The organism is Williamsia maris (assembly GCF_024171815.1).
Classification (GTDB): Bacteria; Actinomycetota; Actinomycetes; order Mycobacteriales; family Mycobacteriaceae; genus Williamsia_A; species Williamsia_A maris.
Genome location: NZ_JAMTCJ010000003.1, coordinates 230,687 through 346,029 on the forward strand (window position 1 = coordinate 230,687; position 115,343 = coordinate 346,029).

A 115,343-nucleotide genomic window follows, 5' to 3' on the forward strand; every position below is an offset into this window, starting at 1 on the left:
AATGGGAGAAGTACCTGGCGCCGATCCCCGCCGACGAACGCACCGGCGATCTGGTGGCGGCCTACCACCGGTTGCTGAACTCGCCGGATCACGCGGTCGCGCAGGCCGCTGCGACGGCGTGGACGGACTGGGAACAGTCGACGAGCTACCTCCTCCCCCGCCCCGGGTCCGACAACGACGTCGACACCCGCTTCGACCTGGCGTTCGCCTCGATCGAGAACCACTACTTCACCCATCACGGTTTCCTCGACGACGGTCAGTTGCTCCGCGACGCCGACCGCATCGCCGACATCCCGGGCGTGATCGTGCAGGGCCGCTACGACGTGGTGTGCCCCATGCGCAGCGCGTGGGATCTGCACCGGGCCTGGCCCGCCGCCGATCTGCACATCGTCGACGACGCCGGGCACGCGTCGTTCGAGACCGGCATCAAACACCATCTCATCGAGGCGACCGACCGCTTCGGTGCAGCCGAACCGACAGGAGCGAACGCACAGCGATGACCGTCCACGAACAGGTCGAGATCGAGCTCAAGTTCGACGTCGATGCGGGACAACCGATCCCGGATCTGACCACCCTGCCCGGGGTCGCGACGACCACCGGGCCGATCGTGGAACACCTCGACGCGACCTACTTCGACACCGAGAACCTCGACCTCGCCGACCACGCGGTGACGTTGCGACGCCGCACGGGCGGCCACGACGAGGGATGGCACCTCAAGCGCCCGGGCACCGAACGAGGACGCACCGAGCGGCAGGTCCCACTCGAGGCCTCCGGCGGCGACGCGCACGCGGTACCCGCAGAACTCATCGAACCCGTCCGTGTGCACCTGCGCAGTCGCACCGTCGCACCGGTCGCCGCGATCAACACCCGCCGCCAGATCACCGAGGCCCGCGACTCCGACGGCACGCTGCTCGCCGTGCTGTGCGCCGACCTGGTCACCGCCCGGTCGCTGCTGCCCGGCGGCACCGGCCAGGTGTGGTCGGAATGGGAGTTCGAGCTCGTGGCCGACTTCGACGACGACGCCGGCGAACTGCTGGAGAGCGCCGAGACGCTGCTCCGCGCGGCCGGGGCGAGGACCGCCTCGAGCGCGTCGAAACTGGCGCGGGCGATCGGGTCCACACCCGGTCACCGCGACAACCGTTCGCTGCCGAACAGACCGACCGCGCTGGAACTGGTGGTCACCGAACTGGCCCGCCACCGCGACCAACTCGTCGCCTGGGATCCGGCGGTCCGCGCAGACGCCGACGACGCCGTCCACCAGATGCGGGTCGCGACCCGCCGCCTGCGCAGCGTCCTCAAGGCGTTTCCCGGCGTGCTCGACGGTCCCGAGCCGGAACGGCTCGGCGACGAGTTCAAAGAACTCGCCGCGATCCTCGGCGTCGCACGTGACGCCGAGGTGCAGGCGGAGCGCTACCGCGACCTACTCGAGGACGAGACACCCTCGGCCGCACTGGAGTCCGCACTCGTCGAGGCACAGAATCAGCGCTATCACCGGGGATGGAAGACGGCGGTGGCGGCCATGAACTCCGACCGCTACTTCACGTTGCTCGACGCCATCGACGCCCTGCTGGTCGATCCGACGCCCGGCGAGAACGCCCAGGTGCCCGCGCGAGCGGCCCTTCGTGACGCGGTGAAGGCGTCGCGCAAGTCGGTGCTCAAGGCACAGAAGAAGCTCACCCGTCACGACGAGGGGACCCCGGAGTGGACCGAGCAGCTGCACGCGGTCCGCAAGAAGGCCAAGCGTCTGCGGTACGTCGCCGAGGCCGGTGCGACCCTGCGGGGGTCGCGGCACTCCGACGAGGCGCGGACGGCCAAGCGCATCCAGGCCGCCCTCGGCGACGCCAACGACGCCTCGATCAGTCGGGAGGTTCTCGCCGCGGCGGCCGGATCGATCGGCGTCGACCCGGCGGACGCCTTCGTGTTGGGTCGCCTCGACGCGCGCGAACAGGTCGAACACGACCGAGCACTCAAGCGGTACTCCGACGTCGCAGGCGACCTCTGATCCCGCCGGCGGGACACGCGTGGAGCGGGTGCGAACGAGTCGACCTGTAAGCCGGATCCTGTCCCGACCACGAGGATCGGGGGCGATCATCCATCTGGGCACACCGTCGCCGGGTGCCTCGAGCGGTCCACCCGCAGGCTCGGGCGAGCAGCCCTCGAACACCTGCGCAGTCGCACCGTGAGGTGCGACCTTCGACCTTGCTCCGGGTGGGGTTTACCGAGCCGCCGCGGTCACCCGCGGCGCTGGTGCGCTCTTACCGCACCGTTTCACCCTCACCGACCTCGCCCGAGGGCGCGTGTCGGCGGTCTGTTCTCTGTGGCACTGTCCCGCGGGTCGCCCCGGGTTGTCGTTAGCAACCACCCTGCTCTGTGGAGTCCGGACTTTCCTCGATCCTCAGCGTGTCGCCACCACGGCGACCGTTCTGAGTGACCGCGATCGCCCGGTCGGCTCGTTCGCGGGTTTATGATAACTGCCGGGGGTCACCGTCACGTACGCAAGTACAGCGGTGCAATGCTGCGCCAATGTCTTCGGCTTCGGGCCGAGGAGGGGGAAATCTGTCATGCGACGAAAGCTCATCGCCGCTGTGGTCACATCATTCGTGCTGGTCGGCGGGTCGGTGGGGGTCACCGCAACGTCGTCGGCCGCACCGGAGAAGCCATCGGTGGCCGCGCCCGCGGCACCGGCGAAGATCCTGCGGACGGTCATGCTGACCTCGCAGCACGCGCGGCTGACGATCTACTCGCCCGCCATGCGCAAGAACGTCGTCGTCGACGTCCTGGTCCCCCGTGACCGGAAGGCGCCGCGCCCGACGCTGTACATGCTCGACGGGATCGACGCGGGCTTCCAGTCCGGCTACCGCGACAGCGCGTGGACCACCCAGACCGACATCGTCGATTTCATGGCCGACAAGAACGTCAACGTCGTCCTCCCCATCGGCGGCACCGCCAGCTACTACACCGACTGGCAGCGCACCGATCCCGTTCTGGGCGTCAACAAGTGGGACACGTTCCTCGCCACCGAGTTGCCCCCGCTGATCGACAAGACCTTCGAGGGCAACGGCGTCAACGCCGTCGAGGGCGTGTCGATGGGCGCGAGCGGCGCGATGTCGCTGGCCGTCCGTCACCCGGGCCTGTTCCGCGGAGTCGTGGCGCTGAGTGGTTGCCTCGACCTGGTCGATCCGGCTGCAGCCCAGGCCACGCAGGCCAGCATCCTCACCCGGTTCGGCAACCCCGACAACATGTGGGGCGCGGCCGGCAGCGCGGCGTGGCGTCAGCACGACCCCACCACCAACATCAGTGCACTCAAGGGCACCGAGATCTATGTGGCGGTCGGCAACGGCAAGGCCGATCCCCGTCTGGGCAAGGTCGGGCAGGCCTCGGCCATCGGCGGGGTGTTGGAGACCGGGGCACTGATGTGCACCAAGGGTTTCTCCGCCGCGGCACGCAAGGCCGACGTCGACGTCACCTACAACTACCGCAGCGGTCTGCACGCCTGGGGGTACTGGGCCCAGGATCTACACCGCTCGTGGCCGACCGTGGTGAAGGCGCTCGGGCTCCCGGCGGTCGATCCGGCCGACTATCGCTGACCCGTTCGCGGGCCACCGATACTGTTGATCGGTGACCGAGTACGTCGCGCTGCTGCGCGGCATCAATGTGGGCGCGACACGTATCGCGATGGCCGATCTCCGCGCGGAGTTCGAGGCGCTCGGATTGCGTGAGGTGTCGACGGTGTTGGCGACCGGGAACGTGCGGTTCGCCTCCGACCGCACCGACGTCGCCGACCTCCGAGCCGAGATCGAGGCGGCCCTGAGTGCCCGATTCGACTATCGGGCATACGTGTTCCTCCATCCGCGCGACGCGATCCGGGCGGCCCTCGACGGGTATCCGTTCCCCGCCAATCAGCCCGACCGACACTCCTACGTCGTCTTCGTCGCCGAGGACGACGTCCGCGCCGAGTTGCTCGAGGCGGCCGCCGACCTCGATGCCGCCGTCGAACGGGTCGCCGACGGCCACGGCGTCCTCTACTGGGAGGTGGTCAAGAAGATGACGTTGACCAGTCCCTTCGGCAAGGCGCTCGGCCGAGCGCGGTACAAGGCGACGACGACGAATCGCAACCTCCGCACGGTACGCAGCATCATCGCGTGAGCGCCGTCGTCCTGATGGCGGTCGCACTGGCTTTCGCGGTGTGGCGCCCCCGAGGCCTGCCCGAGGCCACCGTCGCGATCCCGGCCGCGGTCCTGGCCGTCGTCATCGGAGCGGTGACCCTCGACCGCGCGTTCGCCGAGATGCGGGCGCTCGCGTCGACGGTGATCATCCTCGCCGCGCTGCTCGTGCTCTCACACGCATGCGGCGTCCTGGGTGTCTTCCGGTGGCTGTCCCAGGTGATCGGCACGGCCGGCAGCGCCAACGGTGGCGGACCCACCCGACTCTTCGCCCTCGCCTTCGGTGGGGCCGCGCTCACCACGGCCCTGCTCAACCTCGACGCCACGGTCGTGCTGCTCACGCCCGTCCTGATCACGATGGCGCGCAGTCTGCAGGTGTCACCGCGACCGATGGGATACGCCACCATCGGACTCGCCAACTCCGCGTCGACGCTGATGCCGGTCTCCAATCTGACGAACCTGCTGGCGTTCGCGGCCACCGGGCTCGGCTTCATCCAGTTCACCGCGATGATGGCGCTGCCGTGGCTGATGACCGTGCTCATCGAGTTCGTGATCTACCGCGTGTTCTTCCGTGCGGATCTCCGCGTGGCACCGCAACGCAGCACCGAGGAGCCGGTACCGGCGCCCATCCCGGCGCTGGTCGTACTGGGGGCGACCCTCGTCGGGTTCGCGCTGTCGTCGACGGTCGGTGTCGAGCCCGTGTGGTTCGCCGTGGCCGGCGCCGTCGTGTTGTCCGTGACGGCCCTGCGCGCGCACCGCACGTCGCTGCGGGCGGTGGCCTCGGCGACGACCCCGCTGTTCCTGTTGTTCGTCCTGGCGCTGGGCGTCCTGGTGGCGGCCATCGCCGACGGCGGCATCGGTCGGTGGGTCGCAGAGATCGTGCCCACGGGTTCCGGGCTCGTCTCTCTGCTCACCATCGCGGCCATCGGCGCGATCGCGGCGAACCTAATCAACAACATCCCGGCCACGCTGTTGCTGCTCGCGGCGCTCGGCACGCAGGCCGATCCCCCGCTGATCCTGGCGATGCTGCTGGGCGTCAACATCGGGTCCAACCTCACCTATGTGGGGTCGTTGGCGAACCTGCTCTGGCGCAACGTGAGTCGCTCGCACGACGCGGAGGCCTCGGTGGCCCGGTTCTCGGCGTTGGGCCTTTTGACGGTCCCGCCCGCGATCGCGGCCTCGGTCACCGCGCTCTGGCTGGTGACCTGAACGACCTCAGAGAAGGTGGTTGGTGTCGTTGACGAGCGTCACCGAAGCGCCGCCGTCGGGGTAGATCTCGGCGATCGACAGCGACGCGAGGTCGAGGTGGAGCCGGAACAGCAGGGACGGTCCGGCGTCGAGCGCGAGCCGCAGGATCGTCTTGATCGGGGTCACGTGGGTGACGACCAGGACAGTGCCGGGTCCGTACTGCGACACCACATCTCCGGTCGCCGCCCGCACCCGGGTGGTCACGTCGGCGAAGCTCTCCCCGCCCGGTGGAGCCACGCTGATGTCACCCATCCACCGCTTGTGCAGGTCCGCGTCCCGTTCGATGGCCTCACGGAACGTGAGCCCCTCCCACTCGCCGAAGTCGGTCTCGGTCAGCCCCTCGTGGGTGTGCACCGGCAGCCCGAGGCGGCCGGCCACCGCGTCCGCCGTCTCCTGCGCCCGGCCCAGCGGGGAGGCGACGATGGCGTCGATCCCACCGAGCGTGGCGAGCCGGTCCGCGGCGCGTCGAGCCTGATCGCGGCCGAGTTCGGTCAGTTCCGGATTGCCGCGACCGCTGTAGCGGCGGTCGACCGACAGCGCGGTCTGCCCGTGTCGCAACAGGATGAGCTTCGTCGGCGCACCGACGGTCGCGGTCCACCCGGGGCCGGCGGTCACGGCCGCCGCGGGAGCCGCCGACGGCTGGGTCGTCGATGTCGATGTGTCGGTGTCGCCGAGGGCGTCCATGGCCTCGTTGGCCAGCCGGTCGGCGTGGGAGTTCTGTGCTCGCGGGATCCAGCTGAACTCGATGTCGGTGAACCGGCCCGCGAGCTCCTGCGCCTGGCGGGCCAACGGGATCATGTCGGGGTGTTTCACCTTCCACCGGCCCGACATCTGCTCGACGACGAGCTTCGAGTCCATCCGGACCGTCACGCGCTCGGCGCCGAGTTCGGCGGCCGCGCCGAGTCCGGCGATCAGACCGCGGTACTCGGCCACGTTGTTGGTGGCGGTGCCGATGTACTCCTTGCGTTCGGCGAGTACGAGCTCTCCGGTGTGGTCGAAGACCACCGCGCCGTATCCGGCGACACCCGGGTTGCCCCGTGAGCCGCCGTCGGCCTCGACGATGACCGCCATCGCGTCGACGGACACCGGCCTACAGGCCGGACTCGTGGGTACGGATCAGCACCGCGCCGCATTCGTCGCACCGCACGACCTCGTCGGGGGCGACCTTGCCGATCCGGCTCAGGGTGCCGCGGTCGATCTCCATCCGGCACGCACCGCATCGGGCCTGGCGCAGCAGCCCGGCGCCGGTCTTGCCCAGGGTCACCTGCTTGTCGTAGACGGCGAGCAGGGCCGGATCGACCTCGGCGCGGATCTTCTCACGCTTGGCCACCGCGACCTCCGCTGATGCGTCGACATCGGCGCGTACCTCGTCCACCTTCGCGGTGGCCTCGGCGATCTGGGTCTCGGTGTGCGACACCAACGCCTGGGACCGGAGCTCCTGCGATGCGGTCGCCTCCTGGCGCTCCATCACCTCGAGCAGTTCGTCCTCGAGCACTCCGCGTCGGCGGCCGATGCCTGCGATCTCGTGTTCGAGTTCGACGAGGGCCTTGCCCGCCATCGTGCCGCCGTTGAGCAGCTGGGAGTCCTTGGTCTCGCGTGTGTTGAGCACCGCGATCTCGTTCTCGAGTCGCCGTACCTCGCGGTCGAGGTCCTCGGCGGCGATCTGGGCACTGACCGTCTCGTCGCGGTACCCGCGCATCGCCACGTCGAGTTCGGCCAGCGCGGCCACCTCGGGGGCATGGCCGCGGCGATGGGTCAGCCGCAACACCTCACCGTCGCAGTCGGCCAGTTCCAGCAGCAACCTCTGATCGGCCGGATCTGCCTTCATAACGCAGCGGTGTCCCTTCGTCGTCCGTGATGTTCGGTCTGTGATGTTTGGTCTGGGGTGTTCGGGGGCGTTCGGTGTCGCGAGCCTACCGCTGTGGGGCCGATCCCCAGCTCACGCCTGGGGTCCGGCGTGCATCGTGAAGCGATCGGTGGTGTCGCCGTACTCGTGCACGACCAGCGACGGGTCGTGTGCGGCGAGCACCGAGGACACCTGCGCGCACCACGGGAACTCCGTCGCCCAGTGCCCGGCGTCGATCACCGCGAGTTCGTGCTCACGGAGATGCTCGTCGACGGGGTGGTGTCGCAGGTCGGCGGTGACGAAGACGTCGGCCCCGGAAGCGGCTGCGGTGTCGATGAGCGAGTCGCCGGCGCCGCCGCAGACCGCGACAGTGGTGACGGTGGACTCGGGATCGCCGGCCGCGCGCACCCCCCACGGCGCGACGGTCAACGACCTCGCCACGTGGTCGGTGAAGTCGCGCAGCGACATCGGATCGGGCAGCCGCCCGATACGACCGAGACCGGTGTCGGTGGCGACCGGAACCGTCTCGAGCAGATCGAAGGCGGGTTCCTCGTAGGGATGCGCGTCGCGCAACGCGGCCAGGACCGCCTCTCGGCGCCCGCGGTCGGCGACCATCTCCACCCGGTCCTCCACGACGGACTCGACCTGCCCGACCGTTCCGATCGTCGGATGGGCCCCCTCGCCGGGACGGAATCGGCCGGTCCCGGTGACCGACCACCGGCACTCGCTGTAGTCGCCGATCTCGCCCGCGCCGGCGGCGAACATCGCCTCGGCGACACGATCGGTGTCGGTCTGCGGGACGAACACCGCCCATTTGTCCATCGCCGGCGTCGTGGTCGGTTGCAGCGGAAGCATGTCGACGAGCCCGAGCGCGTCGCCGAGGGCGTCGGAGACCCCGGGGCGCGCGATGTCGGCGTTGGTGTGCGCGGTGTAGAGCGCGCATCCCGACCGGATGAGTCGATGCACGAGGCGCCCCTTGGGGGTGTGCGCCCCGACCGTGTCCACGCCTCGCAACAGCAGGGGGTGGTGTGCCACGACCAGTTCGAATCCGCCTCCGACCGCGGCGTCGACGACCGCGTCGGTCACGTCCACGCAGGTGAGGACCGCGGTGACCGCGTCGGCGGGGTCACCGCACACCAGCCCCACGCTGTCCCATGACTCGGCCAGATGCGGCGGGTACCGCGTCTCCAGCAGTTCGATCAGTTCGGCCAACACGGCCATGTCAGATCACGTCCTTCCAGGCGTCGAGCAGGCGGCGCACCGTGGCGGGATCCCGCACGGCCAGACGCAGATGATCGGGCGTCATACCGACGAAGTTGGCGCATGAACGGACCGCGACTCCGCGCTGCGCGAGGTGCTCCTTGACCGATGTCCCGTCGGCGACCCGGACCACCACGAACGACGCGGCCGGGGTCCCGCACACCTCGATCCCGGCCTCGGTCAGCGCGGCGACCATCGCGTCGCGGTCGGCGGTGACCGTCTGCGCCTCCCGGTACGCATGCGCGTGCCCGCGCTCGCCCAGGCACATCTCGAGCGCGGCGAGTTGCAGCGTGCCCAGCGCCCAGTGCGGCCGGGTCGCGGCGAGTCGCGCGACGACCGGCGCGGCGGCGAGGAGGTACCCCGCCCGCAGGCCGGCGAGCGCGAACGTCTTGGTGATGCTGCGGATGACGATGACGTCGTCGAATCGCGACGACGCGAGGCTCTCCGGCTCCCCGACGGTCACGTCCGCGAACGCCTCGTCGACCACGATGATCCGGCCGGGTCGGCGGAGGGCCTCGACGGCCGAGCGCGGATGCAGCACCGAGGTCGGATTGGTGGGGTTGCCGAGCACGACCATGTCGACGGCGTCGTCGATCTCGGCGGTGTCGAGTCCCCACGGTTCGCTCACGACCACCTGATCGATGTCGATGCCCGCCGACCGCAGGACGCGTTCGGGCTCGGTGAACGACGGTTGGACGAGCGCGACGCGGCGGGGGCGCAGGTTCGGCAGGAGTGCGAACCCCTCGGCCGCACCGGCGAGCAGCAGGATCTCCGACGCGGGCCGACCATGTGCCTCGGCCACCGCGGTCGTCGCGGCGAGTTCGTCGGCCCGGGAGGGATAGCGGGCCACGTCGTCGACCCGGTGGCGCAGTTCGTCGCGCAGCCAGGCGGGGGTCTCACCCCGGACGTTGACCGCGAAGTCGACCATGCCCGCGGTCGCGTCGACGTCACCGTGCCGGTCGAGCGCGGTCAGATCCGCGTCCGTCTCGTCGGGACGCACCACACCGAATGTCACAGCGGTCCAGCCTACGGGGAGAATGAGGCGGTGCCGCTCACCATCGACCCCGCCCATCCGTCGACGTTGTTGCTGTTCGACCTCGACGGGACCATCACCGACTCGTTCGACGGGATCGCCAACAGCTTTCGCCATGCCCTGACCGTGGTGGGGCACCCGGATCCGGATCCGGCCCTGCTCGCGGGGATCGCCGGTCCGCCCATGCTGGACACGTTGAACTCCCTCGGACTCGCCGGCGAGTCGGCCGACGCCGCGATGGCCGCCTACCGCACCCGCTACAACGAGGTCGGCTGGCTGGAGAACTCGGTGTTCCCGGAGATGGCCGCGGTGCTGGCCGACCTGCAGGCCGCGGGGCGACGGATGGCGATCACGACGTCGAAGAACCAGACCACCGCGCGGCGGATACTCACCCATTTCGGACTGGCCGACCACTTCGAGTACATCGCGGGCGCCAGCGACGACGGGTCGCGTCGGACCAAGAGCGACGTCGTCGCCCACGCCCTGGGCCACCTGGGCGTCGCGACCTCGGACGACCGTACGACCGACGTGGTGATCATCGGCGATCGGGAGCACGACATCGACGGCGCAGGCGAATTCGGCATCCCTGCAGTGCTTGTCGGGTGGGGTTACGCTCTCGAAGGTGAATCCGACGGCGCCCGGTGGGTGGTCGGGACGGTCGAGGAACTGCGAGAGGTGCTGGGTGTCTGAGCGTTGTCACGTCACATTCGTGTGCTCGGGAAACATCTGTAGGTCGCCCATGGCGCAGAACATCTTTCGTGACGCCGTCCGCGACGCCGGACTCGCCGACCTGGTGTTGGTGGACAGCTGCGGCACCGGCGCCTGGCACGTCGGCGAACCCGCCGACGACCGGGCCCGCACCGAGCTGCGTCGCAGCGGTCACGATGACGAGCACGTCGCAGCGGCGATCGGTCCCGAACACACCTCGGCCGACCTGCTCGTGGCCATGGATTCCGGACATCTGCGTGCGCTGACGAAGAAGAAGCTCGCCGATCGCAGTCGCCTGCTCCGCAGCTTCGACCCCGACGCCGGCGACGACCTCGATGTCGCCGACCCCTACTACGGCGGCCCCGAGGACTTCGCGACCGTCCGGGCCCAGGTCGAGGCGGCCACCCCGGGCCTACTCGCGTGGGTGCGGGAGCAGCTCACGCAGCGGTGACGCGCGCCGTGTGACGTACCGTTGAACCATGCGAATCCTGCGCGCGTTCGTCCGCCCCGGGTGGGTGGCGCTCGCGATCGTGGTGGTCGGGTTCGCCCTCGCGTGCTTCTGGGTCCTCGCGCCCTGGCAGCTGGGCAAGAACACCCGCACCGAGCACCAGAACGACCTGATCAAGAGCGCGGTGACGAAGAGCGCCGTCGACATCGGGACCGTGTACCCGGGCACCGGGCCGATCCCGACCGACACCGAGTGGCGTGAGGTCACGCTGTCGGGGCAGTACCTGCCCGACAAGCAGGCCGTCGTGCGTCTGCGATCGGTCGACGACAGCCCCGCCTTCGAGGTCCTGACACCGTTCCGCGCCGACGACGGTCGCGTGTTCGTCGTCAACCGTGGATACGTCCGGCCGCAGCAGGGCACCGCACTGCCGCCGGTGAGCGTGGCGCCGTCCACCCCGACCTCGATCGAGGCACGGATCCGAGCCCCCGAGGGCACCAGTCCCGGGCGTGGTCCGCGCATCGAGGCCGGCGTCCTGCAGGTGTACACGATCGACCCGGCCGTCCTCGGTACGCAGGTGGGCCTGTCCGCGATGCCCGCCTACCTGCAGCTCTCCTCCGGCCAGCCCGGCTCGCTCGCCGAGATACCCATCCCGCAGCTCGACTCGGGCCCGTATCTCTCCTACGGCCTGCAGTGGCTGGCGTTCGGCGTGATGGCACCACTCGGGCTGTTCTACTTCGTGTACTCCGAGATCAAGCACCGCCGTGCCACGGCCAGACAGCGCGCCGAGGTCGAGGCCCGACTCGGGGCCAACGCCGCCGACGCGCTGCCCGATGTGCCCGACGCACCGGTCAAACGATCGCGCGAGCGGCGTCAGACCCTGACGAAGGCCTCGTCGTCGGGTATGGGCCAGACACGGGTCAAGGGCACGATCGGCGCCGGACCGGACCAGCAGGAGGCCCCGGACCGGATCCGGGAGAAGCTGGCGAGCCGCTACGGCGACTGACGCCGTCGTACCACCAGCGGGGTGAGCGTCGCGACGACCGCGGCCGCCAGCTGCACCCGTCGGGACAGCGTGACCGCCCGGTGCAGATCGGTCAGGCTCGGTGGTGGTCCGTCCCCCAGACGGGGACGTTCCTCGGTGCGATGCCGATACACGGTGGTGCCGCCCAGTCCGACTCCCAGTGCCCCCGCGAACGTCGACTCGACCACTCCCGCATTGGGACTCGGGTGGCGATGCGCGTCGCGGCGCCACGCCCGCAGTGCGTCGCGCCGCCGCGGGCCGACGACGACGATGAGCACCCCGGTGAGGCGGGCGGGTAGGTGGTTGGCGACGTCGTCGAGACGTGCCGACGCCCACCCGAACCGGAGGTGTCGCGGCGACCGGTACCCGACCATCGCATCGAGGGTGTTGATCATCCGGTAGCCGAGCAGCCCCGGCACCCCGGCGATCGCACCCCAAGCCAGCGGCGCGACGGTCGCATCGGAGGTGTTCTCCGCGACCGACTCCAGCGCGGCACGGACCATGCCCTGCCCGTCGAGACTCAGCGGGTCACGTCCGCACAGGCTCGGGATGAGAGCCCGACCGGCGTCGACGTCGTCGCGCTCGAGCGCGTCGGCGATGTCGCCACCGACACGGGCAAGGCTCGTGCCCCCGAGGACCGCCCATGTCGACGCCGCGGTCGCCACACAGCGCACGAGGCCCCCACGACGGTCGGCGGGCACGCCCACCGCGACAGCGGATCCCACGCACAGCGCGGTGAACATCACGCCCGCAGAACGGGTGTCGGCGTAGAGGGCGCGCTCGGCTCGACCGGCGAGACTGCCCATACCGGCGACCGGATGGAATCGAGCGGGGTCGCCGAGTGCGCGGTCGAGCACGACGCCGACCGCCAGTCCGAGGGCGCGCGCGGACGCCGGTGAGAGGGTGGTGGGGTCGGTACGCATCTCCACAACCTTCCCACCCCGCGTCGACGAGACCACGCCGTACCCGCGGTGCACCGATAGGGTCGGTCGGGTGGCCAGCCGTCGGAACACCGAACCTAGTGCCGGCGTCTACCCGATCGACACCGGGACCTGCGCCATCACCCGCGACGACGACGGTGCCGGATGGCTCGTGGAGATCAACGGTGTGCAGAGCTCGCACATCGATCCCGACGATCCGCGTCGCCTCGACTTCGAGTACATGCGGTGGATGGTGGCCGTCATCGAGGCGCGACACGATCGCGAGGAGGCCCTGCGGATACTGCATCTCGGTGCGGGTGCGTGTTCACTCCCCCGCTATCTCATCGACCGCTTCCCTCGTTCCCGTCACGTCGCGGTGGACGTCGACGCCGCGTTGGCGACCCTGATCCGCGAACAGTTCGACCTGCCCCGTGCGCCGGTCCTGCGCGTGCGGGTCGGCGACGCGCGCACGGTGACGGCGTCGCTGACCGACGACAGTCGTGACGTGGTGATCCGCGACGTCTTCGCCGGGGCGGTGACGCCGCCGCATCTGACCACCGTCGAGTTCACCGCCGAGGTCCACCGGGTGCTCCGTCCCGGCGGCCTCTATCTCGTCAACTGCGCCGACACCCGCGATCTCGCGCACGCCCGTGCCCAGACCGCCACCGTCGCCGACCGCTTCGAGAACGTCGCGATCATCGCCGACCCCGCCATGCTCAAGGGTCGCCGCTACGGCAACGTCATCATCGCCGGCAGCGACGGTCCGATGGACTCGACCCCGGCACTGGTGAAGCAACTGCTCGCCGGCGCCGTACCCGCCGGGATCCGTGCCGCGGGACAGGCGGCCGAGTTCGCCCGCGCCGCAGCGCCGCTGACCGATGCGATCCTCGCGGCCGGCCAGAGGTGAACGGGAGCCTGCTGCTCGACTGGGGCACGGCCGGCGTCCGTCACCTCCCGCGTGAGGTCGGTGTCGCGGTGGTGGTCGACGTCCTGTCGTTCACGACCACCGTGGGGGTCGCCTGCGAGCGGGGCGTGACGGTGCTGCCCTTCCAGTACGACCACGACAGCGCGCAGAGCTTCGCCGATGAGCACGACGCGGTGCTCGCGCAACGTCGGGACCGGCTCGATCGCACGTCGATCTCGTTGTCGCCGGACAGCATCCGACGATGCGTCGACCCACCGCGGCGACTGGTGCTGCCGTCTCCCAACGGCTCGACGATCTCCCGTCTGCTCCGCGCCGACGGGCGTGCGGTGATCGCGGGATCCCTGCGCAACGCCGACGCCGTGGCAGCCCTCGTGCAGCGCGATCATCCCGACGCCGCCGTGGCGGTCATCGCCGCGGGCGAACGGTGGGAGGACGGGTCACTCCGTCCTGCGGTGGAGGACCTGTGGGGCGCGGGGGCAGTCCTCGACGCCCTCACGCGCCGCGGCCGTCCGGACCTGTCGCCGGAGGCGTCGGCGGCAGTTCACGCGTGGCGGGGTGTCGCCGCCGACGCGTCGGAGACGTTGCACGACACGGTCAGTGGTCGCGAACTACATGCACTCGGTTTCGTCGACGACGTCCGGGTCGCCGCCGAGATCGGGGCGTCCGATGTGGTCCCGGTGATGGACGGCGACGTCTACCGCGCCACGCGGTGAGCCACCCGCTCGTCAGCCGTCGGTCAACAACTTCTTCTTGACCACCTTGCCCATGGCGTTGCGGGGCAGGTCGTCGACGAAGCGGACCTCCCGGGGACGCTTGTGCGCCGAGAGCGATTGCGCCACATGATCGATCAGCGTCCGAGCCAACGCGTCCGGATCGGTCGTGTCGTCGGCCGACCGGACCACGAACGCCACGATCCGCTGGCCGAGGTCGTCGTCGTCGACACCGACCACGGCGACCTCACCGACGGATTCGTGACCGAGCAACGACCCCTCGATCTCACCCGCGCCGACACGGTAGCCGCCGGACTTGATGAGGTCGGTCGACATCCGACCCACGATCCGGTGCATGCCGTCACCGTCGATGAGGGCGGCGTCGCCGGTGGCGAACCACCCGTCGGGCAGCCACGACTGCGCCGTCGCCTCCGGCCGGTCGAGATATCCCGAGGCCACCATCGGCCCACGCACGAGCAGTTCGCCGACGGCCTCGCCGTCGTGCGGTAGATCGGCCCCGGTGTCGTCACGCAGACGGGTCTCGACACCCTCGACGGGTAGGCCCACCCAGCCGGGCCGGCGATCACCGTCGGCGCGTGTGCTGATGGTGATGAGTGTCTCGGTCATCCCGTACCGCTCCACCGGCTCGTGACCGGTCAGTTCGCGCAGGGCCTCGAACACCGTGGGCGGCAACGGCGCACTGCCCGAGACGAGCAGGCGGGCCGAGCGCAGCGCCCGCGCGTGCTCCGGCGCGGCGGCCACGCGCGACCACACCGTCGGCACACCGAAGTAGATGCTGCCGGGATGTGCCGCGTAGTTCTCCGGGGTCGGTTTCACGGTGTGCACCAGACGTCCACCGATCCGCAGGGGTCCGAGCAGACCGAGGATCAGTCCGTGGACGTGGAACAGCGGCAGACCGTGCACGAGCGTGTCCTGCGACGTCCACTGCCAGGCCTGCGACAGCGCGTCGATCCCCGCCGCGATGGCACCGTGCGTCATCACCACGCCCTTGGGCGGACCCGTGGTCCCCGAGGTGTACATCACCATCGCCGGGGCGCCCGCCCGCGGCTGCGGATGCCGGTGCCAGGACCGGGCGTAGAGGCGGACCGGGATGTGCGGCCGACCGCATGCATCGGTCGGTGTCGCTCCCAGCCACGCCTGCGCGCCGGAGTCGTCGAGGATGTGGTGGAGTTCGGCCGACCCGCTGTCGGGCGCCACCGGAACCACCACCACGCCGGCCATGAGCGCGCCGGTGACCGCGATGCACGTCTGCATCGACGGGACCGCCTCGATCGCGACGCGGCTGACGGCGCCCAGGCGTTCGGCGGTCGACGTCGCGGCGCCGACGAGGTCACTGCGGGAGAACACCTCGTCGCCGATGGTGACCGCGTCGGACACGTCCGAACGGCCTGCGACGACGTCGGGGGTCAGGAGTGGGAGGAGCACCAGATCACTGTGGCACACCGGCACGGACGCACTCTGTCGGTGGCCGATCGTAGGGTCGCCACATCGTTCCACCGCCACTTGGGAGTCGCCATGTCCTTGCCCCTCACCGATCTCGAATTCGACGACGAGATCGATCGCGCGTGGTCGCGTTTCCATCGGTCGCTGGTGTCCCGACTGTCCGGGATCACCGACGACGAGGTGGTCTCGTTCCGGCGCGAGCGGGCAGACGCCGACTCCGCGCCCGACCTGACGGTGCGTCGCCTGCATGCCGGGGTGGTCTGCGCGGTGCTCACGGTCGATGCGGACGTCGACCAGGCCGCACTCGCAGGGGGATGGTCGCGAACCGGGGAACGTCACCTCACCGGACTCGCGTCCTCACAGGCGCCGGCCGATCTCGTCGACTCCGTGATCGTGGTGGCCCGCACCGTGTGGGGCATCACCCACCCGAGCTTCCTGCGTGCGGTGCGGTCGGTACCCGCGATCACCCCGGGTTCGCGGGCCGCAGCCATGGCCGACCACCCCGCGGGCGGCATCGGACGGACCGTCCGCCGGGTGGTGCACGAGCGGTTGGCCGGGTCGGTCGAGGTGGACCACTACCAGGCCCTGGAGCTGCGCTACCCGGAGGCGTTGGTGCAACTACAACTGTGGGAGGTCGAGCGCAGCGCCCTGCTCTGGACCACCATCCGGGGCGTCGTCGATCCGGCCCGACTCGAGGTCGCACGCGTTCTCGTCGACAGGTGGCCGGGGCTCGAACTCGTCTCCGAGGGCACGCTGGTGGACGTGGAACTCGCCGTCGACCTCGGCGATCGTCCGACGCGGTCGATGATCGCGGCACTCGACCGCTGGCACGACTTCATGCGCGACGGGTACCGGTCGGTCGTCGACGCGCTCGTACGCCCCGGCGACGACACCCCCACCGAGGTACCGCCCGCACTGCGCGCCGTGATCCGACGTCACCGCGACGACCGACGCGTCGGGTCCGACGAGTTGAACGATCTCGTCGGACTGGGTCACGCAGAACTCCTGGACTCACTCGACCTCTGCCGTCGTCGGTCGATCTCCTGGATGGACTGGGCCGACCGGCGACGATCCGCCGACGACGCCGACGGCAGTGCGACGGCGTTCCGGGAGGCGCAGGTCTGGGACGCGACCTACGCGACGGTCGGCGCCGCGTTGCGGATGTCGGTGTCGCCGAGCGCGTGACCCGCGCGCCGCGCTCGCCGCGGGGTCAGTCGCAGCAGTCGCACCCCGACCCCGTCGAGGTGGTGGCCGATCGCGGCGCAGGCACCGCGCAGCAGGCGTCGCCCCGCCACGCCGCCCGGCCCTCTCGCACCGCGACCGCCGCGATGACCAACGCGGCGATCGGATCGGCCCACGACCACCCGAGCACACTGTTGAGCACCAGACCGACCAGGAGGACGGCGGACAGGTAGGTGCAGAGCAGGGTCTGCTTCGAATCGGCCACCGCAGAACGCGATCCGAGCTCGCGACCCGCCCTGCGCTGCAGCCAGGAGAGCCCGGGCATGACGGCGAGGCTCACCGCGGCCAGCCCGATGCCGATCCGGGAGTGCTCGGCGTTCGAAGTGCCGACGAGGGAACCGACCGCGTCCACCGAGACGTAGGCGGCCAGTGCGAAGAACGACACCGCGATGATCCGTAGCGCGGTGCGCTCGCGGCGCTGCGGGTCGGACGCGGAGAACTGCCAGGCCACCGCTGCGGCCGAGGACACCTCGATCACCGAGTCGAGCCCGAAACCGACGAGAGCGGTCGACGACACCCGCGCGCCCTCGGTCAGGGCCACCGCCGCCTCGATCACGTTGTAGGTGATCGTCGCCGCGACCAGGATCTGTATACGTCGGGACAGCAGACGTCGGCGCGTGTCCGTCAGCGGCGTGGGCGACGTCGTGGCGTTGTCGCTCATCAGCAACATCCGCTCGCGGAGTCGGCACAGCACGCCGGATCCACCGCGAGCACGACGGTCACCAGGTCGGCGATCGCCTGTCCGATCGTGGGGTCCGCGAGCTCGTAACGGGTTCGGCGGCCCTCGGGAGCGGCGACGACCAGGCCGCAACCCCGCAGACACGCCAGGTGATTCGACAGTTTTTGTCGACTGACCCCGAGGTCGTCGGCGAGATCGGCGGGGTACCGCGAGCCGTCGGCCAGCGCGAGCAGGATCCGCGCCCGCGTCTCGTCAGACAACGCGTGCCCGAATCTGGCCAGCACCGACACGTTCGCCAGGACATCCATGGTCGATGACCGTACAGCCATATCTGTATTCAGAGAACCCTGTACTGCAGTCCCGCTAGCGTGAGGCCATGCGAACAGTGGGTGTCGACCTCGCCGCGGAGCCGGCGAAAACCGCCGTCGCCACCGTCGACTGGCAGAACGGGCAGGCGACGCTCGTCGATGTCCGACTCGGCGCCACCGACGACGACCTGGTCGCGGCGTCACAGGGCGCGGCACGGGTCGGCATCGACTCGCCGTTCGGGTGGCCGGACGAGTTCGTCGCCTTCATCTCCGCCCACCACCGACACGGCGCCCCTACCCACGGACCGCTGAACACCCGCGCGGCGCGCGGACCACTCGTCCGCCGGACCACCGACGACGTGGTCCGTGAGCGGACCGGCCTCATCCCACTGAGTGTCTCCGCCGACCTGATCGCCCACGTCGCGTTGAGATGCGTGGGCGTGTTGGCCGCACTCGACGTCACCGACCGGGTCGACGGCCGTGCTGTCGAGGCCTATCCGGCGGCGGCCCTGTCCACCTGGGGACTCACGTCACGGGGATACAAAGGCCGCGCCAACGACGCCGTCCGCAGGACCCTCGTCGGCCAGTTCGTCGATGCCGCACCGTGGTTCGACCTGGGCACGCATCACGATCTGTGTATGCACAGCGACGACGCCTTCGACGCGGTGCTGGCCGCTTTCCTGGCTCGCGCCGCGGCGATCAGGCGGACCCACCTGCCGACCGGACCCCAGCGAGAGGTGGCGGTACGCGAGGGCTGGATCCACCTGCCCGACATCGCGCTGTCAGACCTCGCGACGGACTGACCTCGCCCGGTCGATCCGGTCAGCGACCGGCAGGCAGACCGAAGGTTCGGGTCACGTCGAGGTATATCCCCCGCTGCGCGTCACGCGCGGGCGGCAGGATCTCCGGCGCCCACCCGTCGAACTGGGTGGTGGTACCCACCACCGGCACACCGGCCACGACGAAGTCGGCAACCGCGCGCCGCAGGTGGTTGGCGCTGCTCACGATGATCGCGTTCGCCAGTCCGCGCGACCTGATGATCGCGGCGCTGTTGAGCGCGTTGGCGACCGTGGACCCGGCGCGCGTCTCGGCGATGATCCGGGACGCGGGGATACCGCGACCGATCAGCCACCTCTTCATCGCGGCCGCCTCGGTCACACCGTTCTGCGGCGCACCACCGGTGACGATGACCGGGGAGAAAGGCGCGACCAGGGCCTGCACCCAGGTCTTGTTCAACCGTTGGATCAGTTCGGGTCGCATCGTGCCGTTGGGCAGCAACCCGTAGCCGAGCGCCACGATGGCCGTGCGGGGGCCGATGATGCCCGGCAACGGGTTGGGAACCGTGGCGATGCCGGCACCGATAGCGCCGAACACCCCGCCGACCCCACGGGCCGTCGCGGGTGAGACCGCGTTGAGACGCGCGAGTGCGCTCGCCTTGGTCGGGAAGTCGTAGGCGTAGTCGGCCCAGATGGCCTGCAGCGCAAGCGCCTGGCGGTCATTGGGGGCAACGCGCACGAGTGCGGCCAGATCGGCGAGTCCACCGGCGACGTTCCCGTTGGAGAACTTGCCCTGCGCGGAGTTGTAGAGGGTCACCGACGGGGCCGGTTTCGCCGACGCGGGCGCGGGCGCCACCAGCACCTGGGTGGCACCGACACCGGTGGTGATGACCGCCAGGGCGCCGATCACCAGGCCGAGTCGACGGACACGGGACCACAACTGCATGACGATGCTCCTCTGAGGTGACGGACGGCCACGGCCGTGACGGCCGTCGACTGACGCGGGCGTCGTTGCGCGCGGTCCCGACGTCAGGCGACCCGGGGACGAAGACGAGACTACTGGGACCCCTGGGTCAGCAGAGCTCAAAGTGGTTTCATATGCGTAACAACCCGGCATCACGTCCGCGCGTCGTCGGACCGGTTCGTCCTGATCCTGCGATCACTGTCGCCCGGCGGATCCGACACCTCGAATCCCCACCGCGAGGCCCACGACGGCGACCGCGATCGCCGCCAGCACACCCTCACCGACAACCCGCGGATCGAAGGACCCGCTGAACAGGGCTCGCTCGGCGTCGACGACGTACGCCAGCGGGTTGACGTCGACGAGAACGCGCATCCAGCGCGGCGCGGAGTCGAGCGGGAGCATCGTCCCGGACAGGATCAGCAGCGGGAACATCAGCGTCTGCTGCACGGTCCAGAACACCCAGTCCTGTTGTCGCACAGCCAGAGCCAGGCTGTACGACAACGCCCCGAGACCCACGCCGAAGATCCCGAGTATCGCGATCCCCAGCACCGCGCCACCGACGTCGACCCCGAAACCCAGGGGCAGACCGATGGCCAGGATGATCACGGCCTGTGCCGCCAGCGGGATCATCTCCTTCATCGCGCGACCGATCAACAACGACGAACGCGCGAGCGGCGTCACCAGCATCCGCTCGTGACTCCCCTGCTGCATCTCGGCGAGCAGGTTCGACCCGGTCATCGATGTCCCGAAGATCGCGATCATGACCAGGACGCCGGGGATGAACCAGTTCCACACGTTCCCGGATCCGGCACCGGGCACCGATTTCAGCAATGGACCGAACAGGGCGAGCAGGATCAGCGGTTGCACGAGGCTGAAGATGACCGTGAACGGATCACGAATGGTCGGTCGCAGCTCGCGGATCATGACGATCGAGCTGTCGCGGGCGATGGTGGATGCACTCATGGTGGGCTCCTGAAACTTTCGGTGTGGTGGTCGATCAGGCCGCTGCGTGTTCGCGCAGGCTTCGGCCGGTCAGGGACAGGAAGACATCGTCGAGAGTGGGGCGCGAGACGGTCGCGGAGGTCACCTCCACGCCGCGGCGTTGCGCCTCGACGATCAGGCGCGGGAGAAGGTGCCCCGCGCCGGTGGCGACGATCTCGACCAGACCCTGGTCACCGAGGACCTCGACACCACGGGTCTCGGTGAATACCTCAGCCATACCTGCGATCTGGGCGAGATCCGTGGCTGCCGCGCCGAGCCGGACACGGTCGCCGGCGAGCGTGTCCTTGAGGGTTGCCGCCGAATCGTCGGCGATGACCGTCCCGTGATCGATCACCACCACCCGCTCGGCCATCGCGTCCGCCTCGTCGAGGTAGTGGGTCGTGAGCACGATCGTGGCGCCGGTCGAGCGACGCAACATCCCGATGTGTTCCCACAGGTTCGCGCGGCTCTGGGGGTCCATACCCGTGGTCGGCTCGTCGAGGAACAGGATCGAGGGCCGGTGGACGATCCCCAGCGCGATGTCGAGCCGGCGGCGCTGCCCACCGGACAGAGTGCCCACCCTGCGGTCCACGAGCTCGCCCAGATCCAACGCGCCGACGAGCTCGTCTGCACGGGTGATGCTGTTGCGCTTGCCGATACCGAAGCAACGGCCCTGGGTGATCAGCTCTTCGCGGACGCGCTGGTTGTGACCGGCGCCGTTGCCCTGACCGACGTAGCCGATGCTGCGCCGCACGAGTTCCGGGGCGGTGGCGACGTCGTGACCGCCCAACCGCGCCGATCCGGAGGTCGGCCGCAGCAGCGTGGTGAGCATGCGCAGCGTGGTCGACTTGCCTGCGCCGTTGGGACCCAGCAGCGCGACGAGCTCGCCGCCGGCGACGTCGAGCGAGATCCCCCTGACCGCGTCGACTCTGCTCTTGCCCTGCGTGAACGTCTTCGTGAGCTCGCGTACCTCGATGGTCGCCATCGTCTACTCCTGTCGTCTGCGTCGATTGATCCGCGAGGCCGGCGTCGACCTGCTGCGATGGACGTTAGGATTTATTGAGGACGCGTTCGGTCCTCAATTCGATAGATACTTTCGGTGGGAATGCAGACACCTCTACGAACGGGGCACGACATGGTGATGGAGACCTCCGCGCGGCTGTTGCGGCTGCTGTCACTTCTCCAGATGCGGCGCGACTGGTCCGGCGGCGACCTCGCCGCTCGACTCAACGTGACCACGCGGACGGTGCGACGCGACGTCGACCGACTCCGCGAACTGGGTTATCCGGTCGACGCGACGGTGGGCGTGGGCGGCGGGTACCAGCTCGGCGCGGGCGCGGAGATGCCACCGCTGCTCCTCGACGATCAGGAGGTTTTGGCGGTCGCGCTCGGATTGCAATCGGCAGCAACAGGTTCGGTGACCGGACTCGATGATGCGGCCATCCGGGCACTGCAGAAGCTGCGGCAGGTGATGCCGTCGCGGCTACGGCATCGGCTCGACTCCCTGCAGGTCGACACGGTCGCGTCGCCGGCGTCGCGATCGTCGGTCGACGCGGGCACCCTCTCCGACATCGCGGCATGCTGTCACCGGGTCGAGCGGCTGCGCTTCGACTATCTCGACCGCTCGGAACAGGCCAGCCGACGCGAGGTCGAACCATATCGACTCGTGCGCAGTGGCTTTCGCTGGTATCTGGTGGCGTGGGACATCAGCCGGGAGGACTGGCGATCGTTCCGGGTCGATCGGATGACGCCCAAGATCCCCACCGGACCGCGGTTCTCGCCGCGGCCACTACCCGAGGGCGGTGCGGCGGCCCATGTCGCGGCCAGCATCGGCGCGCTCTGGCGCACGACGAGCGCGCGGGTTCGGATCCACGCTCCGATCGAGGACGTCGCACCCATGGTCGACGGCGACTGGGGCGTGGTCGAGACCGGTGACGAGACGAGTTGCGAGATAACGCTGTTCGGTACGTCGATGACCTCGATCGCACGATGGCTGCGCGCATTCGGGGCGGACTTCACCGTGGTGGATCCGCCCGAACTCGCCGACGAATGCGTCGAGGTGGCGCGCTATCACGAGCAGATGAGCCTGCGGTACCGGTCCGCGGTGCGGTGATGCGAACCGGCCCGCTGCGCTCAACCGGTTTTCGCGCGCCCGTCGGCCGCCTGCGTCTGGGCACTCTGCACGATCCGACGCGCAGCCATGTGCGCCCGGGTGTCGAGCAGGTCCATCGGGATCGGTAGCGCCACCGCTTCGCGCAGCACCAGGGTGGCCAGACGCACCGAGGTCCGGAACGGTATGAGCAACAACGTTATCCGGCGCAGACTCCCGGTGATGACCATCAGATGGAGATCGATCGACGCCGGGGTCCCGGGATGTGCGGGGAACTCGGCGGCATTGAAGTTGGGGAAGGCGGACGTGTTCGTCCAGTTCACGCCGATTCCCTCGACCGCACCGACCCGCGACGCGAGCGCGAGCATGAGGTGCGGGAGTTCGCCGGCGACCCTGTTGGTCTGCGGCCACCACGCTCCGTCGACGTCGCGTCCCGCGACCTCGGACAGGGCAAGTCGAACCGGCTGTGCGCTGCGCCGATCGACCTCACCCACGGTGATCAGTGGTCAGAGGCGGAATGCGGATGCTTGTCCGCATTCTCGGCGTCGGAGAAGGTGGGGTTGCGTACTGACGCGTCGCTGGACTCGGCGGGCGCTTCGGCCACTGCCGTGTGCGAGAAGAGTTGCGTGTAATCCATGGTGATCCTCACAGGGCGCGAAGAGATGCGCCGCTTGTTTTCAGAGGCGACGATCGAAGGATGCCGACCATCGCGGGGTTGAGACGTCTGCCGGAGAGCGACAGATGGTGAACCTGTGCCTCACGCTACACCGGTGGCCTTCCGTGCGGACGATGTGCGACACACCCGGGTGTCACGCCGGGACATCGGATGGTCGTCGGGTAGCAATGCACTGACCACGAGACAAGCGAATCACGTGCTCGATGGCCGGAGATGAGGGTGGGGAACAATGCTCGACCGATCAAACTTTCTCGTTGCTTGGGACAAACGGCTGGAATGGCCGCTGGCCGCGGTGGCTGCTGCTTTTCTCGCCGCCTACTCGGTCCAGGTTCTCGCCCAGCCGTCCGGGATCGAACGAGCCGTCCTCTCCGCGGTCGTGGCGGCTGCATGGTCGGCGTTCGCCATCGACTACGTCGTCCGCCTCGCCGTAGCCCCCGACAAGGGGCGATGGTTCGTCCGACACCTTCTCGATCTCGCCGTGGTCGCCCTACCGCTGCTCAGGCCGTTGCGATTGCTTCGGCTCGTGATCTTGTTCGGCGCGTTGCAGAAAGCGGTCGGGGGCGCAATCCGTGGACGCGTCGTCATCTACACAGCCGCGAGCGCAGTTCTTCTCATCTACGTTTCCTCATTAGCGATCCTGGAGGCCGAGCGCCCTCGGCCCGACGCCGCCATCAAGACGTTCGGAGACGCGGTGTGGTGGTCGATCACGACTGTCACCACTGTCGGATACGGCGACTACGCACCGGTGACCATCACAGGCCGGATCATCGCGGCTCTCTTGATGATCGGCGGCATCAGCCTGATCGGAATCGTGACCGCAACCCTGGCGTCGTGGATCGTCCAACGTGTGGCTCAGGAAGACGTGGCGAATCAGGTGGCAACAAAACAGCAGATCCGGGACCTGCACGATGAACTCGCCGAGTTGCGCAACGCGATCACCCGCTCGCAGACGGTGCGCGCAGAGGGATTTGAACCCCCGACCGCTGGTGTGTAAGACCAGAGCTCTAACCACTGAGCTATACGCGCCGACGGCGCGCCACGGCGCCGATGCAGACACGAATCTATCGCGCCACCGGGCATCGGAAAAATCGCGAGTCGGCCCTCTAGGACTGCAGGGCGGCGAGTGCACGCTCCCACAGCGTGTCGTCGCGGGCCTCGCCCGGCCCGACCACGTCGGAGAAGGTGATGATCCCGTCCTGGCCGACGACGAATGTGCCGCGGTTGGCGTAGCCGGCCCGGGCGTTGAAGACCCCGTAGTTCATCGCGGTCACCCCGTGCGGCCAGAAGTCCGAGAGGATCGGGAACAGGAATCCCTGCGCCGACGACCAGATCTTGTGTGTGGGGGGCGGACCGACCGAGATGGCCACCAGGGTGGTCCGGTCGGTCTCGAAATCGGGGAGACGGTCACGCAGGATGGCGAGTTCGCCCTCGCAGGTGCCGGTGAAGGCCAGCGGGAAGAAGACGACGAGGACCTTCTTGGTGGCTCGTGCCGCCTGCAGGCTCACGCGTTGGTTGTTCTGGTCGCGCAGTTCGAAGTCCGGGGCGATCGAGCCGGGCGGCAGCGGCCGCGAGGGCGTGGCCGACGGGGAGTCCATCGCTACCCGGGCCACCTGTCCGAGCGATCCTGCACCGGCGGGCGAGGAGTCGATCACGCGCGCTTGGCCGAGCGCGACTTGGGTTGCACCAAGCGCGATCCGGACCAATCCCCCAGGCTGATGACCGAGGTCTGGGTGAGTCCCGCCGTGGGCGCGGACTCCGCGATCTCGGCGGGATCGACGTAGCCGGACGTACCGGTCTTCGGTGAGAACACCCAGACGTATCCGTCGTCGGCGAGCGGTCCGATGGCATCCATCAGGGCGTCCACGAGGTCACCGTCGTCATCACGCCACCAGAGGACGACGACGTCGATGACGTCATCGGAGTCCTCGTCGAGCATTTCCGCGCCGACGCGGTCCTCGATGTCGACGCGGAGGTCGTCATCGGTGTCCTCGTCCCACCCGAGTTCCTGCACCACCATGCCCGGAGTGAATCCGAGCTTCTCGGCGCGATTACCATCCGCAGCGGCAACCAACGCGTGCGACCTCCTCATCAGGTTTCCCGACCGAACATGTCGTGCGCCGATACCCCCGATGGGAAACCGGCCGATTGGTACTAGAGAACAGCGTGTGCGACGAAGTTGCAAGCCGAGTACCCGATCCCGAGCGGGTGCCGGACGGCGTCGTGGCCGGTGAGCCCGATATCGGACCCACCGAACGCGTCATCCGCCCGGCGAGCCGGACGGCGACGCCGGAACCGCGGGCGCGGTCGACGAACTCGAGGCCGCGTAGGGGCCACAGGAATCTAGAACGGCGTCGCGGGCGCGGATCCACGCCGTCGACGCGGAGTTGAGGGGTGCCCGCGTCCTGGTGCCGACCGCGCGCGACAACGCGCCCGTGCGGTCTACGAGCGCCTGGGCCTGCGACCGGACCCCGTCGGACACCTGATCGGTCAGGGCATCGGAGATCGCGCCGGAACCACGGGTGAACTCGTCGACGGCCCGCCGGTCGGCGCCGGCGAGGTCGGCGTAGGCCTGCTTCGAGTTGAGGGCGGCGACGAACGCGTTGTAGGTCCGCAGCATCGACACCACCGAGGTGGTGACCGTCGCACACAGGCTGTACTCGGCGTCGGACACGGCGTCCTGACGGCTGCGGGCCGCGCTCGAGGACTGGTCGGCGCGGTACTGACCGGCCGCGATCGCGTCGACCTGTCCGGAACCGTCGACGTCGGAGGTGCAGCCCGTCGCGAGGAGGAGCAGCGTGCCCAGCACCAGCGCGCCGATCGCGCGTTGCGGACGCGCCACGGCGCCCGTGCTCTGAGCCTTCACAGGTGAATAGTGCCTCAGCCGACACAGGCGGACCAACACATCAGCCGAGTCCGACGCGCCGCGCAGCACCCGACGTGCCGGGCCCGATCCGACCGACTTGACCGCTGCGCTGCCAATCGGAGATCACATACGGCACGATTGGTGACGTACCTCGCCCCGGCGCCACCATGCCGGGTCCGGGGTCGCACCGACGCGGGCGCACATTCCGCTCTCGGTGAGCCGATCAGGTTCCGGCCACAACATGCCGGTCGACACGAGGAGTTATCCACCAGTGACAGAGCAGAGCACGCAGGATGCACGCGGCGCGAGCGGCAAAGACCGCTCGTCGGGCACCGACCGGGTCCGCGTCATCCGTGAGGGCGTGGCGTCCTACCTACCCGACATCGATCCGCAGGAGACCGACGAGTGGTTGGAGTCCTTCGACGGGCTGTTGGAGAACGCCGGTCCCGGACGTGCGCGCTACCTGATGCTGCGACTGCTCGAACGCGCCAGCGAACGCCGTGTGTCGATCCCGTCGCTGACCTCGACCGACTACGTGAACACCATCCCGACCGAGAACGAGCCCTGGTTCCCCGGTGACGAGGACGTCGAGCGCCGGTTCCGGGCGTTCATCCGTTGGAACGCGGCGATCATGGTGCACCGCGCCCAGCGACCGGGCGTCGGCGTGGGCGGACACATCTCCACCTATGCCTCGTCGGCGGCGCTCTACGAGGTCGGTTTCAACCACTTCTTCCGCGGCCAGGACCACTCCGGCGGCGGCGACCAGATCTTCATCCAGGGCCACGCCTCCCCCGGCATCTACGCGCGCGCCTACCTCGAAGGCCGTATCGACGAGCACCGCATGGACGGGTTCCGTCAGGAACACAGCCACGCCGGCGAGGGCGGCGGTCTGCCGTCGTACCCGCACCCGCGGCTCATGCCCGAGTTCTGGCAGTTCCCCACCGTCTCGATGGGGCTCGGCCCGATGAACGCCATCTATCAGGCTCGGTTCAACCACTACCTCGACGGCCGCGGCATCAAGGACACCTCCGACCAGCACGTGTGGGCGTTCCTCGGCGACGGTGAGATGGACGAGCCCGAATCGCGCGGCCTCGCGCACGTGGCGGCCACCGAGGGCCTCGACAACCTGACCTTCGTCATCAACTGCAACCTGCAGCGTCTCGACGGTCCCGTCCGCGGCAACGGCAAGATCATCCAGGAGCTGGAGTCGTTCTTCCGCGGCGCGGGGTGGAACGTCATCAAGGTCGTCTGGGGCCGCGAGTGGGACGCCCTGCTGCACGCCGACCGCGACGGCGCCCTGGTGAACCTGATGAACACCACGCCCGACGGCGACTTCCAGGGCTACAAGGCCAACGACGGCGCGTTCGTCCGCGAACACTTCTTCGGGCGCGATCCGCGCACGAAGGAACTGGTCAAGGACATCTCCGACGACGACATCTGGAAGCTCAAGCGCGGCGGCCACGACTACCGCAAGGTGCACGCCGCGTACGCCTCGGCGATGGCCCACAAGGGTCAGCCGACGGTGATCCTGGCGCACACGATCAAGGGCTACACCCTCGGCAAGCACTTCGAGGGCCGCAACGCGACGCACCAGATGAAGAAGCTGACACTCGACGACCTCAAGGACTTCCGCGACAGCTGCCGCATCCCGATCACCGACGAGCAACTCGAGAAGGACCCGTACCTGCCGCCGTACTACCACCCCGGCGCGGATGCACCCGAGATCCAGTACATGCTCGACCGGCGCAAGACCCTGGGCGGATTCCTGCCCACCCGCCGGACCCAGAGCAAGACCCTGAAGCCGGCGACCGACGGCGTCATCAAGGCCATGGCCAAGGGCTCGGGCAAGCAGCAGGTCGCCTCGACGATGGCGCTCGTGCGCATCTTCAAGGAACTGATGCGCGACAAGGAGGTCGGCAAGCGCGTCGTGCCGATCATCCCCGACGAGGCACGCACCTTCGGTATGGACTCGTGGTTCCCGTCGCTGAAGATCTACAACCGCAACGGACAGCTCTACACCTCCGTCGACGCCGACCTGATGCTCGCCTACAAGGAGAGCGAGATCGGCCAGATCCTGCACGAGGGGATCAACGAGGCGGGCTCGACCGCGTCGTTCACCGCGGTCGGCACCTCGTACGCGACGCACGACGAGCCGATGATCCCGCTGTACATCTTCTATTCGATGTTCGGGTTCCAACGGACCGGCGACGGCCTGTGGGCCGCGGCCGATCAGATGGCGCGCGGTTTCGTCATCGGTGCGACCGCGGGCCGGACGACGCTGACCGGCGAGGGCCTGCAGCACGCCGACGGACACTCGTTGGTGCTGGCCTCGACCAACCCCGCGGTGGTGGCCTACGACTCGGCCTACGCGTACGAGATGGCGCACATCATCGTCGACGGACTCCGACGGATGTTCGGCGACGACCCGGAGAACATCTACTACTACATCACCGTCTACAACGAGCCGATCTCACAGCCGGCGCAGCCCGACGACCTCGACGTCACCGGCGTTCTCAAGGGCATCTACAAGTGCCACGCCGCGCCGGAGAGCAAGCAGTACCCGGCGAACATCCTCGTCTCGGGGGTCACGATGACCGACGCGGTCCGGGCGCAGGAACTGCTCGCCGAGGACTGGGACGTCGCGGCCGACATCTGGTCGGTGACGTCGTGGGGTGAACTCACCCGTGACGGTGTCGCCTACGAGAAGGCGTCGCTGCGCGATCCGGACGGCGAGCACGAGCAGCCGTTCGTCACCTCCGCCCTGTCATCGGCGCAGGGCCCGTTCGTCGCGGTCAGCGACTTCATGCGCGGGCTGCCCGAGCTGATCCGGGCGTGGGTGCCCGGCACCTATCTGACGCTGGGTACCGACGGGTTCGGTTTCTCCGACACCCGTCCGGCCGCGCGCCGGTTCTTCAATGTCGACGCCGAGTCGATCGCGGTCGGCGTGCTCGCGGCCCTCGCGCGGGAGGGACACATCGAGTTCTCGGTCGCCGCGAAGGCCGCCGACCGGTACGACATCACCGACGTCCTCGCGGCGCCGGATCAGACGTCGGATCCGGGCGTCTCCTGATCGATCACCGTCCTCCCGCACCGCGCCGCTCCTCATACGGTGGCGTGGTGCGGGGCGATCGGCGGATCCCCGCACGTCGAGCACCTACAGTGGTCAGGTGACCGACACCCCCCACGTGCCCGAACAGAATCCCGGTGACCTGTTCAGCGCGCGGGGCGCGCGCGTGCCCGCACCGGCGAACATGCACGACGCCCTCCCCGACACGCTGCTGCGGCGCGTCAAGCAGTACAGCGGTCGGCTGGCCACCGAGGCCGTGCACTCGATGCAGGACCAACTCCCCTACTTCGCCGATCTCGAGGCCGGGCAGCGCGCCAGCGTCCAGCTGGTCGTACAGACCGCGGTGGTCAACTTCGTCGAGTGGCTGCAGGATCCCGACGGCAACGTCAAGTTCACCGTCACCGCGTTCCAGGTCGTGCCCCAGGACCTCGCGCGCCGGATCAGCCTGCTGCAGTCGGTCGAGATGGTCCGCGTGGCCATGGAGTTCTTCGAGAAGTGGCTCCCCCTGCTCGCGCGTAACGACGCGCAACTGCGGGCACTGACCGAGTCGGTTCTGCGCTACGGCCGCGAGATCGGTTTCGCCGCGGCGGCCATCTACGCCTCGGCGGCGGAATCCCGCGGCGCATGGGACTCGCGACTCGAGGCCCTCGTCGTCGACGCGGTCGTCCGCGGCGACAGCGGCCCCACCCTGCTGTCGCGCGCCGCGGCGCTCAACTGGGACGCCGACGCGACCGCGACGGTCGTCGTCGGGTATCCGCCACCCGAACTGAACGTGTCGGTCCCTCTCGCCATCCACACCACCGCACGTCAGCACGAGCGGTCGGCGTTGTCGGTCGTACAGGGAACGCACCTCGTCGCCATCGTCAGTGGACAGATGGACGCCAGTGACCCCTTCGTGGCGAAACTGCTGACGCACTTCGCGGACGCGCCGGTCGTCATCGGACACACCACCGCCAACCTCGGCGCGGCCCACTCGAGCGCCGTGGAGGCATTGGCGGGCATGGATGCGGTGGCCGGCTGGCCGGGTGCACCGCGTCCGGTGCACAGCTGGGAACTGCTCCCCGAGCGCGCGCTGCTCGGCGACTCCGCCGCCGTCACGACTCTCAACGACTTCCTCGTGATCCCGTTGGCGAAGGGTGGGGCCACCCTCACGAACACGCTCGACGCCTACCTGGATTCCGGCGGATCGGTCGAATCGTGCGCCCGAGAACTGTTCGTTCACCCAAATACTGTGAGATATCGACTAAAGCGGATAGCCGAGGTGACGGGCCGCGACCCGATGAATCCGCGCGATGCGTACGTCCTGAGGGTGGCATCGACGGTCGGACGACTGGCACAGGTTCGACACGAAACGCGATCATGAGTCCCATGCGTCACAGTGGTTTCGGATTTACTGGGTAACCTCCTATTGAGTCCGCGTCCCGGCTGTTCACTATCACGAGTCTCGATCCGGTGACAAACGGGATACGTGCAGACAGCCGTTTGTAGGAACCGCACAAAACCTCGGCGCAAGGTTCGGCCCCACCAACACCCACACGACGAGCCCTCAGGGTGTTCTCTGATCAAGTGCTCTCGTTGCTAGCGCCCGGACAGGGCTCACAGACCCCCGGGATGCTCGAGCCGTGGCTCGAGCTACCCGGCGTACAAGACCAGATCGCGACATGGTCGAAGCTGACCGGCCTCCAGCTCGAACGGCTCGGCACCACGGCGACCGCCGAGGAGATCACCGACACCGCGGTGACGCAGCCGCTCGTGGTCGTCTCCGCCCTGATCGCCTACGACGAGATCGTCAAGCGCGGATCGTTGCCGTCGGACCTCGTCGTCGCCGGCCACTCGATCGGCGAACTGGCCGCGGCCGCGATCACCGGTGTGATCAGTCGCGACGAGGCCGTGTCCCTGGCCGCCATCCGTGGCGCCGAGATGGCCAAGGCCTGCGCGCTCGAGCCCACCACCATGGCCGCCGTCCTCGGCGGCGACGAGCAGCAGGTCCTCGACCGCCTCGCCGAGCTCGATCTGATCCCGGCCAACCGCAACGCCGTCGGCCAGATCGTGGCCGCCGGACGCGTCGAGGCCATCGACGAACTCATCGCCAACCCGCCGGAGAAGGCGCGAACCCGTAAGCTCTCCGTCGCAGGCGCCTTCCACACGCGGTACATGGCGCCCGCGCAGGATGCGGTGGCCGCGGCCGCCGCGACGATCACGCCACAGGACCCCACCTGTGTGCTGCTGTCGAACTTCGACGGCAAGCCGGTCACGACGGGCAACGACGCCCTCGCGAAGCTGGTCGCCCAGGTGACCAACCCGGTTCGATGGGACCTCTGCTCGGCAACGATGCGTGAGCTCGGGGTCAGCGGACTGGTCGAGCTGCCCCCCGCCGGGGCGCTGACCGGTATCGCCAAGCGCGAGTTGAAGGGCACACCGACCCGTGCCCTCAAGACCCCCTCCGATCTCGAGGCGATCACAGAGCTTGGATAGCGGCGCCGCACACCGCAGGCGCCCCCGGAGGACGAACACTCTCGTGATCGTCGGTCCAAACGGTGGCCAGACCACCGCTTCCGGAACCATGTGAAGTCGAAGAACGAACAACAGAAGGGAGTCACCCAGTGGCGACTCAGGACGAACTCATTGCCGGCATCGCGGAGATCATCGAAGAGGTCACCGGTATTGAGCCCTCCGAGGTCACCGTCGACAAGTCCTTCGTCGACGACCTCGACATCGACTCGCTGTCGATGGTCGAGATCGCGGTCCAGACCGAGGACAAGTACGGAGTGAAGATCCCCGACGAGGATCTGGCCGGCCTGCGCACCGTTGGTGACGCCGTGAACTACATCCAGAAGCTCGAGGCCGAGAACCCGGAAGCCGCCGCAGCCATCAAGGCGCAGGTGGACTCCAACAAGAAGGCTGAGTGAACTAATTGACATCATCTCTTCGCGAATTCTCAACAGCGGCGGGGAACTTTCCCAGCGTCGTGGTGACCTCCATGGTCGCCACGACGTCCGTGGGTGAGGATCTCGACTCCACCTGGAAGGGCCTGCTCGCCGGCGAATCCGGGATCCGGACGCTGACGGACGATTTCGTCACCGAGTACAACCTGCCGGTGACCTTCGGCGGCAAACTGGTGAAGGACCCCACCGAGGAGGTGTCGCGCGTCGAGGCACGGCGCATGAGCTATGTCGAGCGCATGGCCCATGTGATGAGCAAGCGGTTGTGGGAGAAGGCGGGCGAGCCCGAGGTCGACCACGACCGTCTCGCGGTCGTTCTCGGCACCGGGCTCGGTGGAGGCGACGCCCTCATCGCGGCCCACGACGCCATGACCCTGACCGGCAACTACCGCAAGGTGTCGCCGCTCGCGGTGCCGATGACCATGCCGAACGGACCCGCTGCGGTCATCGGTCTGAACATCGGCGCCCGGGCCGGGGTCATCACCCCGGTGTCGGCCTGCTCGTCGGGCTCGGAAGCCATCGCGCACGCCTGGCGGCACATCGTGCTCGGCGACGCCGACATGGTCGTCACCGGTGGTGTCGAGGGCTTCATCGACGCGGTCCCGATCGCCAGCTTCGCCATGATGCGTGCGATGAGCACGCGGAACGACGATCCGGCGGCGGCGTCACGTCCGTTCGACAAGGACCGTGACGGCTTCGTCTTCGGCGAGGCCGCGGCTCTGATGGTGATCGAACGTGAGGACCACGCCCGGGCACGTGGCGCGCACATCCATGCGCGTCTGCTCGGCACCGGCATCACGTCCGACGGCTACCACCTGGTGGCACCGCATCCCGAGGGAACCGGTGCCGCGCGTGCGATGCGTCGTGCGCTGGAGACCGCCGGGCTGCAGCGCAGCGACATCTCCCATGTCAACGCACACGCGACATCGACATCGATCGGCGACACCGCCGAGGCGTTGGCGATCAATTCGGCAATCGGCGAGCACGCTGCGGTGTACGCACCGAAGTCCGCGCTCGGGCACTCCATCGGGGCTGTGGGTGCATTGGAATCGGTACTGACCGTCAAGGCGATCGAAGACGGGGTCATCCCGCCGACGCTCAACTTGGAGAACCAGGACACCGAGTGCAATCTCGACGTCGTCGCCGGTGAGCCGCGGTACGGGCAAATCGACTACGCCATCAACAACTCGTTCGGATTCGGTGGGCACAATGTGGCGCTCGCCTTTGGGCGCTACTGACACACGTGTCGCGTTCGCGCACACAGTGACTCTGTCGAAATCGTTAGGAGAATCGATGACCACCATGGCTCCGATCACTTCCCAGGAGGAATCCGTCGATCCACGCGACCCCTTGCTGCGATTGACCAATTTCTTCGATGAGGGCTCGATGTCGCTCCTGCACACCCGCGACAAGTCGGGCGTGCAGGCCGCGGTCGGCCGGGTGAAGGGCGTGCGCACCATCTCCTACTGCACCGATGGGACCGTCATGGGCGGCGCCATGGGCGTGGTGGGGTGTGCGCACATCGTCAACGCCATCGACACCGCCATCGCCGAGCAGGCTCCGATCGTGGGCATCTGGCACTCCGGCGGGGCTCGCCTCGCCGAGGGTGTCGAGGCGCTGCACGCGGTCGGCAAGGTGTTCGAGGCCATGGTGCGTGCCTCCGGTTACGTGCCGCAGATCTCGGTGGTCGTCGGCTTCGCCGCCGGCGGCGCCGCCTACGGTCCGGCCCTGACCGACATCGTCATCATGGCGCCGGCCGGTCGGGTGTTCGTCACCGGGCCGGACGTCGTCCGCAGCGTCACCGGCGAGCAGGTCGACATGGAGTCGCTCGGTGGTCCGTTGACGCACGGCAAGAAGTCGGGTGTCTCGCACATCACCGCCGATTCGGAGCCGGATGCGCTGTGGCGTGCCCGTCGCCTGATCGGGACGTTCAGCCAGCAGGGACACTTCAGCCGTCAGCGCGCCGAGGCCGGGGACTCCGACCTGCGGGCGTTGCTGCCCACGTCGAACCGTCGCGCTTACGACGTGCACCCGGTGGTGCACGGTTTGCTCGACACCGACCTGGCCGCCGACGGCGAGACCGAGATCTCCAGCTTTGAGGAGATCCAGCCGAAGTTCGCGCCCAACATCGTCGTCGGGTTCGGGCGGTTGTCCGGCCGGAGTGTCGGTGTGGTCGCCAACAACCCGCTGCGCATGGGTGGTTGCCTCAACTCGCTCAGCGCGGAGAAGGCGGCGCGGTTCGTCCGCCTGTGCGACGCGTTCGGCATCCCGCTGATCGTGCTGACCGACGTCCCGGGCTACCTGCCCGGCGTGGGCCAGGAGTGGGAAGGCGTCGTCCGTCGTGGCGCCAAGCTGCTGCACGCGTTCGCCGAGTGCTCGGTCCCCCGCGTCACGCTGGTGACCCGCAAGATCTATGGCGGCGCCTACATCGCGATGAACTCGCGGGCGCTGGGTGCCACGGCCGTGTTCGCATGGCCCGGCTCCGAGGTCGCCGTCATGGGGGCCAAGGCCGCCGTGGGCATCCTGCACAAGAAGGCGCTGGCCGCAGCGGCCGACGACGAGCGCGAGGCTCTGCACGAACGCCTCGCCGTCGAGCACGAGGCCATCGCCGGCGGTGTGGGACGCGCGCAGTCCATCGGTGTCGTCGACGAGATCATCGATCCGGCGAAGACCCGCAGCATCGTCGCCGAGGCACTGGCCTCGGCGCCGGCACGACGCGGACGGCACAAGAACATCCCGTTGTGATCCACAACTGACGTTCAACGGACAAGGACCCGGACTCCCGCAAGGGAATCCGGGTCCTTTTTCGTGTTGGGCCGTTGTTGCGCTGTGTTGGGCTCTCGTTCGCGCGTGTTGGGCCCTCGTTCGCGCGTGTTGGGCCCTCGTTCGCGCGTGTTGGGCTTTCGTTCCTGCGTGTTGGGCCCCGTGTCAGCCGACGCGCTGGTGCAACCAGGTGACCTCGGCGCCGGCGCCGCCCATGCGGAACGCTTCCAACGCCTCATCCCACGCGGTGCCGAGTGCCGCGTCGAGCCGGCCTGCGAGTCCGGCGCTGTCGGGCTGGGAGTCCATCAGGGAGCGCAGCTGCAGCTCCCCGATCACGACGTCGCCGTTCGCGCTCATCGATCCGCGCCAGAGTCCGAGACCGGGGACGTGGGAGAACCGTTCGCCGTCGACGCCGTCACTGGCGTTCTCGGTGATCTCGAACCGCAGCGCCGACCACTCGCGCAGTGCGTTGGCGAGACGAGATCCCGTGCCGACCGGACCGGTCCAGTCGACGGTGGCGCGCTGCAGACCGGGTGCGGCGTCCTGCGCCGACCACTTCAGGTTGGCGCGGGCGTCCAGGGTCGACGACAACGCCCACTCGACATGCGGGCACAACGCTGTGGGCGACGAGTGGATGTACACCACGCCCGTCGTCAGGTCAGCGAACTGCGAAAGAGTGCGCATTGTTCTACCTCCGGGTCTCGACGAGGAACGTCTTCCCCAACGACCTTGCGACACCGCGGATAGCACAACTTTGATCACAAGTGTGCCTCATGTGACCCGTGTTGCGCCAGTGTCAGTTGAGATCGAGACGTTCAGGCCCGGTGTTCGGCCCGGATCGCGGCGACGACGGCGTCGTTGAAGTCCGACCACAACGGCTTCGCCCAGGCCCCGAAGGGCCGATCGGTCAGCACGACGCACGCCGCACGAAGATCGGGATCGACCCACAGAAAAGTCCCCGACTGGCCGAAATGCCCCACGGTCGCGGGCGAGTTCGTGGACCCGGTCCAGTGCGGCGATTTCTCCGACCGGATCTCGAATCCCAGCCCCCAGTCGTTCGGGCGATGCCTGCCGTAGCCGGGGACGAAACCGTCGAGACCGGCGAAGTGGACCGACGTGGCGTCGGCCAATGTCTCGGCGGCGATCACCCGGGGGTTCAGCAGTTCGCCGGCGAACCGGACGAGATCGGCGACCGTCGAGCGGACGCCGTGCCCGGCGGGCCCGTCGAGGTCGGTGTCGGAGAGTCCCAACGGCTCGCACACGGCCTGGGTGAAGTAGTCGGCGAAGGCGATGTCGGTGGCCGCCGCGACGGTGTCGGCGAGGACTGCGAAGCCGGTGTTGGAGTAGATCCGTTGCTCCCCCACGCCGGCCTGGGTCTCGTCGGAGTCGAACGCGAGACCCGAGGCGTGTGCCAGGAGGTGCTCGACGGTCGCGCCCTCCGGACCGGCCTCGGTGTCGAGCCCGACGGCCTCTTCCTCCACGGCGACGAGCACCGCATAGGCGGTCAACAACTTGCTCACCGACGCGAGCGGGAACCGTCTGGTGAGATCGCCGTGGTCGGCGGTGATCGCGCCGTCCACCACAATGGCGGCGGCGACGTTGTCCACCGGCCAGTCGTCGAGTTGATCGAGTACGGACACGTGGTCCATTCGATCACGACCGGCCGGTGGAACGCCTCAGGAGCCTGCGCGGTCCTCGTCGGAGACGATCTGTCGATCCTCGTCGGTGAAGCGGATGACGCCTCGGATGTTCTTGCCGTCGAGCATGTCCTGGTAGCCCTCGTTGATCTGCTCCAGCTTGTACTGGCGCGTCACCATGTCGTCGAGGTTCAGCTTTCCCGACTTGTACAGCGACAGCAGCAACGGGATGTCGAGCTTGGGGCTCGAACCGCCGAAGATGGTGCCCTGCAGGTTCTTCTGCAGCAGGGTCAGCATCGCGAGATTGAGCGTCACGTCGGTCTCCATCATGGAGCCCATGCCGGTCAGCACACAGGTGCCCGCCTTGGAGGTGATCCCCATCCAGAGGTCGACGTCCTTGCCGTGCACTTCACCGACGGTGACGATGACCTTCTTGGCCATCGCGCCCTCGGTGACCTCGGCGATCGACATGGCGGCCTCTTCCACGCTGGAGAAGGCGTGCGTGGCGCCGAACTTCATGGCCTGCTCGCGCTTCCACTCCACCGGGTCGATGGCGAAGACGTAGCGGGCTCCGGAGATGACGGCGCCCTGCAGCGCCGAGATGCCCACGCCGCCGCAGCCGACGATCGCGACGTCCTCGCCGACCTGCACGTTGGCGCTGTGGGTGGCCGAGCCGAAGCCGGTGGGTACGCCGCAGCCGACGAGGCACGCGACCTCGAACGGGATGGACGGATCGATCTTCACCACCGACGTCTCGTGGACGACCATGTAGGGCGAGAAGGTGCCGAGCAGCGTCATCGGGTAGACGTCCTCGCCGGCGGCGGTGTGCACCCGGAAGGTGTGGTCGGAGACGGCCTCACCCTGCAGGAGCATGGCGCCGAAATCGCACAGGTTGCTCAGTCCGGAACGACACGACGGACACTTGCCACACGACGGGATGAACGACAGGACGACGTGGTCGCCGACGGCGAAGTCGGTGACACCCTCCCCGACGGCCTCGACCACACCCGCACCCTCGTGACCGCCGAGAACCGGGAACCCGGCCATCGGGATGCCGCCGGTGACCAGGTGGTGATCGGAGTGGCACATCCCGGCCGCTTCCATCCGGATCTTGACCTCGCTCGCGCGGGGGTCCCCGATCTCGATCTCCTCGATCGCCCACGGCTCGTTGAAGTTCCTGAGCAATGCACCTTTGGTCTTCATCTGACTCCTACTCATCACCTACGTCGGCCCGCGGCCGGACAACACCTTGTCCGTGACACTAGTCACTGCGGGCCAAAAATGAAACGTGTTCTAGTCGGTGTCCCGATGCAGTCCCGCGTCGCGGCTGCCGTGGGCTGTACGCAGCACCGGTTTGACCACTTTGCCGCCCGCGTTGCGCGGCAACACATCGACCACGACGACGTCGGCGGGATGTTTGAACCGCGCGAGACGGTCGTTCAGGAACCCGCTCAGGTCCGCCGCGTCCGGGGCCACGGCGTCGGGCCGCAGGACCACCACGGCGACCGGGACCTCGCCCCACTTCTCGTGTGCCCGGCCGATCACGGCGACATCGGCGACGGCCGGATGGGCGAAGATCTCGTTCTCCACCTCAGCGCAGAAGATGTTCTCGCCGCCGGAGATGATCATGTCCTTCTTGCGGTCGACGACGTAGACGAACCCCTCGTCGTCGACGCGCACGAGGTCGCCGGAGTGGAACCATCCGCCGGCGAACGCCTCGGCCGTCCCCTGGGGGTTCTGCCAGTAACCGGCCATCATGCCGGGGCCGCGGTAGACGATCTCACCGATGCCTCCGGGTGCCACGTCGTTCATCGCGTCGTCGACCACACGCGCCTCGACCGACTCGACGACCCGGCCCACGGACCCGATCTTGCGCAGGGCGTCGGCGCCCTCGAGCAGGCAGGTCACCGGCGACATCTCGGTCTGTCCGAACAGTGCGACGATCATCGCCTCCGGGAACGCCTCGGCCATGGCCCGCAGCACGGTGTCCGACGCGGGCGCGGCACCCCAGCTGGCAACGCGCAGACTCACCGAACGCGGGCGGTCGCGTTGGGCGGCGCAGACCGCCTGCCACTGGGCCGGGACGAGGAAGACCGAGGTGCTGCGTTCACGCTCGAGGGTGTCGAGCAGGTCATCGGGCGAGAACGCACCGAGCGGGTGGATGACCGACACCGACCCGACGTAGATGGCCGGGGCGACCCCGACGATGCCCGCGATGTGGAACATCGGCGCCACGCACGAACTGCGGTCGGTGCTCCTGGTGTTCATCGCGCGCATACCGGTCACGGTCTGCGACAGCAGGTTGCCGTGCGAGAGCATCGCGCCCTTGGGCCTTCCGGTGGTACCCGAGGTGTACATCAGGAGCGCGACGGTGTCCTCGGGGATGTCGATCACCGGGAGGTCGGAGGGGTCCTCGGCGAGGAGGTTTGTGTAGGCGAGGTGGTCGGCCCCGACCGGTGTCGCCGCCGCATCGGTCCCGACCTCGACGACGTGGAGGACGGTGTCCGACGATGCTCGCACCGCCGCCGAGGTGGTGGCCAGCGCGGTCTCGGTGACGATCGCGCAGGCACCGCAGTCGTCGGCGAGGAACCCGACCTCGGCGGGGCTCATGCGGAAGTTGACCGGCACCGCGATCACACCGATCAGGTTCGCCGCCAGCACGACCTCCACGTACTCGGAGCGGTTGAGCATGAGGATCAACACGCGGTCGCCGAACCGGATGCCCCGGCGGTGCAACGCCGCGGCGAGAGCCGTCGTCCGTCGGTCCAGATCGCGCCAGGAGGTCTCGACGCCGGCGAAGGACAGCGCGGTCGACCCCGGGATCATCCGGGCGTGCCGTCGGACGCGGTTGTTCCAGTGATTGCGACGGGAGCGTAGCGGTTCGGTGATCTCGCCGCCCGCGGGTTCGGAGCCGGTCGTCGTCATGGGCCTCCCGTCGTCGCGGGCCGTCGGGGGGCCGACGCCGCAGATCGATGATGCCGCAACCGATCTGCCCGCGGGCCCCGTTGATCGAACTGCTCGTGGCGGACCACCGCCCGTCGACGACACCGGTCCGTCGGCTACCGTTGACCTACTCGTCGCGGGCCGAGTTCGAGGTGGATCGATGGCCCCGTTGGTCGAGCGTTTCCCGTCCCGATGTCCGCATGGGCACCGTCTGGGCATCCGCCGGATGCTGGTCGGTTGGGACAATCAATGCGATCCTCCGCAGCGCATCTGGGTGTGTCTGCGGTGCAACACGGTGATGCACCGCCACGACTATTCGTGGCCGGAATGAGTCGGCGGTCACATTCCGCGACAACGTCGATCCGATTCAGATCGACAATGCAGAGATCGACATCTCGAATTCGCAATCCATCAGGCAATGTAGGGGTTCCACTCGACTGCCGAACAAGCATCGGACAAGGCATAGTTGAACGCGTGTACACCGATCCCGACGCACCGCGAGGCGACATCGACTCGCCCGGAGCTGTCCCATCGGTGTCCGCGGACGTGTCCCGCACCAGATGGACCGACACCCCGCCGCGCGGCGACGCGGTGATGTCGGACCGATCGGTGACACCGAACGTCCGCCTCGGCCGCCGGACGCAGAAACTGGTCAGGCATTTCGACGCGCGGTCTGCGGCGGTCCTCCTCAGCACCAGCGGCGCACTCCCGCTGCCGCTGCTCGCGTTCATCTCGCCGAACATCATCCGCGACGGCGGCTGGCCTTTCCTGGGCGCGATCTGGGTGTTCACCCTGATCGTCTTCTCGACGACGGCGATCGTCGGGCGGATCAGCGACCGACTTTTCGCGGTGTTCGGGATGATCGGGATGTTCGGCATCGCGGGGTCGGCGTACCTCGTCACCGAGCCCGCCGCCGCGGGTGTGATCATCACGCTGCTCGCGGCCATCCCGGCGATATCCGCCATGTCCTCGACCCCACGCATGGTCGCCCTGTTCTCCCTCGTCGCCGTCCTCCTGGCGCTCGGACTCGCCTTCGTCGACCCGTCGTCGGTGGCCGGGGTCCTGGTCAAATGCGGTGCCGGAGTCGCCAATGTGATGGTCCCGGTGTTCATCGTGGCGGCGCTGCGCGGATCGCTCGAGGTCACCATGGCGCGCTATGCCGTGCTCGGCGACACCGACCCGTTGACGGGTCTGCTCAACCGCCGGGGTTTCCTCACCCGCAGCAGCGAGTTGCTCGCCGATGTCGCCGCGTCCGGCGATCAGATCGGGTTCCTGCTGATCGACGTCGACCACTTCAAGGCGGTCAACGACCGCCTCGGCCACGCCGTCGGTGACTCGGTACTCGTCGACACCGTCGTCGCGATCAACCGGGCGGCTCCGGTGCCCTCACTGATCGGCCGGTTCGGGGGCGAGGAGTTCGTCCTCATCTGTCCCACGACCGGTCAGGCCGCGCTCGCAGCGACCGCCGAGCGGATCCGGTTGGCCGTGTCGTCGATGTCGACGGTCACGGTCAGCATCGGGGCGGTGACGGCACCGCTGTCCGGCGCGGGCACGGGGCCGCCCAACATCTCCCAGGTCATCGACCACCTGACGCACCTCGCGGATCGCTGGGTCTACGTCGCCAAGAGCGCCGGGCGCGACCGTGTCGTCTGTCTGTCCTCGTCGCCCATCCACTTCGTCGCCGGCGACCCGTCCTCGTCGCCGGGTCCAGCCGGACGGTGACCGACGCGGACTCAGGCGACCGACCGGTCCCCCAACTCGCCACCGAGACCGTTCCAGACGTAGGCCTCCTCGCGGATCTGCTGCCAGACCGCGGGCTCGGCGAGTCGTTCCATCGTCTCGCGGTCCCACCACATCAGGCTCGTGCGGTAGCGCTCGTCGGGATAGGCGGACGCGGGAACCCGCTTGTCCACCCGCCCACCCGAACTCGACCAGCGCCGCAGGACGTGCTCGGCGGCGGTGGCCATGATGAACCGCGCGCCGGTCATCGTCATCGTGGGCACCGCGACGCGGGCGAGCAGCGCCGAGACCGCCGAGGGATCGTCGGCTGTCGGGTCGACCCACGCCGTCTTCATCTCCACCACGCCGTACCCCAACCTCGAGTTCACCGCGGCGATGAGCTCGTCGCGACCGTCGTTGCCGTCCCATTCGACGAGGGCGTGGCTGTCGCGCACGTCGAGGTACGGGCCCTGCGCACGGTGCCCACCCCGGATCACCCCCGATCGGTCCACCGCCGCGTAGAACAGCGTCGTGCTGTCACCGTCGACGACCGCGTCGTAGTCGAGCGCGGCACTCACCCCGTGCGCCGCGTAGAGGCTCTGCGCGCCGTCGAGGTACTGCATCCAGAGATCTGGCGCGCTGCGCGGCGTACCGAGAACGAGGTCACATCCGCTCGCGGGGTCATATACCGACACCGGTTCGGACATGGTCGAGGAAGCCGATCCGAATTGATTGATCGCGAATTCCAGATTTGTTACAGACATAGTTCAGTTCCTTCTTTTGCGCAGGTCGATTGATGTCGACGACCAGAACAATGGTCCCCACCCCGAGATCTGATCGAGTCAATTGTGACGGTTCCGACCAAAAATGAAAGAAATACGTGCTGTGACGATGCCGAAAAAGACGACGCATCGCACCATAAACGAAGTTACGCGCATTGTTGCTGATCGTTCACCGCGAAGGGGCAGAAGATGACGGATACACAGAATGCGACGACGGAGCGTGCAGGATCTGATGACGCGGTCGTCGAGATCCTCGACGAGAGCAACGCCGCCGACCGCGCCCGACTCGTATCGATCGAGAAGGACCAGTCCGTCCGGCGCCTCGACACCCTCCGCGAACAACAGATCTCACTGGCCGCGGTGATCCCGCCGCCCGACGATGCGCTGCTGACGGAGTCGCCGCGGTGGGTGTATTACCCGTGGCGGTCGAGCCTGGTCCGCATGCTCGGTCCGGACGGATTCCGCCGCCTGCGTCTCGATCGGAACCGCAACAAGATCACCGCGGCCGAACAGGATCGCCTGACGGGCGTGACCGTCGGCGTGCTGGGTCTCAGCGTCGGGCACGCGGTCGCCCACACCCTTGCCGTCGAGGGTCTCGCGGGCACGATCCGGCTGATGGACTTCGACACCATCGACCTGTCGAACCTGAATCGGGTGCCCGGGTCGGTGTTCGACCTGGGGGTCAACAAAGCGGTGGTGGCCGCGCGCCGGATCGCCGAACTCGATCCGTATCTCCGGGTAGAGATCGCGCCCGGCGGTCTCGACGAGGACACCGTCGCCGATTTCCTCGACGGTCTCGACATCGTGCTCGAGGAATGCGACTCCTTCGACGCGAAGGTGATCGTCCGCGATCATGCACGCGCGCGCGGGATCCCGGTGATCATGGAGACCAGCGACGGCGGGGTGCTCGACGTCGAGCGTTTCGACCTCGACGGCGAACGACCGCTGTTTCACGGTCTTCTCGGTGAGATCGACGCCGCGGCCCTGTCCGGGTTGACCACGGCGCAGAAGGTTCCGTTGGGGATCACCCTGCTCGACGCCGCACGGGTGACCGCGCGCATGGCCGCGTCGGCGGTGGAGCTGGGACGGACGATCTCGACCTGGCCGCAACTCGGCGGCGACGTCGCGCTCGGCGGGGCCACGTGCGCGGCGGCGGTCCGGCGCCTGGCCCTGGGGTACCCGTTGCCCTCGGGCCGGATCCGTGTCGACCTCGACGCCGAACTCGGCTCGCTCGTCGACCCGCTCACCGCGACTCCCCCGCCACCCAGGTCGGCAACGGCGCCCGACGACGTCGCGGTGACGTTCGGTTCGCTGCCCGACCGCGAGGCGGTCGTCTACGCCGGGATGCGGGCTCCCTCGGCGGGCAACGCCCAACCGTGGGCGGTGTCGCTGGACGACACCGGGGTGACGGTGACCCTGCGCGACGGCGCTCAGCGCGGCGACATCGACCGCCGCGCGAGTGCGGTCGCGCTCGGCGCCATGGCCTTCAACATCGATGTCGCGGCAGCCGCCCGGTCCGTGGCGGGGCATCTCGCGGTGACCGGATCGGGTTCGGACCTCGCCCTGCGCTACTCCTTCGGCGACGGGGCCGATCCACAACGCGCGGACCTCCTCGACGCGATGCTGCGCCGCGCCACCGACCGTCGGCCCGGCGACGGGAGCCCGTTGTCCGACGACGAGGTCGACGCACTGGACACCGCGACTCGTGTCTCGGGCGGGTTCGCACGGATCGTGACCGACCGCGCCGCGCTCGTCCGGTGCGGCGGTGTGCTCGCCGCCTCCGACCGCATCCGCCGGCTGACGCCCGCCCTGCACGCCGAGATGGTCGCCGAGGTCCGGTGGCCGGACTCCGACGCCGACCCGAGGACCGGTCTGACCCTCGACACCCTCGGCGTCGGGCGCGGCGGGCTCGGCATGCTCGCGGTCACGCGGCGCTCCGATGTGATGGCGTTGCTCGCCGAGTGGGATGCCGGTTCGGCGCTGGGCGCGCCGACACAGGGGCTCGTCGCGTCGGGATCGGCGATCGTCGCGATCTGCCAGGACGGCGACACGTCAGCCGATCACGTTCGCGGCGGCACCGCCGCGCAGGCGATGTGGGTCCGCGCGTGCGAGCTGGGACTGTCGATCTGCCCGGTGACACCGGTGTCGCTTCACGCCCGCGACGACACCGACCGCGAGGCCCTGTCGCCGGGGCGAGCGGATGAGCTGTCCCGCCTCGACGCGGAGCTACGAGCGCTGTTCGGCGTGGACGACGGCCGGTCGATCGCCATGGTGGTCCGCGTCTTCCGGGCCGACGGTGCCCCGCCGGTCAGTCTGCGACGAGCGCAGAGCTGAGCTCGATCAGTACGCGCCGTCGCTCTTGACCACCGCGCGCGCGGTGCGCCAGAGGATGAGAACGTCCTGCATGATCGACCAGTTCTCGACGTAGGACAGGTCGAGGCGGACCGATTCCTCCCAGGACAGGTCCGAGCGGCCCGAGACCTGCCACAGTCCGGTGATACCGGGACGCACCAGCATTCGCCGGGTGACGACGTGGTCGTAGGTCTCGACCTCTTCGCGCAGCGGCGGGCGCGGGCCCACCAGGCTCATCGATCCGCCCATCACGTTGAACAGCTGCGGCAACTCGTCGAGGCTGTAGCGACGCAGGAACTTGCCGACGCGCGTGACGCGGGGATCGTCCTGGATCTTGAACAGCACGCCGTTGCCCTGGTTCTGCGTGGCCAGCAACTCGCGCTGCTTGTCTGCGTCGACGACCATCGACCGGAACTTCCACATCGGGAACGCCTCGTTGCCGACACCGATGCGCTCGCCCTTGTAGAAGACCGGTCCGGGCGAGGTGACCTTGACCGCGATCGCGCACACCAGCAGCACCGGCGAGAGCATCAGGAGCAGCAGCGAGGTGGCGATGCGGTCGAACGCGGACTTGAGGAACTGGTTGGCGCCCTGGTAACTGGGCTTGTCGATGTGCAGCAGCGGCAGGCCGGCGACGGGTCGGACCATCATGCGCGGTCCGGCGACGTCGGTGACACCGGGCGAGACGAGCATCTCGACGTCCATGTCGTCGAGGTCCCACGACAGCTCACGCATGGCCGAGTGGCCGAGGACCTCGGCGGAGGTCACGGCGACGGTCGTGGCGCCGGACAGTGCCACCGCGCTGCGGGCGTCGGAGAAGTCACCGAAGACAGGGATCTCGTAACCGAACGACTCGATGATCTCGGGGTCGGACGGCTTGCCGATCGGGACGCACAGACCCACGACCTCGTAGCCGAGCTCGGGGTTCTGCTGCAGACGGTCGATCATCGGCTTGGCCGACCGGACGCCACCCATGATCAGCACCCGCTCGAGGTACTTGCGGGACTTGCGCATTCCCACCAGATGGCGACGCATCCCCCATCGCGAGAGCAACAGCATCACGGTGCCGAGCGGGAAGGCCACCGCGAGGAACCCGCGCGCGATGCTCAGGTTGAGGAGCTGGCAGACGATCGCGAACACACCGAACGTCATCACCGACGAGGTGACCACGCGGCTGTACTCGGTGGGCCCACCACCGAGCACACGGCGATCGGAGCTCTGCGTGACGCGCAGCATGGCGAACCAGGACACCGCGATCAGCAGGGCGGCGATGATGGCCGACCAGCTGAAGCGGCCGAAGGTGTGGGTCAGGTCGTAGCCGAAGCGGACGACGAGCGCGACGAGAACGGCGGTGAGGACGACGATCAGATCGACGAAACGGGCCCGGGCGGCGTATCGGTACAGCCAGCTCTGCGAGCGCGGTTGGACGAAGCGGGCGTCGGTGGACGACGCGGCCGTTCGTCGCGACGTGGAAACGCGAAATGGTATTGACACTGCGACTTCCTCACGGTGACTTGCTGACCTGGCGTACCCGCGCACCACGCTGTGCGATCTTCGACGAAACGGTGCGACGTGGACCACGGATGTCAACGAGCCACCGACCGATTTTCCACCGCTCTCCTTCGAGAGCCTAAGGGAATTCGGAGGTGCCCGCAGGCCACTTTTTCGCCTTCTTGACGGCTAGTTCGTTCATCAGCACACATTCGTTACCGAAAATCCTCGTTTGAGGTCAATACAGTTCCTACACGGTCCAGTTGTCACATCCCGGTCACGTGATGTTTGCCCACGATCGCGTCACAACCGGGCCCGACCAGCGATCGACCCGATCACGAATTCACCGTCACCGCGCCGAGGGCCATTGCCGCGAGGAGGTCCCGCGCGCGGTCGGTCGGCAACTCCGGCAGGCGGGGTGAGGAGTTGATGAGGCCGAACATCGCCTGCGCGCGTGTCGCGGCGTCCGCGCGTGGAACGCCCACCAGAGCCTCCAGTACGTCGACCCACAGGTCGACGTACTGCCGTTGCAGCCGGCGTACGTCGTGGCGGGCAGCGGTGTCGAGCGACGACAGGTCGCGGTACTGCACCTCGATCAGATCGGGCTCGGTCAGCGCGAAATCGACGTGGAAGGCGATCAGTCGACGGATCGCCGTCGCCGGCTCGTCGCGGCTGTCGATGACGGCGGTGCCGCCCGCGAGCAGACGTCGGGACACGTCGACGAGCATCTGGGCCAGCAGGTCGTGTTTGTTGGAGAAGTGCCGGTACATCGCCGGACCGCTGACCCCGACAGCCGCGCCGATGTCCTCCAGTCGCACGCTGGCGTAGCCCCTCTCGGCCATCAGCCGGGCCGCCGCGGCCAGGAGCTCGTCTCGTCGCGCGGCTTTGGCCGCACTGCGCCGGGTCGGCGGGGCGTCGCGGTGGTCGGTGTCCGGCATGGGCGTCCCCGTCAGCAGTTCGAGGGAGCGGGCTTGCCGTCGAACCGGTCCTTCAGCCATCCGACCGCCGAGGTGTTGTCGACGTCGGAATGACCCTTGCCGGGCTGCTCGCTGGCCTCGATCACATCGCCCATCGCGCAGGCCTTGCGGACCGCTTCCTGGGTCCAGGCCGCATCGATGTAGGTGTCGGCGGTGCCCCACAGCACGTACATCGGCGCGCTAGCCCTGCGTTGCGGCAGGGCGTACGAGGTGAGCAGGGCGGTCAGCCGGGCATCGGCCGCATCGGTCTTCGGGGCGAGGTCGAACGGGCCGAGCGCCTTGACCGCCTCGTCGCGCTGCGCCACCAGCGGGCCCATGCACGCGGACAGGATGTCCCAGTTCGATCGGGTGGTGCCGGAGCGGTAGTCGTCGCGCACGATGTCGGGATGCGCGCGCGCCGCCGACTCGATGACCCACTGCAGCGCCGGCGCCTGATCCGTGGTGATGGTCCCCGCCCTGGCCTTGGCGACGAGGCCGACGACGTTCGCGGGCGGAGAGGCCTCGACGGTCCCGAGCAGGTCGAGCTCGGGCGAGTAGGTCGCGTTCTCCTCGTTCGCGGCCCAGATGGCGCCGCCGCCCTGCGAGGACCCGTACCCGACCCAGCGGTTCGACACCGTCGTGCTCTCACCGAAGACGGTCCGCAGCGCACGGACCGAGTCGATGACGTTGCGACCCGCGGTCGGCGAATCGAGGTACTCGTGCACCCCCGGTGCACCGAGCCCCTGGTAGTCGGCCACGGTGACGGCGTACTTCGCGCCGACGAAGCCCTGCGCCAGCTCGACGAGTCCGAGCAGGTTGGGCGACAGCGACGGTCCGCACTCGGTGTTGATGCCCAGGGTCCCGTGACCCAGCGCTATGACCGGCCATCCTCCCGCCGGGGCCTCGCCGCCGGGGACGAACACCGTCCCGCTCACGACGGTCGGTTTCCCGTCGGTGCCGGTGGACATGTACTTGATACGTGCGCCCTTGGCGCGGACCAGCCGCATGGGCACGGGGAGGTCGGTGAACGCCGACGCCTCGACCACCGAGCCGGGAGCCGACCCGCCAGGGGCGCTCAACTCGGCCTTGTCCGGGAAGAAGACCGGCCACAACACCACCGCGCCGACGGCGACGATGACGACCACCAGCAGCGAGATGACCCCGAGTACGACCTTCAGGGTGCGGGTCACGAACGTTCGACCTTCACCGCGCCGTCGCCCTGTCGGCGCAGCGTCGCGTGCTCGCATCGGACGACACGACCCTCGCCGTCGGAGTACTCATCGGTCACGGGGAATCCGAACTCGGGCTGCCATGCCTCCAGCATGGCACCACGCAGGGTGTGTACGCCGGATCGAGGTGACCAGAACGCCGTCGCCGAGGTCAGGTCGCCCACCGCCTGGCGGCCGTCGACGAAGGGTGTCATCGGCGCGAAACCGGTTCGGTCGAGATAGGCCACGACCGGCGCAGGCGACGCGAAGCAGCCGCTGCGCGAACAGATTATGGATCCGCGGACGAACTGCTGACGGGTCTGCGACTCACCCCTGACCGACACCGACCGGTACCACGGGGTGACCTGCCCCCCGAGATCGAATCGACTCGCGGCCGCGACGGAGAGCATGCGCCGGTAGGTCACGTCGTCGTTGGTCCGGTGGGCCACGAGACGTTTGATGCTGTCGTAGAGCGGTTTCGGCGTGAAGTCGGTGCGCATCAGCCCGAAGGCGTCCTCTTTGTCACCGGTCCCCTCGGCCCGATCCCGTAGCTCGTGGATGACGATCGGACCGGCGAACGACAACTGCGACCACTGCCCGATGGACTCGATGACCACGTCGGACTGTTCACCCGGATCCGACGGCAGCTCCCCCTCGGTGGGGAATCCCAGTTCGGTGGCCCAGATCTTCTTCGCGCCGTCGCCGTGCCGTCGCATGATCGAATACATGTCCGCCACCATGCGCATCGCGGATTCCGCGTTCGTCGGGTCGGCGGAATACGAACCCGGATAGGAATACGGGTGTACCGACAACGCATCGAGATATCGGCCTGCACCCGCCGCGTACATCGCGGACACGAATTTCCGACCGTTCATCGTGGTGTCCGAATCGACCGCGGTCGCCACGGCCCCGCCGAGAACCGTGGTGTCCGGATCAGCGGCCTTGATGGCGCGATAGGCCGATGCCAACATCGCCGTGTAGAACGCCGGATCGGGCCCGGGCCGGAAGAAGAAGCCGCCGTTCGGTTCGTTCCAGATCTCATAGGTGCCGATGCGCCCGGCGTAGTGCTCGGCCACCCGTCCGGCGAAATCGCCATAGGTCGCCGCCGAGGACGGACGCTGCGAGATGCTCGTCGGATCGTCCGACGCCCAGCCCGGTGTGTAGTCGAGGATTCCCAGCACCTCGATGCCATACGACTTGGCGGCGTCGACGACTCGGTCTACCGGCGCCCAGTTCCACAGTCCTGGAGCGGGTTCCAGGATCGGCCAGGCGAGATCAAGACGCAGCAGGTCGATCCCGAGATCGTTCATCGACGCCAGCGACCGCCGCAACACGTCGTCGTCGGCGAGCAGCAGCAGGTTGCCACCCCCCACCCCGACCCGCGCGAGCGGGGTGGGGGCGGCCGCGGCCGGCGACGCGACGACGGATTCTCTCGGGCCCTCAGGCGGTTGTTGCCCGCATGCGCCGAGAAGGACGACGAGCGCGACCAAGACCAGGAGTCGGATCCGTGTGGTCGACCACGACGATGCCGCGAACAGACCGATTCCCAGGGCATCGGTGCGCGAATTGTGGTCTATAGCGGTTAACTATAGACAATCTCAACTACTTTGATTTGAATTTTCGCGCATACATCAGACCGGGTTTCTCGACCCAGCGATAAGTGATACTTCCCAGCGCGATCGAGACGACCGACAGGAGGACGAAATTGCGCACGAGTCCGGCCCAGTCGTCGCCGGCCATGAGACCCCATTTACCGAGTGCCATCAGCATCGGGAAATGCCAGAGATAGATGCTCAGCGAGATCCGGCCCAGATATTCGAACGGCTTGAAGTCCAACGCGTCGGCCATCTTCGACTCGCCGCCCTCGGCGAGCGGCAACACGATGATCAGGATGATCAGACCCGACGCCAGGGACGTGAAGGTCGACTGGAAGGCCGACCCCTTCACCAGGAACGCCAGCATCAGCACCAGCGAGGGGAACAGGGCGATCACCGACCAGAACCGGATCCGGCGGGCGGCCTTCGATCCGATCACGCCGGTCCCGACCGCGACGAAGACGACCACCGCGGCCATGCCGAACGCGAAAGCGTCGCTGCCGCCGAGGAAGCTGCGCAAGACGACCGCCGACCAGTTGGGGCCGAAATTGGCCTCGACGACGTCGGTGATCCCCTCCCGCGACTGCAGCCACGACGCGAAGACCTTGCCGATCGAACCCAGGACGACCAACGCGATCGGGGCGGCCATGGTCAGCGCCAACGGGCTCCACCCGCGCGTCCGACGCAGCCAGAACAGCACGGCCCCGATGATCGGGAGTGAGATGTAGAAGGCGATCTCGAGGGTGAGCGACCACGCCGGGTTGATACCGGTCTGGATGAGGCTCGGGAAGTACGTCTGCACCAGGGTGAGGTTGGCCAGCAGCGACAGCGGGTTGGTGATCATGCCGGTGCCGGCCTCCGACCCCGCGACCAGTGTCTGTTGCGCGTTGTCGACGAAGGACACCTGCAGCGCGAAGTTGGTGATCAGGAAGATCACCAGGTACGCGGGAAAGATGCGCAGCGCGCGGTGGATCGCGTAGGCGCGCACGTTGGGCTGTGCGTCCTTGCCCAGGAACAGATCTCGCACGATGGGCAGGAACAACAGGAAGCCCGACAGGGCGAAGAAGAAGATCAACGCCTGCCCGAGCAGCTGCAGCTTCGCCGACGAGGCGGTGTCCTCGGAGTAGTGGGCGGTCACGTGCACGGCGAGAACGCACATGCACGCGATCCCGCGCGGGCCGTCGAGACCCCTGATCCGGCCCCGGAACCGTTGCGGCGTCGCTGCCGCGGAGGTCGGCACCCTCGGAGATTGTTGTTCGGTCATCTACGTCACCCCACTGTCAGGATGCGGCTGCGCCGCACGAGCTTCCGATCGGGGCACCGTTGAACCGATTGGCCAGCCAGCCGAGGGCAGGCGCGGTGTCCACGTCATCGTGTCCCTTGTCGGGGTCGAGTTGGAACTGGACGTCGTCACCGCGGCGGCAGGCCCGCGCGAGGGCGGCCGTCGTCCACGCCGGGGTCACCAGCTGGTCCTTGCCGCCGTACAACACCAGCATCGGCGCCGACGCCTTCGCCTTCGGCAGACTGCGCGCCGCGAGGAGGTTGGTCAGAGTCGCGGTGGCCTCGGGCGTCGACGGCACCAGATCGTCCGGCGCGATGGCCCGCACCGCCGCGGTACGCGCCGCGGCGAACTCGGGTGAGCACTGCGACAGCGCTTTCCACTGCGTCTCCACCACACCGCGGCGGTACAGGTCGAGATCGAGATCGGGGTTCTCGCGCTTGAGCGCGAGCAGCAGCCACTGGAGCGCGCCGTACTGATCCTCGGTCAACTTCTTGTCCTGTGCAGCCTGTGCCAGCGGTGCGATGTCGGCCGCGGGCGAGACGCTCGCCGTCCCGAGCAGGTTCAGTTCGGGCGAGTAGGTGCCCGCGAGTTCGTTCGCGCTCCAGACCGCCTGCCCGCCCTGCGAGGTACCCAGCGCCGCCCATCGAGCCGACACCGACTTCGACAACCGCCGCGCCGCGCGCACCGAGTCGATGACGTTCATGCCCTCGGTCGTCGCATCCAGATACGGGTGAGTCGGTTCGGTGCTGCCCGGTGTACCCAGTCCCTCGTAGTCGGTGACGGTGACGGCGTAGCCGAGCCGCAGCAGTCCGGAGGCCAGCGTCGTCACCCCGAGCAGGGTGGGGTCCAGCGACGGACCGCACTCCCCCAGCACACCGGTGGTCCCGTGCCCGAGCGCGACCAACGGCCACCCTCCGCTCGGGGGCGTACCCAGCGGGACGAAGATCGAACCCGTCACCGTCGTGGGCTTGTCGGTGATGCCGGAGGTGGAGCGGTACTCGACGCGTGCCGAGATGGACGCGGCCGCAGTCACCCGCCTGTCGAGCAACGGCATCTCCGTCGCCGACACCAGCGAACCGGGTCCGGCGTCGGTGGAGTCGATCCGCAACTCGGCCCCGATCGCCGGGCTGTCCGCCGACGGCGGTGCCTGTGCCTCGTCACCGGAGCCACCGCACGCGGTGATCACGAGCGCGATGACGCACCCGAGGATTCCCCCGACGGTCGTGCGCCGTCCGACACGGAGTCCGGTCGTGCTCATGTCAGACCACCTTTCGCGTCCCGCAGGGAGTGCAGCGCGTCGAATCCGTCGACCACGCGGTTGAGCGTGACGTCCCGCCCGATGAGGGCGACCAGGGCCACCGCGAAACCGATTCCGGCGCCCAGTCCCGTCGCGGTGACGAGACTGGTCTTCGACACCTTCACCGCCTGCGTCGACGAGTCGATGACCGCGACGTCGGTCTGTGCCCCACCGTCGTTGGTGAACGTCAGTTCGTCGACGACCTCTTTGGTCACCGTCGACACCAGCGTCGCCAGCACCACCGACGAACGTGCGGAATCCCCGGTCGCGGTGAACGTCACGACAGCGCTCGACGGCAGTGCGGTCGCGGTGATCTTCGACCGCAGGTCCGCCACGGTCACCGAGCGGCCCAGTTCCCTCGCCTGATCGTCGACGATCACGCGGGACAGGACCTGACCGCTCGTGACCAGGTTCCGGAACGTCTCGGCGTTCAGCCGGCCGCTCAGGTCGGCGGCGTAGTCGGCGGTCACGGTGGCCGGACCGGGGACGGTGATCATCAGGGTGGCCTTGCTCTCGTAGTGCGCCGGTTGCATCGTGTGGGCCAGCCACCCCACGGCGGCACCGCCCACCACCGCGAGCAGCACCACCAGCCAGCTCCGCCGCAGGATCCGTGAGTAGTCACCGACCGTCGCGGTCGATGGCGATTTCACGGCCGGTTCCCGCAGTTCGAGGCGGTGGGCCCACCCGAGCGCAGGGTGTTGAGGAAGTCCGCGGTCTGACTGGAATCGATGTTGGAGTGCGTCTCACCGATCCGCTTGACGATGATCAGGTTCTGGCTCTCGGCGCAGGAGTTGGCGATGGCGCGCTGAGTCCACTCCGGGTCGACCAGCGGATCCGACGTCCCGTACATCACCAGCGTCGGCGCGGTGCCGCGTCCGATCGGCAACGCCCGCTGCCGCAGGACCCGTCGCACGAAGTCGGCCGCGGACTGCGACTTCGGCCTGAGGTCGTCGGCGGTCAGCGAATCGCGCGCCTGCAGCACGTCGGTCAGGCTGGGGTTCTCGACGGGGAGACACTCGACCAGCGCCGACCACTTCGACTTCGCATAGGCGGACCGGAAGTCGTCGAGCCGCACCTGCGAGGGGTAGGTCTGCGAGAGCGACTGCAGCAGGTAGATCCACACCGGGTACTGGTCCCTGGTCAGGGTGCCCGCCTCGGCCTTGTCGACCAGGTTGGTCATGTCGGCCGCGGGGACGACCGTGACCCCGCCGAGGAGGTCGAGCCCCTGGCCGTACTCGTTGGCCAGGTCGACCGCACCCCACGATGCGAGACCGCCCAGCGACAACCCCGACGAGATCCACTTCTTGCTCAGGGTCTGCGGCGCGATCGCATGGAAGGCACGGATCGAGTCGATCATGTTGTAGCCGTAGGTGCGACCGTCGAAGAAGGGGTTGACCGGGCCCGGCTCACCGAGTCCCTGGAGGTCGGGCATGACCACCGCGTAGCCCTTGATCACGGTGCCCGCGATGATCTTCGCGTTGCCGAGCAACGACGAGTAGAGCGACGGCGCGCAGTGCGGGATGACGCCGGTGTTGCCGTGACCGTAGGCCACCATCGTCCATCCGCCGGGGGGCGGCGGACCGTTCGGGATGATGGCGATGGCCGACGTCCGGGTCGCGGCACCGTCGACACCGGAGGTCGACCGGTAGACGATGCGCTTGACGGTCACCCCGAGTTCGGAGAGCTGCTCGTCGACGCCCTGCGGCGGGTCCTTGACCGAGACCACCGCGCCCGGTTTGCGGTCGTCGACCGGACTGACGATCTGCGGTGTCGGGTAGGGCGAGATCAGCGGCGCCGAGGGCCGGTCCTGTCTGATCGGGATGGAGACGTCCGACGGCGGATCGGTCGCGCAGCCGGCCATGGCCAGCACCGCCACCAGGACCGGGACCGCGGCACGGACCAACCGTCCCGACCGCGTGGTGCGCGCCCCGGGGGCACGCCGCCGGCCGAGCGTCATGCCTCGTCTGTCGGACGCCCGGGGGCGCCGGCAGCGGCGCCGTGCGTCAGCACCACACCGATGATCCTGCCGCCCACCGCGTTCAGCGATTCGGCCGCCGACCTCAGGGCGGTCCGGTTGGTGCGGTTGCGGCGCGCGAGCAGCACGACTCCGTCGGACAGCGCCGCGCAGACCGTCGCGTCCGAGCTCGACGCGATGGCCGGGGTGTCGATGATGACGTAGTCGAAGCGGGACCGGGCGTCTGCGAGCAGCTTGTCGAAGCGATCCGAGGCGATCAGCTCGGCGGCGTTCGGCGGCTTCGGGCCGGCGACCAGGACCGAGAAGTCCCTGCGGACGCGGCGGACGCCGGTGGTGAGGTCGTTCTCACCGACGATGGTCGTGGTCAGCCCGTGGTCGCTGGTGATCGACAGCGCTGCGGCCACCCCGTCCCCGGCGAGATCGGCGTCGATCAGCAGGACGTCGTGGCCGGAGTCGGCCAGCGCGGCCGCCAGACCGATCGCGACGCTGGTGCGCCCCTCGCCGCCGGTGGGTCCGGTGACCGAGATGACGCGCGGTGCCTCGCCGGTCCGGGACACCCCGGCCCCGATGAACCGCACGTTGGTGCGCAGCAGCCGGTAGGGCTCGAGGTTCGCGTTCGTCCCGGCCGCGACGGCGGCCCCGGTGACGGCCTCGTCCTCCGGGATCTCGGACAAAACGTGCAGTCCGCTCGCCGACTTGACCCCGGGGCCGTTGCGCACCCGTCGATCCGAGAGTCCGAGGCCCAGGGCGATCAGGAGACCGATGAACAGTCCGAGTGCGGCACCGGCGATCGTGAGCAGGATCCAGCTCATGCCGGTCGAGCTCGAGGGCAGGTCCGCGTCGTCGAGGACGACGGCGTTGGCCGCCGACGAACCGCCGCGCTGCGAGGTCTCGAGTTCCTGGACGACGGTGGAGGTCTCCTGGGCCACCGCGTTCGCGTACGACTGCGCTCGGCGCGGGGCCTCGTCGGTGACCGTGATCGCGAGGATGACCGTCTTCGTCACCGCGACCGCGGTGGTCTCCGAGCGCAGGTCGTCCGCACTGATCGCGCCGCCGAGCGCCTCCGATGCGCGGCGGGCGACCTGGTCGCTGGTCGCGATCGCGGCGTAGGAGTTCACGCGGTCCTGCGAGAACAGGCTGTTCTGGTACGACTCACCGACCGAGGTGCCACCCACTGCGGTGACGAACAGCTGCGCGGTCGCCGCGTACTTCGGCGTGGTGCCGAACTGGTGATAGGCGAGGCCTCCGCCACCACCGAGAACCACGCACAGGATGAGTACCCACCAGTACTTCACGAATATCCGTACATACTCGCGAATTGCCACGCGTCGGACTCCTCCACTTTTGGGCAAACCGGCCTGAATAACCTGATCCGCGCGTTAACGTGTCATGCCTCGCCGCCGCGGTTTGCACCACCTGCGACGGTCGCCAGAACTATAACCCGCTCGGTGCGAGCACGCGTGACCGCGCGACTCGCATATTCGACACTGACTTGCGGATCAGTGGCCGAATGCAAAGATAATGAGGTGAAATTATTCGGACCCCTGGTCGTGGTGGTCGCAGTGGTCGCGGCATTCGGCGCGGTGCTGGCCGGTGGCAACGTTCTGCTGCTGGTTCTCGGCGTGCTCGCCCTGACCGTGGGCGCCTACGTCGGCCTCTGTCATCCCACCTGGCTGCTGTGGGCCCTGGCGGCCTCGATGGGTCTGCTCCCGGCCGGTTACTTCCCGGGCGTGCACGTACCGATGGTGTTCACGTTCGTGATGGGTGTGCTGCTGGCCACCGTCCTGCACCCGCGCGAGGTGTCGCGATTCACAACGATGGAGAAGCTTCTCGGCGCGCTCGTCGCGTTCTCGTTCATCTCGATGGTCTTCACGTTCACCTCGATCGCCGACCCGGTCGAGTTCATCAAGTGGGCCGCGGTCACGCTGCTGGCCATCGCTCTCCTGCGTCTGCCGCGATCCCAGCTCGCCCGGTTCGGACAGATCTATGTCGTGTCGGCCACCATCTCCGGACTGCTGGCGATCGTCATCCTGTTCGCCGACTCGGGTGGACGAATCATGAATGCGCTCTCGATCTTCGGTTACGGGGCGGCGGCGAACACCGAGTTCAAGGCCTACAGCGGCACCACGGCGACCACCCGCCTGACCGGAACTTTCCTCGAACCGAACGCCGCGGGCATCGGACTGTTGGTCGCCCTGCTGATGTGCCTGATCCTGTTCACGGGCAGGTGGCGGATCGGGATGGGGACCATCCTGCTGGTCGCCCTCGTCCTCACGCTGAGCAGGTCGGCGTTGTTCGCAATCGTCGTCGGCGTGGTGCTGCTGGTCCTGCTGCAGAGCCTGTCCATCCGGCAGCGATCGACGATTCTCGGCGGGTTCGTGGTCGCGTTCGGCGTCGCCCTGGCCATCCCGCAGATCCGGGCCCGCATCCTGTCCTCGTTCGGTTCCGACGACACCAGTTCGTCGGCGCGACTCGACGCGATCAAGGATTTTCCTTCTCAGATCCACGGCCAGTGGCTGTTCGGTCGTGGTTGGGCACTGCCCGAATTCAAGAACGGGACCCTGGCCTTCACGACCAACTTCGTCGCCAACGCCCCGTTGTTGTCGCTCTATCGCGGCGGCGCATTGGTCACGATCGCCTTTGTCGCCGCACTTCTGTACGGCTGCTATCTCGCCTATCAATGTCTTCGGTCCACGCGCTGGGAACTCGGCTTGTATGGCGGTGGATTCATCGGGTTCTTCTTGGTGACGATGCAATTGGATATCGGCACCGTGACCATTCCGCAGAGCACCGCGGGATTGTCTTTTCTCATCGCATTCCTCATATATGCGCGCGAGAAAGCGACTCACGCTTCTGCGGATCTGAATACACCGGCGGTCGGCGACTCCGCCGCCGCCCGCCCGGTCGCGTCGATCTGACCGTCCGCACCTCGTCCCACGCCGGGACGAGCCCGGGTACTCCCCCCGATCGATCGGTTCCTCGACCGTCCGGCCGGAGCCGGTCGTGACCGCGCGCCGCCGACGCGCCCACCTCGCGGTGCGGGCGATCGTCGCTTCGTCGATGCTGGTCGCGGTCGGTGTCGCGGCGTCGCCCCCGGTGGGGGTCACCACACGATCGATCACCGCTGCGCCGCGCCTGGTCGCAGACGAGGTGTCCACGGCGCCCACCAGCCTCGGACTGGCCTTCCCGGCCGACGTCTACTGGGATCCGCGCGCCGCCACCGTCGCCACGTTCGACCTGGCCGCCGCCGCACGTCTGAAAACCGTTCGCCTGCCGATCTTCTGGGGCCTGGTCCAGCCTGTCGACGCAGGCACCTACGACTGGGCGACGGTGGATCGCCTCGTCGACGACGCGTCGAGTCGCGGACTGGGCATCCTCGCCTCGATCGGCAGCACCCCGGTCTGGGCCGCCGCACCCGGCGCGAGCGGCCCGTACGCCAAACCCGCCGATCCGGCGGTGTTCGGCCGGTTCGCCGCGGCGGTGGCCCAGCGATATCGCGGGAAGATCGGCGCGTACGAGATCTGGAACGAACCCAACGGGACCGCGTTCTACAACCCGGCGCCCGATGCGGTCTCGTACACCGGACTGCTCAAAGCCGGTTATCGGGCCATCAAGGATGTCGAGCCGACGGCGACCGTCGTCGGCGGTGCGCTCGGTGCCGTCGTCGATTCCGCGACCACCGCCAACCCCGTGGAGTTCCTGCGCCAGATGTACGCGGCGGGTGCGGCGGGCAGCTTCGACGCATTCTCCTTTCACCCTTATCAGTACGAGGTGACCTTCAGTGCGGGGTGGTCGATACCCAATGCTCCCGGTCAACAACTGACCGCGATGCGTCAATTGATGATCGCAAACGGAGATAGCGAAAAGAAAATCTGGGCTACCGAATTCGGCGTCCCGACCACCACCATCAGTGAGTCCCGGCAGAACGAGATGATCGGCGACTTCACGCGCAAGTGGAAGGAACTCCCCTACGCCGGACCGATCTTCTTCTTCACCGATCGTGACCGGGCGACGGGCAACGGGGTCGTCGAGGACAACTTCGGACTGCTGCGTACCGACCGCTACGCCAAGGACGCGATGTGGACGGTGGCCGCCGATGCCTACCTCGGGGTACCCACCACCGACGAGTACACGAGGTTCCAGGAACAACGACCCGACCCGAGTTGGGGCCAGCTGTTGAGCCCCGTTGTCCCGGTGGGACGGTCGGGCACGATGGCCCGTTTCTATCAGAACGTCGGCCTGTTCGGCACCCGGGCGGGCTTCATCCGGTCACCCGCCCCGGTGGCCACCCGGTTGGCCGGTCTCGGAGTGTTCCCCCTCACCGCGTTCGCCAACGGGTACCAGGACATCGCAGGCGGTGGTCGGGTGTACTACTCGTCCGCCACCGGCACACACATCGTGGGCGGCGGCGTGGCCGCGGTCTGGACGCCTGCCTACGGACTGGCGGTGACCGACGAGGTCCCACAACCCGATGGCGAGGTCAGGGCGACCTTCGAACACGGGTACATCACGTGGACCGTCGCAGCCGGCGGCGTGGCGACCCGGACGTCCTAGACCGGCGCGTCACCTGACGAACGGCTACGGGGCGATGAGTGCCTGGACCGCCGACTGCGGCACCGAGTCCGACCACCGTGCGGCATTCGCCTCGAAGAGGGCCGCCCCCTGCGCGCGGGAGAACTCCGCGTCGAGCAGATGATGTCGACACTCCTCGACGAACGCGTCGGTGTCGTCGAACGCGGTGAGCCCGAAGACCGGCCCGAGAGATCCCACTGCCTCCGGCGTGCCGATGACCGGGAGTCCGCGGCTGGCGGCGTCGAGGATCTTGACCCGGACCCCGCCCCCGGTGGCCACGGGGGCGACCAGGGCACGGCAGGTGGACAGGAACGCGTGCAGGTCGTCGACGAATCCCAGATCGCGTACACCGTCCGGGAGTTCGACCTCCTTGGGCTTGTTGGCCTTCGCCCCGATGATGTAGAGCTCGGCGCCGTCGATCCCCTGCGCGATCCGCGGCCACAGATCGACCGCGATCTCGAACGCCTCCTGGTTGGGGGGCCAGTCGCGGGTGCCCATGAACACCAGTCGCGGACCGGTGTTCTCGAAGATCAGCTGTTGCGCCGGCGGCAGCGTCAGATCGATCCATCGGGCGCCGGTGACGCCCTTGGACCGGTAGAAATCGGCCTCGATGTCTTCGTAGGTCCCGAGCGCGTCCGCGGCCCGTGCGACTCGGACCTCGTCGCGCAGGATGATCGGGCTCTGCAGCTTGCCGACCACGCCGCGTGTCGCCTTCCACACCTGCGACTCGGTGTTGACCGTGTTGATGACGAAACGTCGATCCGGTTCGCGGGTGCGCAGATACGTCTCGGCCATGTAGCTGTGCTCGGCGACCCAGACGTCGGTGCGGCCGTGGAAACTCCGGATGGCGGGCACGAGCGCCTCGCAGTCGTAGCGCTCGTGCACGATGCTGCGCCGATGCGCGATGCTGCGCGGGATCAGCCCGACCGACGGCTCCGGCTTGACCACGCGGGTCAACCCCTCCTCAGCGGGTAGATGCGTCGCGCCGGACAGACAGATCGTGGAGACGTCGGCGAACGTCTTGGTGATCTCGATCATCAAGCGCGACAGTGCGATGTCGCCACCGTGCTCGACCGTGGGATCTTTCGACAGCAGATAGGTCACCCGCGTCATGGTTGTGGCCCTCTCGTCTTCGTCTCGTCGCCGACGGCAGGTGCGTTCGTGACCGACGCCGGGGGACGGTTCAGGTAGTAGGTGAACACGGTCAGCAGTATGACGTCGGCGACGACCGTCGCGATGGCGGCACCGATGGCACCGAACGCGACGAGGGCGGCGACGAGACCCAGCTTGATGACGACCACGATGGCGTAGGACGCGCTGCGAACGACGTCGCGACGCTGCATCGACAGGATCACGGTGTCGACGAAGATCACCACCCGGAGCACCACGAACACCGACATGATGATCATCGCGACGGCGAGTTCGGTTGCCACCGGCAGGAACAACGCCACCACGCCGGCGACCAGCAGCGCGGCACCGGCGATGATCGCGAGGGTCAGGGTGTGACGCATCGGCGGGCCCGAGCTGGAGCGACCTGCGCCGTCGCGCAGCTTCTCGTGGTACGTGCTGCCCAGCGCGGCACCCACCTGGGCGAGAGCCCAGGCGCACACGACCGCGACCGAGTAGTAACCGACGGTGGTGCTGTCGGTCAGGAAGCCCAGGAGCAGGACGTCGCCCTGGAGGTAGAGGGCCACGGCGAGGTTCTCACCGAAGAGGATGGCAGCGATCTTCGGCGGGCCGGGGAACGCAGGCCTGTCGCCCCACACCGCACCTATGGCGAACGCCGCGACGACCAGATACGGAACGCAGAACAGCACGGTCGCGAACGCGAGCGTGGGAGCCGAATGCAGCAGTACGTATCCGCCACCCAGGACGACCGATGACACCTGACGGGTCGTGTCCCACCGCTGGACCACATCTGGGTGTCCGTCGCGGAGTTTGCGAGACTTCAGGGCACTGAACACCATCTCGCCGCCGCTGGCTATCAGTCCGAACCACAAGATGTACGAGACCGGGAAAAGTGCGATTCCCGCGACGATCATCGTCACCGCGACGATCACCCGCAGCGAACGTTCCGAGACGAAGCGGCGTTCGCTCTCGCGGATCGCCCGCACGGCGAAGGGGTTGTCCAACGGAGCCGACACGATCGCGCCTGCTGCATACGCCATGGCGTACTGGCCGTACGCACCGATCCCGACCTGGCTGGTGAGCAAGACGGTCCACACGAGGCCCGTGCCGCGACCTCCGTACGCCCACAGAGCAGCGACAAGAGCTTTGACGATGTACTGGCGGCCGGTCGGCGCGCCGGTGTCCGCACCGACCACATCGTTCTTCGTCATCGCGACCAGACCTCGACGAAACCCTCGACCACCTTGCGGGGCGAACGCTCGTCTCGCAAGGCTCTCAATTCGGTTGCGAGTCTCTCGAGCGCGTCCGAATCGTCGATCAGTTCGGTCGCCGCCCGGCTGAGCGCGGGCGCAACGCTCGGCCCCTCCGCCTCCACGACAACGGCCCCGCCGTCTTCGGCCATCTCGGACAGCGCGCCGTGCGCCGTGCTGACGACCGGAGTGAGGTACCCGATCGCGTGCGCCACGACCCCTGACGCGGGAAACACGTCGCCATAGGGAGTTCGCTGACCATAGGGGACCAACAATGCTCGAACAGATGCGAAGAAGTTGTCGAGTTCCGCGCCGTCGAGTCCTCCGAGCACCTCGACGCCCGGCATGGACGGTAGGGACTCGGTTCCTCTTCCTGCGATCCGCAGGCCCACCGACGGGTCCAACTCGGCTCGTATGCGCTCGATGTGCTCGAATCCTTTACCGCGATACACCAATCCAAAAATTCCGACGGCCCTCGGACGTTCCGCCACGGGCGTGATCACCGGGCGATCGAGCACGAAATGCGGCACGTGGTGGACGTCTGCCCGTGGGTAGCGCGCCGCGAGAGACCTGGCCCCGATCCGGGTGAGCCCGAACAGCGAACGATCGCGGGCCGCCCGCCGCTCGAGCGAACGGATCAACGGTCGCGTCGGGTAGTGCAGGGCATGGCTGGCAACCCGGGATCGCGCCAGAAGACGCGTACGCGCCGGAAGCCATACGAGGCCGGGCGGATCATGCACCGTCACGCTGTTACGCAATCCGGGATGCGCATGTTCGAGAAATGCTGTCGGCCAGAAACTCTCGACCGAACCCCCGGAGATCTCGCTGTGTACGACCACCCGACCCGGTTCCTGGATGCGACGGTGTATTTCTCGGCGCCTCTTCCTGAGCTCCGCCACCGAATCGGATCCCGGGCCAGGATGCCTGATCGCGATGACTTCGTCGATCTGATCGCGCAGCGCCTCCACGAACACGTCGGAGTAGTGGCCGATCCCGCCCGCAGTGGATTCCGGACCGACGTAGATCACCGTGTGAGGCACCCGGGTCTCGCGGGCGTCCGCAGTCGTCATCGACAGGTCGCCGGTCTAGAAGAACAGGGGCCGGTAATACGGGATGTATTGCAACGCATCGGGGTTGCGCATGGACTTCACCTTGGCCGGGACGCCGGCGACCATCTCGAGGTCGTTGACCGGGCGAGTGACGCAGGCGCACGCGCCGACGACGGCGCCGCGTCCGATGTGTGCACCACCGAGCACGGTCGCCCGGGTGGCGACCCACGCGTAGTCACCGACCTGCAGCGGCGCGAACACCGGCGGGAAGTCCTTGTGGTTGGGATCGTGTCCGCCGGCGATGAACTGGGTGTCGCTGGCGATGACCACGTTGTCGCCGATCGCGATACCGCTGCGCGCATCGAACAGCACGCGGAAACCGATCGAGCAGTTCGAGCCGATGTTGAGTAGATCGATGTCCATGACCTGGAGGCCCCGCAGGAACGTGGTGCCCTCGCCGATGGTCGCACCGAAGAACTTGAGGTAGTTGCGACGCACCCAGTGGATCGGGATGTGGGTGACGAACGAGTTGAACAGCAGGCCGCCCACCCGGTTACGGATCTTGTAGGACACCGACAGCTCTTCGAAACTCCACCGCGTCTTCCATCCGGGCGGGTCGGGAAGGGTGAGGGTCTTGGCGGGTTCCTCCGGCACCGGTGAGTTCTGGGCGCGTTGGTCGTTGTTGACGGTCACACTCTCTCCTTGTTCATCGCGTCGTCGATCCGACTGCTCATATGTGATTCGACCATGGCTCTGACGATCTCCGGGAATTCGACGGTCGGTGTCCACCCGAGGGTTTCGCGTGCCCGCCGGGCGTCACCGACACAATCGGCGGGGTCGACCGGACGCATGTGTGCCTCGTCGGTGACGACGTGTCGTTCCCAGTCCTCGATGCCCGCCGCGGCGAAGGCTGCGGCCACGAAATCGCGAACCGAATGGGAACGACCCGTGGCGATCACGTAGTCGTCCCCGGTGCCGGTGAGCGCCATCCGGAACATCGCGTCGACGTAGTCCGGCGCCCATCCCCAGTCCCGTCGCGCGCTCATGTCACCGAGCGAGAGATGGTCCATCTCACCCCGCGCGATCAGCGCCGCCCCCTGCGCGATCTTGCCGGTGACGAACTGGACTCCGCGGCGCGGGGATTCGTGGTTGAACAGGATCGCGTTCGACACCGCGAGTCCGTGCGACCGGTAGACGGCTCCGAGTTGGTGGGCGTAGGCCTTGGTGGCACCGTACGGCGATGTCGGTGCGACGGGGTCGTTCTCGCTACGGGCACCGTCACGCGCCGCGCCGAAGATCTCCGAACTCGACGCGTTGACGAACACCACGGGATCGCCCGATCGCTCCTGTTCGAGGTGGGCGAGGTTGAGCAGGGAGGTGGTGGCCACCGCATTGACGCGCACGGTCGTCATCGGGTCGTGCCACGAGCGACCGACCGACGACATCCCGGCGAAGTGGAACACGTGATTCGGCCGCACCTCGTCGAAGAGTCGGGTGGTGGCCTGCTCGTCGACGAGGTCCACCGCGTGCAGGGTCACGTCGTCGTGATCACGCGCGCGGGCAGGCGAACTCGAGCCGGGACGGAACACCCCGTGCACGTTCCACCCCTCGCCCACCAGGCGTTCGGCCAGGTAGGAGCCGTCCTGCCCGTGCACGCCGGTGATCAGCGCCGTCGGTTGCGTGGTGGACACTCAGGCCCCGGCGCGGATTTCCGGCGTCGGGATCCTGCCCGTGCCGGTTCCGCCCTCGGCGGCGAGGTCACTCTCGACCATCATCTTGACCAGTTCCGGGAACGACACCGTGGGTGTCCACCCCAACTTCTCCTGCGCCTTGGTCGAGGTGCCGATCAGCAGATCGACCTCGGCCGGCCGGAAGAACCGCGGATCGACGTGTACGTGGCCGGACCAGTCACTGATGCCGACGGTCTCGAACGCGATGTCGAGGAACTCCCGGATCGAGTGCGTCTCCCCGGTGGAGATGACGTAGTCGTCGGCGGCGTCCTGCTGCAGCATGAGGTACATCGCCTCGACGTAATCGCCGGCGAAACCCCAGTCCCGCTTCGCGTCGAGGTTGCCCAGCGACACCGAGGTCTGCTTGCCGGTGGCGATGCGGGCCACGGCCATCGAGATCTTGCGGGTCACGAACTCCACACCGCGGCGCGGGGACTCGTGGTTGAACAGGATGCCGGAGCTTGCGTGCATGCCGTAGGACTCGCGGTAGTTGATCGTCATGTAGTGGCCGTAGACCTTGGCGACACCGTAGGGCGACCGGGGCCAGAGCAGGGTGGTCTCGCTCTGCGGGACCTCCTGCACCCGACCGAACATCTCCGAACTCGACGCCTGGTAGAAGCGCACCTCGTGATCGGCGATGTCCTGGTAGAGGCGGACCGCCTCGAGCATGTTCAGCACGCCGCCACCGGTGACGTCGGTGGTCAGACGGGCGTTCTCCCATGAATAGGCGACGAACGAGATGGCGCCGAGGTTGTAGACCTCGTCGGGCCGGGCGAGGGTCATCGACTTCATCAGGCTCGACAGGTCGAGCAGGTCGCCGGTGACGACCTTCACCTCGGGCAGCGTCTCACGGAGCAGGTCGAGCTTGGGGTTGTTCTGGCCACGGACGAGGCCCCACACCTCGTAGCCTTTCGACAGGAGGAGTTCGGCCAGATACAGGCCGTCCTGGCCGGTGATTCCGGTGATCAGTGCGCGCTTCGCGGTCACACGAGATCCTTTCGGGTTTCGGTGGAGGCGAGGGTGTCGACGATGTCGTAGAGCTGTGCGGCGAACTGTTCGTCACTGAACCGGGCCGCGTGGTCGATGATCTTCTCGGTGTCCCATGTCGACCGCTCGAAACGGTCGATCGCCTCGCGTATCAGCGATGGCTCGGGCTCGTCGAAGTATACGGCGGTGAGTCCTTCGATCGCGGTGTCGAGGAACCCGCCCCACCGCAGCAGAACCGACGGCTTGCCGTGGGCCGCACCCTCGATCGGGGTCAGACCGTAGTCCTCGTGACTGGCCGCGACGACGGCCGAACTGTGCTCGTACAGCCATGCGATCTGACTGTCGGTCAGGTCCGACACCATGATCACGTTGTCGGGCTTGGTGGCTCGCAGTCGTTCCGCCTCCGGCCCACGCCCGCAGACCACGAGCCGTCGGTCCGTGCCGCGGAAGGAATCGATGACCGCGTCGACGTTCTTGTAGGCCAACAGTCGCGAGATGCAGAGATAGAAACCCTGCTCGGCCCAGTGCGCGACCTCGGGCACGACCTCGGGGTTCGGATCGATGTCGATCGTCGCCGGGGCCGGGAGCACTCGGGCGGGTCGGTCGTAGGCGGTCTTGATGCGATCACGGACCACGCGGGAGTTGGCGAAGTAGATCTCGCACGACCGTGCCGCACGTCGATCCCAGATCTTGAGCAGCGGCGCGAGGACCGCGAGGGCGGCGCGTTTCTTCCATCCGGCGGACTCACCGAGGTAGTCCTGCTCCTGGTACAGCCAGCGCGCGGGCGAATGGCAGTACACGGCCTTTCGTCCCGTCGTACGGAACGCATGCGCCCAGCCACTCGAACTCACCAGGACCACATCGGCATCGATCGACATCGACGACGACGCGAATGGGAGCAACGGAAGTGCCGCGCGATGATTTCGTCGGAGAAATCCGATTCTGTTCATCGCCGAGACCCGGACGTCCATGTCCTTGAATTGCGGATACGTGTTCTCGGGGTCGTACAGCGTCGTGTGGATGACGGCTTCGGGAAAAGCTTTCGCCATGGAGAGGACGACCTTCTCGGCGCCTCCCCGTTGCGTGAGGTAGTCGTGGGCGATGGCCACCCGCAGGCGACTCGGCTCGGCGTGCACGCTGCCTCGAGATTTGTTGCCGCGCTTGGTATCAGCCGATGCACGAACACCGTGCGGCCGAAAACTGACACTCACCTGGAAACTCCCCGTTCGACGGTGGACCACTCCTGCACCGCATTTGGATCCACGACCACAGAGCTCTTTCGTTGAGGTGCCGTCAGTTCAGTTCGATATCGCCGCCCGCGAGGTTCCCGTTACCGGTGTGACGCGCACCACTTATACGCGGGTTTTCGATAGTTGACTAGGCGTGAGCCTACATCGATCACCCCCGCCCGGCCTGTTTAGTTGCACAAGTATTTTGCATGACTTATTTCGTCGAGGTGGGCCCACTCGGCCCGAACAGGCAAAAGTCGAGAACCGTACATTCTTACGCCGGATATGACGTGCATCACAACACAAGGCGGATGGCCGTATCTCCACGCCCCGGGTGGGCCGGATCAATACCCGGCGTTTGATCACGAATCGGTAACGGCTGCGAGCAAAGGTATCAATTACCTGGTCAAAGCCTTGCCGACCGTCGATTTGAGCGGATGAGCGTGAGACGCTGGCGAAGTTCAACAGGCACGGATGGAGGATCGCAGACATGGCGAACCAGAACAGAGCGGTGTACCGGGCATTCGCATCGCAGGTGCGGCAGCTACAGGGCGTCGACGTCTCGGACGCCGCCATCGACAGTTTTCTCTCGGCGATGACCGTCGGGGCGACGACGGCGGTACCGAAGGCCACGTACGCGTGCATCACCGTCGTGGAGAACGGGGTGTTGTCGTCGATCGCACCGTCCGACGAGATCGCGGGCCGTCTCGACGAACTGCAGGCCAAGCACGATGCCGGCCCGTGCCTCGAGTCGGCATGGCGGCAACGGGTCGTCCGGGTCGACGACTACGACACCGACGATCGGTGGCCGGAGTACATCAGTGACGCACGGATGCAGACCCCGGTCCGGGCGAGCGTGTCGTTCCCGCTGTTCCGTGAGTCCGACGTGATGGGCGCGTTGACGCTGCACTCGGTCGAGCCGGACGCCTTCGACCCCGATGGGGTGGAGATCGGTCGGACGTTCGCCGCGCAGGCGGCGTTGGCGATGCAGAGTGACACACGACAGCACCAGTTCAGTGAGGCGCTGGCGTCCCGCGACACCATCGGCCAGGCGAAGGGCATCCTGATGGAGCGCTACGACCTCGATGCCGACCAGGCGTTCGCGATGTTGCGGCAGGTGTCGCAGGACACCAACGACAAGATCGTGGATCTCGCGGCCCGGTTGGTGACGCTCGACCACCCGCCACGCGCCAACTGATTCGGCGACGGCGACGGCGGCGGAGGTCGCGAAGAGCGGTGGGGGCAGTGGGGCGGGCGGGGCTCGAACCCGCGACCAAGGGATTATGAGTCCCCGGCTCTGACCAACTGAGCTACCGCCCCGGGTCGAAGGTGTTCTGGCTCCCCCAACTGGACTCGAACCAGTAACCGTCCGATTAACAGTCGGAAGCTCTGCCAATTGAGCTATGGGGGAATGCTGACGACCGTTGCCGGAGGATTTTCACCGCCGTGCGTCGGACCGCGTCATGACTTTATCCCATGGGGTCCCGGACACGCCAAATCGGTGTGCCCGTCGCCGTCGGGCCCCCGCCCGATGCGGGCTCGACGAGCACGATCGGGCAGGATGGCAGACGATGATCATGACCCTGTGATGTCCGGAGTCACAGGCGGGAGGGTGCACAGCGATGGTTCGACTTCTCGCGTTTCTCGGCGTCGGGTACGTGCTCGGAGCCAAGGCCGGCCGCCGCCGGTACGACCAGATCAGCGGCGCCTATCACGCGGTGACCGAGTCGCCGGCGACCAAGAAGGCCGTCGACCTCGGTCGGCAGAAGCTGTCGGAGAAGCTCTCCCCGCAGGCCCCGTTGACGCGCGTCCACCAGGTCGACGACACGACGTCGGTCTACGCGCCACGCGATCCGCGGGACTGAGCCCCCGCAGACGGCGTCAGCCGGCGAGCCCGTTGGGATCAACGGCCTGCTCGAGCAGACTGCGCCGGTAGGCCTCCAGGGCCACGAGGTCTCCGAACACCGCGTTGTAGGCCTCCGGGTCGTCCCCCGGCGACATCCGTCGCAGGCGCGATTTGATGTCGGCGATCTGCTCGCCGACCCAGCCCTCCTGCAGTCGCGCGAGAACGCTGCCGATGTAGCGCGGTATCGCCCCTTCGGCCACGGGCATCGGCTCGACAGCCAGTTCGGTGAGCATGGAGGTGAGCACCGGGTTGTCCAACTCGCGTCCGACCACGTCGAGCCACTGCGCGCCACCGAGCCCCGCACTCGTACCACCGGCGGTCTGCATGGCCGTCCGGATCAGCGCGTAGGCCGGTTCCGGGAAACACTCGACCGGCAGCGAGTCGAACACCGTGCCCGCGATGGCCGGGTACTGCAGTGCCGCCTTGAGGGCTTCGCGTTGCGGCCACAGTCTCGGATCGGTCGGTGACGGACGAGCGGCGCCCGCCACACCCGCGGTCGGACTGCCCGCGGCGGCGTTCTTGCGCGTCCGCGCCTGCGCGCGTGCGCCCGCACCGGTGGTCATCGTCCCCGACGCCGACTGCTCCCGAACGCGGGAGAGGACCTGTCGTTCGTCCTCCCACCCGACCCAGCCGGCGAGCTGCCGCGCGTACTCGTCGCGCAGTGCGAAGTCCTTGATGCGGGCGACCACCGGGACGGTGTCGCGCAGCGCGTGCACGCGGCCCTCGGCGGTCTCCAGATCGTGGCCCGCCAACACCGCGCGAATGGCGAACTGGAACATCGGGATCCGGCGGGCGATGAGGTCGCGGACCGCGTTGTCACCGCCGGACTGACGCAGTTCACACGGGTCCATGCCCTCGGGCGCGATCGCGACGAAGGTCTGCCCGGCGATGCTCTGCTCACCCTCGAACGCCTTGAGCGCGGCCGCTTTCCCCGCGTCGTCGCCGTCGAAGGTGTAGATCACCTCGCCGCGGAAGTACGAGTCGTCCATCAGCAGCCTGCGCAGCAGGGCCAGGTGGTCCTCGCCGAACGCGGTTCCGCAGGAGGCGACGGCGGTGGTGACACCGGCGAGGTGCATGGCCATCACGTCGGTGTAGCCCTCGACGATGACGACCTGATGCCCCTTGGCGATGTTCTTCTTCGCGTGGTCGAGTCCGAACAGCACCTGGGACTTCTTGTAGAGCATGGTGTCCGGGGTGTTCATGTACTTGCCCATGGTGTCGTCGTCGAAGATCTTGCGCGCGCCGAAACCGATGATGTCGTTGGCCAGGTTGCGGATCGGCCAGAGCAACCGACGACGGAAGCGGTCCCGGGGGCCGCGCTGACCCTGCTGTGAGAGCCCGGCCGCCTCGAGTTCGGCGAACTCGAAACCCTGGGCCATCAAGGTCTTCGTCATGGCGTCCCACGCCATCGGTGCGAACCCGCAGCCGAACTGCGTCGCGGCGGCCTGGTCGAAGTCGCGTTCCTTGAGGTAGTCGCGCGCCTTCTGGGCGTCGGGGGTCAGCAGTTGCTCGGCGTAGAACTTCTGCGCGGCGGCGTTGGCCGCGACCAGACGGGCTCGGGTGCCGCGGTCGCGGGCGACGCTCGCCCCGCCGCCCTCGTAGTTGATCTGGTAGCCGATGCGGTCGGCGAGCTGCTCCACGGCCTCGACGAACGGGATGTGCTCCAGCTTCTGCAGGAAGGTGTAGACGTCGCCGCCCTCGCCGCACCCGAAGCAGTGGAAATGTCCGTGGTTGGGTCGGACGTGGAACGACGGCGACTTCTCGTCGTGGAACGGGCACAGGCCCTTGAGGCTGTCGGCGCCGGCGCGGCGCAGCGCCACGTAGTCGCCGACGATCTCCTCGATGTGGGTGCGCTCGCGAATGGCCGTGATGTCGCGATCAGGGATTCGGCCAGGCACGGCTACGAGTGTATCGGTGGGCGGGCCGGCGGGGAGTCGCCGTGGCGGTCGGCGGTCGGGGCACCGAGTGTGCCGGGGTGACCGGCGACGACGCCGCATATCGCCAGGGGCACCATCGTCGCGGTGAGAGCGATCAACGGGACCGACCAGCCGTCGGTCGCCGAGTGCAGCACGCCCATCGCCAGCGGGCCGGTGGCCGCGAGGAGGTAGCCCACCGTCTGTGCCGCCGCGGAGAGCGCGGTGGCCTCCGCCGCGGTCGCCGACCGCAGGTTCATCAGGACCAGGGCCAGCGACAGCGCGCCCCCCTGGCCGAACCCGACGACGATCGCCGACGGCCACGCACCCCACGTCCCGGTGCCCAGGACGCCGAGCAACCCCAGTGTCGCCGTCGCCACGACAGCCAGGGCCAACAGACGTTGCGACCGCAGGCGGGTCGCGAGCACCGGCACACCGAGGGCGGTGACGATGCTGGCCACGCTGAGCGCGGCGAAGATCAGTCCGGCCTCGTCCGCCGACAGTCCGCGGTCACGATAGATGGTCGGCAGCCAGGCCACGGTGGCGTAGGCCAGCAGCGACTGGATGCCCATGAAACCCGTGATCGCCCACCGCATCCGCGCCGCACCCGGCCGGATCGCGGCGGGTACCGACGGCAGCGGCACCGCGGGCGTCATCTCCCGGGCGCGACGCAGCCCGCGTCCGTGCGAGCCGGCGAGCAGGGCCACCGCGACGAAGGCGATGGCTGCCGGGATGGCCCACAGGCCGAGTGCGATCCGCCAGCTGTCGCCGACCGCCCGGGTGACCGGCGGGGTGATCCCGGAGGCGATGCCGGCGCTCACACAGATGAGCGCGGTCAGCAGTCCGGTCATCGCGCCGATCCGATGGGGGAAGAGCAGACGGATCAGGACCGGGCCCAGCACGTTGGCCACCGCGATGCCCAACCCGCCGATGACGGTGCCCACCAACAGGATCGGCCAGCCGGGTATGGCGCGCAGCGCCGAACCGAGCGCCAGCACCGCCATGCAACCGGCCGCGACCGGCAGCGCCGAGAAGCGTCGGGCCAGGCGCGGGGCGACGCTCGCCCCGAGTCCCAGACACACCACCGGGCCGGTGGTGAGCAACGCGACCTCGACCGATCCCAGCCCGTAGCTGTCGCGGATCTCGGAGATGACCGACGACGCGCTGCCGAACAGCAGGCGCAGGCTGACGCCGAGGGCGATCACGGCCGTGACGGCGAGAACACCCGCTCGCCACGGCGCCATCGATGCGTCGGTCGACGCGGTGGCCTTCGTCGAGGCCGGGGTCGATCGGGACATGCGTGGGCTCCTGCCGTTGTTCGCCGGTGTCGTGGTTCGCCTCGTCGCGCAGTGTGCGCCGGATGACGAACGAACGTCAAACCCAGGAGGCAACACATCGACCCATGTGGTCACAAACGGTCTCCGGAAGGGTTAACCTCGCGGGCATGACCGAACGGATCGACGAGCGGTGGATCGGACGCCGGGTCCGCGCCCTGCGTCAGGCGCGGGGGGCGACCCTGCGCGCCCTGGCCGACGAGACCGGGCTGTCGGCCACCCAACTGTCACGGATCGAGTCCGGGAGCCGTCAGGCATCGGTCGGGACGCTCATCGAGCTCTCCCGGACCTTCGGGATCACGTTGAGCGAGTTGGTCGCCGACACCACACCCGCCGCGGTGCACGTCATCTCGCGCGACCGGCGCGCGGTGCACCACACGGCCAGCGGCGACGTGGCGGTACTCAGTGGCGACCTCCCGGATCTGCACTCGATGCACCTCACGATCAGCCCCCGGTGTTCCTTCCCCACCGCACATCACGACGGCGAGGAGTGGATGTACGTGCTGTCAGGCACCGTCGAGTTGATCATCGGCGCCGAGGGTGACGAGCAGTCGACGACGCTCGGACCCGGCGACGCCGCGCATTTCCAGGCCCGCACCACGCACCGGGTGCGCAACGACGGCGACACGAGTACCGAGATCCTGCTGGTCGGTACCCGAGATCCGTTGGGCGAGAGCGCGTGGGCCGGTTCAGCCGAGGTGGGCCTGCGCCCCTGAGTTCTGTCGGTCGGTGCGCTCGAGCCTGCCCTCGGTCATCGAGGCGATCTGGTCGACCACCACACGCATCCGCGCGGCGTCGTCGACCGCGTTCTCCCACGCGGGCACGAACAACGGATCCAGCCCACCCGGGGCCGCGCGCAGCAACCACCCGGCGACGCGGTGGATGCGGTCCCGCTGACGCTCCTGATGGGACTTGTGCCGTGCGTCGGAGAAGATGAAACGCAGCGCCACCGTCTTGAGGACCGCCACCTCCGCGGCGACCAACGCGGGGACCGAGAGGTCGGCCTCGTAGCGACACAGCGGGGACTCCCCCGCCGAGTCCCGCGTGCCCGCGATGGCCGCGGATGCGAATCGTCCGACGAGTTCGCTGGTGAGTGCCTTGAGCGCGACCGACTGCACGAGGGTCCCGTCGTAACCGTCGGCCGCGCGGACGATCTCGAGCCCGGCCAGCCGCTCGGCGGCCTCGATCAGCTCGTTGGAGTCGAGCCCGGCGAACTCACGCACGCCGATCTCCGCGAGAACCCGTTGGTCGTCGGGGTCACCGAGACTGCGCAGATCGATGCGCCCGCCCATGATGCCGTCCTCGACGTCGTGCACGGAGTACGCGACATCGTCCGACCAGTCCATGACCTGCGCCTCGAGGCACTGCCGGGGACCGCTCACCCCGTCGCGGATCCACTCGAGTGCGGGCAGGTCGTCGATGTACGCGCCGAACTTGGTGCCCGGCTCGTCGCGCACCCACGGGTACTTCAGGGTCGCGTCGAGCGAGGCGCGGGTGAGGTTGAGGCCCACGCTGGCACCGTCGGGGTCGAGGAGCTTGGGCTCGAGACGCGTCAGGATGCGCAGGTTCTGGGCGTTGCCCTCGAATCCGCCGAAGCCCTCGGCGACCTCGTCGAGCGCCCGTTCACCGTTGTGGCCGTACGGCGGATGGCCGATGTCGTGCGCCAAGCCGGCCAGTTCGACCAGGTCGGGATCGCACCCGAGCCCGATCGCGATGCCGCGGCCGATCTGTCCGACCTCCAACGAATGGGTCAGACGGGTACGCGGGGTGTCGCCCTCGCGGGGACCCACGACCTGCGTCTTGTCGGCGAGGCGACGCAACGCCGCCGAGTGCAGCACGCGCGCCCGATCACGAGCGAACTCACTGCGTTGTTCGGAGTGGGTTCCCGGAAGGATCGACGACTTGGGTCGCTCGCTGACCGTTCGTTGCGTCGCGTGCTCGTCGTAGACGGCGATCGGCGTCTGCGCGGGTGTCACCGGCTGCGAGGCGCGGCTGCCGTCGCGGTCAGTCAACCACCCAGCCCCGCGCGATGGCGAAATCGGTGATGCGGCTGCGGATCGCGATGATCTGCTCCGCGGTCAGCGACCCCGAGGAGTCGAGCAGCAGCTCGGTCAGCTCCTCGGTGAACACGGCCGAGTCGAGCACCGCGGAGTCCGAGCCGCGTGACGCGCGACGCGGTGCGGCGGCGCGGTCACGCCCCTGGTCGCGCGAACCGTGGTCGCGAGATCCGTGGTCGGAGCGTGCACCGTGGTCGGAGTCGTCGCGACGGCCTCCGCGCGGCGGCGCGGCCGGAGCCGATCCGATGACCGAGACGTTGGTCGCCTTCGATCCGCGCTCGGTCTCCTCGACCTCGAACTCGACCTGGGCGCCCGGCTTCAGCTCCGACTCGTCGATGTCGATGTCGTTGATGTGCAGGAAGACATCAGCACCTCCCGACTCCGGCGCGAGGAACCCGAACCCGCGATTCGGGTCGTAATGAACGACTTTGCCTGTCACTGCTTCGGCCACGACAACTCACTCTCCTCGTGCCGCCATCCACTCCGGACCCCATGTCCGGCACGACGGCACCTGCCGTCGACTATGGCAGAGATCGACCCGAAGATCGATCCTGGAGACGACTGCGGTTCAGCAGCCGAGCAGTTCACCGGCGAGGTAGCCGGCCACCTTGTCGATGGCGATCCGCTGCTGGCTCATGGTGTCGCGCTCGCGGATGGTCACCGCGTCGTCGTCGAGGGTGTCGAAATCGACGGTCACGCAGAACGGGGTGCCGATCTCGTCCTGGCGGCGGTAGCGCTTGCCGATGCCCTGGGCGTCGTCGAACTCGACGTTCCAGTGTTGGCGGAGTTCGGCGGCGAGCGCCTTGGCCTTGGGCGAGAGCTGCTCGTTGCGCGAGAGCGGCAGCACCGCGACCTTCACCGGCGCCAGACGGCGGTCGAGCTTGAGCACCGTGCGGGTGTCGGTGCCGCCCTTGGCGTTCGGCACCTCCTCGTCGACGAGTGCGTCGCACAGGAACGCCATCAGCGAGCGGGTCAGACCGGCCGCGGGCTCGATCACGTACGGGGTGAAGCGCTCACCGCTCGTCTGGTCGAAGAACGAGAGGTCCTCGCCGGAGTGCTCGGAGTGCGTGCGCAGGTCGTAGTCGGTCCGGTTCGCGACACCCTCGAGCTCGCCCCACGGGTTCCCCCCGAACCCGAACTTGTACTCCACGTCGACGGTGCGCTTCGAGTAGTGCGAGAGCTTCTCCTGCGCGTGTTCGTACAGCCGCAGGTTCTCCGGGTCGATGCCGAGACCGACGTACCAGTCGAACCGGGCGTCGATCCAGTGCTGATGCCAGGTCTCGTCCTCACCGGGCTTGACGAAGAACTCCATCTCCATCTGCTCGAACTCGCGGGTCCGGAAGATGAAGTTGCCGGGGGTGATCTCGTTGCGGAAGCTCTTGCCGATCTGGGCGATACCGAACGGCGGCTTCTTGCGCGCCGTGGTCATCACGTTCTTGAAGTTGATGAAGATGCCCTGGGCGGTCTCCGGACGCAGGTAGTGCAGGCCCTCTTTGTCGTCGACCGGACCGAGGTAGGTCTTCATCAGACCGCTGAACGCCTTGGGCTCGGTCCAGCTGCCCGGCTGACCGGTGTCGGGGTCCTTGATGTCGGCGAGCCCGTTGGCCGGTGGATGGCCGTGCTTGATCTCGTAGGCCTCGATGAGGTGGTCGGCCCGGTACCGCTTGTGGGTGTGCAGCGACTCCACGAGCGGGTCGCTGAAGACCTCGACGTGTCCGGAGGCCTCCCACACCTGGCGCGGCAGGATCACCGACGAGTCGAGGCCGACGACGTCGTCGCGTGAGGTGACCATCGACCGCCACCACTGCTTCTTGATGTTGTCCTTGAGCTCGACACCGAGCGGACCGTAGTCCCAGGCGGACCTGGTGCCGCCGTAGATCTCACCGCACTGGTACACCAACCCCCGCCGCTTGCACAGGTTGACGACGGCGTCGACTCGACTCGATGGTCCGGCCACGATGAACGCACACTCCACAGGGATCTCGGGATCAGGGCTGTGAACTCGGCGGCCGTGCGCGAACGCATCGGTCGTGGAGTTCCGATACAGCCTAGCCGCCGCGAGGTCACCGACCGCGCGCCCGCTCCGCGCCCCCCATCACCGCGGCGAGCCGCGGCGTCCGAGGCGTGAACACATCGAGCACGCCGATCGATCGCAGGTCGGGCACCGCCCGGAGCAGTTGCGCCTCCAGTCGACGACTCTCCGGTGTGCCCTCGACCGACCGCTCCAGCGCACGAGCGTTGGCGACGAAGGCGGCGACGGTCCCCTTGCGCACCTCGCGTCCGTCGAACACGGCGGTCTCCACGCCGTCGGCGAGGACATCCTGGGCGCCGATGGGGTGTTCCTGTCGTTCATCACGCATGGTCACTCCTAGGATCGATGTAGATTGTACGTTCAAATTACACGTAGATTGGCGATCATGGAACCCTCACTCGGCGATCGCGCGGCCGATGCGCTCGGCACGCTCCTCAACCGACAGACCCGGATCGGGTTGTACCGCAGCATCACCGAGGGGATGTCAGAGGTGGGCGTGACCCCGGCGACTTACACCGTGATCAGCGGCATCGCGCGATACGGGCCGATCAGCGCGGCCGGGCTGGCGCCGCTCGCCGGGGTCGAGCGCAGCGTGGCCAGTCGATACGCCGCACGACTCGTCGACGGCGGACTGGTGACGCGCGCATCCGATCCCGCCGACCGCCGCTCGACCCTGTTGTCGCTGACCGATGACGGAACTCGGGTCACCGCCCTCATGCGGCACCGACTCGGCGAGGAGCTGACCCGGCGGATGGCGGACTGGCCCGACGGACTCGCGGACGCCTTCGTCGCGGGATTCGAACGCTTCGTAGACGAGTGGTGATCGGCCTGCGGGACCACCCGCCGCCTTGACATGGCCCACCATGCATATGAAAATGATTGCAATTAACGAGGTGGGTTCTCCCCGCCCGATGTTCGTCGACGACGGGACACACCGATGACCGACATCTCCGATGAGCCGATCGGCGACCAGCTCGAACCGACCGTCGCGATCGACCGCGCGGCGCTCGACGGTGCGAGCGAGTTGCTGCGCGCCCTGTCGGCGCCCGTCCGGATCGCCATCGTGCTGCAGCTCCTCGAACAGGAACGCTGCGTGCACGAGTTGGTCGGCGCTCTCGGCGTCACCCAACCACTGATCAGCCAGCACCTGCGGGTGCTCAAGGCCGCAGGCGTCGTCTCCGGCCAGCGCAACGGACGCGAGATCCTCTACCACCTCGTCGATGACCATCTCGCCCACATCGTCACCGATGCGGTCGCCCACGCCACCGAGCGGACCGAATGAGCGGGCGCGCCACCGCGACCGACGCGGTCCCGGCGACCGGGGTCCGCGCCACCCGACAACGGCACGCCATCGCGTCGTTGCTCAACACCGTCGACGAGTTCCGGTCGGCTCAGGAGTTGCACGACACCCTCAAGTCCGAGGGCGAGTCGATCGGCCTGACCACCGTCTACCGCAACCTGCAGGCGTTGGCCGACGCCGGGGAGATCGACGTCCTGCGCACCGATTCGGGTGAGTCCCGGTACCGGCGCTGCTCGGCCGGACACCACCATCACCTGGTCTGCCGCGACTGCGGCACCACCGTCGAGGTGCAGGCCGATCCGGTCGAGGACTGGGCCGCCGCAGTCGCCTCGGATCACGGCTACACCGACGTCAGTCACACGGTCGAGATCTTCGGTCGCTGCCCCGACTGTCACGTCTGACCGGTCGGTGTCAGGCTCCACCGAGCACGGCGAGCTCCAGCGCGGCCAGTGACTCGTCGAGGAACTCGGGCGGGAACGGTGGAATACGCACGGACCGCTCCCGGTCGGGGATTCCCGACCAGTCGTAGGTGAGCGTCACCTCTGTCCCGGACCCCTGGGGCCGCAGTTCGTACCGCCAGTACCAGCCACCCGGGTCGTGCGAGCCGCTCTCCGTGAGCTGCCCGGGAACCCAGGCGATCCGACGGTCGGGGTCGAACTCGCTGACGAGGTTGTGCATGACGTAACGCCCACCCAACGCCTCGAGGTACATGTTGATCGCGAACACCTGTCCGATCGCGGTGATCGGTTCCGGGGCCACCGCGTCGCGCACCCAGTCGCCCGGCTCGGTCTCCTGATGACGGGCCGGGTCGGCGAGGATCGCGAAGACATCCGACGCGGGCGCTGCGATGACACGGGACACCACGAACCGCTTCACCGTCTGCGCCGTCATCAGGTGCCCGCAGTCTCGGTCGAGCCCGTTCCGTAGAGCCGGGCGATGTCAGGAGAATCGAGCCATCCTGCGTACGCGGGACCCTGAGGTCGACCCTCGGGCGCGTCCTGCCATTGCTCCTGCCGCCCGAACGGCAGGACGTCGACGAGCGGGAAGGTGTGCGACACCTGCTCGATTCCCCGCGAGGTGGTCGAGTAGGTGCGATAGACCTGATCACCCCGGCGCAGCAGGACGTTCAGAGCGAAACCACCTCCCTCGGGAGCATCCATCTCGGCACCGAAACCCGTTCCCGCAGCGGAGAACCACGACATCTGATTTCCGACCCGATCCCGATACGTCAGCGCCTCGCCGATCTCTGCGTTGGTGACGACCACGAACCGGGCGTCGTAGTTCGCGAGGAAGTCCAGTCGGGTGAACTGCGCGGTGAACGACGTGCATCCGCCGCACTGCCACTGTTCGCCGGGCGACCACATGTGGTTGTAGACGATCAGCTGTGACGCGCCGTCGAAGATGTCGACCAGGCGTACGGGCCCGTCCGCCCCGACGAGCACGTGGTCGCCGACTGCGACCATCGGCAGCCGGCGCCGTTGCGCAGCAATGGCATCCAGCTCACGCGTCGCGGCCTTCTCTCGTCGTCGCAGTTCGTCGAGCTCTGCACGCCAGGTGTCGACGTCGACGACCGGAGGCACCGTGGAGATCGTCCGGGTCGACGGGGCTCGGGGTGACGGTGTCATGTTCGGCCTCCGATGTGCACGTCGTCTACATTGTCGTGTGGACACCGTATACATTCACTCGGACACCCGTCAGCAGAATCGCCGAAACATCTCCGGAGGGAGCCGTCCGTGACCACCGCACCGGTGCGAGATCGCGAGAGTTACCACCACGGGAACCTGCGCGAGGTCTTGATCGAGGGCGGCCTGTCGGCCACCCGCCTCGGCGGTCCGGCCGCGTTGTCGATCCGCGACGCGACCCGACGGGCCGGGGTGTCCCCCAACGCCGCATACCGCCATTTTCGCAGTCGTGACGATCTGCTGGTCGCGGTGATCGACCGCATCCAGACGCTGATGGCCACCGAGATGGAGACGACCCCGGACGACGTCGACGCCGTCGACGCCCTGCGGGCGGTGGGCCTGGGCTACATCCGGTTCGCCCTGGCCGAGCCCGGATGGTTCGGGGTCGCGTTCACGACGGTCGGGTCGGGAGACGCCACCCCTCTGCCCGCTCCGCTCGCACGCCTGGTCGCCGCGCTCGACGGACTCGTGAGCGCGGGTGTCCTCTCGGCGGATGACCGCGCGGGTGCCGAGTGGCCGTGCTGGTCGGCGGTGCACGGCTTCACGTTCCTCGCGCTGCACGGGCCGTTGCGACACAGCACAACCGAGGATCTGCTCACCGCGGCTCGACGCACGGTCGACATCGCCATCGACGGACTGCTCTTCGCCCATCGCTCCACCGACACGACAGGAGAACCACAGCATGCGTGACCTCGTCATCACCCAGAACATCACCGTCGACGGCGTCGTCGAGGCCACCGAGGACTGGTTCGCCAGTGCCGGTGAGATCGATCCGGATGTCGACGCGGCACTGGCTCGCCAGCGCGACGACTCCGACGGTTTCCTCGTCGGGCGCGAGACGTTCGTCGGCATGCGTGACTTCTGGGGACCCAAGACCGACGACACGACGGGAGTCACGGCACATCTCAACTCCGTGGCCAAATACGTTGTGTCGCAGACCATCGCCGATCCGGCATGGTCGAACACCGAGGTACTGTCCGGTCCGCTCACCGACGACATCATTCGAATCAAGGAACAGCCCGGTGGCGACATCGTCTGCACCGGCAGCATCGGCCTGTGTCACGACCTGATCGCGTTGGGGCTCGTCGACGAGTTCCGCCTCTTCGTGTACCCGTTCGCGCGCGGCAGCGGACGACGACTGTTCGACGGGACGCCACCGCGGCGTCTGCGGCTCGAGGAATCTGTTGCGTTCCCCTCCGGCGTCACCCTCGTCCGCTATCGCGCGGTGTGAGTCGATTCAGTCGGTGAGTTGCCGGGACAGTTCGACGCCCGACGACAGCACCAGGTGCACCATCGTCAGCAGCGCCGCGTCGCCGAGCGTCCCCGCCGGGAAGGTGTAGTGCTGCAACACATCCGTGGTGACCTCGGCCGACGAACGTTTGATCGACCCGAAGCTCAGGTTCGTCGACAGCCGCTCGATGTCGGTGCGCAGCGCCTCGGTGTTCGGCAGGTCCCAGGCGAGCACCTGGGTCACCGAGAGCACGTCGAGGCCCTCGCTCAGCGTCATCGCCTGGATCGCGGCCCGGGTGCCCTCGAACGCCAGGGTCAGCGAGGTCCCGTCGTCGCCCCGGGTGACGTCGGCGACCCCGTCGAGCAGGCCGGCGGCCCGATCGATGAGATCGGTCGCGGGCGTGGCGGTCATCGGGTCGTCCCGGGTTCGCCGACCCCACCGAAGCGACGGTCGCGGGAGGCGTACTCCACACAGGCGGCCCACAGGTCGCGCCGATCGAAGTCGGGAAACAGCTTGTCCTGGTACACCATCTCGGCGTACGCGGACTGCCAGAGCAGGAAGTTCGAGATGCGACGCTCCCCCGAAGGGCGCAGGAACAGGTCGACGTCGGGCATGTCCGGCTCGTCGAGGTAGCGCGCGAAGGACGACTCGGTGACCCGTTCGGGATCGAGCTGACCGGCCGCGGCGCGACGCGCGATCTCCCGGGCGGCGTCGGCGATTTCGGCCCGCCCGCCGTAGTTGACGCACATGGTCAGGTTCATCACCGTGTTGTCCCTCGTCAGCTCCTCGGCGATCTCGAGCTCCTTGATCACGCTGCGCCACAGGCGGGGTCGGCGTCCGGCCCACCGCACACGGACACCCATCTCGTGCATCTCGTCGCGGCGGCGGCGGATCACGTCCCGGTTGAAGCCCATCAGGAACTTCACCTCGTCGGGGCTGCGCGACCAGTTCTCGGTGGAGAACGCGTACGCCGACAGCCACGTGACGCCGAGCTCGATGCACCCCTCGACCGAGTCCATCAGCACGGCCTCGCCGCGCTTGTGGCCCTCGGTGCGGGGCAGTCCGCGGTCGGTGGCCCACCGTCCGTTGCCGTCCATCACCAGCGCGACGTGGCGCGGGATGAGCTCGGTCTGCAACAGCGGCGGCCGGGCACCGGACGGGTGCGGGTCGGGCGGCCGGATCACCCTGTCGGCGGCGGTCTCAGCGAGCCGCTTCGCGGGGCGACGTAGAGCCATCACGCATGTCCTCTCCCACTCGGTGCGGTGCCTCGCGTTCGATCAGGGGCAGCGTCCGCAGCTGCCGTTCGAGATGCCACTGCAGATGTGCGGCGGTGAGCCCGCTGCACTGACGGCGCAACGAATCGCTCGCGTCGACGGTGTGCTCCCACTGACCACGGTAGAGCGCGTCCATGAGATCGAGTACGCCCGGCGACGGCGTCGCCGATCCGGGCGGACGGCAATGCACACACACCGAACCGCCCGCCGCGACGTGGAAGGCCCGGTGCGGGCCGGGCGCCCCACAGCGCGCACACGAGGTGAGCGCGGGCATCCAGCCGGCGAAGTCCATGGCGCGCAACAGGAACGCGTCGAGCACCAGCTCGCGGGGCCGGGCGGCGTCGGCGATGGCGCGCAGTCCCCCGACGGTCAACTTGTGCAGCCGGTCGGCGGGCGCGCGCTCCTCGCCGGCGAGGCGCTCGGCCGTCTCGAGGATCGCGCAGGCGCTGGTGTAGCGGCCGTAGTCGGCGACGATGGGTGAGGCGAATGCGTCGAGGCTCTCGACCTGGGTGACCACGTCGAGGTTGCGTCCGGGATAGAGCAGCACGTCGACGTGGGCGAACGGTTCGAGGCGGGCACCGAACTTGGATCGTGTCCGGCGCACCCCCTTGGCGACCGCGCGGACCAGCCCGTGCTGGTAGGTCAGGAGCGTGACGATGCGATCGGCCTCGCCCAGCTTGTGCTGGCGAACCACCACTGCCTGGTCCCGATACAACCTCACCTGGTCATTCTTCCACCCGCGAGGTCATCCGGGCGGCACCGACCCGCGCTCACCGGACGCGGCACCGACCGGCTCGACGGCCTCGGTCGTCGGTGGTTGCGGGGCCCGCTGCCAGCCCTTGGCGTCGTAGAACCGCACCGCGATCGACCCCAGCACCAGGCCCACCAGCAATCCGACCGAGGTCATCACCAGGGAATGCCCCAGTCCGGCCGAGAAATCCCCGCCGAAGTACAGGACCGACCGGACGCCCAGATAGATCTGACGCATCGGTTCCACCTCGGCCAACCACGCGAACACCCGCGGACTGGCCTCCAGCGGCACCGCACCGCCGGACGAGGGCAGTCCGAGGATGACGAAGAAGATGAGGTTCACGATCATCCCGGCGGTGCCGAACAGCGCCATGATCGACGACGCCGTCACCCCGACCGCGGTGATCGCCAACGTCGAGTACATCCACAACGTGAACGGCGCAGGGTTGTCCATACCGACCGCCGCGCACACCCCGATGTAGAGAGCGGACTGCACCATCGCGATCACGAACATGATCCACCACTTGGCCACGAGCGTTCCTCGGCGCGAGATGGGCAGCCGTGTGCGCCATCGGTACAGCGGGCCGATCTCGATGGGGATGAAGCCGAGCATGCCGTCGACCAGGGAGTGCACGATCAGGGCACCGGTGAACCCGGCGAGGACCAGCAGGATCGTGAAGTAGAACGCCGACAACCCGTTCGCCGCGCCGCCCGGGAGCGGTTCGGCGTCGGACACCGCGAACACCACGGGCGCGGCGAACGCGTAGGACGCCAGGCCGACGAACGGGACGTCGTTCTGGGCCAGTCGGTCTCGGACGGTCTTCGTGAGTTGCGCGCCGAACCGTTCGTTGACCGAGGTCTTGATCCGATCCACGGCGGTGGTCAACACCGACGAGGCGAACGTGCCGGAGCGTCGGTTGGTCAGCACCTCGACCGTCGGCGGTGACGGGGTCGCGTTGCCGACGACGGAACCGGCGAGATCGATGGCCGACTGCGAGAAGTCGGCCGGGATGATGATCACGCCGAACGTCTGGGCCGAGGCGAGACGGTCCAGTGCCGTCCCGCGATCGTGCAGGCTCAGCTTCAGGCCGCTGTCACGCGTACCGTCGAGCACTCCCTGCGCGACCTCGTTGCCGAATTCCGCACGTGGCGCGTTCGCACCCTGGGAAGCGCCCGTGTCCTCCACGACGAGGTCGACCGAGAAGTCGTGCAGGTGCTTCTCGGTGTCGACGATCGCACCCATGTACATCGCGGCGAGCAGACACATGATGCCGACCACCGCCGCGATCGGGGCGACCCAGAAACGCGGGGTCGACAGCAGCGCCCGGACCGCGTGGGTCGAGGTCCCCATCGGTTCCGGTTCCGCGCCCTCGGGCTTCTCGTGCGCGCCCGACACCGCCCTAGAACCCCATCTTCCGGAGCTGTTTGGGGTCACGCTGCCAGTCCTTGGCCACCTTGACGTGCAGCTCCAGGTAGACCCGCATACCGAGCAACCGCTCTATCTGGCCGCGGGCGGCGATGCCGACCTCCTTGAGCCGAGCGCCCTTCTTGCCGATGATGATGCCCTTCTGGCTGTCACGTTCGACGTAGAGGATCGCGTGGACGTCGACCATCGGTGCCTGGTTCTCGGGGCGGCCCTCGCGCGGGATGACCTCCTCGATGACCACGGCCAGCGAGTGTGGGAGCTCGTCGCGGACACCCTCGAGCGCGGCCTCCCGGATGAACTCGGCCATCAGGACCTGCTCGGGTTCGTCGGTGAGTTCGCCGTCGGGGTAGAACGCCGGTCCCGTCTCCATCAGCCCGACCAGGACGTCGGTCAGGACCTCCAGCTGCTCACCGGAGGTCGCCGACACCGGGACCACCTCGCGCTCACCGCCGAGGAGTGCCGACAGCGCGAGGAGCTGCTTGGCCACCCGGTCGGGGGTGACGCGGTCGATCTTGGTGACGATGCCGAACAGCGTCGTCTTGGGCGCCATCCGGGTCACCTGGTCGACGATCCACCGGTCGCCGGGGCCGATCGCCTCGTCGGCGGGGATGCAGATGCCGATGGCGTCGACCTCGGAGTAGGTGTCGCGGACCAGGTCGTTGAGGCGCTGACCGAGCAACGTCCGGGGCCGGTGCAGTCCGGGGGTGTCGACCAGGATGAGCTGCGCGTCATCACGATTGACGATGCCGCGGATGGTGTGGCGGGTGGTCTGCGGACGGTTCGACGTGATCGCGATCTTCTCGCCGACCAGTGCGTTGGTCAACGTCGACTTACCGGTGTTGGGCCGGCCGACGAAGCACACGAAACCCGAGCGGAACGTGTCGGAGCCGGTGTTGTTGCGTGGGTCGGTCACGCGGGGGCACCGTTGCGCGTCAGCCGCAGGGACTCGCGACCGGATCGGTCGGTGACGATCACCGTGACGTCGGCACCGAGATCACCGGCGGCGGCCAGACCGGGGTCGGTGGCGTCGCCGGCGAGGAGTACCGCGGCCTCGAGTCCGGTCGCACCGCTCGATGCGGCGACGGCCACCGCGACCTGCAGAGCCGACAGCGACAGCGCCGGCAGCGACACCGGCGCGGCGGCGTAGGTGCGGCCGTCGGTGTCGCGGACCGCTGCCGCCTGTGTCGCCTCGACGCGGCCCATCGCACCGCGCGCGAGGACGACGAGCTTCGCGTCCTCGGCGTCGAGGTCGTCCGGGCCGGTGACCGCGGTCCACCCCTCGGGCAGGACCAGCTGGTCAGATGGGGTGCTCACGAGATTCCTTCCGTCGCACGTCGCGATGCCGACCTGGTGTCGGTGTCGGTGTCGTCGGGTTCGACGACATCGGGTGCGGACTGATCCTCCTCCGGATCGTCGACGTGCTCGCGCTCGACCACCACCGAGGTGATGCGCAGACGGCCCTGCCGGTTCGGTCCCCCCTCGGCGACGAACTGCAGTCCGTGGGAGACGACGTGTGATCCGGGCAGCGGGACCCGGCCGAGTCCGAGCCCGACCAACCCACCGACGGTGTCGACGTCGTCCTCGTCGATCTCGACGTCGAACAGCTCGCCGAGGTCCTCGATGGGCAGCCGCGACGAGACCCGGTAGCGGTCGTCACCGAGGTCCTCGATCGGCGACCCCTCGTCGGTGTCGTACTCGTCGTTGATCTCGCCGACGATCTCCTCGAGCACGTCCTCGATGGTCACCAACCCGGCGATGCCGCCGTACTCGTCGACCAGCAACGCCATGTGGTTGCGCATCCGCTGCATGTCGGCCAGCACCCGGTCGAGGGGTTTGGAGTCGGGGATGAACTCGGCGGGGCGCATCAACTCGACCACCCCGACGCGACGGGCGGCGGATTCGGAGTCGGGCGCCGAGGTCGGCAGGGTGCGCTGCACCAGGTCCTTGAGGTAGACGACACCGACGATGTCGTCGGGGTTCTCGCCGATCACCGGGATCCGCGAATGACCGGACCGCACGGCCAGACTCGTGGCCTGCGCGACGGTCTTGTCCGACTCGATCCAGATCATCTCCGGGCGGGGCACCATCACCTCGCGGGCCGAGGTGTCGCCGAGGTCGAACACCGACTGGATCATCCGGCGCTCGCCGGCGTCGACGACGCCGCGCGCCTCGGCCATGTCGACGAGTTCGCGCAGCTCCACCTCCGTCGCGAAGGGGCCGTTGCGATAGCCCTTACCGGGCGTGATGGCGTTACCGAGCAGGATCAGCAGGCGGGTGATCGGGCGGATCAGGAACCCGAGCGCCTGTAGCAGCACGGCCGAGGTCAGAGCGATCGAGTACGCGTTCTGTCGCCCCAGCGTCCGGGGGCCGACACCGACCATCACGTAGCTGACGAAGGCCATCACGACGACCACGAGGACGACCGCCGAGAACGTGCTGAGCACGTCGAGGGTCACCACGGCGACCAGCGCGGTCGCGGTGATCTCGCAGATGATGCGCATCAGAACGGTCAGACCGACGTAGGTGGCACGGTCGACGAGGACGGCGCGCAGACGCACCGCACCCGCGCGGTCCTCGCGGATCATGTCGTCGACGCGGGCGGCCGACACGGTCAGCAGTGCGGTGTCGATGGCGGCGAACAGTCCTCCGAGCGGGATCAGCGCGATCGCGAGGAGGAGGAGCCACACCTGGGCAGGCACCGGTGCTCAGCGCTCCCGGGGTTCGGGGGTGAAACCGATCCGGTCCAGCAGGGTCGCGTCCCGCGCCTCCTGGCGCATCCGGCGTTCCTGCTCGCGGCGGCGGGCGTACCAGGAGTCGATGATCTGGCCCTGCAGCCCGAACATCTCCTTCTCCTCGTCCGGCTCGGCGTGGTCGAACCCGAGCAGGTGCAGGACACCGTGCACGGTGAGCACCGCCAGTTCGTGTTCGACCGAATGTCGTGCGGTGGCGGCCTGGGCCGCGGCGAACTCGGGGCACAGCACGATGTCGCCGAGCATCGCCGGTCCCGGGTCGGGGGTGTCCGGGCGTCCGCCCGGGGTGAGCTCGTCCATCGGGAAGCTCATCACGTCGGTGGGACCGGGCAGGTCCATCCACCGCATGTGCAGCTCGGCCATCGTCTCGTTGTCGACGAGGACCATCGACAGCTCGGCGCCGGGATGGACGTCCATCTCGCCGAGGGCGAAGTCGGCGACATCGACCAACATGTCCTCGGGGACGTCGACACCCGATTCGTTGGACACCTCGATGCTCACGAGCGCCGTCCACCGCCTGCCGACCGCCGTGTCGATCCGGCGACCCGGTCGATCGCCTGCGACTCCTCGAACTTGCCGTAGGCGTCGACGATGTCGGCGACCAGGCGGTGTCGGACGACGTCCGCGCTGGTCAGCGTCGCGAAGTGGATGTCATCGATACCGGTCAGGATGCGGCTCGCCGCACGCAGGCCGCTCTCCGAACCGCCGGGGAGATCGACCTGGGTGACGTCGCCGGTGACCACGATCTGCGACCCGAACCCGAGTCGGGTCAGGAACATCTTCATCTGTTCGCCGGTGGTGTTCTGCGCCTCGTCGAGGATGATGAACGCGTCGTTGAGGGTGCGACCGCGCATGTAGGCGAGCGGGGCCACCTCGATAACGCCCGCGGCCATCAGCTTCGGGATCGAATCGGGGTCCATCATGTCGTGCAGCGCGTCGTGCAGCGGACGCAGATACGGGTCGATCTTCTCGTGCAGCGTGCCCGGCAGGAAGCCAAGCCGCTCGCCCGCCTCGACCGCGGGCCGCGTGAGGATGATCCGGCTGACGGCCTTGGCCTGCAGCGCCTGGACGGCCTTGGCCATGGCCAGGTAGGTCTTGCCGGTACCCGCCGGTCCCATGCCGAAGACGATGGTGTTGACGTCGATCGCGTCGACATAGCGCTTCTGGTTCAGCGTCTTGGGCCGGATCGTCTTGCCGCGGCGGGAGATGATGTCGAGGCTGAGCACCTCCGCGGGCGACTCCTCCGAACCGTCGGTGAGCATCGACACGCTCTGCTTGACGAGATCGGGGGTCAGCGGGGTGCCGGCCCGGACGACCGAGACCAGTTCGGCGACAACGCGTTCGGCGGTCGCCACGTCGGGCGGGGTGCCGGTGAGCGTGACCATGTTGCCGCGGACGTGGATGTCGGCGGTGAGCAGGGACTCCAGAGTGCGCAGGTTCGCGTCCCGGGCGCCGAGCAGACCGAAGATGACGTCTGGGGAGACCTCCATGCCCGATTCCACCCGAGCCGGTCCCCGGGCGGTACTGGCGCCGGAGTCGCCGGCTGTGCTCGCGTCAGTCACCAAGCGTTTGTCTCCCACATCGTCGATGGCGGCCGCGTCAGCTCCCTGAGCACGGCATAGACCACGAGTCTACTGCCATCGGCGGTCACAACTCGATGTGATATCCCCGCCGACGGCCTCAGATGCCCAGACGGCGCAGCGTCTCGCGGTGGCAGCGGCTCGTCGGGTCGACGAACGCCTCGTGCCCCTCGCCCATCACCGTCACGAGCTCGACGGACTGACCGTTGGCGCGAACCCGCTCGACGTAGGACCTGCTCATCTCCAGCGGGACCGAGACATCGAGGTCGCCCTGGACCACGACGACGTGCGCGGGGATCACCGGCAGGTAGACCGGCGAGGCGTCGCGGTAGCGGTGCGGGGTCTCGGCGTAGCTCGCGCCGATGAAGGCCGCGAGGGCGACGTGGCCGTTCTGTCCCACCTCGACGAGGTCGGTCGCCGGCGCCTGCACCACGATCGTGGTGATGGTCGCCTTCGGGGTCTTCGCACCCAACCGGCCGACCGCCCACAGCGCGAGCTGACCACCCGCGGAGTGCCCGATCACCGACACGTGCGCGAAGTCCGCGCGACGCGCGATCTCGGGGGGAAGGGCCGCACGGACGGGACCGTCGAGCGCCAGGATGCCGTTGGCGACGTCGTATCCGGTGCGCGGCCATCCGCCGCCCTCCTCACCGACCCGTCGGTACTCGACGTTCCAGACGATGGCGCCGCGCTCGGCGAGGTTGCGGGCCACCGGCGTCTCGACGATGAGCTCGAAATCGGTGGACCAGTAGCCGCCGTGGACGATGACCACGACCGGGATGGGGTGCGCCTCGTCATCGGGACGCGCGGGCGGCAACACCGGTAGATAGAGGTGCCCGAACTGCGAGTCGGCCTCGCCGTAGTCGACCTTGAGTCGCTTCACCGCTGCTCTCGTCCCGACACTGTTCGCGGTCACCGCACGGCCCACCGGGCGGTGAGCGCACCGATCGCCCCCAGTGCGACCGCGGCGGCGGTGGAGGTGCGCAGCACCTCGGGACCGAGGACCACCGGACGCGCGCCCAGCGCGCCGAAATCGTCCAGCTCACCCGGGTCGACGCCGCCCTCGGGGCCGACCACGAGCAGCACCTCAGTCGCGTCGCGCAGTGGTAGATCCGCGAGTGATTCCCGACCGTCCTCGTGCAACACCGCCACCACACCTCCACGCTCGATCACATCAGTGATCATCAATCGCACAGACGCTGTGCTCGCCAATCCTTCGACGAGTGGAACATACGCCCGGCGGCTCTGCTTCGCAGCGGTCGCGGCGGCCGAGCGCCATTTGCGCAGCCCCTTCTCCTCACGCGGGCCGACCCACCGGGTCACGCCGCGCGCGCTCTGCCAGGCGACGATGCGGTCGACCCCCGCCTCGGTGGCCAGTTCGACGGCGAGCTCGGAACGGTCGGACTTCGGGACCGCCTGGACCACGGTGACCGTCGGCGTCGGGCGGACGTGGGTGCGGCGCTCGACGACGGTGGCGCGGAGGCGGTCCTTGGACAGGGTCGCGGCGACCTCGCAGGTCGCCACGGTGCCCGCGCCGTCACCGAGCATGATGCGGTCGCCGGCGGCGATGCGCGTCACGGTCACCGCGTGGTGGCCCTCGGTCCCTGCCAGTTCGGCGAGCCCGCCCACCGGCGGCACCTCGTCGATCCAGAACAGCGGCGGGGTCATCGGCGACGAGGTGACATGGGCGTGGGCCTAGCGTCCGGCGAACGCGTTCCGCAGCCGGGAGAACAGTCCCCCGCTGGCAGCGGACGCGGTGTCGACCAACTCGAGATGCTCCGACGTCGCGACCTGTCGGTACTCCTTGAGCTTCTGGGCCTGCTTGCCGTCGAGCTTGGTCGGGACGACGACGTCGAGGTGGACGTGGACGGTCCCGCGGACCCCGGTGTGCAGGTGCGGCATGCCCTGACCGCGGATCTTGGTCACCTGACCGGGCTGGGTCCCCGGCTCGACGGTCACCATGGCGTGCCCGCCGAGAACGGTGTCGATCTCGAGCGAGGCACCGAGTGCGGCGTCGACCATCGGCACGCGGACGGTGCAGTGCAGGTCGTCGCCGTCACGGACGAACACGTCGTGCGGCTTCTGGACGACCTCGACGTACAGGTCACCAGCGGGTCCGCCGCCGGGGCCGACCTCACCCTGTCCCTGCAGACGGACACGCATGCCCTCGCCGACGCCGGCGGGGATCTTCACGGTCATCGTGCGGCGCGAGCGGACGCGTCCGTCGCCCGCGCACTTGCGGCAGGGGTCGGGGATGGTCTGGCCGGTGCCACCACAGGTGGGGCACGGGCGCGAGGTCATGACCTGACCGAGGAACGAACGCTGCACCGACTGGATCTCGCCTGCGCCCTTACAGGTGTCGCAGTTGACCGGCTTGCTGCCGTCGTGGCCGCCGGAGCCCTTGCACACATCGCACAGCACGGCGGTGTCGACGGTGACCTCGTTGGAGACCCCGGCCGCGCATTCGTCGAGGTCGAGCTGCATGCGCAGCAGGGCGTCGGAGCCGGGCTGGACGCGGCCGCGCGGACCACGTCCGCCGCCGGCGCCACCGCCGAAGAAGGCCTCGAACACGTCGCCGAGTCCGCCGCTGCCGCCGAACCCGCCACCGCCGAAGCCACCGGATCCTGCCGAGGCCAGCGGGTCTCCCCCGGCGTCGACGATGCGACGCTTCTCCGGGTCGGAGAGCACCTCATAGGCGGTCGACACCTCGGAGAACCGCTGCTGGGCGGCCTCGTCGGGGTTGACGTCCGGGTGCAGTTCGCGGGCCAACTTGCGGTAGGCGCGCTTGATCTCCGAGTCGCTGGATCCGGGGGCGACGCCCAGGATTCCGTAATAGTCACGTGCCACTGCGCAGCAATGTCCTTCACTAGATCGAAACGTGGTGGGTGCACCGGGTCGTCGGCGACCGGCGGTGCCGGGTCGGCGCGATGGCGCCGCGAACGCAGATCAGCGTTCGGCGAGCACCTCGCCGACGTATCTGGCAACGGCTGCGACCGACGCGATGGTTCCCGGATAGTCCATCCGGGTGGGCCCCAACACGCCCAGACCACCGAAAACAGTGCCCGGGGCACCGTACCCCGTGGACACGACGGCCGCGCCACGCAGGTTCTCGGTGCGGGTCTCCTCACCGATCTGGACCGTCACCGTGCCCGGCAGCTGGGTGGCGGCGAGGAGTTTGAGCACGACCACCTGCTCCTCGAGGGCTTCGAGAACCGAGTCCATCGAACCCGAGATGGGCGCGAAGTCGGCCGCCGCGCGGGCGAGGTTCGACGTACCGCCGAGGACGAGCCTGTCGTCGGTGCGTTCGACGAGTGTCTCCACCAGCACGGTCGCGATGCGGATGACCGCCTGCCGCAGGTCGTCGGGTGCGGCGTTGGCGATCTCGGCGACCGCGTGCGACGCGATCTCCATCCGCTGTCCGTGCAGCGCCGCGGAGAACATGTCCCGCAGCCGCATGATGTCGTTGTCGTCGAGCTCCTGGCTGGCGTCGACCATCCGCTGTTCGACGCGGCCGGTGTCGGTGATGACCACCAGCAGCAGCCGGGCCGGGGCCAGGGCGACGATCTCGAGGTGTCGCACGGTGGCCGACGACAGCACCGGGTACTGGATGACGGCAACCTGACGGGTGAGCTGCGCCAACAGTCGCACCGACCGTCGCAGCACGTCGTCGAGATCGACGCCGGAGTCGAGGAAGCTCAGGATGGCGCGACGCTCGACCGACGACAGCGGTTTGACCTCGGAGATCCGGTCGACGAACAGTCGGTAGCCCTTGTCGGTGGGTACGCGGCCGGAACTGGTGTGCGGCTGGGCGATGTAGCCCTCCGCCTCCAGGACGGCCATGTCGTTGCGGATGGTCGCGCTGGACACGCCGAGGTGGTGGCGGTCGACGAGGGCCTTCGACCCGATCGGCTCCTGGGTGGCGACGTAGTCGGTGACGATCGCACGCAGGACCTCGAACCGCCTTTCGTCGGTACTCGACACGAAGCGTTCACCTCCTCCGGCGTGGGCGTCGGCACCGACACGGGCACCGATCTGTGGTCTGTCTGTCGAGTTTACGTAGCCGTCACCGCGGGCGTCGCCGACGTGGCCGTGGCCGGGACCACCGAGGTCACCGCACCAGCCGCTGCGGGGCGGCTACGGTGGACCGATCCCGGCCGCGGAGGACGTTTCGCCGACGCCGTCTCCAGACAACAGGGGGGCAAGTGATCTTCAAAGGTGTCCGGAACGGCAAGCCGTATCCCGACCACGGGCTGTCGATGCGCGACTGGGCGCAGATCCCGCCCCGCCAGTTCCGGCTCGACCAACTCACGACGGTGACGACGGCCCTGGCCCTGGACAAGCTGCTGTCGGAGGACTCGACCTTCTACGGCGACCTGTTCGCCCACGCCGTGCGGTGGCAGGGCGAGATGTACCTCGAGGACGGGCTGCACCGCGCGGTCCGGTCGGCCCTGCGCAACCGGCACGTCATCCACGCCCGGCTGCTCGACCTCGACGCCATGGCGGGGTCGATCGTCGAGGCCGCGCCGTCGGACTCGGTGACGACCGCCCCGATCCCCACTAGTCCACCAGCAGCTGACGAATCACCCCGTCAGCGAGCAGACGCCCACGGTTGGACAGAACCACCCGATCGTCGCGCAGCACGGTGAGTCCCGCGTCGGTGGTGACCACCGCCTGGGCCCGTTCGTCCGGATCCAGTTCGCTCAGTGGCAGTCCCACGCTGCGCCGCAGTGCGAGCATCACCCGCTCGGTGTGCTGATCGGCCATCGTCAATTCCTCCACCATCGCGACGGGCAGCTCGCCGTCGCGTAGCGAGACCGCGTAGCGCCCCGGGTGTTTCGCGTTCGACCACCGCACGCCGGCGACGTGGGAATGGGCGCCGGGGCCCGCACCCCACCAGTCCGAGCTGTCCCAGTAGGCGAGGTTGTGCCGGCACTGCGCGGTCGGGTCCCCCGCGCGCGCCCAGTTCGAGACCTCGTACCAGTCGAGTCCCGACGCCGACAGCTTGTCGTCGATCATCTCGTATCGGTCGGCCAGCACGTCGTCGTCGGGCGCGGGCAGCTCACCGCGCCGGACGCGGCGCGCCAGGGCCGTGCCGTCCTCGACGATCAAGGCGTAGGCGGAGACGTGGTCGACGCCCGCGCCGACGACCGCGTCGAGGGTGCGGGCCAGATCGTCGTCGGTCTCCCCCGGGGTGCCGTAGATGAGGTCGAGGTTGACGTGCGCGAAGCCGGCCGCCGTCGCCTCCCGCGCGGCGGCCACGGCGCGACCGGGCGTGTGCGTCCGGTCCAGCGTCGCGAGCACGTGGGGCGCGGCCGACTGCATCCCCAACGACACCCGCGTGAACCCGGCCGCCATCAGTCCGTCGAAGAACTCCGGGGAGGTCGACTCCGGATTCGACTCGGTGGTGATCTCGGCGTCGGGGGTGAGGTCGAAATGCCTGCGGACTGCATCGAGGAGCGCCGCGAGCCCGTCGGCCCCGAGCAGCGACGGGGTGCCGCCGCCGACGAACACCGTCGACACCGCCCGCACCGGGGTCAGACGGTCTGCGGCGATCGCGAGTTCCGCCTCCAGCGCGACGTGCCACTGCTCCGGCGACGAGTCGGCCCCGAGTTCACCGGCGGTATAGGTGTTGAAGTCGCAGTATCCGCAGCGCGTCGCGCAGAACGGAACGTGGAGGTAGAGCCCCAACGGGGTCGTCGGGTCGCTGCTCGGGAGCACGAGTGGCTGGTGCTGCGCAACGGTCATCCCACGATCATCCATCCTGGGCCGCCGGGAGCCGATATCGCCGGGGAATGATCGTCGCCACCACGCGGTTGGTCAGGGGTACGGCACCGGACGCGGGAACATCTGACCGTGATTGTGCTCACGATGATTCAAAGTTATCGCAAGTAGACGCAGTGAGGGAGGCCGTGGCAATATGGGCGACGTGATTTTCCCAGGGGTGTGGCTTGCCGAGCGGCGCCACATAGACCTCAAGCGCGTCTGCAGCGCTTTCTGTCTCTTCTGACCGCGCTCCGCAGCAGAAGAGTCTCTTTTTCCACCTCCTCCGGCGCTGCCCGCGCGGTCGTCTCATGCCCTCATCTCGATCGCATCGCGAGCCGCCAGCCCCGGCTCGCACGACCGGAACGCACCAAGCGAACCGGCACCAGTCCGTAGGAGCACCACGCATGACCTCGACGCCCGACACGGAGGCACTCGACACGGGGGCACCCGACGCGGAGGCGGCGCCCCGTCCCGCCCGCCGCCCGCGGCCCGCCAAGCGCCGCGCTGAAGGACAGTGGAAGCTCGGGTATCGCGAGCCGCTGAACCCCAACGAGCAGGCGAAGAAGGACGACAACCCGCTCAACGTCCGCGCCCGCATCGAGAACATCTACTCCAAGCGCGGATTCGACTCGATCGACAAGCAGGATCTGCGCGGCCGGATGCGCTGGTGGGGGCTCTACACCCAGCGTGCGCAGGGCTACGACGGCACGTGGACCGGAGACGAGAACCTCGACCTGCTCGAGGACAACCACTTCATGATGCGGGTCCGTTGCGACAAGGGCGCGCTCACCGCGGAGCAGCTCCGCACGATCGGTGAGATCTCCACCGAGTTCGCCCGCGACACCGCCGACCTCTCCGACCGCGAGAACGTCCAGTACCACTGGATCCGCATCGAGGACGTCCCCACGATCTGGGAACGCCTCGAGGGCGTCGGACTCAAGACCACCGAGGCCTGCGGCGACTGCCCGCGCGTCGTGCTCGGGTCGCCGCTGGCTGGCGAGGCGATCGACGAGGTCCTCGACCCGACACCGGCGATCGACGAGATCGTCCGTCGCTACGTCGGCGACCCGTCGCTGTCGAACCTGCCCCGCAAGTTCAAGACGGCCATCTCCGGACTCCAGGACGTCGCCCACGAGGTCAACGACATCGCCTTCATCGGCGTCGAGCACCCCGAGCACGGTCCGGGACTCGACCTCTGGGTCGGCGGCGGCCTGTCGACGAACCCGATGCTGGCGCAGCGCGTGGGCGCGTGGATCCCGCTCGACGAGGTCCCCGATGTCTGGGAGGCCGTCTGCACCCTGTTCCGCGACTACGGCTACCGACGTCTACGCGCCAAGGCGCGGTTGAAGTTCCTGCTCAAGGACTGGGGCATGGAGAAGTTCCGCCAGGTCCTCGAGGACGAGTACCTCGGCCGGAAGTTCATCGACGGGCCCGCACCCACCCCGCTGACCGAACCGCGTGACCACGTGGGCGTGCAGCGGTTGAAGAACGGTCTGAACTCGGTCGGCTTCGCCGCCATCGCCGGCCGCGTGTCCGGAACCGCGCTGACCGCGGTCGCCGCGGCGGCGCAGCGTGCCGGGTCCGACCGCATCCGGTTCACCCCGTACCAGAAGCTGGTCATCCTCGACGTCGCCGACGACAAGATCGACACCCTGATCGACGAGTTGGCGGCGCACGGTCTCGACGGTCGCCCGTCGCGGTGGCGTCGCAACCTGATCGCCTGCTCGGGCATCGAGTTCTGCAAGCTCTCGTTCACCGAGACCCGCAAGCGCTCACAGCGACTGGTGCCCGAACTCGAAGAGCGGCTCGCCGACATCAACTCCCAGCTCGACGTTCCGATCACCATCAACATCAACGGCTGCCCGAACTCGTGCGCCCGCGCACAGATCGCCGACATCGGCTTCAAGGGACAGCTGATCGAGGACGCCGACGGCAACCACGTCGAGGGTTTCCAGGTGCATCTGGGCGGCACGCTGGGTCAGGACGCCGCGTTCGGTCGCAAACTCCGTCAGCACAAGGTCGGAACCGAGGAACTCGGCGACTACATCGACCGCGTCGTCCGCAACTTCGTCAAGCACCGCGACAGCGGTGAACGCTTCGCGCAGTGGACACTTCGCGCGCAGGAGGAGGATCTACGGTGAGTACGGCAGTGCGCATGGAGGCGCATCTACGGGACCTGGTCGATGCGGGCAACCGCGATCTGGGTCCGGACGCGACACCGCAGCAGTTGCTCAGGTGGACCGCGGAGAACTTCGGCACCGACTTCGTCGTCGCGTCGAACATGCAGGACGCGGCCCTCGTCGACCTCGCCGTCGACGCGATCGACCCGGCGTCGATCGACAACGAGAAGCTCAAGGTGCTCTTCCTCGACACCGGCTACCACTTCGCCGAGACCCTCGGGACCCGCGACGCGGTCGAGCAGGTCTACGGCGTCGAGATCGTCAACGTCACGCCGGAGCAGACGGTCGGCGAGCAGGATCAGCTGTTGGGCCGCAACCTGTTCGCGTCGAACCCCGCCGAGTGCTGCCGGCTGCGCAAGGTGGTCCCGCTACAGCGTGAACTGGGTCGCTTCTCCGCATGGGTCACCGGCATCCGTCGTGTCGAGTCCCCCACCCGCGCCGACGCGCCGTTGATCTCGTTCGACGAGGGCTTCGGCCTGGTGAAGATCAATCCGATCGCAGCGTGGACCGACGAGCAGATGCAGGACTACATCGACAGCCGCGGCGTCCTGGTCAATCCCCTTGTCGATGAGGGATATCCGTCCATCGGGTGCGAGCCCTGCACCGTCAAGCCGGCACCGGGTGCCGATCCGCGCAGCGGCCGTTGGGCCGGGCGCTCCAAGACAGAATGCGGGTTGCACGCCTCATGACCATCGAACAGTCGAACGTCGTCGGGACCACACCACCCGCGGGGGTGACCGACGAGTCGGAGTACAGCACCCTCGACGCCCTGGAGTCCGAGGCCATCCACATCTTCCGCGAGGTGGCAGGCGAGTTCGAGCGCCCGGTCATCCTGTTCTCCGGCGGCAAGGACTCCACGGTCCTGCTGCACGTGGCGATCAAGGCGTTCTGGCCGGCGCCGATCCCGTTCTCGCTCCTGCACGTCGACACCGGACACAACCTGCCCGAGGTGTTGGCGTTCCGCGACGAGGTGGTCGCCCGGCACAACCTGCGCCTGCACGTCGCGAGCGTCGAGGACTACCTCGCCGACGGTCGTCTGACCGAGCGACCCGACGGTGTCCGCAACCCCCTGCAGACCGTTCCGCTGCTCGACGCGATCAACGAACATCGCTTCGATGCGGTGTTCGGCGGTGGACGTCGCGACGAGGAGCGCTCGCGCGCCAAGGAGCGGATCTTCTCGCTGCGCAACGCCTTCGGCCAGTGGGATCCCAAGCGCCAGCGTCCGGAACTGTGGAATCTGTACAACGGCAAGCACGCCCCCGGTGAGCACGTCCGCGTCTTCCCGCTCTCGAACTGGACCGAGCTCGACGTGTGGCGCTACATCGCCCGCGAACAGGTGTTGCTCCCCGCCATCTACTACGCGCACCAGCGGGACGTGTACGAGCGCGACGGCATGTGGATGACCCCCGGACCGTGGGGCGGACCCCGTGATGGTGAGGAGATCCAGCGACTCTCGGTGCGATACCGCACCGTCGGTGACGGTTCCACCACCGGCGCGGTCCTGTCCGACGCCGCCGACAACGACGCGGTCCTCGCCGAGGTCGCCGCATCGCGTCTCACCGAGCGTGGCGCCACCCGCGGTGACGACCGGGTGTCGGAGGCGGCCATGGAGGACCGCAAGCGCGAGGGCTACTTCTGATGAGCGCCCGCACCCCGATGAACGCCACTGGTGAGATGAACGGACGCAACCGATGACCGCAGGACCCGACCTTCTCCGCATCGCCACCGCGGGCAGCGTCGACGACGGCAAGTCGACCCTGGTCGGTCGGCTGCTGTTCGACACGAAATCCGTTCTCGCCGACCAGATCGACGCGGTCACCCGCGCCTCGGTCGACAAGGGCCTCGACACCCCCGACCTGTCGCTGCTCGTCGACGGGCTGCGCGCCGAGCGCGAGCAGGGCATCACCATCGACGTGGCCTACCGGTACTTCGCGACGCCGCGACGGTCGTTCGTCCTCGCCGACACGCCCGGCCACGTCCAGTACACCCGCAACACGGTCTCCGGCGCGTCGACGGCGTCGCTGGTCATCCTGCTCGTCGACGCCCGTACCGGTGTGGTCGCCCAGACCCGCAGGCACGCCGCGGTGATGGCCCTGCTGGGTGTGCCGCAGCTGGTGTTGGCGGTCAACAAGATCGACCTCGTCGACGACGCGGAGTCGGTGTTCGCCGACATCAGCGCCACGTTTGCCGACCTGACCCGCACGCTGGGCTGGTCCGACGAGCAGGTGCAGGCCATCCCGGTGTCGGCCCTGCGTGGCGACAACGTCGCGACGCGCTCGGAACTCACCCCGTTCTACGACGGCCCCACCCTCATCGAGCACCTGGAGACGGTGCCCAACGTCGCCGATCGCGCCCCCGTCGGGTTCCGCTTCCCGGTGCAGTACGTGATCCGGCCGCGCACCGCCGAGTACCCGGACTACCGCGGCTACGCGGGCCAGGTCGCCGCCGGTCGCGTCGAGGTCGGCGACGACGTCGTGGTCCTCCCCTCCGGGATCCGCACGACGGTCGCGGGCATCGACACCGCCGACGGCTCGCTCGAGTCGGCGCACACCGGTCGCAGCGTCACCGTGCTGCTCGCCGACGACATCGACATCTCGCGTGGCGACGTCATCGCTGCGGCCCACGATGCACCGGAACCGATCTCGAACTTCACCGCCACCGTGTGCTGGTTGGGCGACAAGCCGCTGCTCCCCGGCGCCCGACTCCTCCTCAAGCACGGCGCGTTCACCACGCCCGCAATCGTCGGAGGCGTGGACACGCTGTTCGACGAGCAGGAACTGTCCCTGCGGGACGCCCCGGATCGTCTGGAGCTCAACCAGATCGGCCGGATCTCGGTGCAGACCGCGCAGCCCGTCAGCGCTGACGACTATCTGGTGAGCCGCGAGTCGGGCAGCTTCCTGCTGATCGACCCGCAGGGCGGCAACACCCTGGGCGCCGGCCTCGTCGGTGACGCGCTCGCCCCGCTGCACCTGTCCGAACTGGTATGACCCCGACGCTGGTCCTCGCGGCGCACGGAAGTCGTGATCCCCGCTTCGTGGTCACCGCGGAGCGGGTGCGCGACGCCGTTGCCGTCGCGTTGCCCGGCGTGCGGGTCGAATTGGCCTACCTCGACCTGAACGAGCCGACGGTCGCCGATGCGTTGGGTGCCGCGACCGGCTCGCACGTCGTGGTGGTCCCGCTGTTGTTCTCCACCGCGTTCCACGCCACGGTCGATCTGCCGGCGATCATCGACGCCTTCCGTGCCGGGCACCGCCACGTCGCGGTCACCCAGACGGCGACGCTCGGGGGCGACCACCGGCTGATCGGCGCCCTGACGGATCGTCTGGCGGACATCGCGATCCGCTCCGACGACGGGGTGATCGTCTGCGCGGTCGGCAGTCGCGATCCGGCCTCCGACAACGAGCTGAACGCCGTGGCCCACCAACTCTCGAAGCGACTCGGCGGCACCGCCGCGCGTCCGCTGTTCGCGACACGGCTGGGCGCCGACGGGGTGAACCTGCGAACCGCGATCGAGGCGGTGACGGCGGCGGGAGCGCGACGCGTCGTGCTCAGCCCGTACTTCCTGTCCGCGGGAACCCTCACCGATCGCGTGGAGAACGCGCTGGACGCAATGGCGCCCGACTCCGCGGTGGCCGGGCCGATCGGACCGCACCCCGGACTCGTCGCGATCATCTGCGACCGCTATCGCACCGCCTTGTCTCAGCCGGCGATGGCAGGCACGCGCGTGGCGCGCACGTAGACCTCGTCACCCTCGGACAGCGACAGCGCCTCGGCGTCACCGCGGGTGATCTGGGCGTGGAACTCGTCGCCGGTGGCCGCGTTCGACAGCTCGACACGGACCTCGAAGCCGAGATGAACCACGCGGTGCACCCTGGCCTTGAGCACGCCGGTCTCGGCGCTGGCCTGATCGGCGCTCGACAGCGCCAGGTCGGGCGTGCGTCCGACGCGGATGTCGTGGGGACGGACCAGCGATCCGTTGAGCTTGGCCACCGAGCCGAGGAACGACATCACGAACTCGTTCTGCGGGCGGTCGTACAGGTCGTCGGGACTGCCGACCTGCTCGATGCGTCCCTTGTTGAGCACGGCGATCCGGTCGGCGACGTCGAGCGCCTCCTGCTGGTCGTGGGTGACCAGCACCGTGGTCACGTGGACCTCGTCGTGCAGCCGCCGCAACCACTTCCGCAGGTCCTCGCGCACCTTGGCGTCGAGAGCACCGAACGGCTCGTCGAGCAGCAACACCTTCGGGTCGACGGCGAGAGCACGGGCCAACGCCATGCGCTGTCGCTGGCCACCGGACAGCTGCGCCGGGTAACGCGTCTGGAATCCGGTCAGTCCGACGACGTCGAGCAGCTCGTCGACCTTCTTCGCGACCTCGGCCTTGGGGCGCTTGCGGATCTTCAGGCCGAACGCGACGTTCTCGCGCACGGTCATGTGCTTGAACGCGGCGTAGTGCTGGAACACGAACCCGATGTCGCGATTCTGCGGCGACACCCTGGTGACGTCGTCACCGTTGATGTAGACGGTGCCGGAGTCGAGCTGGTCGAGCCCGGCGATGGAACGCAGCAGCGTGGACTTGCCCGAACCCGACGGACCGAGCAGCGCCGTCAACGATCCGGACGGGATCTCCAGCGACACGTCGTCGAGGGCCGCGAAGTCGCCGTAGCGCTTGTTGGCACCGGAAACAGAAATCGTCATCGTGCAAACTCCTTGTCACCGGTTGTGGTGTCGATCGGAAGGGTGTCGTCGGTCGGGTCGGGGGTGTCGTCGCTCGTGCGGCGTGCGCTGCGGGTGACCCGACCCACCGCACCCCGTCGTTCGATGAGGGTCATGGCGAGCAGGACGAGCAGTGCGATGAACATCAGCAGGGTCGCCGCCGCGTAGGCACCGAACTCGTTGTAGTCGTCGGTGTAGCGCGACGACACCAACAGCGTCAGGGTCTGCGAGATGCCGGGGAACCCGGACGAGACGATGATGACCGCGCCGTATTCGCCGAGGCTGCGCGCCACCGTGAGCACCACGCCGTAGGTCAGGCCCCAGCGGATCGCCGGGAGCGTGATGCGCCGGAACGTCTGCCAACCGCCCGCGCCCAGGGTGGCCGCGGCCTCCTCCTGTTCGGTCCCGATCTCCCGGAGCACCGGTTCGACCTCACGGACGACGAACGGCAGGGTCACGAAGATGGTCGCGAGGACCATGCCCGGCAGCCCGAAGATCACCCGGAAGCCCAGGCTCTCGATGCCGCCGAACCAGCCGCCGTATCCCCACAGCAGGATCAGCGACACACCGACCACGACCGGCGAGACCGCGAACGGCAGGTCGATGATGGCCTGCACGATGCCGCGGCCGCGGAATCGGCCGCGCACCAGCGCGATGGCCGTCGCGACACCGAAGATGACGTTGAGCGGCACGACGATGACGACGATGAGCAGGCTCAGTTGCAGCGCCGAGATCGCCGCCGGGGTCGTGATCCAGTCCCAGAACTGGCCGAGACCGTGTTCGAAGGAGCGCCAGAAGATCAACGCGACCGGCACGACGAGCAGCACGAACAGGTAGAGCAACGCGACGATGCGCAGACCGTATTTCGAGCCCGGTGACAGTTTCACGTGTCCGCTCCCTCACGCTTGGCCGACCGTCGTCCGACGATGCGCAGCACCAGCAGGACGACGAAGGCGATGAGCAGCAGCACGACCGACACCGCGGAGGCGTCGATGGGCTTGTCGACCTCGAGCTGCTGCTGGATGTACTGCGACGCGACCTGGGTCTCGCCGGGGATGTTGCCGCCGATGAGCACGACCGAGCCGAACTCGCCGATGGCGCGGGTGAAGGCCAACCCGGCGCCGGTGAGGATCGCCGGGGCCAGCGACGGCACGATGATCCGCCACCAGATGGTGAGGTTGGACGCACCGAGCGATGCCGCGGCCTCCTCGACCTCACGGTCGACCTCGATCAGGACGGGCTGCACCTGGCGCACCACGAACGGCAGCGTCACGAAGGCCAGCGCGATCACCAGTGCCGGTTTGGTCGCGTTGAGCTCGATGTCGATGGGGCTGTTGGGCCCGTAGAGCGAGAGCAGCACCAGGCTCGCGACGATCGTCGGCAGCGCGAACGGGAGGTCGATGAGCGCGTTGACGATCCGCTTGCCCGGGAACTCGTCCCTGACGAGGACCCACGCCACGAGCGTGCCCATGACGACGTTCACCAGTGCGACGACCACCGACACCAACACCGTGGTCTGGATGGCCCCGACCGCGTTGTCGGCGGTGACGGCATCGGCGAACCCGCTCCAGCCGTCCTCGAACGACTTCGCCGTGATGGCGGCCAACGGCAGCAGCACGATGACCGTGAGCCAGAGTCCGGCCACCCCGATGCCCAGCGGCCCACCGCCGACGATCCGGCGGCCTCCCGCGAGCCTCGGTGGTGGTGCGGCGGATACCGGTTCGACCTGCACCGACGTCATGACTTGCCTCCTGCGTCGTAGATCCTGCTGATCGCGCCCTTTGTCCCGAAGAGCGCGGAGTCGACCGCTTTCCAGCCGGTCAGGTCCTTGCCCTTGTTCTTGGCCGCGGTTCCCTTCCCCAGCACCTTGCCGAGGTCGGAGATCGTCCACAGCTTGTCGATGGTCCCGGGAAACAAGTTCTTCGTGGCCGCGATGACGTCGGGTTTGACCGGGCGGAAGCCCTGCTCGGCCCAGATCCGCTGTCCCTCATCGGTGAAGAGGTAGTCGACGAACGCGTTCGCGGCGGCCTTGTCGTCGCTGGTGTTGACCACGGCCACCGGGTTCTCGATCTTGAACGTCGTCGGCGGGATCACGTAGTCGACCCGCTGCGACTGCGGTGCGGTGTTGTTCTTGCGCGACAGCATGATCGCTTCGTTCTCGTAGCTGATCAGCACGTCGCCCTGGCCCTGCTCGAAGGTCGTGGTCGCCTCGCGACCCGACTTCGGGTTGACCCGGATGTGATCGCGCAGCAACGAGGTGACGTAGGAGAGGCCCGCTTTCGGGTTCGCACCGCCGTTGCTCTCGGCCGCATAGGGGGCCAGCAGGTTCCACTTCGCCGAGCCCGAGCTGCCGGGGTTGGGGGTGATCACCTCGACGCCCGGCTTGAGCAGATCGTCCCAGTTGTGGATGTTCTTCGGGTTGCCCTGCCGGACCACCAGTGCCACAACCGATCCGAACGGGGTGCTGTTGTACGGGGCGTGCTGGGACTTCCAGTCCTTGTCGATGACCCCCGCGGTGACGAGGCGGGTGATGTCGGGCTCGACGGAGAAGTTGACGACATCGGCGGGCACGCGGCGGGCGACCTTGCGGGACTGGTCACCGGAGGCGCCGTAGGACTGCGAGAAGCCGATGTCCTTGCCCGCTTCGGTCTCCCGGAACGCCGGGATGATCTTGTCGAAGCCGGGCTTGGGGGTGGCGTAGGCGATGAGGTTCACGTGCCGCGAACCGCTGGAGATGTTCTCCCCGCCCGGGGTGTCGGTGGACCCGCCCGCGCACGCCGCGACGGTGGCCGCCACGACGAACATCGACGCCACCGCTCTCGACAGGCGGGCGGCCGACGACGGGAGTCGTCGGTCGGCCGGGGCCCGGCGTGATGCCGGGACTCGATGGACGAACATGGGGCAACCCCTTGTCTGGTGCGTGCAGTGAGGACGTTCGAGAGTTCGAGATGGGGCGAGGGGCGCGCATGGCGACGCCCCGGATGCGTCAGCGACAGAAAATGTCTGCGACGCAGCGATATTCCACCGCGATCAGGGACAACCGGTATCGCACCTGGTAGCCGTTGAGTTCGAACACAGGCGGAAGATTATCACCGGGGCCGGGTGGCCTCCGGTACCGATGTTTGCTCTGCTGAGCAGGGCTAACGGGTGGCGAGCCAGGCGACGAGCACGAGCACGAGCAGCGCGATCAGGGCGATGGTGACGCGGGAGCGCGGCATGTCAGTGGTCCTTGCTCGTGTGGTCACTCGGCCGCAACCGGTCGAACAGGTTCGACACACCGTTGACCAGTGCGTTCAGGACGATTGCGGCCACGATCGCCAGCGGGATGACCACGGCCAGCGACACCAACAGCTGCGGCAGGAACGACAAACCGGTGAGCCACGCCTCCACACCGTCCCACCAGGTCCGCAATCCGTTCACGCGCCCAGCCTAGCCTGCGCGATTTTATTCACGATGATCTGAAGTCCGCCCCGGCCGACGGGTGTCCGCTGTCCTCGGGCCGCCGTCGGCGATGACCGGACGCGCCGCGTACGTGTGGCGCGTCATGGCACCGCTCACCCATGATGGACCGATGACAACCCCCTCAGCGGACGGCGTCGCGACGGCGTACGCCGCCGGCGGAGCCCATGCCGGCTCGTTCGATCCCGACGTCAGCGCGTTCACCCCGGCCACGGCCACGCGCAACGCGTTTCCGCCGATCGACGACTACGCCTTCCTGTCCGACTGCGAGACCAACTGTCTGATCGCCCGCAACGGCGCGGTCGAGTGGATGTGCGTCCCGAGGCCGGACTCCCCGAGCATCTTCGGCGCGATCCTCGACCGGTCCGCGGGGCACTTCAAACTCGCGCCCTACGGCGTCAACGTGCCGGTCGACCGCCGCTACCTGCCGGGCAGTCTGATGGTCGAGACCACCTGGCAGACCGACACCGGCTGGATCGTGGTCCGCGACGCTTTGGTCATGGGGCCGTGGCACGACATCGAGACCCGCTCACGCACCCACCGCCGCACCCCGACCGACTGGGACGCCGAGCACATCCTGCTGCGCACCGTGAAGTGCGTCAGCGGCACCGTCGAGGTCGCGATGAGCTGTGAGCCCGCCTTCGACTACCACCGTGGGTCCACCACCTGGGAGTACTCGGGCCCTGCCTACTCGGAGGCGATCGCGACCGCGACCGACACCACCCACCCGGTGCCGACGCTGAAGCTGACCACCAACCTCAAGCTGGGCCTCGAGGGCCGCGAGGCGCGCGCCCGGTCACGGCTGACCGAGGGTGACAACCGCTTCATCGCGTTGAGCTGGTCGGCACAGCCTGCTCCGCAGAACTGGGAGGAGGCGGCGCAGAAGATGTGGTCGACGTCGGAATCCTGGCGTCAGTGGATCAACGTCGGCTCGTTCCCCGACCACCCGTGGCGCGGTCATCTGCAGCGCAGCGCACTGACCCTCAAGGGTCTGACCTACTCCCCCACCGGCGCACTGTTGGCCGCCGCGACCACGTCGCTGCCCGAGACACCGGGCGGAGAACGCAACTGGGATTACCGCTACGCGTGGGTGCGCGACTCGACCTTCGCGCTGTGGGGGCTCTACACCCTCGGCCTCGACCGGGAGGCCGACGACTTCTTCTCGTTCATCGCCGACGTGTCCGGGGTGACCAACGGCGAGCACCACCCGCTGCAGGTCATGTACGGCGTCGGCGGCGAACGCACCCTGGACGAGGAGGAGTTGCACCACCTCTCCGGCTACGACGGCGCACGACCGGTGCGTATCGGCAACGGCGCGTACAACCAGGCGCAGCACGACATCTGGGGCACCATGCTCGACTCGGTGTACCTGAACATGAAGTCCAACGACACGATCCCCGAGACGCTGTGGCCGGTGCTCAAGGCGCAGGTCGAGGAGGCGATCAAGCATTGGAAGAAGCCCGACCGCGGGATTTGGGAGGTGCGCGGCGAACCGCAGCACTTCACCTCGTCGAAGGTGATGTGCTGGATCGCGCTGGACCGCGGCGCGAAACTGGCCACCATGCACGGCGAGAAGTCGTACGCCACGACGTGGGCCGGTATCGCCGACGAGATCAAGGCCGATGTCCTCGAGCACGGAGTCAACGACAAGGGCGTGTTCACCCAGCGATACGGCAGTGACGCCCTCGACGCGTCGCTGCTGCTGGTCCCGCTCCTGCGGTTCCTGCCGTCCGACGACGAGCGGGTACGCAACACCGTCCTCGCGATCGCCGACGACCTGACCGAGAACGGGTTGGTGCTGCGCTACCGGGTCGAGGAGACCGACGACGGTCTGTCCGGCGAGGAGGGCACGTTCACCATCTGTTCGTTCTGGTTGGTGTCCGCGCTCGTCGAGATCGGCGAGCTCGCCCGCGCCAAGCAGTTGTGTGAGCGGCTGCTCAACTACTCCAGTCCGCTCAAGCTCTACGCCGAGGAGATCGACGCCAAGACCGGCCGCCACCTCGGCAACTTCCCGCAGGCGTTCACGCACCTCGCGCTGATCAACGCCGTCATGCACGTCATCCGCGCCGAGGAGGCCAGCGCGCACAGCACGTTCGTGCCCGCCAACCACTGACGGACGTCGCGGCCGACGAGCCGCGGTCAGGTGGTCAGGTGGTCAGTCCAGACGCCAGGACTCGTAGGCGGCCGGATCGCCGATGGGTTCGAGGTGGATCGTCACGTGCAGGTGGTCCAGCGATCCGACGAGGTCGGTCTCGACCTGTTCGACGAGGTCGTGGCCGCGCTGAACGCTCCACTCCCCGGGCACGAGCATGTGCAGCTGCAGGAAACGCTCGTGTCCCGACTCGCGGGTGCGGATGTCGTGGAAGTCGATGTCGGGGCTGCGGTACCGCTCGAGTACCGCGTCGACGCGCCCGCGGTCGTCGTCGGGCAGAGCCGTGTCCATCAGGCCCGCACCGGATTCCCAGACCAGCCGTCCGCCGACGACGAGGATGTTGACCGCGACGGCGATGGCGATCAGCGGATCCAACGGCAGCCAGCCGGTGAGCGCGACCAGCAGCACACCGACCACGACGCCTGCAGTCGTCCAGACGTCGGTGAGCAGGTGCTTTCCGTCGGCCTCCAGCGACAACGACCGGTGCCGACGACCGATCCGCAACAGCAGCACCCCGACGCCGCCGTTGATGGCCGTGGCGATCAGTGAGATCACCAATCCCAGACCGACGGAGTCGAGTTCGGACGGGTTGAACAGACGTTCGGTCGCGGCCACGATGATGATGCCCGCAGCGATCACGATCATCACGCCCTCGAACACCGCGGAGAAGTACTCGGCCTTGGTGTGCCCGAAGTTGTGGTCGTCGTCGGCCGGGCGTGCCGCGACGCGCAGCGCGATGAACGCACCCACCGCGGCGACGACGTTGACCATCGACTCGGCCGCGTCGGAGAGCAGGCCCACCGACCCCGACACCCGCCAGGCGATGATCTTCAGGGTGATGACGACGACCGACGCGACGATGCTGATCAGCGCGTATCGGGACAGGTCTTCGCGGGCGGGGGTGGTCACCCGATCATCCTGCCCAACCGCGCGCGACCGGTGCACACCGACCGTGTCGGAACGGTTCAGCCCGCGGTGGCGACGAGCCCCTTGCGTGCCAGCAACGGCTCGATCTCCGCGCTCCGTCCGATCAGTTCGGCATGTGCGGCAATGGGATCGACGCTGTCGCCGCGGGACAGGGTGGCGTCGGCGAACCGCTGTCCGTTGGCGCGGGTGAGACCGCCGTTGGCGAGGAACCACTGCTCGGTCTCCGCGTCGAGCACCTCCGACCAGATGTAGGAGTAGTAACCGGCCGAGTAGCCACCGCCGAAGATGTGGTTGAAGTAGGCGCTGCGGTAGCGCGGTGGGATGAGGTCGCTGGCGACACCGGCGGACGCGAGCGCACGGGCCTCGAAGGCCTCGACATCGGTGATCTCGTCGTCGGCGGTGATGCGGTGCCACTCGAGGTCGAGAACCGCCGCGGCGAGGTATTCGATGGTGCTGTGCGCGGATTCGACCGAGGTGGCCTCCCGCGCGGCCTCGGCGAGTTCGGCGGGGATGGCCGCCCCGGTCTCGTGATGCCGGGCGTAACCGGACAGAACGGTCGGGTGCAGCGCCCACATCTCGTTGACCTGGGACGGGAACTCGACGAAATCACGCGGGACGTTGGTGCCCGACTGCGACGGGTACCGAACCGCCGAGAGCATCCCGTGCAGTGCGTGTCCGAACTCGTGGAACAGCGTGGTGAGCTGGTCGAACGAGAGCAGACACGGCGAACCGTGCTGCGGCTTGGTCAGATTGAGCACGTTGACCACGATCGGGTGGGTGACCAGCAGCTGCGACTGGTCGACGATGTTGTTCATCCACGCGCCACCCCGCTTGCTGGGCCGCGCGAAGAAGTCACCGAGGAACAACCCCACCGACACCCCGTCGGCGTCGAACACCTCCCACGTACGAACGTCGGGGTGATAGGTCGGCAGCTCCGGGCGTTCGACCATCCGCAGCCCGTAGAGCTGTCGCGCCGCAGCGAACACCCCGTCGGTCAGGACGCGGTCGAGTTCGCAGTAGTCGGCGAAGTCGTCGAGCGACACCGCCGAGTTCTGTCGCTGCTCCACCGCGAGGCGATGGGTGATGTCCGACGGCGCGATCGGGTCGGATCCCGATCCGTGCAGGCGCGTCAGTTCCCGTCCACCCGCGCGCATCGCGGCGGCGACCAGTTCGGACAGGAACGACTGCACCGCATCGGCGTCCGGAGCGGTCTGCTCGGCGATGACGAACTCGGCGTGGTTGCGGTAGCCCAGCAGGCGGGCGCTGCGGGCGCGCAGGGCGGTGATCTCCAGGATCATCGCGCGGGTGTCGAATTCGTTGCCGCGCGAGCACCGGTTCACCGACGCCTCGAACACCCGCCTGCGGGTCTCCGGATTCGTGAGCGAGGCCAGCGCCGACTGACTGGTCGGCAGATCCAGTGACAGCAACAGTTTCCCGTCGTGGCCCGCCTCGGTCGCCGCGTCCGCGGCCGCCGAGATCGCCGACGCCGACAGTCCGTCGAGGGCGGCGGCGTCGTCGACGAGCACCGCGCTGGCGTTGCTGTCGTCGAGCACGTACTGCGAGAAGGTCGTCGTCAACGTCGACAGACGTGCCGAGATCTCCCGCATCTGCCGCTGTCCGTCGTCGTCGAGGGCCGCGCCGGCACGGACCGCGTCGCGAAAACGCCGCTCCAACAACCGCAGTGACGGCTCATCGAGTCCCAGTGAGTCGCGTGTGCGGTACAACGTGTCGATGCGCGCGAACAGGGCGCCGTGCAACGCGATGGTGTTGCCGTGTTCGGTCAGCCGCGGCGCGAGTTTCTGCGCGATGGCGTTGCGGGCCGGATTGGTGTCCGGCCCCACGAGATTGAAGAACACGCCCGCCGCCTGCGCGAGACCACGGCCGGTCTGCTCCAACGCCTCGATGGTGTTGGCGAACGTCGGCGGCCGGGTGTCGGCCGCGATCGCCTCCACCTCGCGCAGATGATCGGCCATCGCGATGTCGAACGCGGGCACGAAGTCGTCGTCGGAGATGGACGGGAAGTCGGGCAGTCCGTGGATGTGGGGGCTCGGCGCGAGCACCGGGTTGATCGGCATGCCCACGATCGTAGTGCGGCGGCGGCTACTTGCCCTTGGGCTTGTCGTTGCCCGCATCCGACGACAGCGCCGCCACGAAGGCCTCCTGCGGGACCTCGACCCGTCCGATGGTCTTCATCCGCTTCTTGCCCTCCTTCTGCTTCTCGAGGAGTTTGCGCTTACGACTGATGTCGCCGCCGTAGCACTTCGCGAGCACATCCTTGCGGATCGCCCGGATGTTCTCGCGCGCAATGATCTTCGAGCCGACGGCGGCCTGGATCGGCACCTCGAACTGCTGGCGTGGGATGAGCTCCTTGAGCTTGAGCGTCATCTTGTTGCCGTAGGCGAAGGCGCCGTCCTTGTGCACGATCGCACTGAACGCGTCGACGGCCTCGCCCTGTAGGAGGATGTCGACCTTCACCAGGGCCGATTCCTGTTCGCCCGCCTCTTCGTAATCGAGGCTGGCGTATCCGCGGGTGCGGGACTTGAGCGCGTCGAAGAAGTCGAAGATGATCTCGGCCATCGGCATCGTGTAACGCAGCTCGACGCGGGTCTCCGAGAGGTAGTCCATGCCACCGAGTTCGCCACGGCGGGACTGACACAGCTCCATGATCGTGCCGACGAACTCGCTCGGGGCGATCACCGTCGTCTTCACGATCGGTTCGAAGATGGCCTGCGCCTTGCCGTCGGGCCAGTCCGACGGGTTGGTGACCGTCATGTCGGCCCCGTCCTCACCGACGAGTCGGTAGACGACGTTCGGGGCGGTCGAGATCAGGTCGAGGTCGAACTCCCGCTCGAGCCGCTCACGCGTGATCTCCATGTGCAGCAGTCCGAGGAAGCCACAACGGAACCCGAACCCGAGCGCGACCGACGTCTCCGGCTCCCACGTCAGCGCGGCGTCGTTGAGCTGCAGCTTCTCCAACGCATCGCGCAGATCGGGGTAGTCCGATCCGTCGACCGGGTACAACCCGGAGTAGACCATCGGGCGGGGCTCGCGGTATCCGGTCAGCGCGTCGGTCGCGCCGTTGCGCGCGGTCGTGATCGTGTCGCCCACCTTCGACTGGCGGACGTCCTTGACGCCGGTGATGAGGTAACCGACCTCGCCGACCCCGAGGCCCTTCGACGCCTTCGGCTCCGGCGAGACGATGCCCACCTCCAGGCATTCGTGCGTGCTCCCGGTCGACATCATCTCGACCTTGACGCGCGGCTCGAGACGCCCGTCGACCACCCGGACATAGGTGACCACGCCGCGGTAGGTGTCGTAGACCGAGTCGAAGATCATCGCCCGCGTCGGACCGTCGGCGTCACCGACCGGGGCGGGGATCAGCTTCACGATCTCGTCGAGCAGTTCGGTGACGCCGGCGCCGGTCTTGCCCGAGACGCGCAGGATGTCGTCGGGGTCGCAGCCGATGATGTGCGCGATCTCCGCGGCGTACCGGTCGGGATCGGCGGCGGGCAGGTCGATCTTGTTGAGGACCGGGATGATCGTGAGGTCCTTGTCCATGGCCAGGTAGAGGTTGGCCAGGGTCTGGGCCTCGATGCCCTGGGCGGCGTCGACGAGGAGCACCGCACCCTCGCAGGCCTCGAGCGCGCGCGACACCTCGTAGGTGAAGTCGACGTGGCCGGGGGTGTCGATGAGGTGCATGACGTAGTCGGTGGTCACGCCGTCGGTCGTGACCTGCCAGGGCAGCCGCACGTTCTGCGCCTTGATGGTGATGCCGCGCTCGCGCTCGATGTCCATCCGGTCGAGATACTGCGCCCGCATCTGCCGCGCCTCGACGACACCGGTGAGCTGCAGCATGCGATCGGCCAGCGTGGACTTGCCGTGGTCGATGTGGGCGATGATGCAGAAGTTCCGGATCCGTTCGGGATCGGTGAAGGTGGTGTCGGCAAAGCTGGGAATCGAACTCACTCCTCTGACGGGACGTCGCGTACCCCCCAGTTTCGCACGTCATGGACCTCGCCCGGCGTGCGCGCACGCCACGACGCCGAGCCCACCGTTACCGTGGGCGCCGTGGCCGACCACGACGACGCCGGTGCCGACGACCCCCGGACGACCAGCGAGCCCCTGACCCACGACGGTGTCGTCGGGGTACTGCACCGCCCCGCGGACGATCCGATGGCGACCGCGGTGCTCACCCATGGGGCGGGCGGCAACCACGACGGCCTCCTGCTGCGGCAGTTGGGCGCCGCGCTGAGCGCACGCGGGGTCCTGGTCGCCCGGATCGATCTCCCCTACCGCCAGAAACGCCCGAAGGGCCCGCCCAGTCCGTCCGGATCGGCGCGTGACCGGGACGGGATCGTCGAGGCATGCGCCCTGCTGCGCGAGATGGCGTCCGGCCCGTTGATCGTCGGGGGCCACTCCTACGGCGGCCGACAGGCGTCGATGGTCGTCGCCGACGACGCCTCCGTCGCCGACGGTCTGCTGCTGACGTCATACCCGCTGCACCCGCCCGGCAAGCCCGACCGTCTGCGCGTCGAGCACCTCCCCCGCATCACCCGGCCGGTCGTCGTCGTGCACGGACCGTCGGACCCGTTCGCCACCACCGACGAACTCGCCGCCGCCGTCGCGCTGATCCCGGCCCCGACGACTGTGGTGGAGATCACCGGAACCGGGCATGATCTGCGGCCCGACCGCAAGCCCACCGCCGAACTGACCAGCGCGGCCGTGCTGTGGCATCTCCTGGGCCGCCGGACCGATTAGATTCGTCCCCATGGCGAACTGGACCTCCGTGGCACTCCGGCTGGCACGGCAGCACGGACCGCGCATCTACCGCGAACTGCAGCGCTCGGGCGCCCTGGACAAGGGCAAGGCCGCGATCACCGCCCGGATGAACGGCGGCACCCCGGCCTCGGCCCCGACCGCCGGCCCCGGACCGCAGGGACGCCCGGTCACCGACACCGACCGTCCGACGGCCGACCGCGCACGACGCATCGAGTACAGCCCGGCGCTCGACGGCGCCGCCGACCCCGGCGAGATCGTCTGGACGTGGGTCGCCTTCGAGGAGGACGCCTCGCAGGGCAAGGACCGTCCGGTCCTGGTCGTCGGACGCGACGGGAACACACTGCTGGGCCTGATGCTGTCGAGCCAGGGCCACCGCGCCGACGACCCGAACTGGCTCGAGATCGGCACCGGCAACTGGGACGGTGGCGGCTCCGGGTCGGCCCACAAGGTCAGCTACGTCCGACTCGACCGCGTGCTCGACGTCCCCGAGCAGGGCATCCGACGCGAGGGCGCGATACTCGACCGCGCCCGCTTCGACACGGTCGCCGACCGGCTGCGCAGCGAGTACCGCTGGAACTGACCCACCCGGTCCGTGTCGCGCGGACCTTGCGTTGGAGTGCACTCCAACTCCTACGCTGGACCGGTGACCACAACCACCGATCCGCTGGTCTCCGGCGGCACCGACGACGAGCGCACCTACGGCATCGCCGAGGTCTCGACCATCACCGGTCTGACGCCCGACACGTTGCGCTGGTACGAGCGCGAGGGAATGGTGCCTCCGATCCCCCGCGGCGGCGACCGGCGGCGGCGTTACACCGACCGCTACATCGGGGTGATCACCCTTCTCGTGCGCCTGCGCGAGACCGGGCTGCCCGTCGCCGACATGCGCCGATTCGCCCTTCTCGTCGAGGGCGGCCCCGACACCCATCCGGAGCGGCTGGCGATCCTGCTCGCCCACCGGGCGCGGATCGCCGAGCGACGCAGGCTGATCGACGAGACCAGCGACGCACTCGAACTGAAGATCGGCCACTACCGGACGTTGATCGACACCGGCGGTGAATGCGCCGCGGCGCGACCGGACTGAGTCGGGGCAGCACGGCGCACCGTCAGCGCAGGGCGACCAGTTCGTGCAGCGTCGTGCCGGTCCGCTCGTCGACCCGACCGTCGTCGCGGGTGACCGCCAGACGGAAATCCGACTCGAACCGGAAGTAGCCCGGCTGACCGACGATGCGTTTCATCAACGGACGCAACGCCTTGCTGCCCACGACCGGGATGTCGCCGAGCAGGTCGTGCCCGTGCAGGACCGTGCGCACGTCGAGCCGCAGTTCGAGTCGGCCGGGGATGCTCAACGAGATCCAGGTCGGGTACTCACGTCCGGCGTCGGCGTCGAACAGCAGTGGTCCCTCGGTCAGGACGGCCTCGCCGGTGCTGAGGATCACGTCGGCTCCGTCGGCGACCATCACCGGGGCGATCTGGTGCGACCCGTACCCCTCCTGGGTCAGCACCACCGCGTAGAGCAGGGAGTAGTCGGCGACGTACAGACGGCCCCAGTGCCAGCGATCGATCACCTTGCGCATGTCACCGGCACCCCAGTTGTGGTCGGCGTATCCGGTTCCGGTGACCTCCCAGCGTCGAGCCCCGATCGAGAGCCGACCGGTGACCGCCGCGCGGGGGGCGCCGACGCACCACCCGAAGATCTCGCCGTTGCCGAAGTGCGTCTCGCCCTGACCCGGCATCCACGGCGCGATCTCGTTCGCGAACTCGAGGTCAATGACCACGTCCTCCTCGGCGAAATGCACCGTGTACGTGGGTAGTTCATCGCCGAGGTCGACGTGTGCCGAGTTCTGCCCCACGGTCACGTCGCACTGCTCGGTCGAGAAGCTGCAGTCTCGTGCGGGGTACTTCTGGGCGATCTGTCGGCGGCTGCCGTCGGGGCCGTAGAGGATGATCTCCACCCACGGACGACTACGCGGCAGGTCCTCGGGCCTGCGCTTGGTCAGGAACCCGACCACGGTGTACCCGTTGTCGAGCGCGGCGTCGAAGTACCAGTGCTCGAAGGCGGTCAGCTTCGACGACTCGTGCAGCGCGTTGTGCGCCGGCCGGACCGCGGTCAGCGCCCCGTCGGCACGTCCCGGCCCGTTCCAGGCCTCGACCAGATCGGTTCTGCTCACGGTGAACTCCATTCGTGTAGGCGTGCGTAGGTGGTCGTCATCAGAAGGCGAGATGGACGGTCTTCTCCTGCGTGTGTGCGGTGACCCCGGACATGCCGAGTTCCCGGCCGGTGCCACTGCCCTCGCGTCCACCCCACGGCAGATGCGGTTCGGGCACACCCCACCCGTTGACCCACACCGAGCCCACCCGCAGGCGCGGGATCACCGAGTGCGCGGTGGACAGATCCGAGGTGTAGATCATCGCGTTGAGGCCGAAGCGGGTGTCGTTGGCGATCGCGATGGCCTCCTCGGTGTCGCGGAAGGTGATGATCGTGGCGACCGGACCGAAGATCTCCTCGCGCGCGATCGTCATCTCGTTGGTTCCGCGGAACACGGTGGGCTGCACGAAGAACCCGGGCCGATCGACGCGTGATCCGCCGGTGAGCAGTTGCGCACCCTCGGATCTCCCCGTCTCGATGTAGCCCAGGATGTTCTCCAGTTGCCTGCCGTTGACGATGGTCGCCATGGTCGAGGTCTCGTCGCACGGATCGCCGATCACCGCGCTCTCGGCGATCGCCACCAGTCGGGCGGCGACCTCGTCGGCGATCGATTCGTGCACCAGGACACGGGTTCCGGCGGCGCAGACCTGCCCCTGGTGATAGAAGTTGCCCATCGCGATCCAGGGCAGAGCGGCGTCGAGGTCGGCGTCGGGGAACACGATCTGCGGAGACTTGCCCCCGAGTTCGAGCGTCATCGAGCGGAACTTGTCCCCGGCCAGCGGTTGGATCCCCCGACCCACGCGGGGACTGCCCGTGAAGGTGATCTTGTCGAGCCCCGGGTGACCGGCGAGAGCCGCGCCGGCGATCGGTCCGCGTCCGGTCACGACGTTGACCACCCCGGCCGGGAAACCGGCGCAGGTCAGCAGTTCGACGAGCCGGATGGTCGACAGCGACGCGTCCTCGGCGGGTTTGACGACCACGGTGCAGCCGGCCGCGAGCGCCGGTGCGAGTTTCCAGCCGGCGATGACCGCGGGGTTGTTCCACGGGGTGATGGCCCCGACCACGCCGAGGGGTTCGCGCAGTGTGTAGCCGAACCGGTGCTGTCCGGCGAAGTCGGGCAGGCTCGTGGTCTGGCCGGTGATCTTGTCGGCCCACCCGGCGAAATGCCGGAACGTCGCGGCGGTCACCGGCATGTCACCGATCACGCTGTCGCGGTACAGCTTGCCCATCTCGAGCGCCTCGAGTGCGGCGAGGTTCTCCGCGTCGGCCTCGATCAGGTCGGCCGCGTGGGCGAGGATCCGACCGCGCTCCGACCCCGGCATCTGCGACCAGACACCGGATTCGAACACCGCACGCGAATTGGCCACGGCACGGTCCACATCGACGGCGGTGGCCGCGGCGACGTCGACGACCACCGACTCGTCGGCCGGGTTGATCGAGGTGTAGGTGCCCCCGTCCGACGCCGACATCGACTCCCCGCCGATCCGCAGTGTGGGTTCGGGGAGCACCGGATCGGCCGGTCGGGGGATCTCGGTCACGGTCACCGCGGTCTCCTGGGATCGAACTGGGGACGCAGGCCGGACCAGACGGCGTCGTAGTCGGGCTGGCGGTGGTCGGCGGCCATGGCGGTCTCGGTGGTCAGCAACGGCATCCGGGTCTCGAACATGATCGCCATGGTGTTGGCGAG

At 68.3% G+C, this 115,343-nt stretch carries 112 protein-coding genes, 3 tRNA genes and 1 other RNA gene (2 of these 116 running past the window's edge); 42 read left to right on the top strand and 74 right to left on the bottom strand.

Annotated elements, in window-relative coordinates:
• Together pip and LX13_RS14395 are read left to right on the top strand one after the other, a co-directional pair.
• Positions 1–500 carry the 3' portion of a prolyl aminopeptidase gene (pip, locus tag LX13_RS14390; protein ID WP_253662021.1) on the top strand. Its footprint begins 484 nt before the window's first position, so the window shows 500 of its 984 coding nt (coding positions 485–984); the start codon falls outside the window, past its left edge; it ends in the stop codon at positions 498–500.
• Positions 497–2,002, top strand: a complete 1,506-nt coding sequence (locus LX13_RS14395) for a CYTH and CHAD domain-containing protein (protein ID WP_253662022.1) — start codon at positions 497–499, stop codon at positions 2,000–2,002. The genes pip and LX13_RS14395 overlap by 4 nt, the downstream gene beginning before the upstream one ends.
• 31 nt (positions 2,003–2,033) lie before the next feature.
• Here LX13_RS14395 and rnpB read toward each other — a convergent pair.
• Positions 2,034–2,453, bottom strand: an RNA gene (rnpB, locus tag LX13_RS14400) — RNase P RNA component class A.
• 108 nt (positions 2,454–2,561) lie between these two features.
• Here rnpB and LX13_RS14405 point away from each other — a divergent pair.
• The 3 genes from LX13_RS14405 to LX13_RS14415 are packed head-to-tail and all read left to right on the top strand — an operon-like array spanning position 2,562 to position 5,372.
• Entirely contained in the window at positions 2,562–3,587 is a 1,026-nt protein-coding gene (locus LX13_RS14405) for an alpha/beta hydrolase (protein WP_253662023.1), read from the top strand.
• Between the two features lie 31 nt (positions 3,588–3,618).
• Positions 3,619–4,146 (top strand): DUF1697 domain-containing protein, encoded by a 528-nt coding sequence (locus tag LX13_RS14410; RefSeq protein ID WP_253662024.1) that lies wholly within the window; start codon positions 3,619–3,621, stop codon positions 4,144–4,146.
• 14 nt (positions 4,147–4,160) lie between these two features.
• The gene (locus tag LX13_RS14415) at positions 4,161–5,372 is read left to right on the top strand and encodes an SLC13 family permease (RefSeq protein ID WP_253662758.1); all 1,212 of its coding nucleotides are present in this window, start codon (positions 4,161–4,163) and stop codon (positions 5,370–5,372) included.
• Between the two features lie 6 nt (positions 5,373–5,378).
• Here the strand turns inward: LX13_RS14415 and LX13_RS14420 are convergent, their stop codons facing one another.
• The 4 genes from LX13_RS14420 to cobC form a co-directional block, all read right to left on the bottom strand.
• Positions 5,379–6,482, bottom strand: a complete 1,104-nt coding sequence (locus LX13_RS14420; RefSeq protein WP_253662759.1) for a bifunctional RNase H/acid phosphatase — start codon at positions 6,480–6,482, stop codon at positions 5,379–5,381.
• Between the two features lie 19 nt (positions 6,483–6,501).
• Entirely contained in the window at positions 6,502–7,239 is a 738-nt protein-coding gene (locus LX13_RS14425) for a zinc ribbon domain-containing protein (protein ID WP_253662025.1), read from the bottom strand.
• Positions 7,240–7,350: 111 nt separating this feature from the next.
• Entirely contained in the window at positions 7,351–8,478 is a 1,128-nt protein-coding gene (locus tag LX13_RS14430) for a Nif3-like dinuclear metal center hexameric protein (RefSeq protein ID WP_253662026.1), read from the bottom strand.
• A gap of 1 nt (position 8,479) precedes the next feature.
• A complete protein-coding gene (gene cobC, locus LX13_RS14435) occupies positions 8,480–9,532 on the bottom strand; it encodes an Rv2231c family histidinol phosphate aminotransferase CobC (RefSeq protein ID WP_253662027.1) in 1,053 nt (350 codons plus the stop codon).
• Between the two features lie 30 nt (positions 9,533–9,562).
• Between cobC and LX13_RS14440 the strand changes: the two genes are divergently transcribed.
• Genes LX13_RS14440 through LX13_RS14450 form a run of 3 tightly spaced genes read left to right on the top strand, consistent with a single transcriptional unit; the run spans position 9,563 to position 11,709 of the window.
• Entirely contained in the window at positions 9,563–10,240 is a 678-nt protein-coding gene (locus LX13_RS14440; protein WP_253662028.1) for an HAD-IA family hydrolase, read from the top strand.
• A complete protein-coding gene (locus LX13_RS14445; protein WP_253662029.1) occupies positions 10,233–10,709 on the top strand; it encodes a low molecular weight protein-tyrosine-phosphatase in 477 nt (158 codons plus the stop codon). The genes LX13_RS14440 and LX13_RS14445 overlap by 8 nt, the downstream gene beginning before the upstream one ends.
• A 28-nt stretch (positions 10,710–10,737) precedes the next feature.
• The gene (locus LX13_RS14450; RefSeq protein ID WP_253662030.1) at positions 10,738–11,709 is read left to right on the top strand and encodes an SURF1 family cytochrome oxidase biogenesis protein; all 972 of its coding nucleotides are present in this window, start codon (positions 10,738–10,740) and stop codon (positions 11,707–11,709) included.
• Here LX13_RS14450 and LX13_RS14455 read toward each other — a convergent pair.
• Entirely contained in the window at positions 11,697–12,650 is a 954-nt protein-coding gene (locus tag LX13_RS14455) for a cobalamin biosynthesis protein (protein ID WP_253662031.1), read from the bottom strand. The genes LX13_RS14450 and LX13_RS14455 overlap by 13 nt on opposite strands.
• Before the next feature lie 70 nt (positions 12,651–12,720).
• On the opposite strand from LX13_RS14455, the gene LX13_RS14460 reads away from it, so the two are divergent.
• Both LX13_RS14460 and LX13_RS14465 read left to right on the top strand, forming a co-directional pair.
• Positions 12,721–13,554: a spermidine synthase gene (locus LX13_RS14460; RefSeq protein WP_253662032.1), complete on the top strand. Its 834-nt coding sequence runs from the start codon at positions 12,721–12,723 to the stop codon at positions 13,552–13,554.
• Entirely contained in the window at positions 13,551–14,285 is a 735-nt protein-coding gene (locus LX13_RS14465) for a 2-phosphosulfolactate phosphatase (protein WP_253662033.1), read from the top strand. Before LX13_RS14460 ends, LX13_RS14465 begins: the two co-directional genes overlap by 4 nt.
• Positions 14,286–14,297: 12 nt before the next feature.
• Here LX13_RS14465 and LX13_RS14470 read toward each other — a convergent pair whose 3' ends face one another.
• Positions 14,298–15,728, bottom strand: a complete 1,431-nt coding sequence (locus LX13_RS14470; protein ID WP_253662034.1) for an acyl-CoA synthetase — start codon at positions 15,726–15,728, stop codon at positions 14,298–14,300.
• A 90-nt stretch (positions 15,729–15,818) separates the two neighbouring features.
• Between LX13_RS14470 and LX13_RS14475 the strand changes: the two genes are divergently transcribed.
• Positions 15,819–16,931, top strand: a complete 1,113-nt coding sequence (locus LX13_RS14475) for a TY-Chap domain-containing protein (RefSeq protein ID WP_253662035.1) — start codon at positions 15,819–15,821, stop codon at positions 16,929–16,931.
• 25 nt (positions 16,932–16,956) lie between these two features.
• On the opposite strand, the gene LX13_RS14480 is transcribed toward LX13_RS14475, so the two are convergent.
• Together LX13_RS14480 and LX13_RS14485 are read right to left on the bottom strand one after the other, a co-directional pair.
• Positions 16,957–17,658: a cation efflux transmembrane domain-containing protein gene (locus LX13_RS14480; protein ID WP_253662760.1), complete on the bottom strand. Its 702-nt coding sequence runs from the start codon at positions 17,656–17,658 to the stop codon at positions 16,957–16,959.
• On the bottom strand, positions 17,649–17,975 hold the full coding sequence (locus tag LX13_RS14485; RefSeq protein ID WP_253662036.1) for an ArsR/SmtB family transcription factor: 327 nt from the start codon (positions 17,973–17,975) through the stop codon (positions 17,649–17,651). The genes LX13_RS14480 and LX13_RS14485 overlap by 10 nt, the downstream gene beginning before the upstream one ends.
• 68 nt (positions 17,976–18,043) lie before the next feature.
• On the opposite strand from LX13_RS14485, the gene LX13_RS14490 reads away from it, so the two are divergent.
• A complete protein-coding gene (locus LX13_RS14490; protein WP_253662037.1) occupies positions 18,044–18,778 on the top strand; it encodes a DUF429 domain-containing protein in 735 nt (244 codons plus the stop codon).
• Positions 18,779–18,797: 19 nt separating this feature from the next.
• On the opposite strand, the gene LX13_RS14495 is transcribed toward LX13_RS14490, so the two are convergent.
• The 3 genes from LX13_RS14495 to LX13_RS14505 all read right to left on the bottom strand — a co-directional run bounded on the left by LX13_RS14495 (position 18,798) and on the right by LX13_RS14505 (position 21,681).
• Positions 18,798–19,697, bottom strand: coding sequence for a YdcF family protein (locus LX13_RS14495; protein ID WP_253662038.1), 900 nt, complete (start codon positions 19,695–19,697; stop codon positions 18,798–18,800).
• Positions 19,698–19,910: 213 nt separating this feature from the next.
• The gene (locus tag LX13_RS14500; RefSeq protein ID WP_253662039.1) at positions 19,911–20,678 is read right to left on the bottom strand and encodes an ABC transporter permease; all 768 of its coding nucleotides are present in this window, start codon (positions 20,676–20,678) and stop codon (positions 19,911–19,913) included.
• 34 nt (positions 20,679–20,712) lie between these two features.
• Positions 20,713–21,681, bottom strand: coding sequence for an ATP-binding cassette domain-containing protein (locus LX13_RS14505; RefSeq protein ID WP_253662040.1), 969 nt, complete (start codon positions 21,679–21,681; stop codon positions 20,713–20,715).
• Between the two features lie 153 nt (positions 21,682–21,834).
• Between LX13_RS14505 and LX13_RS14510 the strand changes: the two genes are divergently transcribed.
• A complete protein-coding gene (locus LX13_RS14510) occupies positions 21,835–22,809 on the top strand; it encodes a helix-turn-helix transcriptional regulator (RefSeq protein WP_253662761.1) in 975 nt (324 codons plus the stop codon).
• 20 nt (positions 22,810–22,829) lie between these two features.
• Here the strand turns inward: LX13_RS14510 and LX13_RS14515 are convergent, their stop codons facing one another.
• Positions 22,830–23,300, bottom strand: a complete 471-nt coding sequence (locus LX13_RS14515; RefSeq protein WP_253662041.1) for a DUF5994 family protein — start codon at positions 23,298–23,300, stop codon at positions 22,830–22,832.
• A gap of 5 nt (positions 23,301–23,305) precedes the next feature.
• Positions 23,306–23,443: a hypothetical protein gene (locus LX13_RS14520; protein WP_188490059.1), complete on the bottom strand. Its 138-nt coding sequence runs from the start codon at positions 23,441–23,443 to the stop codon at positions 23,306–23,308.
• 268 nt (positions 23,444–23,711) lie between these two features.
• Between LX13_RS14520 and LX13_RS14525 the strand changes: the two genes are divergently transcribed.
• Positions 23,712–24,476, top strand: coding sequence for a potassium channel family protein (locus tag LX13_RS14525; protein ID WP_253662762.1), 765 nt, complete (start codon positions 23,712–23,714; stop codon positions 24,474–24,476).
• Here LX13_RS14525 and LX13_RS14530 read toward each other — a convergent pair.
• From LX13_RS14530 to LX13_RS14545, 4 genes are all read right to left on the bottom strand, one after another.
• Positions 24,436–24,508 (bottom strand) — tRNA-Val (locus LX13_RS14530). The genes LX13_RS14525 and LX13_RS14530 overlap by 41 nt on opposite strands.
• Before the next feature lie 77 nt (positions 24,509–24,585).
• Positions 24,586–25,077: a peroxiredoxin gene (locus LX13_RS14535; RefSeq protein ID WP_253662763.1), complete on the bottom strand. Its 492-nt coding sequence runs from the start codon at positions 25,075–25,077 to the stop codon at positions 24,586–24,588.
• Between the two features lie 53 nt (positions 25,078–25,130).
• On the bottom strand, positions 25,131–25,553 hold the full coding sequence (locus tag LX13_RS14540) for a DUF3052 domain-containing protein (protein WP_253662764.1): 423 nt from the start codon (positions 25,551–25,553) through the stop codon (positions 25,131–25,133).
• Positions 25,554–25,739: 186 nt separating this feature from the next.
• Positions 25,740–26,345 (bottom strand): Rv2240c family protein, encoded by a 606-nt coding sequence (locus LX13_RS14545; protein ID WP_253662042.1) that lies wholly within the window; start codon positions 26,343–26,345, stop codon positions 25,740–25,742.
• Positions 26,346–26,586: 241 nt separating this feature from the next.
• On the opposite strand from LX13_RS14545, the gene aceE reads away from it, so the two are divergent.
• From aceE to LX13_RS14575, 6 genes are all read left to right on the top strand, one after another.
• On the top strand, positions 26,587–29,415 hold the full coding sequence (gene aceE, locus LX13_RS14550) for a pyruvate dehydrogenase (acetyl-transferring), homodimeric type (protein ID WP_301301270.1): 2,829 nt from the start codon (positions 26,587–26,589) through the stop codon (positions 29,413–29,415).
• 181 nt (positions 29,416–29,596) lie between these two features.
• Complete coding sequence (locus tag LX13_RS14555; protein ID WP_253662766.1) at positions 29,597–30,775, top strand: PucR family transcriptional regulator; 1,179 nt, start codon at positions 29,597–29,599, stop codon at positions 30,773–30,775.
• A 203-nt stretch (positions 30,776–30,978) separates the two neighbouring features.
• Complete coding sequence (locus tag LX13_RS14560) at positions 30,979–31,887, top strand: ACP S-malonyltransferase (RefSeq protein ID WP_253662767.1); 909 nt, start codon at positions 30,979–30,981, stop codon at positions 31,885–31,887.
• Between the two features lie 128 nt (positions 31,888–32,015).
• Positions 32,016–32,321, top strand: coding sequence for a meromycolate extension acyl carrier protein AcpM (gene acpM, locus LX13_RS14565; protein ID WP_188490056.1), 306 nt, complete (start codon positions 32,016–32,018; stop codon positions 32,319–32,321).
• Between the two features lie 5 nt (positions 32,322–32,326).
• Positions 32,327–33,592, top strand: coding sequence for a KasA/KasB family beta-ketoacyl-ACP synthase (locus LX13_RS14570; RefSeq protein WP_301301271.1), 1,266 nt, complete (start codon positions 32,327–32,329; stop codon positions 33,590–33,592).
• Between the two features lie 55 nt (positions 33,593–33,647).
• Complete coding sequence (locus LX13_RS14575; protein ID WP_253662044.1) at positions 33,648–35,099, top strand: acyl-CoA carboxylase subunit beta; 1,452 nt, start codon at positions 33,648–33,650, stop codon at positions 35,097–35,099.
• Between the two features lie 183 nt (positions 35,100–35,282).
• On the opposite strand, the gene LX13_RS14580 is transcribed toward LX13_RS14575, so the two are convergent.
• From LX13_RS14580 to fadD5, 4 genes are all read right to left on the bottom strand, one after another.
• Positions 35,283–35,801 carry a DUF3145 domain-containing protein gene (locus LX13_RS14580; RefSeq protein WP_253662045.1) on the bottom strand — a complete coding sequence of 173 codons (519 nt, stop codon included), beginning with the start codon at positions 35,799–35,801 and terminating at the stop codon, positions 35,283–35,285.
• Between the two features lie 131 nt (positions 35,802–35,932).
• Positions 35,933–36,757, bottom strand: a complete 825-nt coding sequence (locus tag LX13_RS14585) for a serine hydrolase domain-containing protein (protein ID WP_253662046.1) — start codon at positions 36,755–36,757, stop codon at positions 35,933–35,935.
• A 36-nt stretch (positions 36,758–36,793) separates the two neighbouring features.
• Positions 36,794–37,957: an NDMA-dependent alcohol dehydrogenase gene (locus LX13_RS14590; RefSeq protein WP_253662047.1), complete on the bottom strand. Its 1,164-nt coding sequence runs from the start codon at positions 37,955–37,957 to the stop codon at positions 36,794–36,796.
• Between the two features lie 90 nt (positions 37,958–38,047).
• The gene (gene fadD5, locus LX13_RS14595) at positions 38,048–39,679 is read right to left on the bottom strand and encodes a fatty-acid--CoA ligase FadD5 (RefSeq protein ID WP_253662048.1); all 1,632 of its coding nucleotides are present in this window, start codon (positions 39,677–39,679) and stop codon (positions 38,048–38,050) included.
• A gap of 492 nt (positions 39,680–40,171) precedes the next feature.
• Here fadD5 and LX13_RS23505 point away from each other — a divergent pair, with 492 nt between their 5' ends.
• Positions 40,172–41,419 carry a GGDEF domain-containing protein gene (locus LX13_RS23505; protein WP_253662049.1) on the top strand — a complete coding sequence of 416 codons (1,248 nt, stop codon included), beginning with the start codon at positions 40,172–40,174 and terminating at the stop codon, positions 41,417–41,419.
• Positions 41,420–41,430: 11 nt separating this feature from the next.
• On the opposite strand, the gene LX13_RS14605 is transcribed toward LX13_RS23505, so the two are convergent.
• The gene (locus tag LX13_RS14605; protein WP_253662050.1) at positions 41,431–42,111 is read right to left on the bottom strand and encodes a hypothetical protein; all 681 of its coding nucleotides are present in this window, start codon (positions 42,109–42,111) and stop codon (positions 41,431–41,433) included.
• Between the two features lie 276 nt (positions 42,112–42,387).
• Between LX13_RS14605 and LX13_RS14610 the strand changes: the two genes are divergently transcribed.
• Complete coding sequence (locus tag LX13_RS14610) at positions 42,388–44,532, top strand: Rv1355c family protein (RefSeq protein ID WP_253662051.1); 2,145 nt, start codon at positions 42,388–42,390, stop codon at positions 44,530–44,532.
• 6 nt (positions 44,533–44,538) lie between these two features.
• On the opposite strand, the gene LX13_RS14615 is transcribed toward LX13_RS14610, so the two are convergent.
• The 9 genes from LX13_RS14615 to LX13_RS14655 all read right to left on the bottom strand — a co-directional run bounded on the left by LX13_RS14615 (position 44,539) and on the right by LX13_RS14655 (position 55,679).
• Entirely contained in the window at positions 44,539–46,044 is a 1,506-nt protein-coding gene (locus tag LX13_RS14615) for a sugar transferase (RefSeq protein ID WP_253662052.1), read from the bottom strand.
• 332 nt (positions 46,045–46,376) lie between these two features.
• Entirely contained in the window at positions 46,377–46,979 is a 603-nt protein-coding gene (locus LX13_RS14620; protein WP_253662053.1) for a TetR/AcrR family transcriptional regulator, read from the bottom strand.
• An 11-nt stretch (positions 46,980–46,990) separates the two neighbouring features.
• Positions 46,991–48,187 carry a lipase family protein gene (locus LX13_RS14625; RefSeq protein ID WP_253662054.1) on the bottom strand — a complete coding sequence of 399 codons (1,197 nt, stop codon included), beginning with the start codon at positions 48,185–48,187 and terminating at the stop codon, positions 46,991–46,993.
• Positions 48,184–49,695 (bottom strand): cellulase family glycosylhydrolase, encoded by a 1,512-nt coding sequence (locus LX13_RS14630; RefSeq protein WP_253662055.1) that lies wholly within the window; start codon positions 49,693–49,695, stop codon positions 48,184–48,186. Before LX13_RS14630 ends, LX13_RS14625 begins: the two co-directional genes overlap by 4 nt.
• A gap of 112 nt (positions 49,696–49,807) precedes the next feature.
• Positions 49,808–51,064, bottom strand: a complete 1,257-nt coding sequence (locus tag LX13_RS14635) for an acyltransferase family protein (RefSeq protein ID WP_253662056.1) — start codon at positions 51,062–51,064, stop codon at positions 49,808–49,810.
• Between the two features lie 16 nt (positions 51,065–51,080).
• Complete coding sequence (locus LX13_RS14640) at positions 51,081–52,340, bottom strand: lipase family protein (protein WP_253662057.1); 1,260 nt, start codon at positions 52,338–52,340, stop codon at positions 51,081–51,083.
• Positions 52,337–53,029: a YveK family protein gene (locus LX13_RS14645; protein WP_253662058.1), complete on the bottom strand. Its 693-nt coding sequence runs from the start codon at positions 53,027–53,029 to the stop codon at positions 52,337–52,339. Before LX13_RS14645 ends, LX13_RS14640 begins: the two co-directional genes overlap by 4 nt.
• Positions 53,026–54,336 carry a lipase family protein gene (locus LX13_RS14650; RefSeq protein ID WP_253662059.1) on the bottom strand — a complete coding sequence of 437 codons (1,311 nt, stop codon included), beginning with the start codon at positions 54,334–54,336 and terminating at the stop codon, positions 53,026–53,028. Before LX13_RS14650 ends, LX13_RS14645 begins: the two co-directional genes overlap by 4 nt.
• Positions 54,333–55,679, bottom strand: coding sequence for a tyrosine-protein kinase domain-containing protein (locus LX13_RS14655; protein ID WP_253662060.1), 1,347 nt, complete (start codon positions 55,677–55,679; stop codon positions 54,333–54,335). Before LX13_RS14655 ends, LX13_RS14650 begins: the two co-directional genes overlap by 4 nt.
• 201 nt (positions 55,680–55,880) lie before the next feature.
• On the opposite strand from LX13_RS14655, the gene LX13_RS14660 reads away from it, so the two are divergent.
• Together LX13_RS14660 and LX13_RS14665 are read left to right on the top strand one after the other, a co-directional pair.
• Positions 55,881–57,272, top strand: coding sequence for an O-antigen ligase family protein (locus LX13_RS14660; RefSeq protein WP_253662061.1), 1,392 nt, complete (start codon positions 55,881–55,883; stop codon positions 57,270–57,272).
• A gap of 85 nt (positions 57,273–57,357) precedes the next feature.
• Positions 57,358–58,908: a cellulase family glycosylhydrolase gene (locus LX13_RS14665; protein WP_253662062.1), complete on the top strand. Its 1,551-nt coding sequence runs from the start codon at positions 57,358–57,360 to the stop codon at positions 58,906–58,908.
• Positions 58,909–58,932: 24 nt separating this feature from the next.
• Here LX13_RS14665 and LX13_RS14670 read toward each other — a convergent pair whose 3' ends face one another.
• From LX13_RS14670 to LX13_RS14700, 7 genes are read right to left on the bottom strand one after another with little or no spacing between them, the layout of a single operon-like run.
• Positions 58,933–60,039: a glycosyltransferase gene (locus LX13_RS14670; RefSeq protein WP_253662063.1), complete on the bottom strand. Its 1,107-nt coding sequence runs from the start codon at positions 60,037–60,039 to the stop codon at positions 58,933–58,935.
• Positions 60,036–61,265: a lipopolysaccharide biosynthesis protein gene (locus tag LX13_RS14675; protein ID WP_253662064.1), complete on the bottom strand. Its 1,230-nt coding sequence runs from the start codon at positions 61,263–61,265 to the stop codon at positions 60,036–60,038. Before LX13_RS14675 ends, LX13_RS14670 begins: the two co-directional genes overlap by 4 nt.
• Positions 61,262–62,374 (bottom strand): glycosyltransferase, encoded by a 1,113-nt coding sequence (locus tag LX13_RS14680; protein ID WP_253662065.1) that lies wholly within the window; start codon positions 62,372–62,374, stop codon positions 61,262–61,264. Before LX13_RS14680 ends, LX13_RS14675 begins: the two co-directional genes overlap by 4 nt.
• Before the next feature lie 15 nt (positions 62,375–62,389).
• Entirely contained in the window at positions 62,390–63,046 is a 657-nt protein-coding gene (locus LX13_RS23510) for an acyltransferase (protein WP_253662066.1), read from the bottom strand.
• A complete protein-coding gene (locus LX13_RS14690) occupies positions 63,043–64,044 on the bottom strand; it encodes a GDP-mannose 4,6-dehydratase (protein WP_253662067.1) in 1,002 nt (333 codons plus the stop codon). The genes LX13_RS23510 and LX13_RS14690 overlap by 4 nt, the downstream gene beginning before the upstream one ends.
• On the bottom strand, positions 64,045–65,070 hold the full coding sequence (gene gmd / locus LX13_RS14695; protein ID WP_253662068.1) for a GDP-mannose 4,6-dehydratase: 1,026 nt from the start codon (positions 65,068–65,070) through the stop codon (positions 64,045–64,047).
• Complete coding sequence (locus tag LX13_RS14700) at positions 65,067–66,206, bottom strand: glycosyltransferase (protein ID WP_253662069.1); 1,140 nt, start codon at positions 66,204–66,206, stop codon at positions 65,067–65,069. Before LX13_RS14700 ends, gmd begins: the two co-directional genes overlap by 4 nt.
• Before the next feature lie 583 nt (positions 66,207–66,789).
• Here LX13_RS14700 and LX13_RS14705 point away from each other — a divergent pair.
• Positions 66,790–67,497, top strand: a complete 708-nt coding sequence (locus tag LX13_RS14705; RefSeq protein ID WP_253662070.1) for a GAF and ANTAR domain-containing protein — start codon at positions 66,790–66,792, stop codon at positions 67,495–67,497.
• 48 nt (positions 67,498–67,545) lie between these two features.
• Here LX13_RS14705 and LX13_RS14710 read toward each other — a convergent pair.
• Positions 67,546–67,619, bottom strand: a tRNA-Ile gene (locus LX13_RS14710).
• A gap of 15 nt (positions 67,620–67,634) precedes the next feature.
• Positions 67,635–67,710: transfer RNA gene (locus LX13_RS14715), tRNA-Asn, on the bottom strand.
• A 211-nt stretch (positions 67,711–67,921) separates the two neighbouring features.
• Between LX13_RS14715 and LX13_RS14720 the strand changes: the two genes are divergently transcribed.
• The gene (locus tag LX13_RS14720) at positions 67,922–68,164 is read left to right on the top strand and encodes a hypothetical protein (RefSeq protein WP_188490031.1); all 243 of its coding nucleotides are present in this window, start codon (positions 67,922–67,924) and stop codon (positions 68,162–68,164) included.
• A gap of 16 nt (positions 68,165–68,180) precedes the next feature.
• Here the strand turns inward: LX13_RS14720 and dnaG are convergent, their stop codons facing one another.
• Positions 68,181–70,103: a DNA primase gene (gene dnaG, locus LX13_RS14725; protein WP_253662071.1), complete on the bottom strand. Its 1,923-nt coding sequence runs from the start codon at positions 70,101–70,103 to the stop codon at positions 68,181–68,183.
• A 2-nt stretch (positions 70,104–70,105) separates the two neighbouring features.
• Positions 70,106–71,416: an MFS transporter gene (locus tag LX13_RS14730; protein ID WP_253662072.1), complete on the bottom strand. Its 1,311-nt coding sequence runs from the start codon at positions 71,414–71,416 to the stop codon at positions 70,106–70,108.
• 146 nt (positions 71,417–71,562) lie between these two features.
• Here LX13_RS14730 and LX13_RS14735 point away from each other — a divergent pair, with 146 nt between their 5' ends.
• Entirely contained in the window at positions 71,563–72,168 is a 606-nt protein-coding gene (locus tag LX13_RS14735; protein WP_253662073.1) for a helix-turn-helix domain-containing protein, read from the top strand.
• Here the strand turns inward: LX13_RS14735 and LX13_RS14740 are convergent.
• The 4 genes from LX13_RS14740 to LX13_RS14755 form a co-directional block, all read right to left on the bottom strand.
• Positions 72,142–73,464, bottom strand: a complete 1,323-nt coding sequence (locus tag LX13_RS14740; protein ID WP_253662074.1) for a deoxyguanosinetriphosphate triphosphohydrolase — start codon at positions 73,462–73,464, stop codon at positions 72,142–72,144. The two genes, LX13_RS14735 and LX13_RS14740, sit on opposite strands and share 27 nt — an antisense overlap.
• Entirely contained in the window at positions 73,457–73,960 is a 504-nt protein-coding gene (locus tag LX13_RS14745) for a cold-shock protein (RefSeq protein WP_253662075.1), read from the bottom strand. Before LX13_RS14745 ends, LX13_RS14740 begins: the two co-directional genes overlap by 8 nt.
• 117 nt (positions 73,961–74,077) lie before the next feature.
• Positions 74,078–75,466 (bottom strand): glycine--tRNA ligase, encoded by a 1,389-nt coding sequence (locus LX13_RS14750; RefSeq protein WP_253662076.1) that lies wholly within the window; start codon positions 75,464–75,466, stop codon positions 74,078–74,080.
• Positions 75,467–75,572: 106 nt separating this feature from the next.
• Positions 75,573–75,869, bottom strand: a complete 297-nt coding sequence (locus tag LX13_RS14755; protein WP_253662077.1) for a hypothetical protein — start codon at positions 75,867–75,869, stop codon at positions 75,573–75,575.
• Between the two features lie 57 nt (positions 75,870–75,926).
• Here LX13_RS14755 and LX13_RS14760 point away from each other — a divergent pair, with 57 nt between their 5' ends.
• The 3 genes from LX13_RS14760 (at position 75,927) to LX13_RS14770 (ending at position 77,242) form a co-directional block, all read left to right on the top strand.
• Positions 75,927–76,364: a MarR family winged helix-turn-helix transcriptional regulator gene (locus LX13_RS14760; protein WP_253662078.1), complete on the top strand. Its 438-nt coding sequence runs from the start codon at positions 75,927–75,929 to the stop codon at positions 76,362–76,364.
• Positions 76,365–76,478: 114 nt separating this feature from the next.
• Positions 76,479–76,823, top strand: a complete 345-nt coding sequence (locus tag LX13_RS14765) for an ArsR/SmtB family transcription factor (protein ID WP_253662079.1) — start codon at positions 76,479–76,481, stop codon at positions 76,821–76,823.
• Complete coding sequence (locus LX13_RS14770) at positions 76,820–77,242, top strand: Fur family transcriptional regulator (RefSeq protein ID WP_253662080.1); 423 nt, start codon at positions 76,820–76,822, stop codon at positions 77,240–77,242. Before LX13_RS14765 ends, LX13_RS14770 begins: the two co-directional genes overlap by 4 nt.
• 10 nt (positions 77,243–77,252) lie before the next feature.
• On the opposite strand, the gene LX13_RS14775 is transcribed toward LX13_RS14770, so the two are convergent.
• Entirely contained in the window at positions 77,253–77,732 is a 480-nt protein-coding gene (locus LX13_RS14775; protein WP_253662081.1) for an SRPBCC domain-containing protein, read from the bottom strand.
• The gene (locus tag LX13_RS14780) at positions 77,732–78,466 is read right to left on the bottom strand and encodes a DUF899 family protein (RefSeq protein WP_253662082.1); all 735 of its coding nucleotides are present in this window, start codon (positions 78,464–78,466) and stop codon (positions 77,732–77,734) included. Before LX13_RS14780 ends, LX13_RS14775 begins: the two co-directional genes overlap by 1 nt.
• A gap of 108 nt (positions 78,467–78,574) precedes the next feature.
• On the opposite strand from LX13_RS14780, the gene LX13_RS14785 reads away from it, so the two are divergent.
• Complete coding sequence (locus LX13_RS14785) at positions 78,575–79,213, top strand: TetR/AcrR family transcriptional regulator (RefSeq protein WP_253662083.1); 639 nt, start codon at positions 78,575–78,577, stop codon at positions 79,211–79,213.
• On the top strand, positions 79,206–79,754 hold the full coding sequence (locus LX13_RS14790; RefSeq protein ID WP_253662084.1) for a dihydrofolate reductase family protein: 549 nt from the start codon (positions 79,206–79,208) through the stop codon (positions 79,752–79,754). Before LX13_RS14785 ends, LX13_RS14790 begins: the two co-directional genes overlap by 8 nt.
• A 6-nt stretch (positions 79,755–79,760) precedes the next feature.
• Here the strand turns inward: LX13_RS14790 and LX13_RS14795 are convergent, their stop codons facing one another.
• From LX13_RS14795 to hrcA, 13 genes are all read right to left on the bottom strand, one after another.
• Positions 79,761–80,165, bottom strand: coding sequence for a hypothetical protein (locus LX13_RS14795; RefSeq protein ID WP_253662085.1), 405 nt, complete (start codon positions 80,163–80,165; stop codon positions 79,761–79,763).
• Positions 80,162–80,989, bottom strand: coding sequence for an isoprenyl transferase (locus tag LX13_RS14800; RefSeq protein WP_253662086.1), 828 nt, complete (start codon positions 80,987–80,989; stop codon positions 80,162–80,164). The genes LX13_RS14795 and LX13_RS14800 overlap by 4 nt, the downstream gene beginning before the upstream one ends.
• Entirely contained in the window at positions 80,955–81,749 is a 795-nt protein-coding gene (gene recO, locus LX13_RS14805) for a DNA repair protein RecO (RefSeq protein ID WP_253662087.1), read from the bottom strand. The genes LX13_RS14800 and recO overlap by 35 nt, the downstream gene beginning before the upstream one ends.
• Positions 81,750–81,773: 24 nt before the next feature.
• Complete coding sequence (locus tag LX13_RS14810) at positions 81,774–83,174, bottom strand: YhgE/Pip domain-containing protein (protein WP_253662088.1); 1,401 nt, start codon at positions 83,172–83,174, stop codon at positions 81,774–81,776.
• A 4-nt stretch (positions 83,175–83,178) separates the two neighbouring features.
• Positions 83,179–84,117 carry a GTPase Era gene (gene era / locus LX13_RS14815; RefSeq protein ID WP_253662089.1) on the bottom strand — a complete coding sequence of 313 codons (939 nt, stop codon included), beginning with the start codon at positions 84,115–84,117 and terminating at the stop codon, positions 83,179–83,181.
• Positions 84,114–84,491 carry a cytidine deaminase-like protein gene (locus tag LX13_RS14820; protein WP_505011331.1) on the bottom strand — a complete coding sequence of 126 codons (378 nt, stop codon included), beginning with the start codon at positions 84,489–84,491 and terminating at the stop codon, positions 84,114–84,116. The genes era and LX13_RS14820 overlap by 4 nt, the downstream gene beginning before the upstream one ends.
• 23 nt (positions 84,492–84,514) lie before the next feature.
• The gene (locus tag LX13_RS14825; protein WP_253662090.1) at positions 84,515–85,903 is read right to left on the bottom strand and encodes a hemolysin family protein; all 1,389 of its coding nucleotides are present in this window, start codon (positions 85,901–85,903) and stop codon (positions 84,515–84,517) included.
• Between the two features lie 6 nt (positions 85,904–85,909).
• Entirely contained in the window at positions 85,910–86,455 is a 546-nt protein-coding gene (gene ybeY / locus LX13_RS14830; protein ID WP_253662091.1) for an rRNA maturation RNase YbeY, read from the bottom strand.
• On the bottom strand, positions 86,452–87,444 hold the full coding sequence (locus LX13_RS14835) for a PhoH family protein (protein WP_253662769.1): 993 nt from the start codon (positions 87,442–87,444) through the stop codon (positions 86,452–86,454). Before LX13_RS14835 ends, ybeY begins: the two co-directional genes overlap by 4 nt.
• A 190-nt stretch (positions 87,445–87,634) precedes the next feature.
• Positions 87,635–88,450 (bottom strand): alpha/beta hydrolase family protein, encoded by an 816-nt coding sequence (locus LX13_RS14840; RefSeq protein ID WP_253662092.1) that lies wholly within the window; start codon positions 88,448–88,450, stop codon positions 87,635–87,637.
• Complete coding sequence (locus LX13_RS14845) at positions 88,447–89,202, bottom strand: 16S rRNA (uracil(1498)-N(3))-methyltransferase (protein ID WP_253662093.1); 756 nt, start codon at positions 89,200–89,202, stop codon at positions 88,447–88,449. The genes LX13_RS14840 and LX13_RS14845 overlap by 4 nt, the downstream gene beginning before the upstream one ends.
• 27 nt (positions 89,203–89,229) lie before the next feature.
• Entirely contained in the window at positions 89,230–90,381 is a 1,152-nt protein-coding gene (gene dnaJ, locus LX13_RS14850; protein ID WP_253662094.1) for a molecular chaperone DnaJ, read from the bottom strand.
• Between the two features lie 99 nt (positions 90,382–90,480).
• Positions 90,481–91,515: a heat-inducible transcriptional repressor HrcA gene (gene hrcA, locus LX13_RS14855; protein WP_188490006.1), complete on the bottom strand. Its 1,035-nt coding sequence runs from the start codon at positions 91,513–91,515 to the stop codon at positions 90,481–90,483.
• Positions 91,516–91,736: 221 nt separating this feature from the next.
• On the opposite strand from hrcA, the gene LX13_RS14860 reads away from it, so the two are divergent.
• Entirely contained in the window at positions 91,737–92,180 is a 444-nt protein-coding gene (locus LX13_RS14860; protein ID WP_253662095.1) for a type II toxin-antitoxin system VapB family antitoxin, read from the top strand.
• Here LX13_RS14860 and hemW read toward each other — a convergent pair.
• The gene (gene hemW / locus LX13_RS14865) at positions 92,092–93,279 is read right to left on the bottom strand and encodes a radical SAM family heme chaperone HemW (RefSeq protein WP_253662096.1); all 1,188 of its coding nucleotides are present in this window, start codon (positions 93,277–93,279) and stop codon (positions 92,092–92,094) included. The genes LX13_RS14860 and hemW overlap by 89 nt on opposite strands.
• 422 nt (positions 93,280–93,701) lie before the next feature.
• Between hemW and LX13_RS14870 the strand changes: the two genes are divergently transcribed.
• From LX13_RS14870 to LX13_RS14890, 5 genes are read left to right on the top strand one after another with little or no spacing between them, the layout of a single operon-like run.
• Positions 93,702–95,438, top strand: a complete 1,737-nt coding sequence (locus LX13_RS14870; RefSeq protein WP_253662097.1) for a nitrite/sulfite reductase — start codon at positions 93,702–93,704, stop codon at positions 95,436–95,438.
• A 14-nt stretch (positions 95,439–95,452) separates the two neighbouring features.
• Complete coding sequence (locus LX13_RS14875) at positions 95,453–96,166, top strand: phosphoadenylyl-sulfate reductase (RefSeq protein ID WP_253662770.1); 714 nt, start codon at positions 95,453–95,455, stop codon at positions 96,164–96,166.
• Positions 96,163–97,116, top strand: a complete 954-nt coding sequence (cysD, locus tag LX13_RS14880) for a sulfate adenylyltransferase subunit CysD (protein ID WP_253662098.1) — start codon at positions 96,163–96,165, stop codon at positions 97,114–97,116. The genes LX13_RS14875 and cysD overlap by 4 nt, the downstream gene beginning before the upstream one ends.
• 52 nt (positions 97,117–97,168) lie before the next feature.
• Positions 97,169–98,464, top strand: coding sequence for a sulfate adenylyltransferase subunit 1 (locus LX13_RS14885; RefSeq protein WP_253662099.1), 1,296 nt, complete (start codon positions 97,169–97,171; stop codon positions 98,462–98,464).
• Positions 98,461–99,216: a sirohydrochlorin chelatase gene (locus LX13_RS14890; protein WP_253662100.1), complete on the top strand. Its 756-nt coding sequence runs from the start codon at positions 98,461–98,463 to the stop codon at positions 99,214–99,216. The genes LX13_RS14885 and LX13_RS14890 overlap by 4 nt, the downstream gene beginning before the upstream one ends.
• Here the strand turns inward: LX13_RS14890 and LX13_RS14895 are convergent.
• From LX13_RS14895 to LX13_RS14915, 5 genes are all read right to left on the bottom strand, one after another.
• Positions 99,177–100,172: a sulfate/molybdate ABC transporter ATP-binding protein gene (locus LX13_RS14895; RefSeq protein WP_253662101.1), complete on the bottom strand. Its 996-nt coding sequence runs from the start codon at positions 100,170–100,172 to the stop codon at positions 99,177–99,179. The two genes, LX13_RS14890 and LX13_RS14895, sit on opposite strands and share 40 nt — an antisense overlap.
• Positions 100,169–101,077: a sulfate ABC transporter permease subunit CysW gene (gene cysW / locus LX13_RS14900; protein ID WP_253662102.1), complete on the bottom strand. Its 909-nt coding sequence runs from the start codon at positions 101,075–101,077 to the stop codon at positions 100,169–100,171. The genes LX13_RS14895 and cysW overlap by 4 nt, the downstream gene beginning before the upstream one ends.
• On the bottom strand, positions 101,074–101,931 hold the full coding sequence (gene cysT, locus LX13_RS14905) for a sulfate ABC transporter permease subunit CysT (protein ID WP_253662103.1): 858 nt from the start codon (positions 101,929–101,931) through the stop codon (positions 101,074–101,076). Before cysT ends, cysW begins: the two co-directional genes overlap by 4 nt.
• Entirely contained in the window at positions 101,928–102,995 is a 1,068-nt protein-coding gene (locus tag LX13_RS14910; protein ID WP_253662771.1) for a sulfate ABC transporter substrate-binding protein, read from the bottom strand. Before LX13_RS14910 ends, cysT begins: the two co-directional genes overlap by 4 nt.
• Before the next feature lie 414 nt (positions 102,996–103,409).
• Complete coding sequence (locus tag LX13_RS14915) at positions 103,410–103,610, bottom strand: hypothetical protein (RefSeq protein WP_253662104.1); 201 nt, start codon at positions 103,608–103,610, stop codon at positions 103,410–103,412.
• Positions 103,611–103,761: 151 nt separating this feature from the next.
• On the opposite strand from LX13_RS14915, the gene LX13_RS14920 reads away from it, so the two are divergent.
• Positions 103,762–105,762 carry a glycoside hydrolase family 15 protein gene (locus tag LX13_RS14920; RefSeq protein ID WP_253662105.1) on the top strand — a complete coding sequence of 667 codons (2,001 nt, stop codon included), beginning with the start codon at positions 103,762–103,764 and terminating at the stop codon, positions 105,760–105,762.
• A 42-nt stretch (positions 105,763–105,804) separates the two neighbouring features.
• Here the strand turns inward: LX13_RS14920 and LX13_RS14925 are convergent, their stop codons facing one another.
• Genes LX13_RS14925 through lepA form a run of 3 tightly spaced genes read right to left on the bottom strand, consistent with a single transcriptional unit; the run spans position 105,805 to position 110,694 of the window.
• Positions 105,805–106,710 (bottom strand): cation diffusion facilitator family transporter, encoded by a 906-nt coding sequence (locus tag LX13_RS14925; RefSeq protein WP_253662106.1) that lies wholly within the window; start codon positions 106,708–106,710, stop codon positions 105,805–105,807.
• 56 nt (positions 106,711–106,766) lie between these two features.
• Positions 106,767–108,803 (bottom strand): M3 family metallopeptidase, encoded by a 2,037-nt coding sequence (locus LX13_RS14930; RefSeq protein WP_253662107.1) that lies wholly within the window; start codon positions 108,801–108,803, stop codon positions 106,767–106,769.
• A gap of 25 nt (positions 108,804–108,828) precedes the next feature.
• The gene (gene lepA, locus LX13_RS14935; protein ID WP_253662108.1) at positions 108,829–110,694 is read right to left on the bottom strand and encodes a translation elongation factor 4; all 1,866 of its coding nucleotides are present in this window, start codon (positions 110,692–110,694) and stop codon (positions 108,829–108,831) included.
• Between the two features lie 93 nt (positions 110,695–110,787).
• Here lepA and LX13_RS14940 point away from each other — a divergent pair, with 93 nt between their 5' ends.
• The 3 genes from LX13_RS14940 to LX13_RS14950 all read left to right on the top strand — a co-directional run bounded on the left by LX13_RS14940 (position 110,788) and on the right by LX13_RS14950 (position 112,591).
• Positions 110,788–111,486 (top strand): alpha/beta hydrolase family protein, encoded by a 699-nt coding sequence (locus LX13_RS14940; RefSeq protein ID WP_372499945.1) that lies wholly within the window; start codon positions 110,788–110,790, stop codon positions 111,484–111,486.
• A gap of 10 nt (positions 111,487–111,496) precedes the next feature.
• Positions 111,497–112,087 (top strand): type II toxin-antitoxin system PemK/MazF family toxin, encoded by a 591-nt coding sequence (locus LX13_RS14945; protein ID WP_253662109.1) that lies wholly within the window; start codon positions 111,497–111,499, stop codon positions 112,085–112,087.
• Positions 112,088–112,150: 63 nt separating this feature from the next.
• Positions 112,151–112,591: a MerR family transcriptional regulator gene (locus LX13_RS14950; protein WP_253662110.1), complete on the top strand. Its 441-nt coding sequence runs from the start codon at positions 112,151–112,153 to the stop codon at positions 112,589–112,591.
• Positions 112,592–112,613: 22 nt separating this feature from the next.
• Here the strand turns inward: LX13_RS14950 and LX13_RS14955 are convergent, their stop codons facing one another.
• The 3 genes in view from LX13_RS14955 to hmgA are tightly spaced (at most 40 nt apart) and all read right to left on the bottom strand, a layout consistent with a single transcriptional unit that may run on beyond the window.
• On the bottom strand, positions 112,614–113,678 hold the full coding sequence (locus LX13_RS14955) for a lipocalin-like domain-containing protein (RefSeq protein ID WP_253662111.1): 1,065 nt from the start codon (positions 113,676–113,678) through the stop codon (positions 112,614–112,616).
• 40 nt (positions 113,679–113,718) lie between these two features.
• Positions 113,719–115,200: an aldehyde dehydrogenase family protein gene (locus LX13_RS14960; RefSeq protein WP_253662112.1), complete on the bottom strand. Its 1,482-nt coding sequence runs from the start codon at positions 115,198–115,200 to the stop codon at positions 113,719–113,721.
• Positions 115,197–115,343, bottom strand: the 3' portion of a protein-coding gene (hmgA, locus tag LX13_RS14965) for a homogentisate 1,2-dioxygenase (RefSeq protein ID WP_253662113.1). It continues 1,200 nt past the right edge of the window; 147 of the gene's 1,347 nt are visible here — the last part of the coding sequence; its start codon lies beyond the right edge, outside the window; its stop codon occupies positions 115,197–115,199. Before hmgA ends, LX13_RS14960 begins: the two co-directional genes overlap by 4 nt.

Bases quoted from the DNA above. Each gene is read 5' to 3' on its own strand.
- LX13_RS14575 (WP_253662044.1), top strand. From the start codon at position 33,648: ATGACCACCATGGCTCCGATCACTTCCCAGGAGGAATCCGTCGATCCA.
- LX13_RS14790 (WP_253662084.1), top strand. From the start codon at position 79,206: ATGCGTGACCTCGTCATCACCCAGAACATCACCGTCGACGGCGTCGTC.
- LX13_RS14430 (WP_253662026.1), bottom strand. From the start codon at position 8,478: ATGGCCGTGTTGGCCGAACTGATCGAACTGCTGGAGACGCGGTACCCG.
- LX13_RS14455 (WP_253662031.1), bottom strand. From the start codon at position 12,650: ATGCGTACCGACCCCACCACCCTCTCACCGGCGTCCGCGCGCGCCCTC.
- LX13_RS14395 (WP_253662022.1), top strand. From the start codon at position 497: ATGACCGTCCACGAACAGGTCGAGATCGAGCTCAAGTTCGACGTCGAT.
- LX13_RS14910 (WP_253662771.1), bottom strand. From the start codon at position 102,995: ATGTTCGTCGTGGCGGCCACCGTCGCGGCGTGCGCGGGCGGGTCCACC.
- LX13_RS14735 (WP_253662073.1), top strand. From the start codon at position 71,563: ATGACCGAACGGATCGACGAGCGGTGGATCGGACGCCGGGTCCGCGCC.
- LX13_RS14580 (WP_253662045.1), bottom strand. From the start codon at position 35,801: ATGCGCACTCTTTCGCAGTTCGCTGACCTGACGACGGGCGTGGTGTAC.
- LX13_RS14945 (WP_253662109.1), top strand. From the start codon at position 111,497: ATGGCGAACTGGACCTCCGTGGCACTCCGGCTGGCACGGCAGCACGGA.
- LX13_RS14705 (WP_253662070.1), top strand. From the start codon at position 66,790: ATGGCGAACCAGAACAGAGCGGTGTACCGGGCATTCGCATCGCAGGTG.
- hemW (WP_253662096.1), bottom strand. From the start codon at position 93,279: ATGACCGTTGCGCAGCACCAGCCACTCGTGCTCCCGAGCAGCGACCCG.
- LX13_RS14760 (WP_253662078.1), top strand. From the start codon at position 75,927: ATGGAACCCTCACTCGGCGATCGCGCGGCCGATGCGCTCGGCACGCTC.
- LX13_RS14620 (WP_253662053.1), bottom strand. From the start codon at position 46,979: ATGCCGGACACCGACCACCGCGACGCCCCGCCGACCCGGCGCAGTGCG.
- LX13_RS14780 (WP_253662082.1), bottom strand. From the start codon at position 78,466: ATGACACCGTCACCCCGAGCCCCGTCGACCCGGACGATCTCCACGGTG.
- LX13_RS14875 (WP_253662770.1), top strand. From the start codon at position 95,453: ATGGAGGCGCATCTACGGGACCTGGTCGATGCGGGCAACCGCGATCTG.
- LX13_RS14835 (WP_253662769.1), bottom strand. From the start codon at position 87,444: ATGGAGGTCTCCCCAGACGTCATCTTCGGTCTGCTCGGCGCCCGGGAC.
- LX13_RS14405 (WP_253662023.1), top strand. From the start codon at position 2,562: ATGCGACGAAAGCTCATCGCCGCTGTGGTCACATCATTCGTGCTGGTC.
- LX13_RS14485 (WP_253662036.1), bottom strand. From the start codon at position 17,975: ATGGATGTCCTGGCGAACGTGTCGGTGCTGGCCAGATTCGGGCACGCG.
- LX13_RS14755 (WP_253662077.1), bottom strand. From the start codon at position 75,869: ATGCGTGATGAACGACAGGAACACCCCATCGGCGCCCAGGATGTCCTC.
- LX13_RS14480 (WP_253662760.1), bottom strand. From the start codon at position 17,658: ATGTTGCTGATGAGCGACAACGCCACGACGTCGCCCACGCCGCTGACG.
- fadD5 (WP_253662048.1), bottom strand. From the start codon at position 39,679: ATGACGACGACCGGCTCCGAACCCGCGGGCGGCGAGATCACCGAACCG.
- LX13_RS14885 (WP_253662099.1), top strand. From the start codon at position 97,169: ATGACCGCAGGACCCGACCTTCTCCGCATCGCCACCGCGGGCAGCGTC.
- LX13_RS14765 (WP_253662079.1), top strand. From the start codon at position 76,479: ATGACCGACATCTCCGATGAGCCGATCGGCGACCAGCTCGAACCGACC.
- LX13_RS14635 (WP_253662056.1), bottom strand. From the start codon at position 51,064: ATGACCGAACAACAATCTCCGAGGGTGCCGACCTCCGCGGCAGCGACG.
- LX13_RS14500 (WP_253662039.1), bottom strand. From the start codon at position 20,678: ATGAGTGCATCCACCATCGCCCGCGACAGCTCGATCGTCATGATCCGC.
- aceE (WP_301301270.1), top strand. From the start codon at position 26,587: ATGCCGGTCGACACGAGGAGTTATCCACCAGTGACAGAGCAGAGCACG.
- LX13_RS14610 (WP_253662051.1), top strand. From the start codon at position 42,388: ATGACGGATACACAGAATGCGACGACGGAGCGTGCAGGATCTGATGAC.
- LX13_RS14535 (WP_253662763.1), bottom strand. From the start codon at position 25,077: ATGGACTCCCCGTCGGCCACGCCCTCGCGGCCGCTGCCGCCCGGCTCG.
- LX13_RS14650 (WP_253662059.1), bottom strand. From the start codon at position 54,336: ATGACGCTCGGCCGGCGGCGTGCCCCCGGGGCGCGCACCACGCGGTCG.
- LX13_RS14475 (WP_253662035.1), top strand. From the start codon at position 15,819: ATGTCCTTGCCCCTCACCGATCTCGAATTCGACGACGAGATCGATCGC.
- LX13_RS14675 (WP_253662064.1), bottom strand. From the start codon at position 61,265: ATGACGAAGAACGATGTGGTCGGTGCGGACACCGGCGCGCCGACCGGC.
- LX13_RS14415 (WP_253662758.1), top strand. From the start codon at position 4,161: ATGGCGGTCGCACTGGCTTTCGCGGTGTGGCGCCCCCGAGGCCTGCCC.
- LX13_RS14590 (WP_253662047.1), bottom strand. From the start codon at position 37,957: ATGAAGACCAAAGGTGCATTGCTCAGGAACTTCAACGAGCCGTGGGCG.
- LX13_RS14845 (WP_253662093.1), bottom strand. From the start codon at position 89,202: ATGACCCCGCCGCTGTTCTGGATCGACGAGGTGCCGCCGGTGGGCGGG.
- LX13_RS14680 (WP_253662065.1), bottom strand. From the start codon at position 62,374: ATGACGACTGCGGACGCCCGCGAGACCCGGGTGCCTCACACGGTGATC.
- cysD (WP_253662098.1), top strand. From the start codon at position 96,163: ATGACCATCGAACAGTCGAACGTCGTCGGGACCACACCACCCGCGGGG.
- LX13_RS14795 (WP_253662085.1), bottom strand. From the start codon at position 80,165: ATGACCGCCACGCCCGCGACCGATCTCATCGATCGGGCCGCCGGCCTG.
- LX13_RS14420 (WP_253662759.1), bottom strand. From the start codon at position 6,482: ATGGCGGTCATCGTCGAGGCCGACGGCGGCTCACGGGGCAACCCGGGT.
- LX13_RS14720 (WP_188490031.1), top strand. From the start codon at position 67,922: ATGGTTCGACTTCTCGCGTTTCTCGGCGTCGGGTACGTGCTCGGAGCC.
- LX13_RS14920 (WP_253662105.1), top strand. From the start codon at position 103,762: ATGACAACCCCCTCAGCGGACGGCGTCGCGACGGCGTACGCCGCCGGC.
- LX13_RS14890 (WP_253662100.1), top strand. From the start codon at position 98,461: ATGACCCCGACGCTGGTCCTCGCGGCGCACGGAAGTCGTGATCCCCGC.
- LX13_RS14870 (WP_253662097.1), top strand. From the start codon at position 93,702: ATGACCTCGACGCCCGACACGGAGGCACTCGACACGGGGGCACCCGAC.
- LX13_RS14640 (WP_253662057.1), bottom strand. From the start codon at position 52,340: ATGAGCACGACCGGACTCCGTGTCGGACGGCGCACGACCGTCGGGGGA.
- LX13_RS14775 (WP_253662081.1), bottom strand. From the start codon at position 77,732: ATGACGGCGCAGACGGTGAAGCGGTTCGTGGTGTCCCGTGTCATCGCA.
- LX13_RS14425 (WP_253662025.1), bottom strand. From the start codon at position 7,239: ATGAAGGCAGATCCGGCCGATCAGAGGTTGCTGCTGGAACTGGCCGAC.
- LX13_RS14520 (WP_188490059.1), bottom strand. From the start codon at position 23,443: ATGGATTACACGCAACTCTTCTCGCACACGGCAGTGGCCGAAGCGCCC.
- cysT (WP_253662103.1), bottom strand. From the start codon at position 101,931: ATGACGTCGGTGCAGGTCGAACCGGTATCCGCCGCACCACCACCGAGG.
- LX13_RS14730 (WP_253662072.1), bottom strand. From the start codon at position 71,416: ATGTCCCGATCGACCCCGGCCTCGACGAAGGCCACCGCGTCGACCGAC.
- LX13_RS14555 (WP_253662766.1), top strand. From the start codon at position 29,597: ATGCACGACGCCCTCCCCGACACGCTGCTGCGGCGCGTCAAGCAGTAC.
- LX13_RS14450 (WP_253662030.1), top strand. From the start codon at position 10,738: ATGCGAATCCTGCGCGCGTTCGTCCGCCCCGGGTGGGTGGCGCTCGCG.
- LX13_RS14505 (WP_253662040.1), bottom strand. From the start codon at position 21,681: ATGGCGACCATCGAGGTACGCGAGCTCACGAAGACGTTCACGCAGGGC.
- LX13_RS14930 (WP_253662107.1), bottom strand. From the start codon at position 108,803: ATGCCGATCAACCCGGTGCTCGCGCCGAGCCCCCACATCCACGGACTG.
- LX13_RS14495 (WP_253662038.1), bottom strand. From the start codon at position 19,697: ATGCAGTTGTGGTCCCGTGTCCGTCGACTCGGCCTGGTGATCGGCGCC.
- LX13_RS14895 (WP_253662101.1), bottom strand. From the start codon at position 100,172: ATGACGATTTCTGTTTCCGGTGCCAACAAGCGCTACGGCGACTTCGCG.
- LX13_RS14525 (WP_253662762.1), top strand. From the start codon at position 23,712: ATGCTCGACCGATCAAACTTTCTCGTTGCTTGGGACAAACGGCTGGAA.
- LX13_RS14770 (WP_253662080.1), top strand. From the start codon at position 76,820: ATGAGCGGGCGCGCCACCGCGACCGACGCGGTCCCGGCGACCGGGGTC.
- LX13_RS14670 (WP_253662063.1), bottom strand. From the start codon at position 60,039: ATGACGCGGGTGACCTATCTGCTGTCGAAAGATCCCACGGTCGAGCAC.
- LX13_RS14490 (WP_253662037.1), top strand. From the start codon at position 18,044: ATGCGAACAGTGGGTGTCGACCTCGCCGCGGAGCCGGCGAAAACCGCC.
- LX13_RS14800 (WP_253662086.1), bottom strand. From the start codon at position 80,989: ATGGCTCTACGTCGCCCCGCGAAGCGGCTCGCTGAGACCGCCGCCGAC.